The following is a 115,343-nucleotide window of genomic DNA, read 5'->3' on the forward strand; positions in this document are numbered from 1 at the left end:
GGGAAACTCTTGGCTAGAGATAGACTTTACAATAAATTGATCTTGAAGACCATTCAGTAATGCAATTTCTTTATTATCGCCTGCATCGAAGACTTGAAGTCGTATGATGATATAGAGAAAATCAGTGTTGCCTTCTATCTTGTATTGACCAGGTTGGTAAATCAAATCTTGGACGTAGTGATCATTATCAATTAAGAAAATAGAGGCGTATCGATCATCTGGCATTTCAGGAAATGTAATATCCAATCCTTCGCTTGCATCAAATACTCCTCCTGAGTAAAGTACATCTCTATTCATTCGTATGACTGTTTGCTTAACTAATGGTGTTGGTTGTCGGAAGTGGAAAAATTTGTTGGTTTGTCCAGCATTATTGATCATTTCCATAAAGGCACGATCTGTTTCAGCTCGAATAAATGTTGCCGGTGTAACCATAGCTGGCACATTTGCAGCTTTGGTTTTTTCCTGATTTGATTTCTTGTTTTGATTGCATGCTAGCACAGACATAGCTATAATTATAAATAATACTTTTTTCATATCGCCCTTTTTAATGATTTCTACTTGTTATGTTCTTCTAAATTAGTGTTTTATATTTTAAATATGGGCGTGTGATTACCTTTTTAGCTTACTGGGTCCTAGATGATTCTTTGGGAAAGGTGGGGTTGGTTGTACTGCTTTAATTGTGATTATTTATTGTTGTAAGCTGTTTTTATTTTTTCCATTTTATTTTCACAGCAGATATTTTGTCCAATTCCAATCTATTGGCTGCGAGTTTTTCAAATCCGTTTTTGAGATAAAAATTCAAGGGAGAGTTATAAACTTTTCCATTTTTCTTTTTATCTCTATTGTGGTCGATAACCCAGCCATTTAATTCATTTTCTTTTTGTTTTGCAAGTTCTAATATTTTTGTCCCAAGTCCGTTTCCTTGAATATTTGAGTCCAAGATTATTGCAAACCATTTTTCATTATCGCGTTTAAAGTCAAAATACCAACCTTTGATTTTTTGATTAGCGTCGATTATGAGTAAGTGAGATTGTTCTCTAAGGTTTTCAAGGTATTTGTCAAATTCTTCCTTTGATTGATAAGATAATTTCTCAGGATATTCGTTGTTCCATAACTCAAAAATTTCAAGTTTTTCAGATTCCGACAATATTGAACGTCTGAAGAATTTCATTTTATAAGATTGATTTTAAATTAGTTACGGTTTGTATAAAGTTAGTTGTTTTTTCCATTGGTGAATAAGAACATACTGTGAGTTATTAAAAGTTATTGATAATGAGTGGAGGACCCTTTGACAAGCTTAGGGTGACGGGAGTGAATAGTTACTTCTCGATACGATGTTTCCGGCGTCAACATCACTCGAAGTGACGGGGGAGTGAGTAGTTAGCCCTATGGTTATAGTTTAGGAAGGGGATATGTTAGTTTCGCTGAATCTTCGATGTCGCGAAGCAGTGGGGGTGGATTTTATTATTTTGTCGCATTTTTAGCTAGTTCAACAACGGTTTTAATCGTATTATTTAGTTCCTTTTTGCGCCAGTTAATGTGTAAATCTATATTTTCTTCCAATTCTATAAACTTTACATTTTCTATTTGTGCAGATTGAAACGATAATGGCAAGATTGAAATACCAAGTCCTTTTGAAACGAGGTTCATGATCATTCCTCCAAAATCTGATTCAATTATGGTATTGGGTTCGATGCCATTTTGCGAAAACCAAGATCTTAATAACGAAGCAAAAAAAGTGGTTTGGTGCAAACCCGAAATAATGAACTTTTCGTTCTCTAATCCAGTCATGTCTTTTTTATTTAGTCTATGATTTTTAGGAACGACCAAACATATAGGTTCGGAATAAAGTTTTTGAGAGTCGATATTTACATTTTTGATTTTGTCTCTACTAAATGCTATGTCGGTTTGAAAGTTCAATAAAAGCTTTTCATGATTTTCGTCTGTGGGTTCTGTTAATTCTATTTTTAAATCAGGCAGATTGTTGCTTAAAACCGTCAAGAATTTTGGTAAAAACTCATAAGCGATAGAGCCTGGATAAGTTATTGCAATAGTTCCTGTTTTTCCTTCGTCAATTTTTTTGGCGTGTCTTATTATTTGATCGAACTCGTTGATTTTCTCTGTCCAATGTTCTTGAAGAAATTTACCTGCATTGGTAAGTTTGACATTTCTTTTGTCCCTTTCAAAAAGTTGCATCTGTAATTCGTCTTCTAACGCTTGGATTTGCCTACTTAATGACGACTGCGATATGAAAACTTTCTCTGCTGTATTCCAGAAATGAAGCTCTTTGGCAAGGACTAAAAAATATTTTATTTGTTGGATTGTCATAAGTAATGCTGTTTTTACATTAGTTAGTCAAAAATATGTATTTTTTGAAGTATCTCAAAACAGTTTATTTGCTGACAATATTTTATTAAATCTAAAAGATTAAACACCATGGGCATTGAAAATTTAATACCATTTATGATAACGGCTTTGTTTTTCATTATGACGCCTGGAATTGACACGTTTTTTGTTTTAAATAAGTCAATTGGTCAAGGACAAAAGTCTGGTTTTTATGCTACATTAGGAATAAATACAGGTGTTTTGGCGCATACTTTTTTTGCTGCTTTAGGGTTATCTGTACTTGTTGCAAAATCTACTTTAGCATTTACTTTCATCAAGTTTATTGGAGCGGGTTATCTAATTTATATAGGTTTTTTAAAGTTGAATAACAAAGAGGGATTTTTCACGACTGAGAATAAAAAATTAAATGAAAATTCAAAAAACGATTTTTGGGCTGGATTTTTGACGAATACTTTAAATCCTAAAGTTGCATTATTCTTTTTGGCGTTTTTCCCCCAATTTATTGATGTAAATCAAATGAACAACCCAATTCCATTTTTGTTTTTAGGAATTATTTATGCTTTAATAGGGATTGTATGGTTTTTAATTTTGACATTATTCGCTAGTGTTTTCAGTCAAAAGTTAAAAAGTAATCCTAAATCAGGACGTTGGTTAAATAAATTTAGTGGATTGGTTTTTATAGTTATGGGAATAAAAATAGCATTTGCTAAAACTTAAATTTTTAGTCCCATTTAATTAATAATCAGGTGTTTTATAAATGTGGCTAACGTGTTCTTTTTTTACTATAATTGTCTTTTATTGCTTGATTTGTGGTAGTGGTATATAATTACCTTTTTAGCTTACTGGGTCCTCGATGATACTATGGCAAAGGATGGGCTTGGTTGAGCATCTTTTTTAAGGGGATGTTGTGGTAAGTCTCCGCAATGGAGCCCTGTTTTTTAACTCAGGTTTTTATTTATCCATTCGTACTTTGTCAAAAAATGAAATCATTTGTTGCAAATATTCAGGAATTAATACGCCAGGTCCATGTTCACCTCCCTCAACCACCATAAACTCACTATCAATATTAGATTCTTTTAATTTTTCAAATAAATATTCACTCTGACACAATGGAACTAAAGGGTCTTTGTCACCATGTATAATAAGAAAGGGTGGGGTGTTTTTACTAATATAGGTTATAGGGTCAGCTAAATGACATTTATCTTTATTGGACTGAATTGCTCCTCCAACCAATGATGACTCTGGTGATTTTTCATCATCATGGTTCATTGTGCTACCACAGTCATCCATTAAAAGAAAGTTTGTTGGGCCAAACCAATCAACAACGGCGTCTACATGACTGCTGAAAGAGGTGTGATGGCCTATATTCCCTTCAATATCTATAGTGTTTCCATTATATTTAAAAGTTGTGATATTGTTACTTGTGCCTGTAAAAGCAGAAAGATGTCCTCCCGATGACCAACCGGTTATTCCAATAAAACTTGTGTCTAATGAAAATGATAAAGCATTTGCCCGTACAAATCGAATAGCGGCTTTTACATCTTGAATTTGAGCAGGGAATTTCGCATCAGAACTAGCTCTGTGATTAATTGTAACAACTGCATATCCTGCTTTTAATAATTCTTGTCCAATACCTTCTGCGTAGGTGGCTCCTTTTAAATTATTACTGAACCATGCACTGCCATAAATACTTATAACCACGGGATATTTATCAAGTTTTGTGTCTGGAAGATGAATATCCAGTCTATGCCCAATTTGACCATCACCAACGTAATCTATATCAAGCCAATGTTTTGATGAATGAATTTCAAATGCTTCAAAATCTTTTTGCTGGTGTTGAGCACTAATAACTAAAGGTAATAGTAGTCCAATAAAAATAATAATCCTGCTAGTTTTTCCTTTTATCATGATTTTATAAAAAAGGTTGTCGATATATTCCTTTTAAGTTTCTCGAGTGCAATTCCAATTATGTGTTCAATTCCGATATTTTGAGAAATTAAAATTCTTAAATGCTCGTTAGTCAATTCTCCAATGATTATTTTCAGATAACGATGGCATTTTTCGACCAAACTTGTCGGAAACTCGGAAGGTTCTTTCCAAACATCATTTTCAAGCTGTTCAATTGATTGGGTCATTTTTTTAAAGTTCCATCTTCGTTAATAAATTCAAATTGATGAGATGTCTCAATGATTTTACCTCCTTGTTGAAGAAAAGAACCAAACAAACCATTCCAGCTTTCGAAATCTGATTCAGATGCAGTATCCCAACGAATCATTCCGTAATAATCATTTTCATCAAGTTCTGATTTAACCACAATTCCAAATTCTCCGTCGAGTGAGACTTTCATTCCTATTTCAAAGTTGGTTTTCATTTTTCAGCTTGCGTACAACTTGCTACATACCCACTAAAATAGTCTTTTACTCCTAAATTTATAGGGGTATGGTTACCTTTTTAGCTTACTAGGTCCTAGATGATTCTTTGGTAAAGGACGGAGCCTGGTTCAGCATGACAGCTTGCGGAGAAAGTGACCCCTAAAAACAAGTTATAGCGTTCTCCATTTTCATTGTCCAATATCAATAGTTCTCGATATACCTCCCTGCGGTCGGCACTCGAACTGACTACGTCTTGTTAATCCCAAGAGTGATGTCACTTCGAGTGATCGTTCAAAGAGCAACGAAGAACGATTGTATCGAGAAGTCAGCCTCCGTAGTCCCATTGTTAATTGTTCATTGTTAATTGAGTATCGTCTAGCCTCTTGGTTCTTGGTTCTTGCTTCTTTTCCATTAAAAAAATCATAAAACCCGCCCAAAACTTGACAACCAACCAAAGAATATCGTAATTTTAAAGTGCTATGACAAACCCAAACCCTCAAAGGAAAGGCTTCGTTTTTAAAACCTACGAGGCACCATACCAATCGCCTTTTGATAAACTCTTCGATATCTTTAAGGAGCTTATTACTTATACCTCTGGAGATTTTGACGAGGCCATCGACTGGTTGCGCGATTTGGATGACGAATATAAGTTAACGACTGCTGAGTATACCATTGACGATTTTATTGAAGACCTGAAGAAAAAAGGATACATCCGTGAGGAGATAGACCCCGACGGACAAGGAGGAATGGCTATTACTGCCAAAACCGAACGAGCCATCCGTCAGCAGGCACTCGACCAAATCTTTGGGAAAATAAAACGCAGTGGTGCTGGTAACCACCGCAGTAAAACCCCAGGGGTGGGCGATGAGCATATGGGGGACTTTAGAACCTATCAGTTTGGGGATGCGCTTGACAAAGTGAATATGACCGAGAGCCTAAAGAATGCCCAGATCAATCACGGTATTGGTGATTTTACCATGGCCGAGGATGACCTGGTGGTAGAGGAGACCCTCCACAAATCACAGATGAGTACCGTGCTGATGATTGACATTAGCCATAGCATGATTCTTTATGGCGAAGACCGCATTACCCCAGCCAAAAAGGTAGCCATGGCACTGGCCGAACTCATTACCACACGCTATCCCAAGGATACCTTGGATATTTTGGTATTTGGGAACGATGCCTGGGCTATTGAAATTAAGGACTTGCCCTACTTAAAAGTAGGACCTTATCATACCAATACGGTGGCGGGCTTGCAGTTGGCCATGGATCTACTGCGAAGAAAACGAAATACCAATAAACAGATTTTTATGATTACCGACGGGAAACCCAGTTGTGTGCGTTTGCCAGGCGGGGAGTACTATAAAGACAGTGTGGGGTTGAACCCCTTTATCACCAACAAGTGCTATGCCATGGCCCAACAGGCTAGAAGGCTGCACATACCCATCACCACCTTTATGATTGCCAAGGATGAGTACTTGATGCAGTTTGTAAGGGAGTTTACCTATGCCAACCAAGGGAAGGCCTTTTATACAGGGCTGAAAGGACTGGGGGAAATGATTTTTGAAGATTATGAAACCAATAGGAGAAAGCGCATTAGGGGATAGGGAAATTGTAACTTTAAAAGTAATAAAATTGATACATATTGTCACATCGAGCGTAGTCGAGATGTTTCAAAAAGCGAAATATAAATGAAAATAGAAAACATCAAAACCTTTGGACAATTAAAGGAAGCAGGCTATCATAGCAAGTCTATCAAAGACGAACTTAGGGATAACCTCATTCAAAAAATAAAGAACAACGAGCCTACCTTTGAAGGAATTCACGGGTATGAAACCACGGTGATTCCTGAATTGGAACGCGCCATCCTGTCTAGGCACAATATCAACCTATTGGGGTTGCGCGGACAGGCCAAAACCCGTCTAGCCCGATTGATGGTCACTTTGCTAGACGAGTACATTCCTGTGGTGGAAGGCTCTGAGATTCACGATGACCCGTTTCATCCCATCTCCAGATATGCCAAGGAGTTGTTGCAGGTGAAGGGTGACGAGACACCTATAGGCTGGTTGCACCGTGAGGAGCGTTTTGCCGAAAAACTGGCTACCCCAGATGTGACGGTGGCTGATATCATTGGGGATGTAGACCCCATTAAAGCAGCAAACCTAAAACTGAGTTATGCCGATGACCGTGTGATTCATTACGGAATGATACCGCGGGCCAATAGAAGCATTTTTGTAATCAATGAGTTGCCCGACTTGCAGGCTCGTATACAGGTGGCCTTGTTTAATATCTTGCAAGAAGGCGATATTCAAATACGTGGGTTTAAATTGCGACTGCCTTTGGATATGCAGTTTGTGTTTACTGCCAATCCTGAGGATTATACCAATAGGGGAAGCATTGTAACCCCACTTAAAGACCGAATCGGGTCCCAGATTTTGACGCATTACCCCATAGATATAGAAACCGCTAGATTGATTACTGAACAAGAAGCCAAGGTGGTCTCAGGACAAAAGGAGCATATCATGGTTCCAGATCTGGCAAAAGACCTGCTGGAGCAGATTGTTTTTGAAGCTCGGGATAGCGAGTATATTGATGCCAAAAGTGGGGTAAGTGCCCGACTGAGTATCACGGCTTTTGAGAACCTTTTGAGTACGGCTGAAAGGCGTGCTTTAAAAGCGGGTGACGAGCAAACCATGGTTAGGTTAAGTGACTTTGTGGGTATTATTCCATCAATAGTAGGAAAAGTGGAGTTGGTATATGAAGGTGAGCAGGAAGGTGCCGCCTTGGTGGCTTACAACCTGATAGGGGAAGCGATTAAAACTTTGTTCCCAACCTATTTTCCAAAGATTGAGAAACTTAAAAAGCAGGATGAGGAAACCCCTTATGATGATGTGGTGTCATGGTTTTTTAACCAAAAGGATGGGTTTGAAATCCTGGATGACTTTAGAGAGAAGGAATACCGACAGTTACTGGATTCCATATCGCCACTAGATGATTTGATAGGGAAGTACCAACCTGAATTGCCTAAAGAGGAAACTTACTTTGAGAAGGAGTTTATCTTGTGGGCCCTAGTGGAATTTAAGCAACTGAGTAAATTTAGGTTTACCGAGGGGACCCAATTTAAGGATCCATATGGTAGTTTTATAAGCGGTATTTAATAACTGTCCCCGAGGGACTTTTGGTTGGCCGCACAATACTTGATGATTTCGAGGATGCGTTTTTGTCTGGTGGTGTCGCGTTTGGCGTCATTTAACCAGTACAGATAGCTCTTTCTGTAAGATGGCGCAAACTGATTGTAGTTATCAAAAGCCTGAGGATTTTGGTCGAAAGCTCGCTGTAAATCCTCAGGTATGATGCCATTTTCTACATCGTCTAGGGCTGTCCAACTGCCATTTTCTTTGGCAATTGCAATAGACTGGTGCCCCGATGGGTGAATCAAATCGGCAGCTGCCAATTCATCAATGTATTTTTTGTTTAGGGCGCTCCAAGCACTTTTGGGGTTTCTCCGGGTAAAGTACTGCCGGCGTTTGCCATCGCCCAAACTCTTGACGGTAGAATCGATCCAGCCATAGCAAAGGGCAACCTTTACGGCTTCTTCCCAGCGCATGCTGTCTTTGGGATGGTCTACCTTATAAAATATTAAATAAACACCTGTAAACTCCTCGTGGTTGTCATGCAACCAGTCCCTCCATGCATCATGTGTTTTGAAATAGAGTTCGAGGAGTTTGGACACGGTTATATCTTTTTAGGGATGATATAGAAATTAGGGTCAATGGTTACATCATCCGAAGCAATAAAAGCGGTGCGCCATTCTTGCTTAGGGTAGATCCATTGTTTCTTACCATCATAGGTAATGATTACTGGCATATCAAAGTTTTCAACCACATTGGTCCATCTAAACTTGATTTGCTGACCTTCCACTTCATATTCCAAAACAGGAATTCGGGTGTCTCTTAAATACTGATTAAAAAACTCAGTAAGGTCATAACCGGTTTTCTCGCTTAAGTAGTCTTCTACCTGTTTGGTAGTTACCGTTTGGTGGTAGAAATCTTTGTTGAGACCTCTTAAAATTTGACGCCACTTTTCATCGTCTTCAATCAATTGGCGTAAGGTGTGCAACATGTTGGCACCTTTGTAGTACATGTCTCCAGAACCTTCTTTGTTCACATCGTAAAAACCAATGATGGGTTTGTCATTAGAAACAGCTCTACGCGTTCCGATGACATATTCTGAAGCGGCTTTTTTTCCGTAGAAATAATCTAGGAACAGGTTTTCAGAATAGGCTGTAAATCCTTCATGAATCCACATGTCTGCAATGTCCTTATTGGTGATGTTGTTTGCGAACCACTCATGACCAGACTCGTGGATGATGATGAAGTCAAACTTCAACCCCCAGCCCGTTCCAGATAGGTCACTACCCAAGTAGCCATTTTGATAATGGTTACCATAGGTTACCGAGCTTTGGTGTTCCATTCCTAAATATGGAACTTCTACTAGCTTAAAGCTGTCTTCATAGAATGGATAAGGACCGAACCAATGCTCAAATGCATCCATCATTTGAGGCGCTTGCTTGAACTGTTCTTTGGCCTTGTCTAAGTTGTAGCTAAGCACCCAGTAGTCCATATCTAATGGACCTTTTTCACCTTGGTATACTTCAGAAAAATGGGTGTAATCTCCTATGTTGACATTGACGCCGTAGTTGTTGATTGGGTTTTTAACCTCCCAATTAAAGGTGGTAGTTGTTGGGTTTTCTACTTTGCTTTTTAAGCGTCCATTGGATACATCTATCAACCCTTTTGGAACCGTAACCGAAATGTCCATGCTGTCTACCTCGTCATACATATGGTCTTTACATGGCCACCAGACGCTGGCGCCCAGACCTTGGCAAGAGGTAGCGATAAAGGGATTGCCGTTTTGGTCTTTTTTCCAAGAGAAACCACCGTCCCAAGGAGCTCTAACTGCTTCTCTTGGTTTTCCGGTGTAGTGAACCACAATTTCTTCGGTATTGCCAACCTTTTGATATCTTTTTAAGTAAACGAAATGGGCGTTGCCGTCATGCTTTACATACAACCTTTGTCCGTTTTGGGTGACTTTGGTTATTTGCATGGGCTCTTGCAAATCGATTTGCATCACGCCATTGCGCTCTAGAATCTTATACCTGATGGTATTGGTACCTTTGATGGTTTTGGTTTCTGGGAAAACCTCAATATCTAAATGGTAATAAGTTAAATCCCACCAAGCCCGTTCTGGGGTAATGGTACCCCTTAAGGTATCTTGGTGTGTGAAATTCTCCTTCTTTTCTAACAGGCCTTGGGAATAGCCACTTAGAACAGACAGTGTCATAAGCGTCGTTAAAAGTAAGTGTTTCATTATGTAGTAAGTGTGGGTAATTTAGTTATCCACAAATCTACTTAATAATTCTCTAACACTTTCAGGGTCTTTGACGTAATATTTGGCCTTGGTTTTTTTGAAACCTACTTTGACTGAGTATGAGGACTTTGGAAGATCTTCAAACATGTATTCGTCGGTCCAATCATCACCAATGGCAAACACAAAATCATAAGGTGCTTTGTTAAGCCAGCGTGAAGAAGCACGTCCTTTGTTAACACTACTGCTTTTTATTTCCATAACCTTATTACCGTTTAATACCGCCAAATCCCTATTGGAAATTAAGCTGGTTAACACGGTATTTAATTCCATAGTCCTGATCTGGGCCAATTCTGGATCGGCTTTCCGGTAGTGCCAAGCTAAGGAGTATTTTTTCTTTTCTATAAAGGTTCCTGGAGTTCTATCTACAAAGGATTCTAAGATGGGCATGATATTTTCCATCCAGTTTATTTTGATGCGTTCCAGCATTTCCCAATCTTTATTTTTGTCTTTGAGCCACACGCCATGGTCTGTAATGAGGTTGTATGGTTTGTTGCCAAACCAATTTTCAAAAGTTTCTTTGTCACGACCACTAATGATAATGATATCGGTATCGGGTAACTGATTTAATTTATCCAGTAATTTGATGAGTTGCTCGTCTGGTTTGGCATCTTGTGGGTCGTTCTGAAAACCAGCCAAGGTACCATCATAATCCAAAAAGAAAGCTCTTTTATTGGCCTTCTTAAAGTCGGCAATCATGGCATCTTGATTGGGTGTATCCATTTTTTTGGCTACAATGACCTCGCCCAGGCTTTTAGTGGCATTTAGAGATTTCATGAATTCGCTAGCCCATTTTTCTATACTATACCTTTGAAGTCGCTTTTGAAGAATTTTCATGCGTTTGTTTTGTTCTTCCAGCGGCATTTCAAGTGCAAACTTCAGGGTATCTGCTATTTGTTCAAAATTATTGGGGTTGATCAATAAGGCTTCATTTAATTCTTTGGAAGCCCCAGCCATTTCACTTAATACCAAAACTCCGTCTTGATTGACTCTGGTAGCAATGTATTCCTTGGCTACGAGGTTCATACCATCACGAATGGGTGTAATAAGAGCCACATTAGATGAGGTATATAAATCGATTAAATTATCAAAAGGCATGGATCTGTAGAAATACCAAATAGGCGTCCAACTTACCGTGGCAAACTTTCCGTTGATGCGCCCTACCAATTCGTCTGTTTCCCGTTTTAATTTCTGGTATTGTGGTACATCCGAACGTGAAGGTACGGCGAGCATGATGAGTCGAACTTTTTCTTTGAACTGTGGGTATTTGTTGAGGAAATATTCAAAGGCACGGATGCGGTTGGGAATTCCTTTGGTGTAATCCATACGGTCTATGGATAGGATCATTTTTGTGTCTTCTCCTGCCTGGATGTGATCATCTAACCGCTTTTGGAGCTCTGATTTTTCATCCTCACTTTGATTGAGTTGTTTGTTGGCCGCATCATAAAATTTGTTGTAATCTATTCCCATGGGGAAGGAGTCTACCTTCACAACCCGGTCATGATAAGATACCTCATTGAACTGGACATCCAAACGTAAAATTCGTTTGACCGAACTTAAAAAATGTCTTTCATAATCATAGGTATGGAATCCTAAGAGGTCTGAACCTAACATGCCGTGTAATAATTCTTCACGCCATGGGAAGGTTCTAAAGATTTCGTAAGAGGGATAGGGGATATGTAAGAAGAAGCCAATGGTTGAGTTTGGTTTCTTGTCTTTGATTAATTTGGGGAGCAATAGTAATTGGTAGTCGTGTACCCAAACATTGTCTCCGTCTTCAATGTGTTCGAGAACAACATCAGCAAACTTTTGATTCACTTTTTTGTAGGCTTCCCATTGCTCACTATCAAACTCTGTATATTCTAAAAAATAATGAAAAAGAGGCCAAAGGGTTTTGTTGCTGAAACCGAAATAAAATTTATCGATATCATCTTGGTTTAACGGAACTCTAGCACATTTAGCATTGGCCAGTTCCTTTTCAACTTCTTGCGTTAAGTCCTCTGTCAATTCCTCTTCTGTTAGGCCAGACCACCCAATCCAAATTCCGTCGCCCTCCTCATGAATTGATTTTAATCCTGTGGCCAAACCACCCACACTGGGCTTGACGTTCAATTGATTATCTTCTAGTTTGATTTGTAAAGGAAGTCGGTTGGAAATGATAATGGTTTTATTCATTGAATGTATATCTTGGTTTAAAGAATAGATTTTCGTTAATTTAAAGAAAAAATAGCTGTTAACCTCATAAAACATAAGATTTGACAAATAATTTAGATTATGGAATTATAGGAAATTGTAGAAGTGCCGCTTTAATTTCAAAAACAGGATCTATCGATTGGTGTTGTTTGCCTGAGTTTGATTCTTCTTCGGTTTTTGCCAAATTATTGGATGACCAGATTGGAGGAAGTTTTGAGCTGGAAGTAGATGATAGTTATAGTATTAGTCAGTACTATTTGGACGGAACCGCCATACTGGTAACTAAATTTAGCAATGGGATAGATGTTTTTGAAGTTCATGACTTCATGCCACGATATTATAAACACAATGGCACTTACAATGCCCCACCAGAAATAGTTAGATATTTTAATAGAGTATCGGGGAAACCCACTTTTAGGGTGAAATACCAACCTAAATTAGAGTATGCCAAGGGAGAAACCAAAACCTATGTCAAAGATGATTTTATAGTGAGTTTGACCTATGGTGAAAAATTTGACACCCTTTTCCTGTATACCAATTTCAACAAGGAGGAAGTTGTTAATGGTGATGAGATATCCTTGATGGAAGATGGTTATTTCTTAATGGGGTATAATGAAAAGATTTTTGAAACGTCTACCGAAAAGATGTTTTTGGAGCATCAAAGGACCAAAGTGTATTGGTTGAATTGGCTTGACGTTACTCCAAAATTTAACCTATACCAAAAAGAAATATTACGAAGTGCTATGACCTTAAAGCTTTTGACTTATGATAAGTCAGGGGCGGTTCTGGCAGCAGCCACTACTTCCTTACCCGAAACCATAGGGGAGGTAAGGAATTGGGATTATCGATTTTGTTGGATACGTGATGCCTCCATGGTAATTAAGGTGGTTTCGCAATTGGGTCATAAAAATATAGCTAAAAGGTATTTGAAGTTTATCATTGATCTAATACCAGATAAAGATGAGAAGCTTCAAATCATGTACGGAATCAATAAAGAAAAGATTCTAACCGAATACAGTCTGGATCATTTAGATGGTTACCAAGGTTCTAAACCAGTGAGAGTAGGAAACGCCGCTTACAAACAGAAGCAAAACGATATCTATGGTATTTTGATGGATGTCATTTACCAGCAATTTGTTAATTTCTCGATGGATATTGAGAACACCGAGGAGTTGTGGACCATTACTAAAGGCATTGTTTGGGTGGTTAATAAACACTGGCGGGAACCAGATAAAGGGATTTGGGAATTTAGAGCTGAAGACAGGCATTTTACCTTTTCAAAAATCTTGTGCTGGACCGCAGTGGACAAAGCCATCAAGGTTGCTGAGATTTTAGGCAAATCCAGAAAAATAACGAAGTGGAAGTTGATTGAGTCTGAAATTCGAGAAGATATTATGGCCAATGCTTGGAACAATGAGGTGAAAGCCTTTACGCAATCTTATGGCTCTAAGGATTTGGACGCTTCAGTTTTATTGATGGAATCTTATGGGTTTATAGATGCTAGAGACCCTAAATATGTGAGTACGGTAAATGCTATAGAACGTGAGTTGAGTAACGACGGACTTTTATACCGCTATAAAAACCAAGATGATTTTGGACTCCCATCATCTTCATTTACAATTTGTACCTTTTGGTTTATCAACAGTTTATTTAAAATAGGAGAGGTACAGAAGGCTAAAAAGCTGTTTGATAAATTGTTGTCTTACAGCAATCATTTGGGCTTGTTTAGTGAGGATATCGATTTTAAAACTAAGCGCTTGTTGGGTAATTTCCCGCAGGCCTATTCCCATTTGGCACTAATAGAAACGGCCATCAATCTTTCATCCACCACAGAGGAGGAGCGGATTAAGGAGACGATAGGGTAGCCAATACCGGTAAGTTACAATTTTGCTTATTTGCCTCAAATAATTAAAATGCAAAAAAAACATTATAAGGTAGTACTCATTTCAATGAGCGGCGTTAGAGTTCAAAATAAAAAATTACTTGAACTCGGTTTGACACTTCCCGGCTTTGTTGAAAGGAGTAAGGTCATTGCAAGTCTTCCGAGTTTGGGTTTATTAACCTTGGCATCGTATACACCTGAAAATTGGGATGTCATTTATAGGGAATTGGATCAAATTACGGATTATGATCTAGAAGATATAATCAACGAGGATCCAGATATCATTGCTTTCTCAGCTCTTTCAGCTAGGATTAATGAAACCTACAGATTATCGGAGAAATTTAGAAAACTTGGCATTACAACTGTAATTGGCGGACTGCATGTGTCAGCATTACCCGAGGAGGGGATGAAATTTGCTGATAGCATAATTCAGGGAGAAGGAGAAAATATTTGGAAAGTTCTTTTATCGGATTTTGAACAAAACAATTTGAAACCTCTTTACAGTTCCATATCAAATTCAGAATACACTTTCGATTTTAAGAATTGCAAAATACCGAAATATGAATTGTTGGATATATCGAAGTATAATCGATTAACGATCCAAACAACAAGAGGATGCCCTTTACATTGTCATTTTTGCGCTGCTTCTCGAACTATTAGCCGATACAAGAAAAAGCCCATAGCTCAAATAGAAAAGGAACTAAATAAAATTCTTGATGTTTGGCGTAATCCGTTTATTGAATTGGCAGACGACAATACTTTTGTAGATAAAGTATGGTCAAAACAATTATTGGAACTATTCAGAAAGTATCGAATAAAATGGTTTACTGAAACTGATATTTCGATTGCTTATCATGATGACATCCTGGAGCTGCTTGCAGAGTCAAATTGTGCTCAAGTTTTAATAGGATTTGAAACTTCGTATGCTAATGGCTTGAAAGGAATTGATAGAAACAATTGGAAGCTAAAACAGTTTGACAATTATTACAAAGCCATAGATAAGATTCAATCTTATGGAATTTCAGTCAATGGATGTTTTATTTTAGGTTTTGATACGGATACCAAACAAACATTTATTGATACGCAGGAGTTTATTAGGAAAAGTAATCTTTCAGAAGTACAAATTACATTGTTGACGCCGTTTCCTGGAACGGATCTCTATGAAGATTTAAAAAGAGAAAACAGATTATTGATAGACAATTTTTGGGATAAGTGTACTTTATTTGATGTGAACTTTATACCTAACAATTTTACCGTAAGAGAACTGGAATCTGAATTTCAGGTATTAATGTCTAAAGTTTATTCAGATGAAATGGTGAAAGAACGGAAATTAAAATTCAGAGACATATTAAGAAATAAAATTACCCGCCAATCTTATGAAGATAATTAATACCATATCAAGACTTCTCGCTTTTCAACTTACTAGAGAAGAAATGCTAAATTTTAATAAGTATCATCTTATTGCTGGAATGTTAGGGACTTGGCTAGTAGGAATGGGTAGGTATTGGGATGACCCTAAAGCAAGTCTTTTGCAACATTTAGGTTTGGGATCTCTTATTTATATCTTTGCTCTAGCAGGGATTATTTGGTTGATTCTATACCCTTTTAAGGTCCCAAATTGGAAATACTTTACTGTTCTTACATTTATTAGTTTAACTTCTTTTCCAGCCATCTTTTATGCGATTCCAGTAGAAAGATTTACGGCAATTGAAACTGCAAACACGATTAATGTTTGGTTTCTTGCCATTGTTGCTGCTTGGAGACTTGGTTTGCTCTATTTTTTCCTTAAAAGGTTCACAAGATTAAGTACCGGAAATATCTTAACGGTTACATTAATGCCTATTTGTGTAATTATATCAACATTAACGGTATTGAATTTACATAGAGTGGTTTTTAATATAATGGGAGGTGTAAGAAACTCAACACCACATGATGCTTCATATGGTGTCTTGATGTTTCTTACAGGGATTTCAATGATTTTGACCATCCCTTTATTAATATCTTATGGTGTAGGTATATATAAAAATAAAAAAAGGAGAGTTAAATAGTAGAGAGAAATCTGAATGAAAAACTTTAATCCCATGGCTACTAAGTTATTTTTTATATCAATTGTAATGTTATCCTTTTTAGGATGTTCATCAAAAATTGAAGAGGTTAAACCTATTGAGAGCATTTACAAATTATGGTATCAACAACCTGCAGAAATTTGGGAGGAAGCCCTTCCCATTGGTAATGGAAGACTTGGGGCCATGGTTTTTGGGGGAATTGGCACAGAAACCATACAATTTAATGAGGAAACCGTGTGGGCAGGAGAGCCTGGGAACAATGTGCTTCCAGAAATAAGAGAGTACTTGCCTGAAATACGTCAATTAATTTTTGAAGAGAGGTATGAAGAAGCGCAACAATTAGCAAATACTTATTTGCCAAGACGCGCTACTTCCGAAATGAATTATGGGATGTGTTATCAACCTGTGGGGAATCTAAAAATGGTTTTCCCAGATAGTGTTCAAATAGATGATTATTACAGAGATTTGGACATCTCAAAGGCTGTTAGCCATGTTAGATACAAAGCTGGAGATGTTACTTATACAAGGAAATACATAGCTTCTTTGAGCGATGATATTATGGCTGTGGAAATTTCAGCTGATAAGCCCTCTGCTATATCATGTACCTTGTCAATGAATAGTCCGCATGAGCACCAAGAAGTTAAAATTAAGAATCATGAAATTTGGTTGCAAGGAACGAGTAGTGATTATGAAAACAAAAGGGGAAAGGTCGCTTTTACCACCATTGTTAAACCCAAGGTTTATGGGGGTAATTTACAAGCAACCGATAGTTCCTTGGTGATTTCGGGAGCTGATCGACTCGTTGTTTTTTTATCGGTTGGAACGAACTTTAAATCCTATAATGAACTTTCCAATGATCCAGATAATATTGCGAGTACTAAATTAAATGCTGCCTATAAGAAACGGTTTGATGAGCTAGAACAATCCCATGTTAGTACCTATAAAAACTATTTTGATCGTGTAGCGATTGATTTAGGAGAAACCGATTCCATTAAAAATCCAACAGACGTCAGGTTAAAGGATTTTAGTAAGGGCGATGATCCCCAGATGGTAGCCTTATATTACCAATTCGGAAGATATCTTTTAATCTCTAGTTCCCAACCTGGTACACAAGCTGCCAATTTACAAGGAATTTGGAATCATTTGTTACGCCCTTCTTGGGATAGTAAATATACGGTGAACATTAACACAGAAATGAATTATTGGCTTGCTGAACCTACTCATTTGCCTGAGTTGCATGAACCACTGTTCGATTTAATCGAGGATGTTTCCAAAACGGGACAAGAATCTTCAAGGGATATCTATGGCGCTCGAGGTTGGAACATGCATCATAATACTGATTTATGGCGTATTACAGGTGTTGTAGATGGTGGGTATTACGGTTTATGGCCTATGGGTGGCGCTTGGTTGAGTCAGCATATTTGGTATCACTATTTATATAGCGGAGACGAAGCTTTTTTAAAGGAGAAGTATCCTATTTTAGAAGGAGCAGCTTTATTTCTTGAGGATATATTGGTAAAAGAACCAAAAAATGGTTGGCTAGTAGTGAGTCCTTCCATGTCTCCAGAAAATGCGCATCACAGTGGCGTTACCATAGCTGGAGGAACCACTTTGGATAACCAATTGGTTTACGATGTATTTAGTAATGTCATTCAGGCTTCTGATGTTTTAGGGGTTGACAAAACCTATGCCGATAGCTTAAGAGAGAAGTTAAAACAATTGGCTCCTATGCAGGTTGGTAAATGGGGGCAATTGCAAGAATGGATGGAGGATTGGGATCGCCCAGGTGATAACCACCGCCATGTTTCACATTTGTATGGCCTGTATCCTTCCAATCAAATATCTGCTTATCACTCACCAGCCTTATTCACGGCTGCCAAGACTTCCTTGGAAGCTAGGGGAGATGAATCTACAGGATGGTCTATGGGGTGGAAAGTGAATCTTTGGGCGCGATTGTTGGATGGCAACCATGCTTATAAACTCATAAAGGACCAATTGACGCCTTCTATTCAAGCAGATGGGACTCAAAAAGGAGGTACTTACCCTAATTTATTTGATGCGCATCCACCTTTCCAAATTGATGGAAACTTTGGATGTACTTCTGGAATTACCGAAATGTTGTTGCAAAGCCATGACGATGCTATTCATTTGTTGCCGGCACTGCCTGATACTTGGGAGGAGGGTCATATTTCTGGGTTACGGGCCCGAGGTGGTTTTGAAGTTGGCTTGAAATGGAAGCATGGGAAACTGAACCAAGCTACTATTAGGTCAACCATAGGAGGTATATGCAGAATTCGGTCATATGTGGCTTTAAAAGGCCAGGGTTTGAAACCAGCAGAAGGAAATCATCCTAACACCTTGTTACATAGTAGAGCCAATTCATTTCAAGAAGATGTTTTGGTGGAGAATTTGAAAAAGGTCTATGAGTATGATGTACAGACCGAAAAAGGGGATGTTTTAATTCTGGAGGTTGTTGAGTAAAGTATTTTTGATTTTTGTTGTTTTGATGGGAGATGTTAGTTTGATTAGTGAGTTGATATAGTTTAGTCGACAAATATTTGTAAAGCAATTTTAACTGGATAAGATGAATAATGTACTGACATTTAGTTCAAAAAAACAATTTTATATAAGATTTCCGTTAGGACTCGTATTAATATTGATATTTGGGGTTTGCCCGATTCTTATAAGTGCAATTGGTGCTGAGTTATCAGAAATGATAACTGGACAAATTTGCCATGAAGCAAATTGTTTTTGGGGCGGAATTTTTTGGTATTCTTTTTTTACAATTCCTTTGGCTTTAATTTTTTTAATGATATGGTTAATAAATGGATTTTTAACCATGCTTAAATTCAATAAGCTAATTTCTTAAAGCAAGTAAAAAACTTTTAATTTTAAATAGAAGCAAATAACCTGATTTTCCTGTGGAATTGCTCAAAGGATTATTTCATCCAGAATCCTAACCAAATTGAGACAATTACGAAATATGCTCATTTAAAAAATTAGCAGGATTTAAGGATTGAAGAGGAGAAAAATATTCCTTTAATAAAGTTGAAATTGTCAGTGGATAAAGAAATTTTAATCAAATAGATTGTCGAATAGAACAATAAAAAAGCCAACTCAAAGGAGTTGGCTTTTTACTTGGATTCATCATAAGACTCTTGTTAAAAACAATACTGGTTCTCGCTTTTAACTTTTTCAGCAATCCTATTTCTTAAATCAACCACATTAGGCATGTTGGTGTATTTGGTAAAACGTTTTAAGCCCATAAGCATCATGCGTTGTTCGTCACCTTCTGCAAAGGACACAATACCTTCCTTGGCATTTTTGATGGTAATTTCAACAGCATTATATAGGTATAATTGAGCCATGGCAATTTGTTCTTTTTGGGAGTCTGCTCCAAAACGTTTGGCATTCTTTTCAGCACGCAAAATACCAGATTCTGCCATATAGATTTCGATAAGAATGTTTGAAGCAGCCATCATCAATTGTTGGTGTTGCTCTAAATCGGGTCCGAATTTTTGAACCGCCGCTCCAGCAACCATTAAGAAGACTTTCTTTAAGTTGGCCAATACGGCTTTTTCTTCTGAAAATAATTCAGAGTAATCTGGTGTGTCAAATGACGGAATACCCATCAACTCTTCCTGAACTTTCATGGCTGGACCCAATAAATCTACATGACCTTTCATGGCCTTTTTAACCAACATACCTACAGAAAGCATTCGGTTAATTTCATTGGTTCCTTCATAAATCCTGGCAATTCTAGCATCTCTCCAAGCGGCTTCCATAGGGGTATCTTCAGAGAATCCCATACCTCCAAATATTTGGATGCCTTCATCGGCACAATTTTGAACATCTTCAGAAACGGCCACTTTTAAAATGGAACATTCAATGGCATATTCTTCAACGCCTTTTAATTCGGCTTCCTGATGGGAATTCCCTTGGTTTAGTCTAATCTCGATGCGGTCTTCAATATTTTTAGCAGCTCTGTAAGAGGCAGCTTCCCCAACATAGGCATTGGTTGCCATTTCGGCTATTTTGGATTTAATAGCACCAAAATCTGAGATTGGTGTTTTAAATTGTTTACGCTCGTTAGCATATTGTACCCCGGTGGTAGTAATACGTCTTTGCGAATCTAAACAGGCTGCGGCCAATTTAATGCGACCAATGTTCAAAGCATTCATGGCAATTTTAAAGCCTTCACCGCGACCAGCCAACATGTTTTCAACTGGTACTTTGGTATCATTGAAAAAGACTTGTCTGGTAGATGATGCACGTATACCTAGTTTGTGTTCCTCTTCCCCCATGGTGATACCATTTTCAGGATTGTTTTCCACAATAAACCCAGTGATGTACTTGTCGTCTTCAATTCTTGCAAAGACAATAAACATGTTACAAAACCCAGCATTGGAGATCCACATTTTTTGTCCGTTAATCAGGTAATGTTTCCCGTCCTCGGACAATGTAGCGGTCGTTTTACCAGAATTAGCATCACTTCCGGCACCTGGTTCTGTAAGGCAATAGGCACCAAACCATTCCCCAGTAGCTAGTTTGGGTACGTATTTTTGTTTTTGTTCTTCCGTACCATACAAGGTAATTGGCATGGTTCCAATTCCTGTATGGGCTCCAAAGGCGGTACTAAAGGAACCGGTTCCGCTGGAGATGTAGTCACAGACTAACATGGTAGATACAAAGCCCATACCCATTCCCCCGTATTCCTCAGGGACGGCAACACTTAAAAAGCCCATTTCTCCAGCTTTTTTCATGCATTGCTCAGTAAACGCATAGTCTTTGTTTTCAAAACGGTCTCTGTTTGCAATAATTTCACGGTCATTGAATTCCTTTACGGATTCTTTCATCATTTGTTGCTCCTCGGTAAAATCTTCAGGAGTGAACACATCTTCACAAAGGGTTTCTTTGACCAAAAATTGGCCGCCTCTTAAAATATCTTTTTCTGTAGTTTCCATAATGTTTTAATTTGAGAGAAGAGAGTATAGAATATAGAGAATAGACTACTAGTTAAGACCATTTTGGAAACCCATGGTCATTCTTTGAAATTCTTCTATTTTCTCTTCAAGTGTGGTTAATGTTTTTTTATTAATATAATTTCTATGATGAGCAATTAATAGTTGGGTGCTAAGTTCGAAGGACGAACCGAGTGCTATATCCAAATAATTACTAAATGAGTTATTACTTTTTGCCGAACCTTCTGCTATATTACTGGGCATAGAAACCGAACTTCGGCTTATTTGAGATGCTAGGTCATAACGCTCGTGCTTAGGAAAATCAACTAAAATATCAGAAATGGTATTTGCAATTTCTAATCCCATCTGCCAAATCTTAAGATTTTTATAGTTGTGTCTCATAAGGTTTAAGAGTCAAGTCTATTTTCTCTATTCTTTTTTCTATACTCCTCCTTAGGATAGAAATTCAAAAATCCCACATGCTCCTTGACCTGTACCTACGCACATGGTTACAGCGCCATATTGGCCTTTCATATTTCGTTTTCTCATTTCATCAAGTAATTGAACAGTCAATTTAGCACCAGTACATCCCAGTGGATGTCCCAAAGCAATGGCCCCACCATTTACGTTGACGATATCGCTGTTTAAGCCAAGTTCTCTTATGACTGCCAATGATTGGGACGCAAAGGCTTCATTTAATTCTATCAAACCTAAATCATCTTGTTTTAGACCTGCTTGTTTTAAGGCTTTTGGAATGGCCTTAACAGGACCAATTCCCATAATTCTAGGTTCCACACCAGCTGCGGCATAATTGACCAAACGGGCAATAGGTTCTAGATTGAGTTCTTTAACCAGCTCTTCGCTCATAATCATCACAAAAGCAGCGCCATCACTCATTTGTGATGAGTTTCCTGCTGTCACACTTCCATTGGCCGCAAATACTGGGCGTAATTTTCCTAATACGTCTAAACTGGTATCGGCTCTTGGACCTTCATCTTTTGTTACCGTATAGTTTTTTGTCGTTTTCTTACCATTGTCGTCTAGGAATACATGTTCTACATCTATAGGAACAATTTGATCCTGAAACCGGTTTTCAGCTTGTGCTTTTAAAGCTTTTTGGTGCGAATTATAAGCGAATTCATCCTGGTCTTCACGCGAAACCTTAAATTCATTGGCCACGGCTTCGGCTGTCAGTCCCATTCCCCAGTAGTAGTCTTCGTGGCCAGCTTTGGCTGCTTTATAATCGGGTACGGGTTTGTAACCTCCCATAGGGATGTAACTCATGCTTTCAACACCACCGGCAATAATACAATCGGCCATTCCTGCCTGAATCTTAGCAGTTGCGATTCCAATGGTTTCAATTCCAGATGCACAGTATCTATTTACGGTCACTCCTGGAACGTCTTCAATTTGTAAGCCCATGAGCGAAATCAAACGTCCCATATTAAGACCCTGTTCTGCTTCTGGCATCGCATTACCAACAATGACATCATCAATGCGGGTTTTATCAAAATTAGGAAGCTTGTCCATCATAAATTGAATGGTTTCTGCCGCCAATTCATCTGGCCTTTTGAATCGGAAAACCCCTCGAGGAGCTTTACCTACGGCCGTTCTATATCCTTTTACTATATATGCTGTTTTCATTTTTTCTAAAGATTTTTGGATTCAAGAGCCAAGAGTCAAGATGTCCTGGTTCTTGTGTCTTGATTCTAGTTTCTTAGTGGTTTTCCTGTTTTTAACATATGCTGAATACGTTCCAGTGTTTTTCTTTCTGTGCATAAACTCAAGAAGGCTTCACGTTCTATATCCAACAGGTACTGTTCGCTTACAAGTGTCGCTTCAGATAGGTCTCCACCTGCCATAACATAGGCCAATTTGTTGGCTATTTTTTTGTCATGTTCACTGATGTAGTGACCTGCTTCCATAGAATCTGTACCTACTAAAAACATTCCTAAGGCTTGTTTACCCAGTACTTTGACATCTGTTCTTTGAATGGGTTTGGTATAGCCTTGGTCGGCCATCAACCTAGCATAAGCCTTGGCTGTGGCAATCTGTCTGTCTTTATTCACAACCACCACATCTTTTCCTTTTTGAAGAACGCCTAAATCAAAGGCCTCATAAGCGGATGTTGATACTTTTGCCATACCAATGGTTAAGAAATATTCTTGGAGCACATTTAATTCCACATCATTCTTTCTAAAGGTATCAGAGGCTCTCAAGGTCATTTCTTTAGAACCACCGCCTCCAGGAATCACTCCGACTCCAAATTCTACCAAACCAATATAAGTTTCGGCTGCTGCTACCACCTTGTCTGCGTGCATAGAAAGCTCACAACCCCCACCTAGAGTCATACCATGTGGTGCTGAAATGGTAGGGATAGAGGAGTAACGCATACGCATCATGGTATCTTGGAAGTACTTGATGGCCATGTTCAACTCATCATATTCTTGTTCTACCGCCATCATGAATATCATACCAATATTGGCCCCTACAGAAAAATTAGCTCCTTGGTTTCCAACAACCAATCCATCAAACTCTTTTTCTGCTAGATCAATAGCCTTGTTGATTCCTGCTAGAACATCACCACCAATGGTGTTCATTTTAGATTGGAATTCACAATTAAGGATGCCATCTCCCAAATCTTCGATAACCACACCTGAGTTTTTAAAGACTTCTTTAGATTTTCTGATGTTATCTAAAATGATAAAGGCATCTTGTCCAGGGATTTTGGTTTGTTTTTTGGAAGGGATATCATAATAATAGGTAGCCCCGTTTTGAACACTGTAAAACGATTTGCTACCAGATTCAAGCATCTCATACACCCAAGCATTTGGTTCATAGCCCTCTGCTTTCATGATGTCGATACCTTTTTCTACACCAATGGCATCCCAGATTTGAAAGGGACCATGTTCCCAACCAAACCCAGCTTTCATGGCATCATCTAATTTATATAGGTCATCAGATATTTCTGGAATGCGGTTTGATACATAGGCAAACATAGCCGCAAAGTTCTTTCTGTAAAACTCTCCAGCTTTATCTTTTCCGCTAACCAATATTGGGAAGCGATTGATAACCTTGTCAACGGTTTTGGTAAGCTCTAAAGTGGCAAACTTGGCCGATTTTTTAGCTCGGTATTCTAACGTATCTAAGTCTAAAGACAAGATGTCGCTGCTTCCGTCGTTATTTTTTACTTTTTTATAAAAACCCTGTCCTGTTTTGCTTCCCAACCAATTGTTGTCCATCATGGTTTGAATAAACCCTGGGAGTTTAAAAAGGTCGTGTGCTTCATCGTTAGGACAATTTTCATACAACCCATTGGCTACATGAACCAAGGTGTCCAACCCGACTACGTCTACGGTTCTAAAGGTAGCAGACTTAGGACGACCAATGACAGGACCAGTTAATTTATCAACTTCTTCAATAGTGAGTCCCATATCCTTTACTTGATGGAAAAGACTCATTATTCCAAAAATTCCTATACGATTACCAATAAAGGCTGGTGTATCTTTGGCAATAACTGACGTTTTTCCTAAGTATTGCTCACCATAACTGTTTAGGAAATCCAATACATCTTGAGATGTTTTTGGTCCTGGAATGATTTCAAATAATTTCAAATATCTCGCTGGATTGAAAAAGTGTGTTCCACAAAAATGCTTTTGGAAATCTTCACTTCGTCCTTCGCTCATAAATTGAATCGGAATTCCAGAGGTGTTGGAGGTTATAAGTGTTCCCTCTTTTCTGTGTTTATCTAGATTTTCAAAGACCTTCTTTTTTATATCCAATCGTTCAACAACCACCTCAATGATCCAGTCTGCTTCAGAAACTTTGGCGATATCATCTTCTAAATTCCCAGTGGTAATTCTACTGGCAAATTTTTGATGGTAAATAGGAGATGGTTTGGATTTCAAGGCTGCTTTTAAGGAGTCATTTACCAAACGGTTTCTCACCATTTTGTGCTCTAAGGTTAAGCCTTTGGCTTTTTCGGCCTCTGTTAACTCTCGAGGCACAATATCTAAAAGTAATACCTCGACCCCAATATTTGCAAAATGACAGGCAATGCCACTTCCCATAATTCCAGAGCCGATTACAGCTACTTTATTAATAATTCGTTTGCTCATTATTTGATTGTTATTTGTCTTGGTTATATATTTTTTTGTTTGAAATCATCTCGTTGATTAATTCGGCCACTTCATAAAAGTGATTTAATTTTTCCTCTGATATGTTGGCCCTTATAGCGTCATTGAATGTGATTACTTTTTCTTTTGAATAAGCTCTTTTTTTTCGGCCAAACTCCGTAAGGTGAATTAATACGCCTCGACCATCTTCAGGATTTGGTTTTCTTTCTATTAATCCTCGGGTTTCCATGGTTTTTAAAATTCTGGAGAGGCTAGTGGCTTCCATTCCCATTTTGGGACCCAAGGCCGTTGAAGGTGTTCCTTTTTCGGGATCAATGCTCAGTAAAGTGAACCCCGTAGCCATTGTACTTTCAAATTTGGCGGCTTCTTCATTATACATTTTATTGACGGCTAACCAGGTGGTTCTTAGAACATAGTCAATTGTTTTATCTTTCATGGTTGATTTTTAGTCTTCCAAATATAAAAAAATATGCTATGCATGCATAATAAAATATAATAATTTAACATAAAATAGGCAGATTGATTAGAGGCTTCGCAATTTTATGGGGTGTTAATTGTTAAAACTGCCGTAAAAGATCTTAATGAATACGTAGGGTGAGGGCTCAGTTTTACTAAGAATAACTCAATTGAGGAGTCACCTGTTTTCATTGAATCTTAGTCTTTGTTTTGTTGGTAGGGATAGTCTTCGGTATAGCCTTCTTTTCGAAGTTTTACTCTCAACCTGTAGAAATTGGTCTCGATAGTCCTTAACGAAACACTCAATAAATCGGCTAATTCCTTATGTGCCAAATTGAAAGGTTGTAATGCCGCGTAAAGTTTTTCGGTTTTAGTTAAAAATTCTAAGGATTCCACATTAGTAATGAGCTCCTCATGTTCGTTAACTTGATTTTGTTTGAAATTATTCCAATTGAGAATTTTATCTCCATGATTGGAGAGTATGAAGGGTTTATTTTCAAGTATTAAGATGTTTTCATTCTTGTTATAATCTTTTTGCCATTTGCGCTTGAACCTTGTAATTAAAAATAACCAGTTGGTATAGATGGCTAATGTTATAATTAACAATGTCATGATAAAATTTGACACCAGTGTTATATAATACATTTGTTTAAACACCTGCAAATTGTTGAAATAAACCAAGATCGCTACAAAAAAGAAGTTGTCTAGAATGTAGTACACAATGAATAGAATACTAAATACCTTTTTGTAAACCCCATCAAAGAGCTCAGGCCCTTTGTTGACGTTTATCTTTCTCAAATAGTATAAAAAAAGCAAGAACAGTGTGATATTATAGGTCAACTGCACTGCAGCATTAATACGCATGTTCTTGTTTGTAGGATAAAAAATGAGATGTTCGGTTTCATCTTGAGCGATTAAAAGATGTAGAATGGCAAATCCGACACCAATCAAAATGAGAAGTCCGAAATACTGAAGTATTTTAATTTTGGGTACCGACTTTCCAAAAAGCGCCGCACAAAACACGGGAGCTAATAGTGCAAAATTTTCATTGATAATTCCATAAAAATCTAAAACTCTTAAAGATTGGTCTGAGAAGTAATAGTCTAAATACAACCACACCCCAAGAGAGGAAAAAAATAGAAAAGAAAAGAACGTTAGGAACAACTCAAACGGCTCTTGTTTATTACTTCTTACAATGAAAAGTATAAACCCAATCGCACTTAAAAAAAACGCCAAATGGCTTAAAAACATGATTATAGTAGTTTTGTAGTAGTCTTACAGATCTCCTAAAGTTCCTAAAAATTTACATTTACTTATTGATTTTTTTATCAGCAGGTTTTTAATCCATTTTTAAATAGCAACCAACTGTTAAAAGAAATCAAAACTAAAAAATACGACCGGTTTTCCAAATCCATTCCGATAGACTTTTTATAGTATGAATATCGTGTTTTTTTTCTGATGTCAGTAGAAAAAATAGAAATAAGCACAAAGGAGGAACGGTATCGTGTTGATTAAAAGCCTAATGATTGATAGTAAATTTAAAGCAGTGAAATACCTTTCTTTTTCAACTCCCTCAAATGCAAACTGTGGTAGATGTCTCGAATTCAAATTCCTTTTTATTTTAGGAATGTTATTTTTTGCCAATTTGGGATTTTCCCAAACAACATTGATAGATCCTCTGGGTGATGGAGGTTTTGAAACGGGTACATCCTTTGAACTTAATGGTTGGGTGAACAACAGTTCTCAAACCAATCAGTGGGTTTGTAATGCTGGTGCTAATTTGGGTTTTATTGGGGCTAGAGCTGCTTATGTATCCAATAATCCTTTAAATGCCACCCCGTCTCACACTTATACAAATAATACCTCAAGTGTTTCTCATATATACCGAGATATTTCAATACCTGCAGGGGAAACTTTCATTCAGTTGCAATTTGATTGGATCAGTAGGGGCGAGTCAGGTTTTGACTATATGCGAGTCTGGTTGGTTCCAGTATCCTTTACTCCTAATAGTGGCACGCAAATAACAGTCGGAAATAGTGGCGGAATAAGTATTGGTCAAACCAATTATGGAGGTCAATCTACATGGAATAGTGAAGCCGTAACCATTCCATCCTCATATGCTGGCACTACCTTTAGGATGGTTTTTGAATGGCGCAATGATAGTTCTATAGGAACCAATCCGCCTGCGGGACTTGATAATATCTCGTTAACTTCAACGGCACCCACACCCCCCGAAAATGATGATTGTGCTAGTGCTGTAGCCGTAAGTGTCAATCCAGATAATTCCTGTGACCTCACAACATCAGGAACGTTAACGTTTGCTACAGAATCTGGGGTAAGTGATTGTGCTACAGGAAATCCAAATGACGATGTATGGTTTAGCTTTGTTGCTACCTCTACTGCTCACAGTATAAGTCTTTTAAATGTTTCTGGAACTTACACGGATTTAGTTCATGCCGTTTATAGCAATTCCTGTGGTTCTTTAAATATGGTTTCGGGAAGTTGCTCCAATCCCAATGATAGCATGGTAACAGGGCTTTCCGTTGGTCAAACATATTTTGTGCAAGTGTATTCTTGGGCAGATTCCAGCACCTTAAGTCAACAACCTACAATTATTGATTTTGATATTTGTGTTGGGACTCTTCCTTTAAATGATGATCCTTGTAATGCCATAGCATTGGATATTTCTGGTGATTGCATAAGTGCTTATGGTAATACGCTTTTTGCAACAGATTCCAATATCAATAGTGCAAATTGTAATACATCCGGAGATGATGATGATATCTGGTTTAGTTTCGTAGCTCAAGAGACATCCCATTCTATTAATATTGAGAATGTCTCTGGAAATACAAACAGCTTGTTCCATGCCATATACGAAGGTAGTTGTGGTAACCTGACCAGTATGCCACTGTGCTCATTTCCTAACAATAGTACGGCCACCGGATTAACGCCAGGGAACACTTATTATGTTCAAGTGATGACCTCTAGCGCTGGAGATTACCATGCGAGTTTTGAGATATGTACCATTCCATTGGTATCACCTTGCTCAAACACCTCCAATATTCCAGAATTGTCATGTGGTACCATGGAAACAGTTTCTATAACTGGAGGGACTGGATTTTTTGATAATAATCCTTGTGGGTCATGGGATCTTGAGGGGCAGGAAGCACTCTACACTTTTACACCTACTGTCACTGCGGAATATAGTATCACCCAGATTTCAACTTCGGGATCGGGTAGTGATTCCCATATTAACTATTTATTCAAAGAAGCTAGTGATGGGTGTCATGCTAACAATTGGACTTGTTTGGCTCATTTGGATGGTAATGACCAAGGCAGTAATACATTCACACTTACCGAGGGCATAACCTATTACATACTATTGGACACTGAAACAACCACAAGTAATGATGTCACCTTTCAATTAAGTTGTCCTCCTCAATGTGGTGATAGTTTTTATGATTCTGGTGGGGTTTCAGGAAATTATTCCAACAATGAAAGCCGTAGTGTTACTATTTGCCCAGAAACTGAAGGCTCTAATGTAACGGTTACTTTTACGAGTTTTCAAGTAGAAGGGGCAGGAGCTAATTTTTGTTTCGATAATTTGAGAATTTATGATGGACCTGATGATTCGTTTCCTCAAATAACTCCTGCAAGTTTAGGATTGGGGACAGGAACAGATGGGTTTTGTTATCAATCCCCTACCGATGGGACTGCTAACCTTGTAGGGGAGTCCATTACTGCAACAAATGCTGATGGCTGTCTTACCTTTGTGTTTACTTCCGATATTTCTACAGCATTAAGTGGCTGGGAAGCAGAGGTGAGTTGCTGTGCTGTTTGGAATGGTTCTGTAAGTACCGATTGGAACCTAGCACAGAATTGGTCTCTCAATGAAGTTCCTACTTTGGAAGATTGCATTGTAATTCCTGACCATACAACAACTCCAAATAACCCCATTTTAGAATATCCTTCAAATTCTAATACGATTCAACCAGGTTATGGACTTAGTCTAACACTAAAGGATAATGCTTATCTAGAGCTTGATAATTCGGAGTTGATTATCAATAAATGGATTGATGTTCAAGGAAGCGCTGTTTTTAATATTAAAAACAACGCGAGCCTTATTCAAATTGATGACAACAATGAGAATACGGGCAATATATTTGTGCAACGGGCTCCAAATTCCAACTTTACAAGTGTTAATAGTTTGGAATATGTGTATTGGTCAAGTCCTGTTAATGATTTTAATGTGGGTGACGTTTCTCCTGGGACAAGTTCAGCCTTAATTTTTGAATGGAATCCTACCGTACCAGGGTATGGAGTGGGTAATCATGGCTATTGGGAAAATGCCTCAGGTATGATGACTACAGGAAAAGGGTATATCATAAGAGGGCTTTCTGGTACTCCTGAAATAGTTTCCAATAATCTAACTCCGGCTACCGAAATTCCTGTAACTCCCTATACTGTTTTGTTTTCTGGTGAAGCAAATAATGGCGTTATTACACTGCCTATTCAACAGGGAGGCTACCAGGAGTCTGGAGACCCAGGTTATCAAGGAAATAGTTCTTTGGGGACCTTAGCCTATAATGATGATGATAATTGGAATTTAATTGGGAATCCTTATCCTTCGGCTATTTCTTCTGATGCCTTTATGGCTTATAACACGGATATTAATGGTACCGTATACCTTTGGCAGCATGAGTCGTTACCTAGCGCGGAAACTGCAGATCCTTTTTATGAAGATTATGCCTATAATTACTCGGAGGACAATTATATAGAATATAATAGTTCAGGTTCCAACCCACCTGGATATGATGATTTGCATATTGCTTCTGGTCAAGGTTTTTTTGTTTTGATGAACCATAGTTCAACTGTTTTAAGTGCAACAGTCACTTTCAATAATAGTATGCGAACCTATTCGTCAGAATATACTAACAGTACCTTTTTTAAACAGAATCAAGCAAATAACAACTATCAAGACCCTTACAATACAGAGGAAACCACAACGATGGAACGCCATAGAATTTGGTTGAATCTTTCTAATTCAAATAATGTTGCAGTTTCTTTATTGTTAGGGTATATACAAGGAGCCACAAATGATTTTGACCGTTTGTATGATGGCCTAGAGGTAACCTCTACCGATTTAAGTTTCTACTCCATCAATAACGATGATAAATTGTCAATTCAGGGGCGTTTATATCCTTTTAATCAGGATGATACCATTCCTCTTGGTATGTATTTACCACAGAACGATATTTATAGCATTGCCATTAACTCTTTAGATGGTCTGTTTATTGAGGAAGATCAAAGCATTTATTTAGAGGACACTTACTTAAATACCATTCACGATTTAAAACAGGCTCCATATAGTTTTTCTGGTAACTCGGGCTTGCTCAATGATAGATTCATTTTAAGATTTACCGAGTACACTTTAACCAACCCAGAATTTAATTTGGAAAGCATAGCAATCATTGCTCCGCAGGGAGAATACATCAAAATAAGTTCGGACCATGAGGTAATTTCAAATGTGACTGTTTATGATGTTTTAGGTAAGGTAATAATGAATAGAAATAATGTTAATGCACATCAGCTAATCTTAAATAAAACTGCTGTGACTTCTGGAGTTTATTTTGTGAAAGTTGTTTTGTCAAGTGGTTTCGAAAGAAGAAAAAAAGTAAAACTCAAATAAGGTGCAAATTTTACCCTATGTCATGATAACTGGAAAATATGCAAGTCATCTGTTGAAATTTTTAAATGCAGTAAGAAATCCTCTAAATTCCCACTGTGGCGTGCAGTTTTAGTAGTTTTGCAGTAGTGCTTTTCTTGTCTTTTTCAGCCTCCCAAGGCTATTTTTACTTCAGTGATTGAGACATGCGATTGCCTTATTTGAGAAAATCCTTAATTCCCATATGACGGAGTTTCAAAATGGCATATCACTTTTTCAATTCACAACAAAGACCTTTTAACACAGATCAAAAGAGGTCTATTTTATTAACACTAACATTTTTTTTATGAAAAGATTTACTTTGTTATGTCTGGCTGTACTTTGCTTGACATTTTCTTATTCAATTTATGCCCAAAATCAATGTGAATTTAAACTGGTAATGATAGATTCCTATGGTGATGGATGGAATGGAAATACCATTGATGTTTTGGTTGATGGAGCTGTAGTTTTGGATCATGTTCAGCTTTACGGAAATCAAGGAGGGGGGTATTCCTACGCGGTGTACTTTCCGGTAACTGATGGCTCCCAAATTACAACCGTTTGGAATGGAGGCGGGTATTGGCCAGGAGAAGTATCCTATAAAATCTATGACAACAATAACACGTTGTTGGGGTCTGGTGATTCTGCACATCAAATTAATATTGAGAATTCCTTATGCTATGTGCCGTTAAGCGTTAGTATGGAAGAGTCTTGCTATACAGTTTATAAGGGGTATGCTCCTTCGGAATGCGTGGATCTTTCGGTAAATGTTGGAGGAGGTTCGAGTAACTATAATATACTATGGAGCACAGGAGAGACCACCCAAACCATTTCAGTATGTCCTTCAGAAGCAACAGCTTATTCCGTATCGGTAACTGATGGCAATGAAACCATAAGTGAAACAGCCACGGTATTATTAGTTGATGTGGTTTGTAGCAATAATGTTAACAATGGCAAAGTGCTTATTTGCCATGTAGATGAAGAAGGCAATTATTCTACTTTATGTGTGTCTGCTAATGCTGTAGAAAATCATTTGGCCCATGGCGATTTACTTGGAGGATGTGATAGCATTACTTGTGAGACACCCCCAGCATGTGATATTACTCTTGTATCACCTTTAAATGAAGCAGTAGATACTTCCATAAACCAAGAAATTTCATGGACAGAGGCTTCAGGAATAGTTGATGGTTATTATGTATCCATTGGTACAACTTCTGGAGGAACAGATGTTTTGGATGGCTTTGATGTTGGGAATATCCTAAATTATGATGGAGGTAGTTTTGAGTATAACACAACCTATTTTATTACGGTCACTCCTTATAATGTTAACGGTACTGCTACCGGTTGTACGACATATAGTTTTACCACTATGGAAAATCCATGCTACAGTGCACTGCCAATAGGGTGTGAGGAGACTGTATTGGGAAGTACAGTAGGAGCTCCTATAAATGAAGGTTTGTATTGTGATTATAATGATTTAGGACAATCAGGTGGGGTTTGGTATACTTATCAAACTAACGACCCAAATATCAAAGTAACGGTAGATACTGATGGTTCTGGGTATGACACTCGGCTAGGGCTTTTTAAAGGTAACTGTGATGCCTTGGAGTGTGTGGATGCAGATAATGATGCTGGAGAAGGATTGAACTCAAAAATAAGTTTTGATGCCGAAGTAGGTGTCCTATATTACATTTATGTCACTGGAGATAATTCGGAGGGCGATTACAATCTTAACGTTTCATGTTTAGATACTTCTCCAGTTATGGTATCGTGTGGGACTACTTTAAATAATGAATATTGTTATTCTGACAATGATACAACCATGTTTACTTATACAAGTTCAGAAGGGCTTCCTTTGGAAATAGTTGTGAACACTGGATATGTTGAAAACAATTGGGATGAGTTCATAGTCTTGGATTCAGATGGTGTTACTCAATTGTATAATGGCTATGGAAATTATGGGTCTTTGGCTGGATTAACTTTTGTAAGTACCGGTGATACCATATCTGTAATGATTCAATCAGACTCGAGTACAAGTTGTAGTACTCGCGGTTATGTGTCCCTCAATTATGATATCAATTGTTTTGTTCCTTGTGGGTACGAATCTGTAGAAACTTACTGTTATGGAAATAGTGAAAACAATCAGTTCTCTTATACAAGTACAGATGGTTCACCAGTGCATGTCGCGTTTATGTCCGGAAGTATTGAAACTTACTACGATGAACTCAGAATTTTAGATTCTGATGGCACTACCGTTCTGTTCAATAGCAATAGTCCATACACAACAAACCTTTCAGAGGTAAGTGTTGAAAGTACAGGGGATACCATATTCTTTGATGTTTCTTCAGATGTTAGTGTGTCTTGTGGAAGTGGATCCAGAACCCAATGGGAATACCTGGTGTCTTGGGGTTGTCCAAACGATCAAATTGCAAGCTCTAGATTTGCAACTCCATTGAAAACTGAATTATTAAATCAGGAGGATTGGTCCTTATACCCTAATCCAACCAACAATGGACAGGTTACCTTACGTTTAGATAAATATATTAATCAATCTTTAGAGATTAAAGTATTGGACGTTACAGGAAAGGTAGTGTATGTCAAAGACATAAATGCTTTGGGAGCTTCAAAATTTGAACTAGCGTTAAGTCATATACCCTCAGGAATGTATTTTGTAACTATTACTCATATAGGAGAGGTCTCAACAAAGAAATTGATAGTTAAATAGACATCTATATTGATGAATTGGTTAAATGAAAAGGGTTCCATATTTAATGGAACCCTTTGTTATTTTATGTAATGGTTTTGATCAAGAATTAATTATAAATCTTATCATAAAGGTCTTTATATAAATTTAAGATAATATCTCTTTTCATTTTCATGGTAGGTGTTAAATGCCCTCCTTTAATAGACCACTCATCTGGGGTAAGTTCAAAGCGTTTAATTTGCTCCCACTTTCCAAATTTGGAATTGCATTTATCTACTTCTTGTTGGATCCTGTCAATGACCTCTTTAGAGGTATAAATGGCATCATTGGTTGGGTCAATGGCTTTCCCTTTGAATTTGATCCATTCTTTGATAAATTCAAAATTGGGTTGAATCAAGGCAGCTGGCATTTTTTGGCCTTCACCTATCACCATGACTTGTTCGATGAATCGAGATTGTTTTAACTCATTTTCCAATAGGGTAGGGATAACATACTTTCCGCCCGAGGTTTTGAACATTTCTTTTTTACGTCCCGTGATTTTCAAGAAACCTTCAGAATCAATTTCTCCTTTGTCTCCCGTATGGAAATACGCACCTGTCATGACAGAAGCTGTTTTTTCAGGGTCTTTATAATAGCCTTTCATCACATTAGGGCCTTTTATAAGGATTTCACCATCTTCTGCTATTTTGACTTCTACATTACGGATAGGAATTCCCACTGTTCCAACTTTAAACATATGGTCAGCATATTTTCCAACGGCTACTACAGGTGACGTTTCTGTAAGCCCGTAACCTTCCATAACCTGCATACCTGCTGCACAAAATATGCGTATGAGCCTAGGTTGTAAAGGCGCACTACCAGAGACCATAGTGCTTAATTCACCGCCTAAAGCCTCTTGCCATTTGCTGAAAACGAGTTTTCGAGCTAAATTAAGTTTGAAGTGATACCAAGATCCGTTCTTTTGATAAGGTTCCCATTGTTCTCCAAGACCTACAGCCCAAAAAAATATTTTTTGTTTTAAAGGAGATAATTCTTCAGCCTTGTGAACAATTTTATCGTACACTTTTTCCAGTAGACGTGGCACCACACTCATTAAATGAGGTTTGATCTCTTTCGCATTATCTCCAATTTTATCCAAACCTTCAGCAAAATAAATGGTGGCACCCATATATTGATAAATGTAAATTAAGACACGCTCAAAAATGTGACAAATAGGTAAAAAGCTGAGAACTCTGGTGCCTGCACCCGATATAGGTAACCTAGGAACACTATCTAAAGCATTACTTACAATGTTTTTATGAGTTAACATAACTCCTTTGGGCCTTCCGGTTGTGCCTGAGGTATAAATGATGGTTGCCAAGTCATCTTCATGAACTTGATTTTTTCGTTCCTCTACTTCCGGTTGATTAATTGGGTCTTTCCCTAACTCTTGTAGTTCTGAAAAATGTTTGCATCCTTCAATGTGATTGAAAGAGTATACTTCTTTCAGCTTGGTGTTACCTTTTACTTGATTTAATTTGGCTAAAACATCTGCATCAGAAACAAAACAATAGATTGATTCACTATGGTTGAGTACATACTCATAATCTTCAGCTGAAATGGTTGGATAAATAGGTATGTTCTGTGCACCAACTTGCAAAATACCAATATCCATGATGTTCCACTCTGTTCGGTTTGTCGAAGAAATAACAGCTATTTTATCATCTTTTTGAATTCCCAGCTTGAGAAGTGCTCTACTTATTGCATTTGCCTGATCAATATAGGCTTGTGTTGAGGTAGGAGTCCAGACCTCATCATACTTGGTTACAAGAGCCTCTTTTAGGTTGTAAGTCTCTAACTGATAATAAGGAAAATCGAAAAGTCTGGTTATATCTGTCATTTGTTCTATAGAAAAATTGAAGTTCTGCAAATTATGAAATTAATGCATATTTACAAATGTGTTTTATTTTGGCGAATAAATTCTAAAATTAATAATAATGAGAGTGTAAAATTTTTAAGTTAACAAAAGGTTAGTATAAAGGCAGTTAAAACAATTTTTTAAATCAGGATTTTTTTTCGAAAAAAACTTGATAAAAACCATAAAAATGTGACATGAAACTTTATTTTTGTACCCCTATAATTCGGGATGTGGCGCAGTCCGGTTAGCGTACACGGCTGGGGGCCGTGTGGTCGCAGGTTCAAATCCTGTCATCCCGACACTTTAAAGCAAAGGTTAATGTAGAAAGTTTACTTTCTTAAATTAGCCTTTTTGCTTTATATGAAATTAAAGCAACGCTTTAATTTGCAACATAAGCGATGACAAATCGATTCTGTAAATCCTGTCATCCCGACGAAATGAAGTCCAACATGTGTAGTGTTGGACTTTTTTTATAAACATTAATTTCATTGAGAGCTATTGTTGTTTCTTGGCCTTTTAAATTTTCTGTTCTGCCCTAATTTATCTCGAGTTCATATGTTGATTTAATGAATTAGTAATTTTATTTAAAGAATGGATTAAATGAAAATAGGTTTGATTAAAAGAACAATCATAAATTTCTTGTCATAAATCAATTTCGTAAATTCATTTATATATTCATTAAAAAATGCCTAGACCAGTATTAACCCTTTTAGCTCTTTTAATTTTTTGTTGTACCAACAAATATGATTTGAATGATGATGATATAAAGAATTTAAATAAGATAATAGATAGTATGTATTTGCTTGATCAAGGAAATAGAACGCGTTTGTATGAAATAGATTCTTTGTATGATGTAGCACCTCAAACTTTTATGTTTGTTAAAAATGAACGAATCCTGACTGAAAGATTAGGGGAGAAATATGTTAGCTATAAAAATGATATAGAACAACTTATGCAGGAAATTCAATTGGTTGATCATTCTAATACTCAAAAATTAATAGATTTAACTAAAACATATGGATTTCCAAGTAATGAGCGCTTAGGTGTTTACAAGGCTAAAGCCTATATGATTTTTGTACATGCACCTCGTGAATTTTTCCCTGAGGTAAGCGAGTTAATATCAAAAGAATTTAATGAGGGTAGAATTAACGAATATAAAATGGAATACATTTTTTGGCACATAAAGGGGAGAGAAGGCTTCCCTCCAACGTCGGGTGAGAATGGCAAAGCCATTTGGAGAGATTTGAATTGAATGGGGATTCTTTGTTATTTTTTAAGGTTTAGTATCCAAATTGACACATTATTGTTGAAGTCAAAAAGAATAAATGATTAAAGGAGCTTACAATTAAAATTTAAACCATTGAAATTGATGAAGTCAATACTTTTTGATTGTCTTTAATCACAAATAAAAAAAGGAGCTTTTTAGGCTCCTCCTTTTTTCTAATTCTATTGATGTTTTTCAATCCACTCTCTAGCATTCACAAAAGCTTCAACCCAAGGCGAAACCTCGTCTTGTCTGTTGCTAGGGTAGTATGCCCAGTTCCATTGGAAGGTAGAACGCTCGATGTGAGGCATCGTTACTAAGTGGCGACCTGTTGTATCACATAGCATAGCGGTATTGTAATCTGAACCATTAGGATTGTGTGGATATTCCGCGTAGGCGTATTTTCCAACAATGTTGTATTGGTCTTCAGATTCTGGTAAGTTAAATTTACCTTCTCCATGAGAAATCCAAACCCCTAAAGTGCTTCCTGCTAGGCTTGAAAGCATTACCGAGTTGTTTTCCTGAATTTTCACTGAAGTAAATGAACTTTCGTGTTTATGAGAATCATTATGAACCATTTTACCATGAACTTCATGTTCAGGGTTAATTAATTCTAATTCCATCCATAACTGACAACCGTTACAAATACCAACCGATAAGGTATCTTCACGTTTGAAGAAGTTTTTAATCACTTCATTCGCTTTTTCGTTGTATTTGATAGCTCCGGCCCAACCTTTAGCAGAACCTAAAACGTCAGAGTTAGAGAAGCCTCCAACAGCACCTAAGAACTGAATGTCTTCAAGGGTTTCACGACCAGAAATTAAATCGGTCATGTGAACGTCTTTCACATCAAATCCAGCTAAGTACATCGCGTTGGCCATTTCACGCTCAGAGTTACTTCCTTTTTCACGTAAAATCGCTGCTTTTGGTCTTGGCTTACTCGCATCGATTACAGGAAGTTTCCCTGTAAAGTGACTTGGGAAGGTGTACTGTAATGGTTGATTTTTATAGTTGTTGTAACGGTCTTGTGCTAAACCGTTAGCCGTTTGCTTTTGATCTAATAAGAATGATGTTTTGTACCACATATCGCGTAAACGAGATACTGTCATGGTAAATACATCTGTTGCGTTGATGATGCTCAGTACATCAGATTCTGTTACTTTTCCAATGTTGAAGAATTCAATATTTGCAGCAGATAAAACAGATTCGATTGAAGCATCCTTAGACTGAATGACTAAACCAGCATTTTCAGCAAACAACACTTTAAATGAATCGTTTTCAGCTAAAGCTGTGATATCTAATTCTGCTCCTAAATTATTATCAGCAAAACATAATTCTAATAACGTTGTGATTAAACCACCAGAAGCCACATCGTGACCTGCAACAATTTGTCCGTCAAGAATTAATTGTTGAATGGTGTTGAATACGGTTTTAACGTAAGCAGCAGATTGAGCATTTGGTGTGTCGTTACCAATTTTGTTAACCACCTGAGCAAATGAACTTCCTCCTAATTTAAAGTTGTCTTGTGATAAGTTGATGTAATATACATCGCCAGCACCTTTTTGGAATACAGGCTCAACCACTTTATTGATGTCTGTACAGTTGGCTGCAGCTGAAATGATTACCGTACCAGGAGCAATAACCTCTTCGTTAGGATATTTTTGCTTCATTGATAAGGAATCCTTTCCGGTTGGCACGTTAATACCTAAATCGATAGCGAATTCAGAAACCGCTTCAACAGCTTCATATAAACGTGCATCTTCACCTTCATTTTTACAAGGCCACATCCAGTTTGCCGATAAAGACACATTTTGTAAACCGTCTTTTAATGGTGCCCAGATGATGTTGGTTAACGCTTCAGTAATTGAATTTCTACTTCCTGCTACCGGATTGATTAATCCAGAAATAGGTGAGTGACCGATAGAGGTTGCGATTCCTTCTTTACCTTTATAATCTAAGGCCATCACACCAACGTTGTTTAATGGAATTTGTAATGGTCCAACACATTGCTGTTTGGCTACTTTTCCACCAACACAACGGTCTACTTTATTGGTTAACCAGTCTTTAGAAGCCACGGCCTCTAATTGTAATAACTGATCTAAATAATCGTAGAAGTTTTCTTTATTATAAGCAACATCGGCATAATTGCGAGCTACTTTTTTGTCATGCATATATGTTTTTGGAGAACTTCCAAACATATCATCCATGGCTAAATCCATTGGTTTGTGTCCGTTGGTTTTAGATTCGAATGTGAAACGGTGATTACCAGTAACATCTCCAACAGTGTACATTGGTGAACGTTCACGATCGGCAATCTTTTGTAAGGTTTCAATATGTTTTTCGGCAATGACCAATCCCATACGTTCCTGAGATTCGTTACCGATAATTTCTTTATCAGATAAAGTAGGATCTCCTACAGGTAATTTATCTAAATCGATGTGTCCACCGGTTTCTTCAACTAATTCAGATAAACAGTTTAAGTGTCCACCTGCACCGTGATCGTGGATAGAAACAATGTAGTTTTCATCACTTTCTACCATACCACGAACCGCGTTAGCAGCACGTTTTTGCATTTCAGGATTCGAACGTTGTACGGCGTTTAATTCGATACCTGATTCAAATTCTCCAGTATCAGCCGATGATACCGCAGCACCACCCATTCCAATACGGTAGTTTTCACCACCAAGGATAACTACTTTGTCACCAGTTTTAGGTGTTGCTTTTAAGGCTTGGTCGGCTTTACCGTAACCAATACCTCCAGCTTGCATAATTACCTTGTCGAAGCCTAATTTTCTGGCATCTTCTTCGTGCTCGAATGTTAATACCGAACCACAGATTAACGGCTGACCGAATTTGTTACCAAAATCTGAAGCACCATTAGACGCTTTAATCAAGATATCCATTGGGGTTTGGTATAACCACTTACGCTCATCCATAGCTTGTTCCCAAGGACGGTTTTCTTCCAAACGTGAATAAGACGTCATATAAACCGCAGTACCAGCTAAAGGTAAGGATCCTTTTCCACCAGCTAAACGGTCACGAATTTCACCTCCTGAACCTGTAGCAGCTCCATTAAATGGCTCAACAGTGGTAGGGAAGTTGTGTGTTTCTGCTTTTAATGAAATAACAGATTCGAAATCTTTAGTTTCGTAAAAGTCTGGCTTATCAGCTGTTTTAGGAGCGAATTGCTCAACAACAGGGCCTTTTACAAAAGCGACGTTGTCTTTATATGCTGAAACGATATCGTTAGGATTGGTTTCAGAAGTTTTACGAATCATTTTAAATAATGATGTCGGTTTTTCTTCTCCATCAATAACAAAAGTTCCGTTGAAAATTTTGTGACGACAGTGCTCACTGTTTACTTGTGAGAAACCGAACACTTCAGAATCGGTTAGCGGGCGACCAATTTTTTCAGAAACACCTTCTAAGTAAGCGACTTCTTCGTCGCTTAAAGAAAGCCCTTCCTGAATGTTGTAAGCCGCAATATCTTCAATATCCAGAATAGGTTCTGGCTTGATATCTATAGTGAATGATTCTTGGTTTAATCCGTTGAATTTTTCTGAAATCATTGGATCATACCCTTTGAAGTCTTCAGAAACAGCTTCGAATTCCTCAATTCGAATGATGTCTGAAATCCCCATGTTTTGAGTGATTTCAACAGCATTGGTACTCCAAGGCGTAATCATGGCCGCACGCGGTCCAACAAAAAAAGCATCCAAAGATGCTTGTTCTATTTTAGGTTGGTTGCCAAATAACCAAACCAACTTGGAGATGGTTTCTGTCGATAATTCTTTTGTTGTTTGAACAGCAAAAATGGTGCTGTTTGCGTTTCCAAAGAAATGAATCATTATATGTCGATTATAGGTGTGTTTTAAAAGGGCAAAAATACGCTTTTATTTTAGATTGATAATGCTCCTTTTTTAAATTTTAATTGGATTATTAACAGCTTTTCAAAAGTATTTTTTGAGAATGGAAACTACCGATCCATGATAGGAGCGACCAAAAAGATTTAAATGAACCAGTAAATAATACAATTGATAAATCTCTATTTTTAATTCTGATTTTGAGGATGCTGCATCACTTTCATAGTAAGCTTCGTAAAAATGTTCTCCAAAACCTCCAAATAATTTGGTCATAGCAATATCTACTTCTTTGTCTCCATAATAAATGGCAGGATCAATAAGGTAGGGAGTGCCACTTTCTGAAATTAAAAAATTACCACTCCATAAGTCGCCATGAAGTAGGGATGGGGTTACATTTTTTAATAAGGGCTCCAGAATTATGCTCATTTGGTTTTCGGGAGGACAGTCACTATTTGTTAATAACCCTTTATTCTTAGCTAATCGTAATTGAGGTAACAACCTTTCTTGAAGATAAAAGTCTTTCCAGTTATGGTGTTCTTGATTAGATTGAGGTAAACTACCGATGAAATTATCAGAATCTAATCCAAATGACTTTGAAGTTGTTTCGTGTAATGCAGTCAATTGTTTTCCCAAGGAGGACATGTCTTTACTAGTTGGTGCTTTTGTTTCAATAAATTCCATGAGTAGAAATGAACGATGTTCAAATTGATCGCAAGCAATAATTTTAGGGGTAGCTATGGTGTTGGTTTTATCGATTGATTCCAAACCTAGTTTTTCAGCATGAAACATATGCAAAGCTTGAGGGGATTGGTGGCTTTTTAAAAAATAATTTTCAGAATCGGTTTCAATTTTAAATGCTTGAGAAATATCACCACCAGATATGGCTAGGTATTGTTTTATGTCTTTCTGGAGAATGTTTTCAATAAAGAATTTAAAATTTGAATTCATAGTGTAAACGAATAAACAAAAAAGGCTATCAAACAATGATAGCCTTTTATAATTTATATAAGAGTTTTATTTTTTTACTAATTTTTTGGTAACACTTTGTCCTTCTATGTTGAGTTTTAAAATATAAATACCATGAGGGAGATTTTGTACCATGATGGTTCCTGTTTTACTAATTCCTTTCAAAACCTGTTTTCCAAGTATGTTATAGATACTATAATCAAAGGTTTTGTTGGTATCGATATTAAGAGTATTGCCAGAAACCGGATTGGGGTAAATTTTGATTGTGTTTGAAGTAAACTCTGTAGTTCCCAAAGTTTGGGTATGACTTCCCAAATCATCACAAGTATCTTGTGCGTAAGAATCCCATTCATTCAGGTCAAAAGTTGTTGAAGGACCACTTACTGTAGATTTTCTAACCAAAGTGGTATTTTGTGCAAATGTTGAATCGTCTCCCAACGTACCGATGATATCTATCAACACATCATTTTTAAACAAACCAATAGCATCATTTCCATTAAACCCGGTGATTGTGTTATTCAAATCATCATATTCTGAAGAGCATATAGTTGCGCTTCCGTTGGCAATAACATAAACATCTCCTTGGTTTATTTGGGCATTGGCAGGGAAATTATAAGTTGCCGTCCAACCACTGTTACCATTACTGCTTAATTTCAAGGTATACATAGAAAGATCGTTAATACTGACGCCAGTGAAATTGGCTATTTCAAGGGCTTTATTATTGCCTCCTCCTTCAATGTATTCTGAGAAGAATAAATCTTCGCCTCCAGAAGATCCATTATTGGTTGTTGATTCACAAACTTCATTACTTCCTACCGATTCATTACCAGCAGCATCTTTGGCTTTTACCGTAAAGCAATAGGTGGTGTTTGGGCTCAAAGAAGTGGCAGTTGTGCTTGTTGTAGCATTTGAAAAGGCATAGACGCCATCTATGTAAATATCGTAAACCGTCACAGCAACATTGTCTGTTGACGCGTTCCAGTTTAAATCAACACTGTTGTCAGTTGGATTGCTTGCTACCAAATTGGATGGGGCAGAAGGAGCTTCTGTATCTGTAGTGTTGCTCCATATTTGAGCTACAAATTCTGGGTGATCGATAAAGGGATTTCGGTTGTTTTGATAGATAAAAAGCGCATTATTTCTATCAATCTCTTTTTGGGAAACAGGATCGTTGTTATGCCAATTCAATAAAATGGCTAAAAACGGTTCAGCAAAAACATTGTTGTTGCTTCCATCAAACATATCAAAAGCTCCCCAAGCATCTATTTGATCTTCATATCGTGTGGCAAAGTAGAAATAAATACGGGCTATATCCCCTTTAAATTCATCAATAGGTTCAAAAACAGTTCCAGTATATCCAGCAGAAATACCACTGTTTAGATTTCCTCCCAATTTTGACCCGTTCATGGTCGGATTCGAAATACCACTTTGGGACACCAATTGATTGTCGTCAACTACTCCAAAGGGGTAGTTGTTTCTGAAGCCGTTAACACGACCATCCGTAGGTAATAAATTGTGGCCATCGCTATACATGGGCATTGCGTCGTCAAAAACCGATTTGGGGATGACGTGCTCCTTGTTGTAACAATCACCTTCTGAAGAATAATTGCCACACTCATTGGTAACAGGAGTAAAATTGTATGGATCTGTTCCAGAAGGGTTTTCAGAATAGACATCTAAAATGGAATTATCATTTTCATAGCTATCATAAACATCCAGGTCATTGTCAGCAATAAAGGCATCCATGGCGCTGTAGTCTTGGGCATTATGAAGATATTCAGTATCAAGTCCATCATTCGTATTATTTATGATGGCCTTTAATTGTGATTTCAATTCAAATCCGGTTCCTGTTGCCGAATCATAATATCCAGCCGGTTCTTGGGAGAAACCAAAAAGAGAGATAAGTAAAAATGTAAAAAGGTAAATATGTTTCATTCAATTTATTTTTTTCTTTCTAATAAAGCCATGTAAAACCCATCATAACCAGAGGTGTGGGATAAAATTTTATGGTCTTCAACAAAGGTAAAGTCTTTTCCCAATTCCGATGTTAAGAATCTGTCAACTTGCTCTTGATTTTCAGATGGTAAAATGGAACAGGTAGCATAAACCATTTTGCCACCTTTTTTGACCATTTTGGAATAATTCTGAAGGATATCTTGTTGGGTATTTTTAATACGATCCAAAAACTCTGGTTCCAATTTCCACTTGGCGTCAGGGTTTCTTCTCAAAACACCTAAACCGGAACATGGTGCATCAATCAAAACGCGATCTGCCTTATCATATAATTTTTTAATGGTTTTAGTAGATTCAATGACTCGGGTTTCAATATTATGGGCGCCATTGCGTTTGGCTCGACGTTTAAGTTCAGCCAATTTGTTACCATAAATATCCATTGAAATGATTTGTCCCTTGTTCTCCATTAAACTGGCTAAATGTAAACTTTTACCTCCAGCTCCTGCACAAGTATCGACAACGCGCATGCCTGGATGGGCATCCAATAAATCAGCAACTAGTTGTGAGGAAGCATCTTGTACTTCAAACCAACCATTTTTAAAAGCCTCGGTAGCAAAAACATTGGCTCGTTCCTTTAGTTTTAATGCTAAAGGAAAGCCGGAAATAGTTTCAGTTTCTATGCCTTCGGTCTGAAGTTTAAGTTGTAGGTCTTTGATGTTGGTTTTAAGGGTGTTGACTCTTAAAATCACATCAGCCTGTTCGTTTAAAGCAGCCAATTCTTTGTTCCATGAAGCTTCTCCTAATTCTTTTTCACCTAGGGCATCCAACCAATCGGGAATGGATTCCCTGAATTTTCTAATCTTAGAAAGCTCATCAAATTTCCCTTTAATTTTTCGGCTCGGTGTGCCTTCAAAATACTTCCAATCTGGAAGCTTGATACCCCGCAAAGTAGCCCAAACCGCAAACATACGCCAAAGGTTATCACGATCAAAAGGTTCTTTAACTTCAGCTATTTCAGCATACAAGCGTTTCCATCTCACAATATCATAGGTCGTTTCTGCAATGAAAGAGCGATCCCGACTTCCCCAGCGTTTGTCACGCTTTAAAAGTTCTTGTATCACCTTATCGGCATATTCTCCTTCATTAAAAATTTTGGTAAGGCCATCTATAACGGCAAAGCAAAGATTTCGATGTAATCGCATGATAAAAAATTAGGGAGCAAAGGTAATGTTTTTATTGGTTGATATATAATGGAATGCTTAACGAGTTGTATCTAGAAATATTAAGAAAATGCTGAGGATTAAAACAAATAGATGCTCAATTCTTTTTGGGATTAAAAAATAAGGTTTCTCTTGAGTTACGGTATGGCTTCGGTATGGATAGAGTATGGATAATGTATGGAAGATGTTTTTTGGTGATTTGTATCATAACCAGCAAAATTGACGGAAAAAGGCAACATGTAACAAAATCCATTCTGATGAAGAGAACCGACCCAAGCGAGATTTTTAGTTGTTTTTAAGTCTGTTGGGATATCCTAGGTTCTCGGAAGTTTTCTATTTTTAGACAAAATTTTGAATATGAAAGTTATTGTGTTTATTGGTATACTGTTTGTTTTTGCTGTTGGTTGTCAAGAAAAAAAGAAACCAATCCAACCTAGGAGTTTTACAACCGTTGTTGCAGAACCCATTTTGGAAGATTCCACATTGAGTATTAGAGCCATAGATATTATGGACGTAAATAGTGTTGCGTTTGCAGCGAACAATAATACTTATGGTTTGTACAACATCAGTAAAGATGAAGTATTACGATCTCAGGTAAATCAGGATTCATTATCATTGGAATTCAGAAGTATGGCAAATAATGGTGTTGATGTTTTTATTATGAGTGTGGGGAGTCCGGGATTGCTATTTAAAACGGGAGATGCGGGTAAGATGGAGCTGGTTTATGAAGAAGACGATCCAAAAACCTTTTATGATTCCATGGAGTTCTGGAACACAAATGAAGGGATCGCTATTGGTGATGCCACCGATGATTGTCTAAGTATCATTATCACCAGAGACGGAGGTAACACTTGGACTAAAATACCGTGTGATCTTCTACCAAACGGAATGGCAAATGAAGGCGCCTTTGCGGCAAGTAACACAAACATTGCTATTGTGGGAGACCAAACTTGGGTGGCTACGACTATGGGACGTGTCTATTACTCACCAGATAAAGGACATACTTGGGAGGTTTATGATACTCCTATTGTCAAGGAAAAGGAAACGGAAGGCATTTATTCTATGGATTTTTATGACGCCTTAAACGGTTTGGCCATAGGTGGCGATTATACCCAGCCCGATCAAAATACAGCCAATAAAATACGAACTAAAGATGGTGGTAAAACTTGGGAATTGATTGGTGCAAATGAAGGCCCAGGTTATAGAAGCTGTGTGCAGTATGTACCTAATAGGGAGGGGAAGGAATTAGTGGCCATAGGTTTTAAGGGTATTGATTTCTCCAATGATGGTGGTAGTAGTTGGAATCACTTAAGCGATGATGGCTTTTATACGATACGTTTTTTAAATGACTCTATAGCCTATGCTGCCGGTAGAGGTAGGATAAGTAAACTGACTTTTAAGGAATAAAAAAAGCAGCTTAAAAGCTGCTTTTTTTAGTTTTGTCCTTGGTGTCTACGTTTCTTGAATTCGTTGAACATTTTATGTCTAAATTCATCTTCGGCCTTTTTAAGTAATAAAATTTTATTGGCCGATAAGACACTCTGCAGGTCGTTTACATAAGTTTCAAGAGCGTCATGTTTCTCTTTTTCTAGGGCAATTATTTCCCTTAGACGTTTTTTAGATTCACTTTCTGATAGAGTCTCTATTCCTTCAAAATTTCGGGAATCAGACATTTTTTTTCTGAGGGTATTGAACTTTTCTTCAAAGTCATTATAAATAGGCCAAAATTTTTCTGCTTCTGCCTTAGATAAATTCAACTTCTCGGTGAGGAATGCCACCTTAAGGGTTTTAATTTTTTCCCAATCCATTTTTTGCGCTTGAGTGTAAGCGACTGTCATTAGAAAGAAAATAAAAATTATTAGTCGTTTCATGTTATTGTTCTTCTTGAATAAGGTCTTCAATATCTGTTGCATTTAATAAATAATCCTCCAATTGGTCATCATTGACAACTTGCTCTAAAATAGAGGATGAAAGTTCATCATAATCAGATACCATTGTTTCCCATTGTAATTTATCTTCTTGATTTAAGAGATAGGTTTCCAAGGTTAGGGTATCAATATCCCCGAAAGTAACAGCATTTTTTTGAAAAATGGAAAGGTTCATTAAAATCAATACACTGGCAGCAATACTGATGGTACTAATAATAACCTTTCTATTGAGAAGCGAAATAACTTTAGGGGCTTGTTCGTTTTTATGGGTAGGGACTTGAACTTCAAAATGTTCCAAGTAATTTTCAGGGATTTGAAAACCAGAATCTGAAATCTTAGATTTCAGATTGGTCAAGTCCATGACTTGCTCTTCAAGTTCTTCAAAATAATTTTGAGGAACTTTAAAAGGACCATTTTGAGTTTTATGTAATTTATTTAATTCCATACCTTATTTTTGACTTCAAATCTTTTTAAAGGTTTAATCTTGAGTTAAATATTCTTCTATTTTTTTAACGGCTATATGGTAAGAGGCTTTTAATGCGCCTTCACTAGTATCTAAAATTTCGGCCATATCCTTGTACTTAATATCCTGAAAATATTTCATGTTAAAAACCAATTGTTGTTTTTCTGGTAATTTGGCTATGGCTTCCTGCAATTGCAGTTGAATGGAATCTCCTTCAAAATACACATCCGACTTCATATTTTGGATGGCAAGAGCCGTTACTTCTTCATTGCTCATTTGAAGTTTATTTGCTTTTTGATTGATAAATGTAATCGATTCATTTGTCGCAATACGGTACATCCATGAATAAAGCTTACTATCTCCTTTAAAGTTTTTAATATTTTGAAATACTTTGATAAAGGTGTTTTGAAGGACATCATCAGCATCGTCATGTGATTTTACGATATGTCTAATATGCCAGTAGAGACGCTCCTTGTAAAGGGTGACTAATTCCTTAAAGGCAGCATCATTTTGGGATTGCAATGACTTAACTAATTTGATCTCTTCGGTCTTCAAAAAATTCTTTTTAATAAGACCATGGAATGTATCAAAAGTTTAATGAACTAATGCTAAATATTTATTAAAAGTCAATAGGTTGTTAAACAGGTGTTTGTATAAATAAATACCGATTAAACGCAAAAAAAATCGATTAAACGTAAATTTTTCTTGGTTGTAACGAAATATTGCCTTATGTTTGTTTCACCAACCTACTTAAATGACCGTTAGGCGGCCCCAAGTCTAACTGTTACCATATAAAAAAAGGATCAGAATTAACTGGTCCTTTTTTTATATCATTATAAATTTTCTCTTAATCAAAGCTTTGCATGTCCACTAATTTCTTGTAAACACCATTTTTAAGCATCAATTCGGAGTGATTCCCTTGTTCTACGATTTGACCTTTTTGCATGACTACAATAGTATCAGCATTTTGAATAGTTGAAAGCCTATGGGCTATGACAATAGAAGTTCTATTAAGCATCATTTTCTCTAGAGCATCTTGCACCAATCTTTCACTTTCTGTGTCTAACGCAGAAGTAGCTTCGTCCAAAATCATTATCGGAGGATTTTTAAGTACGGCGCGAGCAATACTTAATCGCTGTCTTTGACCACCAGATAATTTAGCTCCAGAATCCCCAATATTGGTATCGAGTCCCAGAGGAAGATCTTTAACAAATTCCCAGGCGTTGGCAATCTTTAAAGCTTCAATGACTTCTTCATCGGTAGCATCTTCCTTGCCTAAAAGTATATTGTTTTTTACAGAGTCATTGAATAAAATCGAATCCTGTGTGACAAGCCCCATTAAACCTCTCAAAGAATGTTTAGTGATATCTTTAATGTTTTGGTTATCAATTGAAATATTACCTTCCTGAACATCATAAAATCTGGTTACTAAATTGGCAATGGTGCTTTTCCCACTTCCAGATTGACCAACCAAAGCAACACTTTTCCCTTTTTGTACGGTTAAATTAAAATTTTTGAGAACCGCTTCCTTCTCATATTTAAAAGTGATGTTGTTTAAGGATATATTGTCTGTGAATTCTTTTTTAATGGTAGCATTAGGACTATCCTCCATTGGGTTTTTTGTTTCCAAAATTTCCAAAACCCTTTCGGCCGCGGCATTCCCTCTTTTCACTCCATAACTTGCCTTACTAATGGCTTTAGCGGGTGTAAGTATGTTGTAGGCAAGACCCATAAAGGCAATAAATGTTGAGCCATCCAAAGTTTTGTTGAATACCATATTTCCCCCATACCAAAGTAGCGTTGCAATTGTAACGATACCTAAAAACTCACTAGTAGGTGAAGCTAAATTTTGTCTATGTGCTAACCTGTTGTTATATTTAAAATAGCGGTATGTGGAATCTGTGAATTTTTTAAAGAAATTACTTTCTCCATTGAATCCTTTAATCACTTTGAGGCCTCCCAAAGTTTCATCGATTATAGATAAAAATACACCTTGTTCTTTTTGAACCAAATTGGAGTGTTTTTTCAATTGCTTTCCAATGGCCGAAATAATAATTCCAGAAATAGGAATGAAAATGAATACAAATAGAGAAAGCTTGAGACTTAGCATCATCATGAATCCTATCGTAAAAACAATGGTCATAGGTTCTTTTATGATGAGCTCAAGAACAGCTAAAAGAGAATTTTGTACCTCTCCCACATCATTTGTGATTCTCGCCATTATATCTCCTTTTCTTCGATCTGAAAAGAAGGAAATGGGGAGAGCCATGGTTTTTTCATACATTTCATTTCGTATGTCTTTCAAAACACCGTTTCTAAGATATGTTACAAAATAAAGTCCGAGATAATTAAATAAATTTTTTAGAAGGAATAAGGAAATAACAAGGATTATAACTATTAAAAGTGCTTTGGAATTGTCTGAGCCAACCAAATCACTTATTTTATAGTTCATGTAATCCGTGAAATAATCTTTAATATGCCCTATGCCTGTATATACAGGTTTGACATGTTCCTGTTTAGTTACCTCGGGATTGAAAAGAATATCCAGCATGGGGATTAAGGCCACAAAGGACAATCCGCTGAATAAAGCGTAAAAAATATTACATATGATGTTTAAAAATGCGTATTTTTTGTAAGGTATCGCAAACCGGAGTATTTTCTTAAGGTAATCCATTCACTTAATTCAGGTTCATATCTTTTAGAATAGCGTCGATTTTCGCTTCCAATTTTTGTTCCGCTTTATCAAAATTTGACACATTGTCCAGTTTTCCGTTGACACTGATGTAAAATTTGATCTTTGGTTCTGTCCCACTTGGTCTTAATGCGATTTTACTTCCATCTTCAGTATAATAAATCAATACATTGGATTTTGGAATATCAATAGATGTTTCTTTTCCCGTAGCCATGTCTTTGGAAACCGATAGCTGGTAGTCCTCCACTTTAGTAACAGGGCTGTCATTAACTTCTTTAAGTGGGTTTTCTCGAGCATCTATCATCATTTGTTTGATTTCTTGGGCGCCTTCAATTCCCTTTTTGGTCATGGAAATCAAGCGTTCTTTATAAAATCCGTGATCGACATAAAGGGAAAGTAATTTTTCATAGAATGAACCACCCTCAGCCTTAGCTTGAGTAGCTATTTCACAGGCAAGTAGCGTTGAAGTCACAGCGTCTTTATCTCTAACAAAATCGCCAACCATAAATCCGAAACTTTCTTCACCGCCTCCTACAAAACTTTGGTTTGGGAAATCTTTTATCATTTTGGCAATCCATTTAAAGCCAGTCAATCCTACTTTTAGCTCAACACCATATGCATCTGCGAGCTCTTGCATCATAGGAGTTGAAACAATAGTAGAGCCTATAAATTCTTTGCCAGACAACTTGTCTTGTTCTTTCCATTGGTTTAATAAAAAGTCTGTCATGACAACCATGGTCTGGTTACCATTTAGCAAAACCAATTCATTATTTAAATTTCTCACGGCAACTCCTAAGCGGTCACTGTCTGGATCTGTACCAATAACTATGTCAGCATTGACTTTTTGGGCCAATTCCAAAGCCATTTTTAAGGCAGCAGGCTCCTCGGGGTTTGGCGATGCTACCGTTGGAAAGTCGCCATCAGGGACTTTCTGTTCCTCCACAATATGAACATTTTTATATCCGGCTTGTTTTAAGGTTTCAGGAATGGTTGTGATGGATGTCCCATGCAAGGAAGTGAAAACAATGGTTAAATTGTCTTTAGCCTTTTCTGTTGTGAAATTGGCATTTTCAACAGATGCTTTGATAAAGGCATCGTCCACATCTTTTCCTATATATTGTATTAAATCAGAATTAGATCCAAACCTAATTTCCGAATAATCCAAAGCATTGATTTCTTCTATAATTTCACCATCTTGGGGAGGGACTAATTGTCCGCCATCTTGCCAGTAAACCTTGTAACCATTATATTCTGGTGGGTTGTGGGAAGCTGTGAGCACGATACCACATTGACAGTCTAAATACTTAACTGCAAATGATAGCTCGGGAGTTGGTCTTAAATCCTCAAATAAAAAAACCTTGATTCCATTAGCCGAAAACACATCAGCTACTACCTTGGCTAAAGTTTTGCTATTATGTCTGCAATCATAAGCAATAGCTACTTTGATTCCTCCTTGAGGGAATGATTTATGTAGATAATTACTTAACCCTTGTGTGTTCTTACCCAAGGTATATTTGTTGATTCTGTTAGTTCCTAATCCCATGACACCTCGCATGCCACCTGTACCAAATTCCAAATCTTTATAGAAACTTTCTTCCAGCTCCTTAGGATTTGAAGCCATTAAATCTTTGATTTCTTTTTGGGTTTCCTTGTCAAATGATGGGGTTAACCATGTGTTTATTCTGTCAAGTAATTCAGGTTCAAAGTGTGTCATGATTGATTCAATTTATTTTTGTAAAAATAAGAAATTACCTTGGCTTATGGAGTTATAGGATATAAAACCTAAAGTACATTTAATTTTTCCTTAATGAGGTAGCGTTTTTTATCTGGTCGGTTTCTTAAAATGAGTTCTCCTAAAAACCCGGCAACAAAAAACTGAGTTCCAATGACCATTGTGGCTAGTGCCAAATAAAATTGAGGTCTTTGGGTGATGAGTCTTCCCTGCGGATGAAGAAATAATTTATCAATTCCCAAATACAATGAAAACCCAAATCCTATAGCAAACATCAACACCCCTAAAGCGCCAAAAAGATGCATGGGACGTCTACCAAATCGAGATAAAAACCAAATAGTGATTAAATCTAAAAAACCATTTATAAATCGATCCATACCAAATTTGGTCTGACCATATTTTCTAGCTTGATGCTGTACTATCTTTTCGCCGATGTTTGAAAAGCCGGCCGTCTTTGCTAAAACGGGAATGTAGCGGTGCATTTCACCACTGACATCAATGTTTTTTACAACCGTTTTCTTGTAAGCTTTCAGTCCGCAGTTAAAATCGTGCAATTTGACGCCTGATGTTTTTCTGGCAGCCCAATTGAAAAGCTTGGAAGGGAGGTTTTTTGAAATGACGGAATCATATCTTTTTTTCTTCCATCCCGAAACCATATCATAATGTTGGTTCTGAACCATATCATACAACTCAGGGATTTCTTCAGGATTGTCTTGTAAATCAGCATCCATGGTAATGATGACATCGCCTTGTGCTAATTCAAAACCGGCATGTAAAGCTTGGGATTTTCCGAAATTTTTAAGGAATTGAATACCTTTAACCTGTAAATTATTGTTAGAAAGCTGATTGATTATGTCCCACGATCTATCAGTACTGCCGTCATCAATAAAAAGGATTTCGTATGAAAAGCGATTGGATTGCATAACGCCTGCAATCCAATCATATAATTCAATTAAAGATTCTTCTTCATTTAAAAGAGGTATGACTACCGATATGTTCATTAAATTTCCTTGATTTTGGAATCCGATTCAAAAATAGAAAATTATTCTTCGTTAGGATTGTTTTTTTTGACGATTAAGGCCACTATAACCCCTATAACACCATAAAATAAAATTCTCCATACATAAGCTTGTAATTGTGCAACCAAGGAGAAATTGTCCTTTTTCTCAGCTTCTACCAAGGCTTCTTGAATGACATCTTGTGGAGCTCCAAATCGTTCCATGGTTTGTTTGGTGAGTAGTAATATTTGCTCATTTAAATATTTGGCCGCATCTGGATCAACAAAGGTGAAAATGACAATGCCCACAATTGATGAAATGGCTGTTCCAATGGCTATGGTTATAAAATAGGAGCTAAATGCTTCTTTAAAAGTTAAATAGCCTCCAGACTTTCTTTTGACTTGAATAGCAGAGAAAGTACTATAGCCTACCGCTAATAAAAAGAGAAGAATACCTAGCCACCATTCTGTAAAAAGATCTAAATTTACAGCGTAAATTAATACGGTTATTACAGACAAAATAAGCCCTAAAACAAGGCCATTATTTATTGAAATAGATTTAAGTGATTTTTCCATTTTATTAGGGATTTAGTTGATTAACGCTAGTTAGTAAACAAAGATAGCAAAACGTTACAGAAAAATTTAAAAATAAAATTTGTAAAAATTATTGCAGATAATATAAAAATACTTAAATTTGCACCTCGAATTTTTGAATAGAAACAAAAGCAGTTAGCGATGAAAAAAGATATACATCCAGAAAATTATAGAGTAGTAGCTTTTAAAGACATGTCTAATGAGGACGTTTTCCTTACGAAATCTACGGCTAGAACAAATGAGACTATTGAAGTTGATGGTGTTGAATATCCTTTAGTTAAAATGGAGATTTCTAGAACATCTCATCCTTACTACACTGGTAAATCTAAATTGGTAGATACTGCAGGACGTATCGATAAATTTAAAAACAAATACGCTAAATTCAAGAAGTAATTTAGTCATACAATATTATCTTAAAAGCCTTTCCATTTGTGAAAGGCTTTTTTTATTTTTACAGAAAGTACTAAGCCATGAACTACATCCTTTTTGACGGGCCGTCACGCAATAAATTATTACCTTTTACTTATACTAGGCCCGTGGCGGATATCCGCGTAGGGATAATGACCATTAGGGAAAAATGGGAGTCTTATTTAGAATGTACTACTACCACGGTTACCGAGGACTACCTTTCAGAAAAATTCCCAATGGTAGAAATGGAAAATAACGTTATGATTAATGCGTCATTTCTTCCAACTCAGGAATTGGTTGAAATGATCAAGAATCTTGAAGAAAACCAAGCGATTTTTAATGATGAAGATGTGATTGCTTTTTTCGCCAAAGAATCACAAGAAGAAATTGATTTTGACACCTACGAAGCTTTTGAATATCAGGAGAATGTTGTAAAGATTGAAAATACTTGGGATATCTTTTCAAAAAATGGTTTAGCCATAGTTAATGATTTTGAAATTTTGACTAAGAATAGAAGGTCGCAACCTATTCCTTCTACGGTAAATACTATTGCAGCAGAGAATATTTTTATAGAAGAGGGAGCCAAATTGGAATTTGTGACTTTAAATGCCTCATCAGGACCTATTTATATAGGAAGAGATTCAGAAATCATGGAAGGCAGTATAATAAGAGGTCCTTTTGCATTATGTACTGGATCTACTGTTAAATTGGGCGCTAAGATTTATGGTCCAACCACGGTTGGGCCTTTCAGTAAAGTAGGCGGAGAGGTGAATAATTCTGTTTTATTTGGATATTCAAATAAGGGGCATGATGGATTTTTGGGTAATTCAGTACTAGGAGAATGGTGTAATTTGGGTGCTGACACTAATAATTCCAATCTTAAAAACAATTATGCAGAAGTTAGGTTATGGGATTATGAAACTGAAAGATTTGCCAAAACAGGACTTCAATTTTGTGGTTTAATGATGGGGGATCATAGCAAATGTGGTATTAATACCATGTTTAATACCGGAACCGTTGTGGGTGTGAGCTCCAATATATTCGGTAGTGGTTTTCCAAGGAATTTTGTTCCTAGTTTTTCATGGGGAGGAAGTAATGGATTTACTTCCTATATGACATCAAAAGCCTTTGAAGTGGCCAAAGTGGTTATGGCAAGGAGGGATGTTGAGTTTACTGATCAAGATGCCGATATTCTTACTCATGTTTTTGAAGAATCTAAAAAGTATCGCAGGGATTAAGTGTTAACATAAATGTTAAAATTCTTATTTTGAACGATGAAAGTTTCTATTTTGTAGATGAATTACAATAATAGAAATCCCTAAAAGCTATTTTTAAAAAATTCCAGAAGTTTAATCGATCCATTTACTTAACATGGTATGCTTTTTGAAAACACTTAACCTATGAAAAATTACATTTCCTTTTTAACACTGTTTCTATTTGTATTTTCTTATGCACAAAAGGAAACTTATCATATTAAAAATATTAAACTCAATGATGAAAAAAGCCATTATGGAGTAAGTTATTTTAAAGATGGCAAAGTCTTTTTTACTTCTTTTCTTTTAGATGACAAAAACAAAATACGGCTAACCAAGGAGAAGATACCGGTGTTTTCACTTTTTTCTGGAGATATGGATGCAGAAGGAGAGATATCCAATGTAGAACCTTTTAAGTCATCTGAGATTTATGAGTTTAATTGCTCAAGCGCTTCTTTTAGTCCTGATAAGAAATATATTTATATCACTACCAATTATGTCAATAAAGGGGATGATTATAAAAAAAATAATAAAATTAGAAATTTGCGATTAGAGCGTGGAGAGTATGTGCCTGGTCGCGGTTGGGTTAATTTTAAAACATTGCCTTTTTGTGATGACGGGTATTCCTATGGTCATCCGGCCGTAAGTCCCGATGGGGCTTATTTGTACTTCACTGCAAACATTCCTGAGGCACGTGGTCCGACAGATGTGTTCCGTGTGGGAATCCTCGGAGGAAATGAATATTCTGAAATAGAAAATATTGGCAGGGAAATCAATTCCAATAGAAAGGATATGTTTCCCTTTGTTAGCAAAGACAACATTCTATACTTTTCCTCAGATAGAGCTGGAGGATACAAAGGTTTAGATGTATATTATTGCCAAATTTTAGAGGATGGCACTTTTTCAAAGCCCAAATTAATGCCTAAGCCCATTAACAGTGCGGAAGATGATTTTGGGTTTATGCTTTTGGATGATGAAAAATCTGGATATTTCTCATCTACTAGGTATGGCGGACAGGGAGAAGATGACATCTACTATTTTACTAAGGATTAACATCCTTTTTAACGGACTTTAAGGTTAATAGATTAATGGGGTTTATTCCTAAGCCATGAATTCCCTTTCTTGAAAAGCGAACTACTTCGTCATAGAAGAGGACAACAACAGGAATATGTTCCATAACGATTTGATCCATTTCAGAATATAATTGTTGTCTTTTCAAAGGGTCGGACTCTAAATATGCTGCTTCAAATAGGTTATCAAATTCAGTATTTGTATAATGTGCATAGTTGGGGCCATTCGGGGCAAAGTTAGGGCTGTAAAATAGAGATAGATAATTTTCAGCATCAGGATAATCGGCGACCCAACTTGCTCTAAAAAAGTCCAATTTACCATTGGCTTTTGAATCCTTGAGGGTAGAAGGAGGAACTACATCAATAACTATATTCAATCCTGCCTTTTGCACCTCTCTTTGGATATACTCACAGAAACTTAAGTAATTACTTGTCGTGGTTAAGGTAATAGACGGATTTGAAATTCCAGACTGTAATTTAAATTGATCAACCAAGTCTTTAGCCCTTTTGGGATTGTATTCAAAACCAATTTGGTTATTGTAACCGGGTAGACCTCTGGGGATAAAACCTCCATCTGCTGGAATTCCTATGCCATTTCTAAGATAAGTGATCATTTTTTCTCTGTCAAACCCATAATTAATGGCTTTACGTAACAATTCTGATTGAATTTCAGGAATGTCTGAATCCATGTAGAAAGCGAGATATTCTGTATTTAAATAGGGGCCTTTAATCATGTTTACCCTGTCTTGATATGACCTTCTTAGCTTTCCTTCAGTCGTTAAAATCTCATCCTTGTAGGATGCGTCTAAACCAGAAATATAGTCTAGGTTACCTTGAGCAAATTGCAAAAATTCACTTTGTTTATCGGGTAAGAAGGTGATTGCAACGGCTTCTAAATATGGAAGAGACCTGCCTCTTGAATCTTTTTCAAAGTAATGAGGGTTTTTCCTAAAGACTAATTTTATATTCTCTTCCCATCTCTTAAATTTAAATGGACCTGTTCCAATTGGATGAGATCTAAATTCAGAACCATAATGTTCTACTATTTCTCTGGGGACGACACTACAATATTTCATGGTTAACAAGCCAAGAAATGCAGGAAACGGTTGGTTCAGTTTAATGTGTAAGGTGGAATCATTTAAAGCTTCAAAATAATCTACCTTATTCAAGACCCAACTGCCTGGGGAGGCTAGTTGCTTGTCTAAAAGTCTATTGAAACTATAAACAAAATCTTGAGCCTGAACTTGCCTTGTAGAATCTTTACCAAACAAATCGCTTTTATGGAAATAAACGTCTTTTCTTAAATGAAACTGGTAACTTTTTCCACTATCGGTAACGGTCCAATTTTTGGCTATACAGGGTAGCACTTGTAAACTGTCATTCATTTGTACCAGACCATTAAAGAGTTGGTTCGTGGCCCATATATCAGCCAAATCTTTAGAGAATGCAGGATCTAATGAGCTAATATTTTTATGTTCATTATATCTAAAAACATCAGAATCCTGGTATGTGTTTATTTTGCTTTCACAGGAAAGAATGAATAACCAAACGCAACCGACTGATAGATAGAAAACTAAGTTTGTTAAGTTTATTGAAAGGGGTTTTATCATTCTTTATTTTAGTTGTAAATTTGCAGCCATCAAAAATGTAAAGATAAATTTTATTGACCCCATAACAAAAGGGAAATGGAGCAAAAGAAAGTCGCATTTTATACATTGGGTTGTAAGCTGAATTTTTCAGAAACCTCTACTATTGCCAGAAACTTTACTAATGAAGGGTTTGAACGTGTAGATTTTTCTGAGAAAGCAGATATATATGTTATTAATACCTGCTCTGTTACCGAGAATGCAGATAAACGATTCAAAACGATCGTGAAACAAGCGCAAAAGGCAAATCCCGATTCTTTTGTTGCTGCAGTAGGTTGTTATGCTCAATTAAAACCGCAGGAATTAGCAGATGTGGATGGGGTTGATTTGGTTTTGGGGGCTACCGAGAAATTTAAAATTACGGACTATTTGAATGACCTTTCCAAAAATGATATGGGTGAAGTTCATTCTTGTGAAATTGAGGAAGCCGATTTTTATGTAGGCAGTTATTCCATAGGAGATAGAACAAGAGCTTTTTTAAAGGTTCAAGACGGATGTGACTATAAATGCACCTATTGCACCATTCCATTGGCTAGAGGGATTTCTAGAAGTGACACCATGGACAATGTATTAAAAAACGCTAAGGAGATTTCTGAAAAAGGGATTAAAGAAATTGTCTTGACTGGTGTGAACATTGGAGATTATGGAAAAGGCGAATTTGGTAATAAACGTCATGAGCATACATTTCTAGATTTAGTAACCCAACTGGATCAGGTTGAGGGAATAGAAAGATTGCGTATATCTTCCATTGAACCAAATCTTTTAAAAAATGAAACTATTGACCTTGTTTCTCGATCAAGAGCCTTTGTGCCTCATTTTCACATTCCTTTGCAAAGTGGTAGCAACGATATATTGAAAAAAATGAAGCGTAGGTATTTGCGTGAGCTTTATGTAGATAGAGTAGCTAAAGTAAGAGAAGTAATGCCACACGCATGTATTGGGGTGGATGTTATAGTTGGGTTCCCTGGGGAAACGGATGAACACTTTTTAGAAACCTACCATTTCCTAAACGAATTGGATATCTCTTACTTACATGTTTTTACCTATTCGGAGCGGGATAATACAGAGGCCGCAGAAATGGTGGGTGTGGTGCCCAAAAAGGTTAGAAATAAACGAAGTAAAATGCTTCGGGGTCTTTCCGTTAAAAAGAGAAGAGCTTTTTATGAAAGTCAATTGGGAACGCAGCGAACAGTTTTGTTTGAAGGCGAGAACAAAGAAGGATATATTCATGGCTTTACTGAAAATTACGTTAAAGTAAAGGCGCCATGGAACCCAGAATTAGTCAATACATTACATCCGGTGTCACTTACCGAAATTGATGAAGACGGATTGGTAAGGTTTGATTTTGTGAAAGTTGCGGTGTCTTAAGAACGTAATTTCACAGATAATCTAAGAAATTATCCGTTTATCTAATTTTAAAATTGAAAGAGTTTAATTACACTACTTTGGCGGAAATTTCGCCCCAATGAAACATTTTATTGTACTTTTTTTAAGCACATTCCTGGTTTTTAATTGCTCAGAGGATCAATCTTCGGAAGAAGAGAAGGTTAGCTATGTTTGGAAATTAACAGAATGGAGGTTAAAGGAGTCTATAGATTTAAACAATGATGGAGAGGCGACAAGCAGCTTTGTTCCAGGTTGTTTAAATGGTTCAAGGATATATTTTTCAGATTCTGAAAACGCTTCGGTTTTTATTTCATCGGATGTTACTTTTTATCAAGATCACGAAAGTCTTGATTATGCCATGTCATGCTCTACCTCTTCAGATAGACCTGCTGTGGAAATTACATATAGTAAAAATGGAGATGAAATAATATTGAATACACCTGATGGTATTTTTAATGGTTATTTTGAAGGCAATGATTTATTGGTAGAGATTCCAGAAGGCTTTGAAGTTTTGGATAATGTTACTTTTGAAACTGTTTTGACGATGGATTTAACATTGAAATTTTCCAAAGAGTAATAAATATAAATTTTGAATATAAAAAAAGGCCAAGATTAATTCTTGGCCTTTTCATTTTCTATTGACAGCGTTATATTCGCACACCAACGGGTAGCATGCTTTTATACTGTCTATTTCTTCTTATAAATTTGGCTATCTCTGGGCTTGTTGGAACCACACTTAAGTTTCTTTCTTCTATATCCTGTAGTACTACTTTAATAAAGTCATTCTGAAATTCATCAGATTCTATATCACTTGGAATTATCAATTTCGTTAAAAAGATTTTCCTTTCCTGTAGAGAATATTCAATTTTCGCTAAGCTATTATCGACTTTTAGCTCATATTGGCGCAAAAAGTCATTATCAATTAGTTCTGCTGCATCAATCATAATCATTAAGTTTTATTCAATGGAATTTGTAAGAAGTGAACACTATTTTCAATAGTTTTGTAACGCAAAGGTACGAAAAAATATTGTTAATAAGAAAAGTGTAAGTGGTTAAAGCCTTATGGATCAAGAGCTAATTCATGTTTATTTTATGCCCGGAATGGCTGCGAAATCTACTATTTTCGAAAAAATAGAACTCCCTAAAGACCAATTTGAAATGCACTTTTTAGAATGGATCATTCCTTTAAAAAATGAATCCATTCAAAGTTATGCCAAAAGATTGTGTGAAAATATTGAACATGAAAATATTGTTTTGGTGGGTGTTTCTTTTGGTGGGATTATGGTTCAGGAAATGTCAAAAATCATAAAGACTAGAAAGATAATCGTTGTATCAAGTGTCAAGACTAAATATGAGTTACCAAGACGTATGAGGGCCATGAGAGCACTTAAGGCATATTGTTTAATTCCCAAAGAATTTCAAGCAAATGTGGATAAGTTGGCCAAATTTGCCTTTGGTAAAACTGCTACCGAACGTATTGATTTATATAGGAAATTTTTACACATAAATGATCCGTCCTATTTAAAATGGGCTATTAAACAAGTGGTATGTTGGGATCAAAATAAGCCACTTCCCAATACCATTCACATTCATGGTGATAAGGATTTGGTATTTCCTAAACGCTATATTAAGGATTGCGAATGTGTAAAGGGAGGTACGCACATCATGGTTGTCAACAGGTTTAAATGGTTTAATGAACATTTACCAAATCTTATTTTAAGTTAAAGTCCCTCAAAACATTATACTTTTTTTATACTTTTATAAAAAACTGAATTAGCATGAAATGGATTAAGAATTTGTTAGCTTTTGTTGGCTTATTCGCAGTAGTGAGCTTATTTGTTTACGCAATGCAAGATGCCCCTACCGATGAGAATTTTGAGAAGAAATTGGTGAATGATTATAATGTGTATGCGCTTCAAATTCCTGATGATTTGGATTTCGCCAAAGAAGCGATGCCCTTAGAGAATCCAGATATTTATGAAAGAATGGATCGTGAGCTTTTAGTCAACACCTATTGGCAATCGAATGGCTTGCTGATGTTCAAAAGGGCTAGAAAATATTTCCCGGTTATCGAACCTATTTTGAAAAAACACGGAATTCCAGAGGATTTTAAATATCTAGCTGTCATTGAAAGTGGATTAACCAATGCTGTTTCTCCTGCGGGTGCGCGCGGATTTTGGCAAATCATGAGAGGTACTGGTAGAGAATTAGGGCTTGAGATAAATGATAATGTGGATGAGCGTTATAATCTTGAGTTAGCAACAGAAGCAGCTTGTCAATACCTCAAAAATTCTAAGGAAAGATTAGGAAGTTGGACTTTGGCAGCTGCAGCATATAATGCTGGGGAATCTGGTATAAGGAAGGAGTTGGAAAGGCAAAATGTAAAGGATTACTATGATTTATTATTAGGAGAGGAGACAGGAAGGTATGTTTTTAGAATCGTTGCTTTAAAAGAAATCCTAAACCATCCAGATAAGTATGGCTTTAATTTTAGGGAGAAAGACTTGTATAAACCTATACCTACTTACAAGGTGGAGGTAGATACTGCCGTAACCGATTTTACCAAATTTGCAGACGATTATGGTATCAATTATAAAATACTTAAAATCCACAATCCTTGGTTGAGGGAAAAGCACCTTAATAATAAGTCGAATAAACAGTATTTCATTGAGATTCCGAAAACAGGATCTTATGTGAACTAATTCCCATATATGATAGAATATTTTAAGGAGAATCCCTGGCGCATTTTAATACTAATAAACTATATATTAGCTATTTCTGCAGCGTTTTTTATTATTCTTAAAAATATTAATCCAACCAAAACATTATCTTATGTTTTGGTTTTGGTTTTTTTTCCCTTTTTTGGATTATTGGTGTATTATTTCTTTGGTCAAGAATACCGGAAAAGTAAAATTTTTAACCGAAAGAATGTCCTCAATCAGAGTATAGTTAGAAGAATTCAGGATGAATTAAAATTAAATAATCGTGAAAAGCGCGAGTTGAAGGCAATCTTGGAGGATAAGGTTCGGTTGGTGAAGTTGATGTACAAAAATGAACATTCTCCTCTAACCTTGGAGAATAAGGTTCAATTATTAATTAACGGTGAGGCAAAGTTTGAATCTGTTTTAAACGATTTAAAAGAAGCAAAAGATCACATCCATTTAGAGTATTATATCTTTCATGATGATGAAGCTGGAAATCCTGTCATTGATATATTATGTGAAAAGGCAAAACAGGGTATTGAGGTTAGGGTAAGTGTTGATGATGTTGGAAGTAAGTTTAGCAGAAACACAAAAAGGAGATTCAAGGAGTCTGGGGTTCAAGTCAATTATTTTATGCCTGTTTTTTTTCCATCCTTTACTGGGAAAATGAACTATAGAAACCATAGGAAGATTATAATTATTGATGGGAAAATAGGGTATTTGGGAGGAATCAATATCTCAAAGGAATATTTAAATCCCGAGAATAAACCAACCCCATTTTGGAGAGATAGTCACTTGAGGATTGAAGGAGAGGCTGTTAAGCCATTACAAATTCAGTTTTTTATGACTTGGAATTTTGTTTCTTCAGAAAAGGTGAAGTTGGCCGATCGGTATTTTCCTGAAATTTTGGAAGATTATGATGATGTCCCCGTACAAATTGCTGGAAGTGGCCCCGATACAGATTGGGCCAATATTATGGAAGTCATATTCATGGCAATTGTTTCTGCAAGTAAATATGTTTACATCACGACGCCTTATTTCATTCCCAATGATGAAATAATTAAAGCTATTCAAATTGCCTCTAAAAGTGGAGTGAAGGTAAAGCTGTTGATTCCCAAAAATTCCGATTCTTGGACTGCCAAATATGCCTCCAATTCTTATCTGGAGCCGCTTTTGGAATCAGGCGTTGAGATTTACAGGTACTGTAAAGGAATCATTCATGCTAAAACCATTGTGGTTGACGATATTTTTTGCAGTGTAGGGACAGCCAATATGGACTATAGGAGCTTCAATATCAATTTTGAAATCAATGCTTTGATTTATCATGAAGATCAGACCATTATCTTAAAAAATCAATTTATGGAAGATTTAAAAGATAGTGAAGCGGTTGATTATGAAAGATGGTTACAACGACCTAAAATAAACAAACTGAAAGAATCTTTCTGTCGCCTTTTGGCACCTTTACTTTAATTTACCGACGTTTCCCTGGGCGTTGTTGTCTATGTCCTCCAAAATGTTGATTAGGCATTTGGGCACGTTTCATGTTTTCCTTCATCATTTTGATTTGTTCATTCAACATGTTGTGCTTGTCTAGCTTTTGAGCTTCATTCAAAAGAGCTTGAGCTTCTGTTTTTCTTCTTTTAGCAAAAGCAATACCCGCCAAATTTAATTTAGCCATAGCCAAATCATGATCCATTGCGAGACCTAGTGAGATGGCTTTCTTAAAGTATTTTTCAGCATCATTCATATTGCTTTGAGAAACCATAATTCCATGAAGATAATTGTAGTATCCTTGTTGCTTTTTAACTAAAGCGCCCTCAGGGTTATTTATTTTGTCTAACCATTTTTTGGCACCTTCAAAGTCTTGTTTTCGCAATCTTAAAAATGCTAAAAGAATCATTTCATTCTTAAAGTAGAGGAAAATAAAAATCCCAGCTAATAAGATGAACATGATGCCATTACCAATATTTCCTTCAATGAATTGATAAACGGCATAAGCTAATACTAGGACAGCAATAACGAGTTTGAATATTTTATTGAACATAAACTGCTATGAATGATCTTAAATAATTAATTTTGCTGCAAATTTAAGATGTTTAAATTTGAAATCACACCTCAAAAATGGGTTTTTCAAATTTTGTTTGCAAACAAGCAAATATTAAAATTAAAATATTTTTTAAATAAGGTTTGCTAAATAAAAAAGCCTTTGTATATTTGCACGCACTTTTGGATACCCCAAAGGTTTTGATAGTTAATTAGGAATTATTCAGATAATAAAGATACAAGGAAATGAAAAGAACGTTTCAACCATCAAAGAGAAAGAGGAGAAATAAACATGGCTTTAGAGAGCGTATGGCTTCAGCCAATGGTAGAAAAGTACTTGCTCGTAGAAGAGCCAAGGGTAGAAAGAAATTAACTGTATCTTCTGAATCAAGACATAAGAGATAAATGATTAACAATGGTTAATATAAAAAAGGTGTTACTAAGAGTAGCGCCTTTTTTTATGTCTCGTATTCATTCACTATTTTTGCAAAAACAAATAAACTTCATTATAAAAGATGCCTAAAGATTCAAGTATCAAGTCAATTTTAATTATTGGTTCAGGTCCCATCATTATTGGTCAAGCTTGTGAATTTGATTATTCTGGAAGTCAAGCCTTGAGATCTTTGAGAGAGGACGGAATTGAAACCATTCTTATTAATTCAAACCCAGCAACCATCATGACAGACCCATCAATGGCTGATCATGTTTATTTGTTGCCATTGACTACCAAATCCATAGTTCAAATATTAAAGGATCACCCTCAGATTGATGCTGTTTTACCTACAATGGGTGGGCAGACCGCTTTGAATTTATGTATTGAAGCAGACGAAAAGGGTATTTGGAAGGATTTTGGAGTAAAAATCATTGGTGTTGATATCGATGCTATCAACATTACAGAAGACCGTGAGAAATTCCGTGAATTGATGTTGGAAATAGGTGTTGGTATGGCACCTCAAGCAACTGCCACTTCATTTTTAAAAGGTAAAGAAATAGCACAGGAATTTGGATTCCCGTTGTGTATTAGAGCATCTTTTACCCTAGGTGGAGCAGGGGCTTCTATTGTCTATAATGAAGAAGAGTTTGATGAATCATTAACTAGAGGACTGGAAATTTCCCCCATCCACGAAGTTATGATAGATAAGGCCATGATGGGCTGGAAAGAGTATGAGTTAGAGCTACTTCGTGATAAAAATGACAATGTTGTTATTATTTGTACCATAGAAAATATGGATCCTATGGGAATCCATACAGGTGACTCAATTACAGTTGCACCTGCTATGACATTGTCTGACAAGACCTTCCAAAAAATGCGTGATATGGCCATCCTTATGATGCGTAGTATCGGTGATTTTGCAGGAGGATGTAATGTTCAGTTTGCAGTAAGCCCAGATGAGAATGAAGAAATTATTGCTATTGAAATTAATCCTCGGGTTTCTCGTTCATCTGCTTTAGCCAGTAAAGCTACAGGTTATCCAATTGCTAAGATAGCATCTAAGTTGGCTTTGGGTTATACTCTTGATGAGTTAAACAATCAAATTACACAATCGACTTCTGCTTTATTTGAACCTACATTAGATTATGTTATCGTTAAAATTCCTAGATGGAACTTCGATAAGTTTGAAGGTAGCGACAGAACTCTAGGTCTTCAAATGAAATCTGTGGGAGAAGTTATGGGAATTGGAAGATCCTTTCAAGAAGCACTTCATAAGGCTACACAATCATTAGAAATTAAAAGAAATGGTTTGGGAGCCGATGGTAAGGGGTATAAAAATTATGACCAAATCATTAGCAAATTAGCCCATGCTAGTTGGGATCGCGTCTTTGTGATTTATGATGCTATTCAAATGGGTATACCGTTGAGTAGAATTCATGAGATCACTAAAATAGACATGTGGTTCTTGAAACAATATGAAGAATTATATTTCCTAGAAAAGGAAATTTCACAATATACTATTGAAACTTTAGACAAGGATTTGCTTTTAGAGGCAAAACAAAAAGGCTATGGTGACCGTCAGATTGCACATATGCTGAATTGTTTAGAAAGTGAAGTCTACAAGAAGCGTGAGGAACTAAGCATTAATAGGGTTTACAAGTTAGTTGATACTTGTGCTGCAGAGTTTCAAGCGCAGACACCATATTACTACTCTACCTTTGAAAATGAGGTAAAAACTAAAGATGGCAATGTTTTTACAGAAAATGAAAGTGTTGTTACTGATAAGAAGAAAATCATTGTATTAGGTTCTGGGCCGAACAGAATTGGTCAAGGTATCGAGTTTGATTACTGTTGTGTTCATGGGGTGTTAGCCGCAGCCGAGTGTGGTTATGAAACCATTATGATCAACTGTAATCCAGAGACGGTTTCTACAGATTTTGATACCGCCGATAAATTATACTTTGAGCCCGTATTCTGGGAGCATATTTACGATATTATTAAGCACGAAAAACCAGAAGGTGTTATTGTTCAATTAGGAGGTCAAACAGCTCTTAAATTGGCTGAAAAACTGGATCGTTATGGTGTGAAAATTATTGGAACCAGTTATCAATCGTTAGATTTGGCTGAAGATAGAGGAAGCTTCTCAACGTTACTGAAAGAAAATAACATTCCTTATCCAGAATTTGACACGGCCGAAACGGCTGAAGAAGCCTTAAAAGTAGCTGATAAATTGGATTTCCCAATTTTGGTTCGTCCATCTTATGTATTAGGAGGGCAAGGAATGAAAATTGTCATCAATAAAAAGGAACTGGAAGAGCATGTCGTTGATTTATTGAGAAGCATTCCTAATAATAAACTGCTTTTAGATCACTACTTGGATGGTGCCATTGAGGCTGAGGCTGATGCCATTTGTGATGGTGAAAATGTATATATAATAGGTATCATGGAGCATATTGAGCCATGTGGAATACATTCAGGGGATAGTAATGCAACGCTTCCTCCATTCAACTTAGGAGATCTCGTTTTACAACAAATTAAAGATCATACAGAGAAAATTGCCTTGGCATTGAATACAGTAGGGTTGATTAATATTCAGTTTGCTATCAAGGATGATATGGTTTATATAATAGAAGCTAATCCTAGAGCATCTAGAACAGTGCCATTTATTGCAAAGGCATATGGAGAGCCTTATGTAAACTTTGCAACCAAAGTAATGCTTGGAGAGAAAAAAGTAACTGATTTTGATTTCAAGCCACACTTAGAAGGTTATGCGATCAAACAGCCCGTATTCTCTTTCAATAAGTTCCCTAAGGTTAATAAGAAATTAGGACCAGAAATGAAGAGTACAGGTGAAAGTATCTTATTTATTGATAGTTTAAAGGATGATGAATTCTACAACCTTTACGCTAGAAGAAAAATGTACTTGAGCAAATAAGAAGTAAGTATTCTAAAATAAATCAATTATAATCTACGAGTTTGGGCTTACCAAACTCGTAGTCTATATATTGGAATTCCTGATTGTCAATTGAGTTCATCTTGAAGCGATTGTTCCCTGTCCCTGGAATTTGATTGTACCAAGCTAATGACAAATGGAAATTACTAAATATCAAATAATCATTTGTAAATAGGATACCTAATCCAACTTTAGCAAACCCTTTTCCGTTAAATAATTTTCTATCATCCCCATTTATAAGTCCAAAGGAGGCATTCAAAAATGGAGATAATCTAAAGCCTAAAAAAGAATAGGGAGAATAGGACTGTATTTGAATATTGGTAAGCCATTTTTTGGTTCCTCTCACTTCTAAACTATAAAACCCCTCAATACCTACTGGGGTATTGCCATCTAGACCTATTTTATCACCGTAGGCATCTAATCGATTGTTTCCAAGTATTAGGTCAGACCAAATAAAATGTCTGAATTTCCAATCAGACCAGCTCATCAGTTTGGTGTAGTAATGAGCTTTAATAGCCAAGGCTGTTTGTTCACTTTTACCATTACTTAGAAATCCACCATATTGTAGGTCTGTTCCCAAATAGCCAAATGAAAAGTAATTACCTGCAGCGATCCGGCCACCCAAATACATACGGTTTCTGTTGTTTTTATTTTGAACGCCAGTTGTAATCCCATAAGATGCCCCGATAGGAACATCTTCAATTATATCATAGTTTTTAATAAATCTATCCTGCACAAAGGACCGCTGTGAAAATCCAACTCCCATGAGCCAAAATTTTTCATCGCTATAGTAATTTAATGGATCTAATTCAGGACCCGGGCTATCTAAGTATTGATTATAATAATATCTTGATGAAACAATAAACTTATTTAATCGGGGATCAAATGGAGTTAGGTTCTTAAATAAATCAAACGCTACTGCTCCCCAATAGTCTTGAAGGTTGTACTTGAATCTTTGGGATGGAATTTCTAGGTCATTTGGAATAGAGTCTTGGTAAGTTTTTTGTCCAATATAAACACCTCCAGCCCAACGAGCTAACGGGGAAAAGAAATTTCTTTCCAACGAAATGCTTTTGTCGTAATGATCATATTCATTGATGTAATACTCAAGATTGAAGCTTACAAAGCTTCTTTGGATGTTATAAATGCGATATCTAGTTTGAAACGTATTCCTGTTATTGTCAAAATTTTGTTCATATCGATTGTCAAATTCATGTCCCCATCCCATAAAATTTCGTTCCCTTAACCGAACCTCTACTTTAGAATTTGAATAAGAACCACTTGGAATTAAACTCCAAGAATCTAAAGAATATATATACACATCAACACTGTCTAGTGAGGTTTCGATTGGTTGCAGGTCAATTCTAACTCGTCTTATGAATCTTTGACTTCTCATAAGACGCTCAGATTCCACTATTTTTAGTGAATCTATGGCATCTCCTTCTTTTTGAAGCATGTAATTTTTAAGGACAAATTCCTTGGTTTTTACATGGAGAGCATTTCCTGCTTTTTCCAAAAACTTCTGTGGTTGTACAGTCGTATCTCTTATAGAATGCCCAAATGGATCTTGGCTTATGATATGAATTTTTCTGATGTATTTGCCCTCCATGCTTTTGATTGAAGATTGGTGATCTAACATCATTTTCACTGTTTCTTTGTCTTTTTGAGTCTCTGGATTTCTAACTAAATACTTGTATAGAAGTTTATTGAATTTATTGTCGTCCTTCTTTTCCTCTACAAATTCAATAAGGTTGTCCTTTTTTACTTTGATGGTATCCGTAGTGATTATGGAATCTTTTTTTTGGTTGGGGTTCTGGGAATACAGAAGTGAAACTGAAAGCAGAGTAAAGCAAAGCAGTCCCTTTTTTATGTAGGTAAAAAGATTCATTTCAAAACATATGTTAGTTATGAAAGTACAAAAGGCAACATAAATTTGAAAAAGAGGCCAATTAAGATGGCTATCCCAAAACTAATAAGAGTGCCTATTAAAATATACTCCGTAAGTTTCCTTTCCTTACTTTCTTTGAGATCACCAAACCTAAATACCGATTTAGCGGTAATCAAAAAACCTACAGCTTCCCAATGGTCAGTAATAATAAATACAAAAACCAAAAGCCGTTCTAAAATACCAATGTATTTTCCAGCATCTTGTAAAGATTCATTGTCTTTGGTCAATTTGGGAATGTCCCATTTGCTGAAAATAACCTGCATGATTATGGAAACAGGTTGTGTAAGGAATATTAAACAAGTTAAAATTAAAAGTGAAGAACTACCAATAACTTCTGTGAGTAGGGAGCTTTTTAAAATTTCAGGTTGAACCATGATAAATCCAACAACTATAACTGTTATATGAAGAATCTGATCCATGAAGAACCATTTCCTTTTGTTCTTTTTCTTTTGAAAAGAGAGTTTTAAGGCATCAATAATGCCATGTGAAAATGCGATGGCGAGTAACAAAGGCCAAAGGGTTAAATTCCAGGTGATAAGGAATAAAAGAACAAGATGAATGGCAATATGAAGATATAAATATCTGGATTTGAGTTTATGTTTCTCTTTGTCTTTTACCCATTTTTTAGGCTGTAAAATAAAATCACCTATGATATGAGCTAACAGTAGTTTTATTAACAGAATCATGAGTTTAATTTACTTATTTTTTTCCGATACATTTGATCGATTTCTAAAACTTCTTCCAAATTGGCGCGTTTCATGCGTTTGCTTACGGCATCTTGGCTAATGCCTATGATTTCTGCTAGTTCCTTTTGAATTTTATTCTTGTTTTCCAAATAGAGTTTGACAATTTCCGCAGAATTGGGTGTCCAATGATCCATCGTCAATGAAATCAATTTAAAGTATAAGTTGAGTTCTTGATCCAATTCTAAATCTGAGGTTTTAATTTTTAGGTTTAATTTATCACGTTTAAGAGTTTCTAATGTTTCGCCTGAAAATTGAAATGCTTCACCATTAGATTCCGTTACGGTTTGACCTTCAAATGACTTTTCTCCTATGCCAATAGACAATCTTACATCTAAATCCTTAATAGACTTGATGCATGCCTTTATATAAACAGCATGCTCAAAGCATTGGAAATAATCCTTGATTTCGAATTGAAAACTATCTCCTCTATAAATTTCCCAGGTAGCCTCATTTAAAGTTATTTGCTGTAAAGCAGCGCGCAGGGGGGATAACCAAATACTAGGGTCTTGCAGTTTGGTTGAATTGACGATATCTCCTGTTATTACTCCAATCATTCTACATTCCTTTTTTGTGGAATAATCAAATATATTCCTTTTTTATGGAATAATCAAATATATTCCTTTATTTAGGAATGTGGTTCGGGAGTTTAGCCCTTCAAATCGATCTTAATATTATAGCCTTTAAGATGATCTAAGTAATTGTTTAAAGAGAAAGATTCGCTGTTAAATTCTTCAGTACGATGTTTTTTCGTTTCTTTTCTTTTTATGGCTTTTAAGAATCTTTTGATTTCATTTTCATCATTCAATATGAGTCCTGGAACCTTTATGGTGTTGCCGTGATCATCTTTAGCTACCATGGTAAAGTAGGAGGAGTTGCAATGTTTCACCTCCCCAGTTCTAATATTTTCAGACTCTACCCTAATTCCTACAACCATAGACGTCTTTCCAACAAAATTTAAGGAAGCTTTCATGGTCACCAATTCACCTATTTCAATCGGATTTAAGAAATCTACAGTATCTACGGAAGCAGTTACACAATAAGTTTCAGAATGTTTGGAGGCACATGCAAAGGCAATTTGGTCCATTAAATTTAAAATATATCCACCATGAATTTTTCCTCCAAAATTGGAATGCGATGGTTGCATCAGCTCAGAAATGGAAATTTTTGAGGAATCTACTGTCTTAAAATCGTGTTTACTCATCGTCTTCTTCGGCTCGTTTTAGTAAGTTTTCGTTTAAATTTTTACTGGCCTTGGCTCCTAATTTTTTCAATTTTTCTACACGCCTAATCAAATTTCCTCTTCCAGTTAATTTTTTCATGGCGCCTTCATACGAAGTTTGCACTGTACCTATTTGCTTACCAACCTTAATCAATTCATCGGTTAAATTAGTGAAGCTATCATATAGGTTTCCTGCTTCGGTTGCTATTTCCAGAGCGTTCTGTCTTTGTCTATCATTTTGCCATAGGTTGTCAACCAAGCGCAATGCAGCCAATAGGGTGGCGGGTGTCACTATGATGACTTGACGATCAAATGCTTGTTCATACAAATTGGGTTCATGGGCAGAAGCAATGGCAAAAGCAGGTTCAATAGGAATGAACATAAATACCGTATCTGGGCTTTCCTCAATTAAATATTGATAGTTTTTGGCGCTTAACTGTTCTACGTGCCTTTTTATGGAAGCTATATGTTGTTTTAAATGCACTTGTTTTTGCTCTTCATCTTCTTCAGAAACAAAGCGTTCAAAATGAACTAGTGATACTTTACTATCAATAATCATTTTCTTGCCATCGGGTAGGTGAATCAAGACATCGGTTTGTAGACGTTTGCCATCTTCTGTATTGTGGCTATCTTGAACCGTATATTCCCGGTCTTTCTCAAGACCTGATTTTTCAAGAATTCGTGTTAGAATTAATTCGCCCCAATTCCCTTGCATTTTGCTGTCGCCTTTAAGAGCCTTAGTCAAATTATCAGCGTCCTTGCTCATTTGTTGATTTAATTCGGCCAAGGTTTTTATTTGCTCCTTTAATTCGCTATGGCGCCCAATACTTTCCTTGTTTGTATCCTCAACTCGTTTTTCAAATCCCTTTATTTTTTCTTGTAATGGATTAAGAAGTACTTCTAGATGTTCTTTATTTTGTTTGGTGAATTTTGAAGATTTTTCATCCAATATTTTATTAGCTAAATTCTCAAACTCTTTTGTGAATTTCTCTTGTAACTTTTCAACCTCTTGTTTTTGCTCTTGGTTTTTTTGTTGCAGATTTTCAAACTCTGTTTGTTTTCTAGTCAATTCAGAATTGAGATGATCCTTTTCAGCTCTTATCGATTCACGGTCTACTTCTATACGTTGAATGGTTTCTTTGAGGTCTAAGATATTCTGCTGAAGTAAATTTTGACGTTCTTCAAGCGTACTAATATCTCCTTTGGATTTTAGTTTGCTGATTGTAATTCCGAGGTAAGTTCCAATTCCGCCGCCTATTAGAATGGAAATAATAGCAATAATGACTTCGTTCATTTATTTTTTGGAGTTTATTCAAAGATAAATGATAAGTAGTAAATGAGGAAATCTATCAATCTACTGATTTAACTTTTTAATAGATGGAACTTTGAACATCGATATCCGCATATTTCCAAGCTAAATCATACTCGGTTTTTACTTTTTGAGCTTCGTTGGTCTTTCCTTGAGCAACCAAACTTTGATGCAAACCCATCAAGGACCATCCGTTTTGACGAAGATTTTCTAAATCTTTTTTGTAAACGGCTTCCGCTTCAGCATATTTTTGAGCCTTAAGTAGAACAGCTCCTAAATTTTGTCTTGGAGGAATGTGCCAGGCAGATGGTTCGTTATAAATAAGGTGATCTTCAATGTCTACAGCCTTTTCCAAATGGGAAATAGCTTTTGCAATATCATTTCCTTTTGCAGCCATCTCTCCTGCAACAATTTCATAGGCTAATTTAGCCAAGGTATTACCATTGTCAAATCCTGTAGCCATATTGGTTTCCATATCAGGATCTGTGGTGTAAAATTTAATGGCATCCAATTCTTCTTGAGCTTCTTTTAAATTGCTTTTTCTGGTAAAGGCAATACCGCGTGCATAATGCCAGATAAGTTTTAAATGTTTCAAATCATCATTGGGCTTGGGATAGGTAAGGATGTCATTCCATTTGCCAAATCGGGTATAGGCCAAAAGTGGTGTAGAAGCAAAGTTTTGTAAAAAATGAAGGTCTTTCATTTCTCCCATAGGTACCTTTTCGGCTGTTTTTTTGGCTGCTTCTATAGCGGTTTTACTGTCGCCCAATAAACTGGAAGCAGACCATAAAAAATGAATGTTATGGGGGTAATAACCTAAAGGGTACATGCCTTGAGAATAACATTGGGATATATAATCCTCATCAGCTAGGATGGCTTTTTGATTAGCCTCAACAGCATCTTTGTACCTTCCAACCCTAATGAAAATGTGTGAAGGCATATGCACAATATGACCAGCGGCGGGCATGAGGGTAGCCAATTTTTCAGCACTTGGAACTGCCAAATCTGGATTGGGAAGTTCAACCATATGAATATAATAATGGTGGGCACCAGGATTATTTACATCCATTTCTATTGCTTTTTCAAGTGCTTTTTTAGCTTCTGGGATATTGGGAGATGGGTTTCCATCTTTATCCCAATAATTCCAAGGAACTGTGTTCATAACGGAAGCGGCATATAAGGTTAACACATCGGGGTCCTTGTCATATTTTTTAGCCACTTTTGTCATAGCCTCCATATAACTTAAGTTCAATTCGGGGGTTTCCCTTGATAAATCCTCAGAATATCTGTGTGCTAAAGCTTGAATTAAATCGGTTTCTTTTTTTGAAGTCCCTTCCAAATGAGACAGTGCTTTTTGGATGGCTTCGTTGTAAGATTTTTTTCTTTCATCATCCGGTGCGGGGTCATTAATGTTAGGCCCTAAAACATAGGCTTGCCCCCAATAAGCCATGGCTAAATTGGGATCTAATCTAGACGCTTCCATAAATGACCTATGAGCTTCTGCATGGTTGAATCCATAGGTTAGTCTTAGTCCTTGGTCAAAGAACTTTTGAGCCAATGGAATCTTGGTGCTTACTTTAAAGCTGTGGGTCCCAATATTATCAAAAAGAGGGGCAATTTGTTTGGTGGTATCCACATCGGCTAATAGAAATTTTGTTGATGTACAACTAATGGGATTCATTCCAGCTTTTTTGGAGTAATCAAATTCAGATACCTTTTTTTCCAATGGAAAAATGAACAATGTGATTGTAAAAAGGGAAAAGATTAAAAAGTCTAACTTGGTTTTCATGATTCTAGGTTTTGTTAGTTATAACCAATCAAAAAGCACTAGTTCATGGTGTTGAAGGTAAGGAGCTGTTTATTAGACTCTTAAATATAATGAATTTTTATTCCTGTAGCAATTTTATTTATTAACCCTAAAGCTGCCTGTTTGGTTGTCAAATTTAATTAGGTCCTCAGGGAAAAGACTTTCAAAAATTCCTTTCGTAATTAAATTGCAAGGGGAATCAGAGTAAACACTGTCATTGATCATTACGATTAATTTATCACATAATTGAATGGCCAAATCAATTTCATGGGAGGAAAATAGAATGGTTTTTCCTGTTTCCTTGGTCAGGTTTTGAAGTAATTTTAAAATGTACGCCTTGTGGTACATGTCCAGATGAGTAGTTGGTTCATCCAAAACGATGAGGTCGGTATCTTGAGCCAAGGCTCTTGAGATCATGGCCTTTTGAAGTTGGCCATCGCTCAATTCATAACACTTCTTGTCTTTTAAGGAAACAATGTTGGTGGAAGCCATGGCTTGATGGATGATGTCTAGATCTTGAGTAGATAGGCTTCCAATCCAGTTGGTATAGGGGTGTCTTCCTAGCGCGATTAATTCAAAAACCGATAAGTTTTTGGACGCCATTTTTTCGGTCAATACTAGACTCAAGGTTTGTGCTAATTGAAGGTTGGTAAAAGTTTCAATATGCTTTCCATTCAAAAGAATATGTCCTTCTATAGGATTTTGTACCTGAGTTAGTGTTCGTAACAGGGTTGATTTTCCAATGCCATTAGCTCCAACCAATCCAACCAATTGTCCCTTTTCTAACGAGATGTTAATATTGGAAGCAATAACATTGGTTCCCTTTTTAGATTCATATCCAATAGAAAGATTTTCTGTCTTTAAAATGATATTTGAATTTTTCTCATCCATTAAAAAACCATTTTACGTTTTCTTACTAGTAACCAAATAACCACCGGGGCCCCAATAATTGAGGTAATGGCATTGATAGGTAAGGTGTAATCACTATTGGGTAGTTGGGCAATGCTATCGCAAATAAGCATCAATATTCCTCCAAAAAGAAAAACGGCAGGAAGTAAGACTTTATGATTTGCTGTTGTAAAAATCTGTCTTGTTAAATGTGGAATAGCCAATCCGATAAAAGCAATCGGTCCCGCAAATGCTGTTATAGTTCCAGCCAAAAAGCTGGTCGCGAGAATGATTATCAGTCGACTTCTTTTCATATTGAGTCCAAGGCTCTTGGCATAGTTTTCTCCTAAAAGAAGCGTGTTTAAAGCTTTTATGGAAAGAATACTTAGTAAGATTCCAAAAATGTAAATGATAAAGAAAATGGCTAATTCTCTCCAAGATAGATTCCCAAGACTTCCAAATCCCCAAAAAATATACTGCTGCAGTTTCTGGGCCGAACTAAAATAGGAAAGGACACTTACAACCGCAGAGGTGATACTTCCAAACATCAACCCGATAATAAGTATGGCCATAGTATCCCTCACTTTGGAGGAAACGGCCAATACGGCCAGTAAAACCAAAAAACTCCCTAAACTGGCAGCAACAACCAAGCTCCACTTTGAGATGAGCATCCCTGTTAAGAAACCTCCAAAGACTCCTGCTCCCAAGATAATGATAGCAACTCCCAAACTTGCTCCAGAACTGATTCCCAGCACAAAAGGACCAGCTAACGGATTTCTAAATAGTGTTTGCATGAGAAGACCAGAAATTCCCAGTCCAGATCCAACTAATATGGCAGTTAAGGCTTTTGGAAGTCTATAATTTAAGATGATATAAGACCAAGATTCATTAGTAATATTTCCAAACAGGCCTTTAAAAACATCTGGTATAGGAATGTAAACAGATCCTAGACTGATGTTTCCCAAAAAACAGACTATCAGCAGAAAGGATAGCAGTACAAAAGGAAGTTTATATGACTTTGAATCTGACAAATTATTTCAATTTTTTAAAAAAATGAGGTTGGTAATCTATCAACATATCTGGATGGCAAATTTTTATAATATCCTTTAATACCAAATCAGGTCTGGCAAATCCTTCTTCGTAATAGGTGACGCCCCCTGTTGGTCCCAATGTATTGGCAAAGGAGTAAATGGTATTATTCTGAAAAGCCTTGAACTGGGTGTAGTGCTCATTGGCATTTTTTAGAGCTTCCATAGAATTGTAATATGATGGACTTAACCAGATGTCTGCATTCTGAGCTTTTGAGAAAACAGCCTCAAAGCTTAAGGCCAAACTTCCCGCACTGGAAACTTCACTCCAAAGATAATCCACATTGGCATCCTTCATAAGTTGAGCTTCGGGGCTAGTGCCACTTGGCAGGTACCACACATCTTTTTCCAAAGCGCCACTTAAAATAGTGGGTCTGTTTTTAATATTGGATGCTAAGGTTTTAGCCTTATAATACTCCGATTTTATTTTGTTAAAAATCGAGTCTGCCATGGCTTCCTTTTGATATAAAGCTCCAAAAAACTTGATCCATTCTGCTTTTGCCAAAGGGGAGGTTTCTATCCAATCACCATTGTAAATAACCGGAATCCCTGATTTTTTTATCGTCTCAAAGGTTCGATTATTACCATCAATTCCAAATCCTACCACCACTTCAGGCCTTAGTTCTAATAGGACTTCGGTATTGATGCCTTCATTTTTGCCCAATTCCCTAATCTTTCCTTCATCAATTCGTTTTCTGGTATTCACTGAAGAAATATAGGTAGACCCGGGAAAACCAACTAAAGATTCCACTTTATCCAACAATTCTAGAGCAGGAATATGGGTGGTGGACGTGACCACAATTTTTTTTATGGGAGTGGTCAGGATGGCATCATATTCATCTTTGTTTAAGGTAATGGTAGCAAGGTTTTCCTCAGGGATAAGAGCATATTTATATGCCTCCTCAGCCTTGGGCCACGGATTGTATATTTCCAACACTTTATATTGCTCATAATTTTTGATTTGAAACCCTGTAGCAAAACTTAAGCTGTCTAACGTTTCATTTTTAAGAGGTCTTGTTTTTTCTGCTTTCTTGTCTTCCTTGCAACTCCAAAAAATGGAAATAATGAGTAAAAGGATAGGTAACCTAAGTGACAGATAAATTCTTGATCTTATCATAAGTTTGTTTAAACTTTAAGTTATGAGAGACGGTTCAAATGTAACAATATATCTAGTAGCGGGAATTATTATACTGCATTTTTTGGTTGGATTAATTTATTTGCTCATCAAAATGAATAAGAAAAATTAGTTTTCTGTATTGCTATAGAAAGTTAATAAGTATCTTTGCATCGAATTTTGGTTCCCATTAGGGGATTAATAGGGAATCTGGTGTAAATCCAGGACTGTTCCCGCAACTGTAAGCTATCAAGCTTTGTGCAACACTTCAAAATGTCACTGTCTGTAAAGACGGGAAGGCGATGCACAAAGACGCAAGTCAGGAGACCTGCCAATTTCAAAACTAAATAATTTAAGCTTTCGGGTAAAAGGCTTAGGGGAAATGAAGCAGGTTTATATTGTCTTTTGTTGTTTGTTTTTTTCAGGTTTGGTCTCATCACAAACCCTAACTGATTCTATCCAAAATTTGGATGAGGTTATTGTTTTGGCCGACAAAAATCTAAAGGAATTTTCCAATTCCCAAACTCTAGCAACCCTTGCAGATAGTACCATAACAAGAAGTGGTGCATCCTTGACAGAATTATTAAGTCTTAATTCCGCCATTCATTTTAAGGAAAATGGATTGGGAATGGTATCATCTCCTTCTTTTAGGGGTTCTACAGCTCAACAAACGGCTGTGGTTTGGAATGGAATCAATATCAATTCTCAGTTCAATGGGCAAACTGATTTCAATACGGTCAATATTAGAAATTTTGATGAAGTTGGAATTAGGAGTGGTGGTGGAAGTGTGCTCTACGGCAGTGGAGCGATAGGAGGTAGCATCCATTTGAATAATTCCGTTCAGTTTGATGCCGGATTTGAAAATAGCTTTTTCACTCGCCTTGGAAGTTATGATACCCAAGATGTAAACTATACAGGGAGGTTTTCAAACGACAAGTTAAGTGTAAACATATCAACATCATATTCCCATTCTGAAAATGATTATGAGGTGCCTACTAGACTAGGGAGGAACCAAAATGGTAGCTTTTATAATCTGGGAATGTCGGCCAATATTGGATATAAAATAAATGCCAATAACCTCATTAAGTATTATGGGTATTCCTATGATGGAGAGCGTTACTTCTCTTTAATTTCTCCTACTGAGACGCCTACCAAATATCAAGATATTAATACCAGACAATTGCTTGAATGGGAGGGAACCTATGGCAAGGTTTCTTCTAATTTAAAATTGGCTTACTTAACCGAGAGGTATAAATATTTTTCTAATACAGGACTTGATAATTATACTTTTGGAGAAGCCAACACAGTTGTTGGTAAATACCAATTGGGATATCGCATCTTTGCTGGAGCCTACCTTCAGGGAATGGCAGATATCACTCATACCGCGGGGGAAGGGTCTAGCATCAATGAAACCAAGCGTACCATTTCAGGATTCAGCCTATTGTTTAAACAGCAACTTAAAAAGTTAATTTATGAAGCTAGCCTTAGACAGGAAATAACCGAGAATTATGAAAGTCCGTTGTTATATAATTTGGGGTTAAGGTATAAATTCAACTCTTGGTACACCTTAAAATTAAATGGCTCTAAAAATTTTAGAATTCCTACTTATAATGATTTGTATTGGGCAGGAAGCGGTAATGTGACTTTGAAACCTGAAATGGCCTACCAATTTGAATTGGGAAATGAATTTCAGTTTGGAGATGTTAAAGTCTCCTTGTTAGGATTCTATAATGATATTACTGACATGATTCGGTGGCTGCCTTCTGGTTCATTATGGAATCCGGTTAACACAGATCATGTCCTAACCTATGGTTTGGAAACGCAACTTCAATTTTCAAAACAAATTGGTGATCATCATATTGGACTGAATGCTTCTTATTCTTATACCAAGTCAGAAAATCAAGAAACTGAAAAACAACTTACCTATGTCCCTTATCATAAAGGAGCAGGAATCGTAAGTTATCAATTCCGTCAATGGTCTATGTATTGGCAAAGTATGTATACGGGAGAGGTTTTTATTTTCTCGGATAACAATCCAAGATACATATTGGAGGATTATTTTATAAATAATTTAGGGGTAGAATATCAATTTCACAAGCCATTTCCAATTCAATTGGGAGTACAGGTAAAGAATATCTTAAACGAGACATACCAGAGTGTGGCAAACCGCTACATGCCTGGAATAAATTATAACTTTTATTTAAATTTTAATTTTTAAACTATGAAAAACTATTTCAAATCTATCATGTTACTCCTTTCATTAGGATTATTTGTTTTCTCCTGTAGCGATGACGACAACATTACGCCTATAGAGAATCCATCCGGGACTTATGAAAATGGAATGCTAGTCTTGGCAGAAGGCGGTTCCATTTCTGGATCGGTGTCTTATATTTCATCTGATTTTACAGAAGTTGAAAACAACATTTTCTTCAATATTAATAGTGATGAATTAGGAACTTATGTGCAATCAATGGCCTTTCAAGATGGAAAAGGATATATTGTAACTGATAATAATACGATTAATGTGGTTGATAGGTATTCTTTTGAAAGAGAAACTACGATTACTAATGGTTTGAGTTTGCCAAGATATATGGCTGTTTCCAATGGAAAAGGGTATGTAACCAATTGGGGAGATGGATTTGTTACTGATGATGATTTTGTCGCAGTTATTGATTTATCAAGTTATACAGTTCAAGAAAGTATTCCTGTAGGTGAAGGTCCTGAACAAATTTTGGCCATTGGGGATAAATTGTTTGTGTCCCACAAGGGAGGTTATAGCACCAACAATATTATTTCGGTAATCAATACCACGGACAATTCTATAGAGACTATTGAAGTAGCAGACAATCCAGATGAAATGTTTGTTAATGGATCTGGGCAATTGGTTGTTTTGTCTGAGGGCGCTACTATTTATGATGCTAATTGGACTCCTATTGGGGATACTCCTGGAGCTATCACTACAATTGACCCATCAAACAATAGTGTTGTATCAGAAATAGCATTTGCTGAAGGCTTTCACCCAAATTTAATGGCTTACAGCCAAGGTTATATTTATTACCAATTAAACAATCAAGTTTTTGAAATGTCTGAAGCATCAACGTCATTACCAACTTCAGCTATCATTAACTTATCTGGGACAACACCTTATGGATTGAATGTCAATGGAACCCATTTATTTGTTACAGATGCTAAGGATTTTGCTTCTTTAAGTGATTTATTGGTTTTTGATTTGACTGATAATTCATTAGCCAACACTATTGAGGTAGGACTGATTGCATCAAAGGTTTACTTTAATTAATACCATTGAACTTAGTTAAAATAAAAAAGCCGCTCAAAGCGGCTTTTTTATTAATCAGCAATCATTATTTGGGAATTCGGTTCTAAATCATGATTATCACCAATAATCTCATGACCTTTACTTGTTAATGCGGCTTGTCGCCCGCCATTTTCTATAACTTGGAGAGCAGCTGCCAATAACGGTTCCATCTGGTTTCCGATACTTCCCAAATCATTTACTTTTTCTCCTATTTCTACATCTGGGACAAGACCACTGTTAGGTACTGCCAATCCCTCAGCATTTCTTGTAATGGCGATTAAAGGCAATAATGCATAGGTGTGGGTTGGATTAACATTTTGACGCCCATAATCTGGTGAGTCATAAATTATGCTGGAAGCCTGTGATTTTCCTACGGTATTTTTTCCAATATGCACAACTTCAATATAGGAGCTTAAACTATTAATAACCATTTCACTAGCAGAAGCGCTACTTCCTGTAGCAATAACATAGACTTTATTCAGATTCAAACTATTGATAGATGTTCCATTAAAACTATTGGTGAAATTGTAGGTAGAATTAAAATTTTGTTTTTGATCATTATAATTTAAGCTTGAAAAAGCATCTCCATTGAACTGGCCGGTAATCATGCTTCCCAAAAGTCTGGCAGAATTTACAGAACCACCTGGGTTATACCTTAAATCCAAAACTAGTTTTTGAACACCGTTTGACGAGAAATAACCAAATACGTCATTCAATTGGTTGTTGAAGTCTCCCGTAAATCCGTTATACATGAGATAACCTACCTGTTCACCTCCAATATTAAAAACGTCATAGTCATAAACAGGGTTTTCGGTATAGGGGACTTTGGTTAGCTGAATTTGCTGATTTATATCTGATATAAAATCATCAGTTACGTCATTTGGTGTGCCATTGTCATCATAAGAGCCAAGAGCAATAGTATAAGAATTAGTGCCCAATAAGGTTCTATAATTGTTAATGGTGAGTTGTGTACCATTAACTGAATGAAATATATCGCCTCTAACCAATCCTTTATTTTCAGCATCGGTGCTAGGTAAAATATAACGTACGTAACCATACACATCAGTATCTGTAGATGAAAACCTAAAAAGGCCATACTCCATACCATTGTGATAGGAGGTACCATTAAGCTGTTGTTCTAAGGCAAAATAATCATCTGTTATCGCACTAAACCTATCAATAGTTTGCCTTTCATAAATCAAACTTTCAAAAAGGTTTTCAGGGGAACTAAAACTATTTAAATAAGAGTCATAGTCACTAGACTCAGCTCGGTTGGTTTGTAATTGTGGCATTTCATCTTTATAAATATACCAATCGAACATGGCTCGGTACACAAAATCTTTGATATCTTGATCGGTTGCTGGGTTGTCATCCAAATCCTCAAAGCAGGAGTTTAGAGTGCATAAAACCAGCAGGTTGAGTATAATAAATCGTAGGGGTTTCATAGCTTTTATAACTTTTTTATTCCTTAAAAATAGCTACTTTGTATTGGGATTAAAAATTTTTGTAACAAAAAGAATCCTAGTTCGTCGTAAAGATGAATAGCAATAAAAAAGCTATTTAAACCAACCACAAAAATGAACCAAAAAGAATTTTTAAATACGGTGATGCCTTTCAAGGATAAGGTGTTTCGACTTGCAAAGAGATTGTTGGTCTCTACGGAAGAGGCAGAAGATGCCACACAGGAGGTTCTTTTGAAATTATGGAATAACAAATCGAAAATTGCTGAATACAATAATGTGGAAGCCTTTTCGATGACTATGACCAAGAATTTTTGTCTGGATAAATTGAAATCAAAACAAGCTCAAAATTTAAAGCTTGTTCATAGTAATTATAAAGACGAACATGCTTCATTACAAAAGCAAATAGAACTTAATGATAGTTTAGGTTGGGTGGGGAAAATAATTCAAGAGTTGCCAGAGCAGCAACGAATGATCATCCAACTAAGAGATATAGAGCAGTATGATTATGGCGAAATAGCAGAAATGCTTGACATGAATCAGACAGCAATAAGAGTAGCGCTCTCAAGAGCTAGAAAAACAATACGAGAAAAATTAACTAATACTCATAATTATGGTATTAAATAAGATAGAAAAGTTACTTGAAAAGTACGAGAACGGAGAGACAACACTTCAAGAAGAACAGCAGCTTAAACACTATTTTTCACAGGAGAATGTTGCACCACATCTAGAAGTTTACAAACCTTTGTTTACGTATTTTATAGTAAGTGAAAAAGAACAGTTTACCAAAGACGTTCCATTAAACACCAAGACGAAACGATCCTATTATTTTCAATGGATTTCTGTCGCAGCTGTAGCGGTTCTTTTAATTGGGTTTTATTTTAAGACAGACGTCAATCAACAGGAAGACTATGGAACTTATGATGACCCAGAGATGGCTTACAATGAGGTAGTGAAATCATTGGAAATGATATCATCAAGCTTCAATAAAGGCGCCCAAAAAATCAACTACTTAAACGGTTATGAAACAGGTATTGAAAAAGTGGGGTACCTAAATGAAATTGAAAATACCAGAAGCCTAATTTTTAAATAATTGAATGAAAAAACCTTTTTGAAAAATTTAAAATTGAAAACAATGAAAACCAAAATGATCCTTTTTTTAATGGCAATTATGTTATTGCCATTAACATCCAACGCCCAAGATATTTTTGACAAATACAGCAATAGTACTGATGTGACCTATGTGTCCATAAAACCAAAAATGTTCCAAATGTTGGCTAAAATGAATATTAATACAGACGATCCAGAAGCGCAATCCTATTTGGATATGGTCAATAGCATCACAAGCTTTAAGACTATTGTTACCGCCAATCAAACCATTTCATCAGACATTACTAAATGGGTGAAAGGAAAGTTAGGTTCCCTAGAAGAGCTAATGGTAGTAAAAGATGATGGTGTAGAAATGAAGTTTTTTGTCAAGGAAGGCAAAGACGAAGACCATGTTAGTGAATTGCTCATGTTTGTTGATGGTTTGAATGGAATTACTAAAGATGCTGATATCAATATCAATGGGAAAAAGCGTGAGATAGAAACCGTAGTCATTTCTTTAACTGGAAATATTGACTTGAACCAAATCTCTAAATTGACCCAACAAATGAACATCCCTGGAGGAGAACATTTGGAAGATAACAACAAGAAAAAATAATTGCTATGAGCCAATCAATAAAACTATTAGCAATGATATTCACCCTGGTGCTGCTGGTTGGCTGCAACCAGGGTGAAACCTTGCAAACTTACTTTGTGGATAACCAGGAAACACCCAATTTTACCTCAGTAGATATTCCAACAAGTATTGTAGATTTCAAAAAAACTGAATTGACTCCAGAGCAAAAGGAAGCCTTCGAGTCCATTAATAGGTTGAATTTTTTAGGCTATAAAATTAAGGATAGCATTGATTTAACTGATTATAACACACAGCTTTCTAAGGTGAGTTCGATCCTTAATGACCCAAAATATAATGATTTAGTGGAGTTTAATGATAAAGGAGGAAAAGTTGTTTTTAAATATTTGGGAGACGATGATGAAGCCGATGAATTTATCCTTTTTGGAAGTTCGCCAGATTTAGGATTTGGAGTCTTACGTGTTTTAGGAGATGATATGAGTCCGCAAAAAATGGTGGCTTTGGTAGATGCTCTGAGACAAGCAGATGTGGACCAAGGGCAAATGCAAGGAGTTATGGATTTTTTCAAATAGGAAATATTTGAAGTTTATATGTTAATAAAAAAGCCCATCCAATTGGATGGGCTTTTTTATTTTATAGAGAAGTATCTTCTTCCTCCTCATCTGGTTTTTTCAGTGTGAGATAGAAATTGATTAGAAATATTATAATCAGGATAATGAGCGTAATGATTATCGCGTAATTATCCAAGATTCCAAATATTCCAGTAACCGAAAAACCTAAAGCAATAATAGCTGTAAGTATTAAGGTTTGTTTGTCAGTTAGCATCAATTATATCCCAGTATAGTTAGAAGGTGAAATGGATTTTAGTTCCGTTTTAATTTCACTTGAGACTTCTAAGGTATCAATAAATTCTGAAATGGACTTTTTGGTGATTTTTTCGTTTGTTCTGGTAAGGCCTTTCAAGGCTTCATATGGGTTAGGATAGCCTTCTCTTCTCAAAATGGTTTGAATAGCTTCGGCAACTACCGCCCAGTTGTTTTCTAAATCATCAGCAAATTTTTCAGCATTGAGCAATAATTTACTTAGTCCTTTCAAGGTACTCTTAAACCCAATGATGGTATGCGAAAAAGGCACTCCCACATTTCTTAATACTGTACTGTCGGTTAAATCTCTTTGTAAACGTGATATTGGTAATTTAGCCGCCAAATGCTCAAAAACAGCATTGGCAATTCCTAAGTTTCCTTCTGAGTTTTCAAAATCAATCGGGTTTACTTTGTGTGGCATTGCACTACTTCCTACTTCACCTTTTTTAATCTGTTGTTTGAAGTAATCCATAGAAATGTAGGTCCAAATATCACGATTTAAATCAATGATAATAGTGTTGATACGTTTCAAACAATCAAACAAGGCCGCCATGTGATCATAATGCTCAATTTGTGTGGTTGGAAACGAATGCTGTAACCCTAAGCGTTGTACAAAGTCTGCACCAAAGCTTTTCCAGTCGATACTTGGATAGGCTACTTGGTGTGCATTAAAGTTACCTGTGGCACCACCAAATTTGGCTGCGCTAGGTATGTCATTTAATAAATTAATTTGTTCTTGCAGTCTCACCACAAATACCTCAATTTCTTTTCCTAAGCGAGTAGGGGAAGCTGGTTGTCCGTGGGTTCTGGCAAGCATGGGGATATTAGCCCACTCAGTAGCCAAATCTTTTAATTTATTAATCAGAATATGTAACTCAGGTACATATACGTCATTCATTGCCTCGAGGATACTGGCTGGAATGGCTGTATTGTTAATATCCTGAGATGTCAATCCGAAGTGGATAAATTCCTTGAATTTTGAAATGTTTAAAGCATCAAATTGCTCCTTGATAAAATATTCAACGGCCTTAACATCGTGATTGGTGACGCTTTCAATGTCCTTGATTTTCTTGGCATCATCCTCAGAAAAATCCCTATAGATATCACGTAATTTATCAAATAAGGAGTTATCGAAATCTTTTAATTGTGGCAAAGGCAACTCACAAAGAGCAATAAAATACTCTATCTCAACATAGACGCGGTATTTAATAAGGGCTTCTTCAGAGAAATAAGAGGCTAATGCTTCAATTTTGTTTCTGTATCTACCATCAATTGGAGAGATGGCATTCAAGGATGATAATGACATGTTTTTAAGCTGTTTTTTTGAAGCCACAAAGATAATCTTTTTGATTTGAAGGTGGAAGCCTCAAGGGGAAGTTTTTGGTTTGCGTGAAATAACTTATATTCAAAAAAAATATGAGATTATGAAGCCTGTTTTTCTTTTTTATTTCTTCCTATTTTCAATGATGACTTTTGCTCAATCATTTAAGAAGTCTGAGCCTTATATTCATACCTATTCTATTGTTGCTAGGGATTCTGTAACGGGTGATATTGGTGTTGCGGTTCAGAGCCATTGGTTCAGTGTTGGTAGTTTAGCCATTTATGGTGAAGCTGGAGTTGGAGTGGTTGCTACCCAATCGCTTGTCAATCCTAGTTATGGGCCAAAAGGTTTGACCTTAATGAGTCAAGGTTTGAGTCCCAAACAGGCTTTGGATGCTTTGTTGGCAAACGATTCTGGTGAAATGTATAGGCAAGTAGCCTTTTTGGACACTGAAGGGCGCGTTGCCACACACACAGGATCTTTATGTATTGCTGAAGCGGGACATGCCAATGGAAAGAATTTTTCAGTTCAGGCAAATATGATGTTGAAGCCTACCGTTTGGGGAGCTATGAAAGAGGCTTTTACCACAACCAAAGGGGATTTGAGTACAAGAATATTGGCTGCCTTGAAAGCAGCAGAGGGAGAAAAGGGCGATATCAGGGGAAGTCAATCGGCGGCTATTATGATTTTTAAAGGAAAAGCCTCTGGAAATTCTTGGGAAGATAAAATTATGGATTTAAGGGTAGAGGATCACCCAGACCCCATTTCGGAGTTGGACAGATTAATGAAACTGCAAAAAGCATATCATTTTATGGAGTTAGGAGATTTAGCCATGGAAAAAGGGAATTCCCAAGCTGCAGAAGAACATTATAAGGCGGCTCAAAACATGTATCCAGAAAATTTAGAAATGAAATATTGGTATGCTATCAATTTGATCAATAATAACAGGGAAGATGAGGCCTATCCCATTTTGAAGTCTATTTTTCAAGAAAATTCCCAATGGAAAGAGTTAACCCAAAGATTGGTAAAAAGTCAACTATTAGTTACAAGTGATGAGGTGCTTACTCAAATTAAGAAGCTTTGATTTTTTTTAATATTTTTTTACCGCGTGCTTTATATCCGGCACTTTGACCGTAAATATCCTTCTGAATGATGGAGGCCAATTCAGGATGTATCCAGTCGTATTCCAATCCAAAAAGGTAAAGCGTGTTCATGGAATAGGCTTTGGAGGCAATCTTTTCGTCATTGATCATATAATCAAAACACACCTCGATAATACGTTCTTTATGACTGGCCGTTAGAACTTTTTGAATTTTATTTGGTTCTTTTGAGAAATAGGCAGATGCCAAAAATTCACATATTTTTGCTATCGGCCTTACAGCAGAATCTTGATGAACCAAATGCATGCTTTCAGTAAAGGTGTCTAGAAAGGGAATCAGGGCTTCCAAATTTTCAGAGCACATAAATTCGAGAACCCAAGCAGCGCGACAAGAAACCTTGTCGTTTACATCAAACAGAATTTCTAATAAAGTAGGAACTAATTCAGGTTGGGCAATGCCCATTTGGGCATAATAGATACGCTTTTCCCGAGAATGATTGACATAATTTAATTCCTTGTAAAGTTCTTCCTTAGTCACAAGTTTTTTCTATTTTTAGATATTAAAACTACAGAAATGAAAATTGTAAAGAAAATCCTTTTAGTGTTATTGGTCATTTTTATTGTGGCTCAATTTTTTGGTCCAGAAAAGAACGATGGAGACTTGGCTTCCATTGAGCCTTTTTTGAAAGAGACCATGCCTCCTGAAGATGTTAAAGTCATTCTAAAAGAAACTTGTTATGATTGTCACAGTAGTTTTACCCAATACCCTTGGTATAATAATATAACACCAGTTAATTATTGGATGGCAGAACATGTAGAGGACGGAAAAAAGCATCTAGACTTTTCTAAGTGGGCAGATTATTCTGTAAAGAAAAAAGATCATAAGCTAGAAGAGTTGATTGAAATGGTTGAGGAAAAAGAAATGCCATTGGAATCCTACACGTGGATACATTCCGAAGCTAGATTAACGGATGAACAAATAGAATCTGTGAATAATTGGGCTAAGCAAGTAAGAATGGGTTATAGCTTGGAGCCTAGGCCGGAATAAGATCTTCATGAGAACATTATTGATTATTGGATTTGTATGGCCCGAGCCTAAGAGTTCTGCCGCCGGTAGTCGAATGATGCAATTAATTCAATTTTTCTTAGACCAGAATTACAAAATCATTTTTGCTACAACCACTTCAAAAACATCCAATGCCTTTGATTTAAATAGTTTGGGGATTGAAGAAAAACGTATTGAACTTAACGATTCTTCTTTTGATAGGTATGTAGGCCAACTTATGCCAAATGTGGTTTTGTTTGATAGGTTTTTGACCGAAGAACAATTTGGATGGCGGGTTGCTGAAGCTTGTCCAACGGCTATCCGGATTCTGGATACAGAAGATCTCCATTTTTTACGAAAGGGTAGGCAACAGGCTTATAAAGAAAGGCGGACTTTTAAAGAAAGTGATTTATATAATGATACAGCAAAAAGGGAAATAGCTAGTATTTATAGGTGTGACTTGAGCTTGATTATTTCTGAATATGAGATGGAACTTTTGCAAGAAAACTTCAATATAACATCTTCCATTTTACATTATTTGCCTTTTTTATTGGAAGAAGATTCAATTAAGGAGATTCTTCCTGCCTACGAAGAAAGAAAACATTTTGTTACTGTTGGGACGTTTTTACATGAACCTAATTACCAAGCGGTATTATTATTGAAAAATCAAATTTGGCCTTTCATCAGAAAAAAATTACCCCAAACAGAACTTCATATTTACGGGGCGTATTCGTCTCAAAAAGTAGAGCAATTGAATAATGAGAAGGAGGGTTTTATTATTAAAGGGTATGTTGATGATTTACCATCTGTCATGCAAACTTATAGGGTGTGTTTGGCGTATTTACCATTTGGAGCTGGCCTCAAAGGCAAATTGATTGATGCCATGATTAACGGAGTGCCATGTGCTATGAATGATATAGCAGCCGAAGGGATGTTTGGTGATTTAGAACCTAATGGGAATATAGAAAATGATCCTTTCATTTTTTCAGAGCAAGCCATCAGTTTATATGAAATAGAAGAAATTTGGGAGTCGAACCAACAAAAAGGATTTGATATTTTGAGAAAGAGATTTCAAAAAGATGCTCATGAAAAGGAATTATTGAATCACTTGAATAAATTGGAACAAGCCTTAGACTCGCATCGTCAGAAGAATTTCCTTGGAGCTTTATTGCAACACCATACTTTACAAAGTTCAAAATATATGGGTAAGTGGATTGAAGAGAAAAACAAAATAACTAAAGAAAATAGCTGATTTTATGGTTGGTCGATTTTTAACAATACTATTGATTCTATTTTTTGGGACCGTAAATGCACAAATGACCTTTGAGCTTGATTATCTTTTGGAGTATGAAAGTTTTGAAATAGTAAAAGAAGAAACTAAGCTAAAAGAAAGCTTTTTTATTGCAACAAATTCTAAGAATAATAACTATTACTTGGAAGTAAAGAATCTTGACACCTTGAAATTTAAACTGAATTTTATGGCTCATGATAGTATGAGATTTAATTTTGTTCTCAGAAAAAATGACTTCTTTAATTCAGATTCAATTGAAATTGTCTTACCAGACAAAGCAAAGTTTTCAAATACAGTTAAGTTCAGAATTCAAAATCATGATTTTATTAATTTGAGGGATACTATCATTCAAGAATCACCATGTAAACAGTATATTTTTAAAAACATAGATCCTAAAAAAGCAAAGAAAGCAAAGAGCTATACGTATAAGTTTATTATAGAACAGGGTACTGAATTTCATCTTCCTGTTTTGGTCCACCCTACAGCCTATGAAGACTGGAAAGTAAATCGTAATATTCCAAATGGTATTTTTAGAGAAAAATTATTTTATGATTATTACGGAATACTGGATACAAAATATAAACTGAAAAAAATACACAAAATTAAGAAGCTCATTTATGTTCTGGACCAAACGATTTTAGATGATTAGAAGTAGGCCAGTAAAAGTTTTAAAGTAGTTGAGATTTAATTAGTAATATATCCTCATATTACTCAACTTATCAGTAAATTTGTGTTTACAAATTCTCCAAAAGAACGTCTTGAATATTATTAAACATATTTTTTTTGCGGTAATTTTTGTCAATTTTTCTTTTTGGGCTCAAAATGTACCTCCGGTATTAGAAGCTAGTGGAAATATAGTTTACTGCCCTTCAGAGTCCGTAAACATAGTTGACAGTTTTAGTATAATAGATCCTGATGACAGCGAAATTGAAGCGTTGTATATTCAGATTTCAACGAATTATGCTTCTGGTCAAGATGTCCTATCCTTAGAAGGAAGTCATCCAAACATTGTAAGCTCATGGGATGTTGTTCAGGGTAAATTAACGCTCACAGGAGTGGGTGGTCAGGAAGTTGCTATTTCTGAAATGATTGCCGCTGTTTTTGATGTTCATTTTGAAACAACAAATATTACAGTTGCTACGACACGAACTTTTTCATTTACTCTAGGGAATGCCAATTATTTACCATCTACAGGGCACTATTATCAATTTATTTCAGCGCCTGGAATTTCTTGGTCACAGGCTAAAATTGAGGCAGAAAATAGTACTTATTATGGTCTTCAGGGGTATTTGGTAACTATTATGGCTGAGGATGAGGCTCAGTTGTCGGGTGAGCAGTCGGCAGGGAATGGATGGATAGGAGGAACCGATGAGGAATCTGAAGGTGTGTGGAAATGGGTGACTGGTCCCGAGGCAGGAACTATTTTTTGGAATGGTGGGCCTAATGGTTCTACACCTAATTATGCCAATTGGAATACTGGAGAGCCCAATGATTTAGAAGGAGAAGACTATGCTCACGTTACGGCCCCAGGTATTGGTATACCAGGTTCATGGAATGATTTGGCTGTAGGTGGTGGTGGCGGTGATTATGTTTCTCAAGGATATATTGTTGAATATGGCGGTATGCCTGGAGACCCCGATTTAGATCTTTCAGCTAGTACCGAGCTTTCAACACCCTATATCATTAGCACTGAAAGTAGCGATGGTTGTGGCCAATCAAGTGTTGTTTTATCGGCTGAAGCTTCGGAAGGTGATGTTTTGTGGTTTGATGAAAATGATAATTTAATTGGATCGGGTGAAACTTTTAATACTCCTGTTTTAAATCAAACTACCACATTTTATGCCATGGCTTCATATGACGGTTGTATGGATGGTGAAAAAGAACCCGTGACAGCAACTATTTACCCTTTCCCTGTTATCACTTCGCCGATAACGTTTAAAAACTGTGATGAAGACTCTAGTCCTGATGGGTTTACAGATTTTAATTTGGAAGAAACTGTAGGTCAAGTTACTGATGGTCAATCGGGTATTTCTGCAAGCTTTTTCTTGACGTATAGTAATGCAGAGAATTCTGAAAATGAAATAGCTCCCTATCCTTTTAATAATACAACAGCAAGTCAGGTCTTTATTCGCGTGGAAAATGCCAATGGTTGTTTTGATATAGCTACAGTCAATTTGGAAGTTTCAACGACTGCCTTTCCTTCAGGTTTTTCTGTGGAAATAGAACAATGTGATGCTGAAGGTGGAGATGGCTTTGAAGCGTTTGATTTGACATCGGTTTCGCAGCAGTTTTTAGATCAATTTCCAACCGGACAAAATTTAAGTGTCCATTATTATGAGACTGCTCAAGATGCCCATTTAGAATTGAATGAGATACTTGATAGTTCTAATTATACCAATATTGAGCCTTTTTATCAAGAGCTTTACGTGAGGGTAGAAAGCGAGGATAATGGAGACTGTTTTGGTGTTAGTCCTAATTTAATTTTAAGAGTTAGACCGCAACCCCAATTTGAAGTTGATACTGAAGTGATACTTTGCGATTATGAAGAATCAGTTACATTAAATATTCAAAACCCACAGGGGAACTATATGTATGTTTGGATGGACCAGTCTGGAAATATACTTTCAGATCAACCCAACTTAACCGTCAATAACTCGGGAGCCTTCACGGTAATGGCAACTTCCTTTTCAGGATGTGAATCACTACCCCAAGTTGTTAATGTAATAGAATCTTCAGCGGCTACTATTACTAGTTCCGATTTATTAATTACTGACCAAACGACGAATAACAGTTTGACTATTAACACTAATAATTTAGGTTCTGGTAGTTATCAATATTCTATTTCTGGAGAAAATGGACCTTTCCAAAACGAACCATTTTTTGGTGACTTAAGTTATGGTGATTATACACTTTGGGTTAGGGACATCAATGGTTGTGGTGTCACATCTATTGATTTTTCGGTTATTGGTTTTCCTAAGTTCATGACACCGAATGGAGATGGTGATAATGATTTTTGGAATGTTCAGGGATTGTCGTCACAATATGCCTCAAATTCTGAGGTGCAGATTTTTGATAGATATGGCAAGCTTATCAAGTCGTTCCTTGTTTTTTCTCAAGGTTGGGATGGAACTTTAGACAGTGAGTTACTTCCTCAAACTGATTATTGGTACCGAGTTAAATTGGTTAAAAAATCTGGGGAAGAACGAACCTATTTGGGGCATTTTAGTTTAGTTAGATAAAGTAAAATAGACTCTATTTATTTGCGATTATGTCTAAGTAGAGAGAGATTCCATTTGCAAATTAATCTTCATACAATTGGCCGCGATGAGGTTTCAAGCTTTGTCGGAGATGAGGTACTAAGTCTTCGGTGACAATCATAAAAGCCATGGTGTGATTGTCATGAATATTTTGCACGTCTATGGCAATCACTTCTAAATTATTGTTCTGTGCAAACTCGTTTAAATGAATCACGTGGTGTTGCGCTGTTTTTTCTGAATGTGGACCTCTAAAATCCCAAATCATTTTAATTTTTCTCATTTGAAACTGAGATGTTTTTTTCTGCAAAATTTTTAAAATCTAACATATATTTTTTGGTTTGTTTCTTAAATGCTCCTGGCATAATTAGGGTCATTAATCTAAGAGCAAATCCTGTAGGAATAAATTCATTTTTTGATACCCATTTAGTTTGATTGGCACCTGTAGATTCAAAATAGTTTTTTTGAATATTACTCATCCCGTTGGTATCATAAGATGAATACATGGAATGTGGCAGGTTATTTTCAATGATTGTTTCTGTGAGTTCCATTTTCCTTCGCCCAAAATCATAAATCAAAATCATTTTTGATCCAACCTCACCAGGAATTCCTGAAATGTGGTCATAGCTAACCAAGCCTCTTTGCCAATGTTTCAAATTGTGGGGGTCATTGAATTTTTTGATAAATTCATTCAGAGGCAACTCCACATAAATTTCGGTAGTGTATTTCATAACTACTTTTTAATCTTTTCCGAAGATATAAAATTTCATTTATAGTTTTGTTTTGCCAAAGGGGTTCAGGGTCCTGTAGTTAAATATTTTTGTGTTCAAAATGATTTGAGTTCCATACCAAACGCTTATTTCAAACGTTTGTTAAGCAACTTGCATTCTAGCTTAATATTGCTACTTTTGCATCTACATTTTTAAAACTTCCTTTTATCAGATGATGAAGTATTTTTTATCTTTTTTGATGATGATGGTTTCTTTAGTAAATCATGCTCAAAGTACCAACGATCATATTTTGTTTACTGTTGATGGACAACCCGTTTATACTTCTGAATTTGAAAGGGTTTTCAAAAAGAATTTAGATCTAGTAAAGGATGAATCACAAAAGGATATAGATGAGTATTTAAAGCTCTTCATCAATTACAAATTAAAATTAAGAGAAGCCAAGGCGTTAGGGCTTGATGAAAAGGAGTCCTATAAAAAGGAGTTGGAAAGTTATAAAAACCAATTGGCATCGGGATACTTGACTGATAATAAGGTGACCAATGAATTGGTGGAAGAAGCTTATGATAGAACCCAGTATGAAATAGAAGCTAGGCATGTTTTGATTCGTTTAGATGGAAATGCATCACCTACTGATACTTTAAAGGTATATGAAAAGCTTTTAAACATAAAAGACCGCATAAAGAATGAAGGATTTGAGAAAATTCAAAAGGAACTTCATGATGGTAGAACGATTTTTGCTGAAGATTTAGGTTATTTCTCGGCGTTTAAAATGGTATACAATTTTGAAACGGCGGCTTATAATACTACGGTAGGAGAAATTTCCCAACCTTTCAAAACAAGATTTGGTTATCATATTGTAGAGGTTCTTAATAAAAGAAAGGCGAGAGGATCTAGACAAGTTGGGCATATTATGATTTTATCCAATCAAAAGGAAGAAGCTCAAGGTACTCCAGAGGAGCGTATTAATGATATTTATCAAAAAATCCAGCAGGGTGAAGAGTTTGAAACTTTAGCTAAACAATTCTCAGACGATAAAAGTTCGGCTAATAATGGAGGTAAATTAGCGCCTTTTCAAAGTGGTGAATTGAGTTCTCCAGAGTTTGAGGAACAAGCTTTTTCTCTTACTGAAATAGGGCAAATTTCAAAACCATTTAAAAGCCAATTTGGATGGCACATTGTCAAGTTATATGAGATTCATCCAGTAGAAACTTTTGACGTCATGAGGCCCGAATTGGAAGCAAAAGTAAAAAAAGATTCGCGGTCACAGTTAATCAATGAAAAGGTAATTGAAAATCTTAAAAAGCAATATGGAGTTATTGATCCTAGCTTGGATGAATTTAGCGGTATGATTAATGATGAGTTTTATAAAGGAAGATGGACATTGCCAGGTGATTTTGATGCTTCAAAGCCTTTTGTGAAAATTGGTAAAGAACAATTGACCTATGGTGATTTTGGATCTTACTTGATAGGAGTTCAAAAAAGAAGAGTACCAAAAATGGAAGCTTCCAAATTGGTCGAAATGAGTTATGATCAATTTATCTCACAAGAATTGATGACCTATAAAAAGGAACATTTGGATGAAGAAAATCAAGAATACGCCAATATTGTTTCAGAATATCGAGATGGTTTATTGCTTTTTGACTTAATGGAATCCTACATTTGGAATGTTTCAAAGTCCGACACAACAGAATTGAAAAATTATTTTGATTTAAACAAATCAAAATATATGTGGGAAGAAAGAGTGGATGCTGTGGTTGCCTCCTCAGCGGATAAAAGCACTATCAAAGAAGTGTCCAAGCTTTTAAAAAATGGTAAATCTCCTTCAGAAATTAAGGAAACTTTAAATAAAGATGGGCAAGTGAATGTTATCTTTACAAGTGGAATTATGGAAAAGAACCATCAATCCTTACCCGTCGATTTTAAATTTGAAACCGGGGTGTCTAAAATATACAGTTTTAATGATAGCTATATAGTGGCTTTAATTAAAGAAGTTATGCCAAAGGCTTCTAAAAGCTATAAAGAAGCTAAAGGGGCGGTGATTAGTGATTTCCAATCATATAAAGAGGAAATGTGGATCAAGGAACTGGAACAGAAATATAAAGTAGTTATAAATCAGGAGGCCTTAGATCAAGTAAAAAAAGAATTAAAGGGATAATTGAAATACAAGGTTTTCATATTAATAACGGGATTCGTTTTTCTTACTTCATGTAATTTTTTTAAGGAAGTAGATGACAGAACTCCTATTGCAAGAGTTGAAGAGTCCTTTCTTTATTTAGAGGATTTAAAACCTTTGGTTAAAGAGGGCATGTCTGCAGAAGACAGCACTGTTATTGTCAACAACTTCATTAATAATTGGGCAACAGAACAGTTATTAGTAAATGGAGCCAAAAGGAACTTGAAACAAGTTGACCAAGAGAACTTTGATAAATTAGCTCAGGATTACAAAAATGATTTGTATTCTAAAGCTTATTTAGAAGCTTTGGTAAGAAAAAATATAGACACCTCAGTCACTTCCCGAGAATTGGAATCCTACTATGAGGAAAACAAGGAGATTTTCAAATTAAAAGAAGATCTCGTTAAGCTTCGATATGTTCATTTAAATGAAAATAGAACTGATTTAAAAGATATTGAAAGGAAGTTTAAGGAATTTAATGAAGATGATAAGCGATATTTAGATTCTATTTCCATCCAATTTAAATCCTATTCCTTAAAAGATTCGGTTTGGGTAAAGGTAGAACAGGTGATTGAGAAAATTCCAGTAATCACATCTGAAAACCGCAATGAATTGTTAAAAAAATCTAATTTTTTACACCTTAAAGATTCAATAGATTTATATTTGATTTTCATTAATGATGTTCAACTTAGAAACAGTATAGCTCCTATTGAATATGTTAAACCAACTATCGATAAGATTGTTATAAACAAAAGAAAATTAGAACTTATTAAAGAGCTTAAAAAGGATATTTCACAGGATGCTATTAAAAACAATAAATTTGAAGTCTATAACTAAAATTAGCAAATACTTACTTATAGCAATGTTATTTATTTCCCACATTGCAAAATCACAAGAGATTATTGAAGATGAAGTAAAAGAAGAGCCTAAAATTGATTCTGTAAAAACCAGTTTTCAGGCTAAAAAAGTGGATGGTGTTGCTGCCGTAGTGGGAGATTACATTATTTTGGATTCGGATATTGACAGAACCATTGAGCAACTTAAAGTTCAAGGAGCTTCTTTGGAAGGTGTTTCAAGATGCCAACTTTTTGGAAAATTATTGGAAGATAAACTTTATGCTCACCATGCTATTCAGGATAGTATAGTGGTATCTGATGCAGAAATCCGGGCTAACGTAGATTATCAATTGGATCAATTTTTGGCTCAGTCAGGTAAGACAATGGATGAAATTGTTAAGCTTTACAACAAAGAAGACGAAAGAAGCTTGCGTGACGAAATGTTTGAAATAAACAAAAGCAATAAGTTGGCAAGCGAGATGCAGCAAAAGGTAATTGCAGAGGTGGATATTACTCCTGAGGAAGTAAGGGAATTTTTTAATAAAATCCCAAAGGAAGAAAGACCTTCATTTGGAACAGAATTGAAAGTGTCTCAAATTGTTATTGAACCAAAGGTTTCTGAGGAAAACAAACAAAAGGTGATAGATCGTTTGAATGAATTTAGAGCAGATGTTTTAGAACATGGCGCTAGTTTCAGATCAAAAGTGGTTTTATATACCGATGATAAAGCTTCAGTTCCTACTGGAGGGAAATATACACTAAATCGTAACAAACCAAGATTTGTAAAGGAGTTTAGAGATGTTGCCTTTTCATTAGAGGAAGGTGAAATTTCCGATCCTTTTGAAACGGAGTTTGGTTTTCATATCATTTTGTTGGAGAAAATTAGAGGGCAAGAATATGATGTGAGACATATTCTTTTAATTCCTGAAGCCTCTCAGGATGCTATCACCGAAGCAAAAGAGAAAATAGAAAAAATTAGAAAGGATGTTGTAAATCATGACATCTCTTTTGAAGAAGCTGCTAGATTATATAGTGATGAAACTGAAACCAGGAGTGAGGGAGGATATCTAATTAATCCAGCCACCCAAGATTATAACTTTGAACTAACCAAAATGGATCCTGAATTATATGGGCAAATTCAAAGTTTAAAAGAAGGTGAGGTGAGTTTGGTGTTGACGGAGCAAGGTAGAACAGGAAATATCAAGTACAAAATTATGCGTGTGTCAGACCGTGTTGAAGACCACGAAGCAGATTTCGCCAAAGATTACTTAAAAATAAAAGAGTTAGCTTTAAGCGAGAAAAAATTAAAGGCCATTGAAAAATGGCAAGATGAAAAAATCATAGATACGTACATCAAAGTCAACGGTGATTACAGAGATTGTGATTTTTCAAGTAATTGGTTAAAAAAATAATACATGTCAGACGTAGCCAAGGTAGAGCAACTTGTAAATAAATATAAAACTTTAAGATCTGAAATCGCTAAAGTGATTGTGGGTCAAGAAGAAGTAGTCAATCAAATATTAATTTCTATTTTTTCAGGAGGACACGCTCTTTTGATAGGAGTTCCTGGATTGGCAAAGACCTTAATGGTCAATACGATTGCTCAAGCACTTGGTTTGGATTTTAAACGAATTCAATTTACTCCAGACTTGATGCCTAGTGATATTCTAGGAAGTGAAATTTTGGATGAAGACCGTCATTTTAAATTTATTAAAGGTCCCATCTTTGCCAATATTATTCTAGCAGACGAGATTAACAGAACACCACCTAAGACTCAAGCTGCTTTGCTTGAGGCAATGCAAGAAAGGGCAGTCACGGTTGCGGGACATCATTATAAGTTAAGTTTACCTTATTTCGTTCTGGCAACACAAAACCCCATTGAGCAGGAGGGAACTTATCCACTACCAGAAGCTCAATTGGACAGGTTCATGTTTGCTATTAATTTAGATTATCCGAGCTTTCAAGAAGAAGTTGAAGTGGTTAAGGCTACAACTTCAGATAAAAAGGCTAGTGTAAATCCCTTGTTTACTGCTGAAGAAATTATTGATATTCAACATTTAATAAGACGTATTCCTGTAGCTGACAATGTTATAGAATATGCGGTTAAAATGGTGGGTAAAACGAGGCCTAATGCACCAACAGCAGCTGAAATGATTAAAGATTATGCAGATTGGGGGGCTGGTCCTAGAGCATCTCAAAACTTAATTTTAGCAGCCAAAACACATGCTGCCATTCATGGTAAGTTTTCTCCAGATATAGAAAATGTGCAGGCTGTTGCATATAGTATTTTGAGGCATCGTATTATCAAAAACTATAAAGCAGAGGCCGAAGGTATTTCTGAAGAACAAATTATCAAGAGTTTGTTTTAGTATCATTAAACTTCAGTGATTGATGAGTATAGGTACTAAGCATAGAGTTTTTGGCTTAGATGCCATACGTGCCTTAGCTATAGTATTAGTATTATTTTCGCATTCATCTTTATTATTATTTCCTAATCAAGATAACCTTTTCTTAAACCTCATTCGATTTTTCGGAGCGATAGGAGTGGATTTATTTTTTGTTTTAAGTGGCTTTTTAATTGGGGGAATCCTCTTAAAGCAATTGAACGCCAAGAAAGTGATGTTTAAAGATTTTGGTTATTTTTGGATAAGACGCTGGTTCAGGACATTACCCAACTATTACTTCATTTTAATAATAAATATATTTTTGGGATACCATTTTGGTGAAGATATTTTTGATAGGTTAGGATATTATTTTTTGTTTTTACAAAACTTTTCAAGCAAGCAAAATGAATTTTTTACAGAATCATGGAGCTTGTCAATTGAGGAATTTGCTTATATAATAGGGCCATTACTTTTATATGTAGGTGTTTAAATATTTAAAAGAGTGCCAAAACATTTGTTATTTCTTTTCATTACTGTTTTTGTTATTTTGGGAGTAGGGATTTGCAGATATTATTTTCATCATAATAATGTTGTATCGTCAGATAAGGAATGGAGTAGAGTTTTACGCAAGGTGGTTGTATATAGAATTGACGCTATCTATTACGGTTTTTTAGCGATTTATATTGCTTCATATTTTAAAAGAAAGTGGCAAGAATTTAGAATTTACAGTCTTGGTTTTGGAATGTTGTTGTTTTTCGGAATGCACATCATTATATTTTATAAAATGTTAAGTCCAGAAAACACTCCATTCTTCTTTAATGTGTTTTACTTGCCTTTGGTATCTATAAGTTTATTGTTATTCTTTCCTTTTATGTTGGAAATTAAAGGTAAGGGTTATTTGAAAAAAATGATTACTAACCTAAGCGTTTTATCATATTCTATTTATTTGATGAATTACTCCATAGTTATGTTGACTATTCAGCGCTTTATTGATTTAAGGAATTCATCTGGTTTACAGAAGATGGAGGTTTTGTTTCTTTATTGGTTTTTATCCATTTATCTTAGCTATTTGTTATATAAATTTTTTGAAAAGCCCTTTATGGATCTAAGGGATAAAATTTATTTCAAGAAGTTTTTTAATCAATTTTCAAATTGACATAATCCTCTCGTTTTTTTAAATTTACTTAAACGTTTTCGTTGATTTTTTAAATTATCAATTTTATTGATAGAACTATGTGTTTTATATCATCTTCGAAGTTAAAAAAATGTTTTTTAATTCCTATTTTTGCCTGACTCAAAAACTAAATTAAAGGCTTTTTCCTAAGATTTATTAGAATCTGTAATCGTTTAACGCATTCAACATCTTTTATGTCTTAAAAAGCCAATAAATTATAATTTCTTTAAATATGAATACATACAGCGATTACATCAAGGAAATTGAACAGCGTAAGGTCCAAGGACTTCACCCAAAACCAATTGATGGAGCCGATTTGTTAAGTGAGATTATTGATCAAATAAAAGATGTCAATAATCCAAACAGAGAAGATTCTCTAAACTTTTTTATTTATAATACGTTACCAGGTACGACAAGTGCAGCCGGTGTTAAGGCTAAATTTTTAAAGGAAATTATCCTAGGTGAATCGATTGTAGCAGAAATTACTCCTGCTTTTGCCTTCGAACAATTATCACACATGAAAGGTGGGCCTTCAATCGAGGTTCTTTTGGATTTGGCATTAGGAGAAGATGAAACGATTGCAGAAGAAGCGGCTAAGGTGCTTAAAACACAAGTTTTCCTTTACGAAGCTGATACAGCTCGTCTAGAAGAAGCTTTTAAAGCAGGTAACACAATTGCCAAAGATATATTAGAGAGCTATTCTCAAGCTGAGTTTTTCACAAAGCTTCCTGAAGTCGCTGAAGAAATCAAAGTTGTGACTTTTATCGCGGGTGTAGGAGATATTTCAACAGACCTGTTATCTCCAGGAGCTGATGCCCATTCTAGATCAGATCGTGAGTTACACGGTCAATCCATTTTTGAGCACAACAAAGACATGCAAAAAGCGCTTTTAGATCTTAAAGCGCAACATCCAGATAAACGTGTCATGCTGATTGCAGAAAAAGGAACCATGGGTGTGGGATCTTCAAGGATGTCTGGAGTAAATAATGTGGCATTATGGACCGGTATTGAATCTAGTCCTTATGTGCCTTTTATCAATATTGCTCCGGTAATTGCTGGTACAAATGGGATTTCACCTATATTCTTGACTACTGTTGGTGTAACAGGAGGTATAGGAATCGACCTTAAAAACTGGGTGAAACAAAAAGATGCTGAAGGAAATACGGTTGTTGACGACAATGGTGATCCAGTTTTAGAGCAAACCTATTCGGTCGAAACAGGAACAGTTCTTACTATTAATACCAAAGAGAAAAAATTATACAACGGAGATCAGGAATTAATTGATATTTCTGCTTCTTTGACTCCACAAAAAGTTGAGTTTATCAAAGCTGGTGGATCCTATGCTGTGGTCTTTGGAAAGAAATTACAAACATTTGCAGCTAAGGTTTTAGGTGTTGAAGTACCTCAAGTGTATGCACCTTCAAAAGAAATTTCTGTTGAAGGACAAGGTTTAACAGCTGTAGAGAAAATCTTTAATAAAAATGCGGTTGGAACTACACCAGGTAAAACATTACACGCTGGTTCTGATGTTCGTGTGGAAGTGAACATTGTAGGTTCTCAGGATACCACAGGATTGATGACTTCTCAGGAATTAGAAGCAATGGCCGCAACCACCATTTCTCCAATTGTTGATGGAGCTTACCAGTCAGGGTGTCACACAGCCTCTGTTTGGGATGATAAATCCAAAGCAAACATTCCTAAGTTGATGAAGTTCATGAATGACTTCGGATTAATTACTGGGCGTGATCCTAAAGGACACTACCATGCCATGACCGATGTGATTCATAAAGTACTAAACGATATTACAGTAAGTGATTGGGATATTATCATTGGTGGAGATTCTCATACTCGTATGTCTAAGGGAGTTGCATTTGGTGCCGATTCCGGTACGGTTGCATTAGCTTTAGCTACAGGAGAGGCTACCATGCCAATTCCGCAATCTGTAAAGGTGACCTTTAAAGGAAACATGAGAAGCTTTATGGATTTTCGCGATGTGGTACATGCTACGCAACAACAAATGTTGAAACAATTTGATGGTGAAAATGTATTCCAAGGTCGTGTTATTGAAGTACACATTGGAACGTTGACATCAGATCAAGCCTTCACATTTACCGACTGGACTGCAGAAATGAAGGCGAAAGCCTCTATCTGTATTTCAGAGGATGAAACCTTGATTGAATCTTTAGAAATTGCTAGAGATCGTATCCAAATCATGATTGAAAAAGGTATGGATAATGAAGGTCAAGTGCTTCAAGGTTTAGTTGACAAAGCAAATACAAGAATTCAAGAAGTTAAAACAGGAATCAAACCAGCTTTAAGACCCGATGCCAATGCGAATTATTATGCAGAGGTTGTTATTGACTTAGATGAAATTGCTGAACCAATGATTGCTGACCCAGATGTTAATAATGAGGATGTTTCTAAGCGTTATACACATGATACCATTCGTCCGTTGTCTTATTACGGCGGAACTAAAAAAGTCGATTTAGGATTCGTAGGATCTTGTATGGTTCACAAAGGAGATATGAAGATTTTAGCACAAATGCTAAAAAACATCGAAGCGCAACAAGGTAAAGTAGAATTCCAAGCGCCTTTAGTAGTAGCACCTCCAACCTATAATATTGTTGATGAGTTAAAAGCTGAAGGAGATTGGGAAGTATTACAAAAATACTCTGGATTTGAGTTTGATGATAATGCTCCAAAAGGTTTGGCTCGTACCAAGTATGAAAACATGCTTTACTTAGAGCGTCCTGGATGTAACTTGTGTATGGGTAACCAAGAGAAGGCGGAGCCGGGAGATACGGTTATGGCGACATCAACACGTTTGTTCCAAGGAAGAGTTGTTAAAGATTCTGGTGAGAAAAAGGGTGAATCATTGTTGTCTTCAACGCCTGTGGTTGTATTGTCTACTATTTTGGGTAGAACGCCAACCATGGAAGAGTATGAAAAAGCTGTGGATGGCATAGTTTTAACCAAGTTTAAGCCATCTCAAAAGAAATTGGTTTTAGCATAACTTATTTCAATTACCATATTTAAAGCCTGAGTTTGTACTCAGGCTTTTTTTGTGACTCATTTTAGGCTTTTTTTAAGAAAACCCAGTTCATTAATGTTTTACAATGCCTCACTTATTTTGTATCTTGTGGAAACTTAAAAATGAACTAAATTTTCAACCTTTAAACAAGATTTATGGCTTTTGATATTGATATGATCAAAAAGGTTTATGAAAACTTTCCAAAGCGTGTGGATAAAGCACGTGAGGTAGTGGGTAAACCGTTAACACTTTCCGAAAAGATTTTATATGCCCACCTTTGGGATGGGGAACCAAATACTGCTTTTAAAAGAGGTAAGGACTACGTTGATTTTGCGCCTGACAGGATTGCTTGTCAAGATGCAACAGCACAAATGGCCTTATTGCAATTTATGCAAGCAGGAAAAGACAAAGTTGCAGTTCCAACTACGGTTCACTGTGACCACTTGATCCAAGCGAAGCAAGGGGCAGCGGTAGATTTGAAGCGTGCTAATGAAACAAGTAGCGAAGTGTTTGATTTTCTGGCTTCGGTATCGAATAAGTACGGAATTGGGTTTTGGAAGCCAGGAGCAGGAATTATCCATCAGGTTGTATTAGAAAATTACGCTTTTCCAGGAGGAATGATGATTGGAACAGATTCACATACTGTAAATGCTGGAGGATTAGGAATGGTCGCAATTGGTGTTGGTGGGGCAGATGCTGTAGATGTGATGGCTGGAATGGCTTGGGAGCTTAAGTTCCCAAAGCTTATTGGAGTGAAGTTGACTGGAAATATTTCAGGATGGACAGCACCAAAGGATGTCATTTTAAAAGTGGCAGAAATCCTTACAGTTAAAGGTGGTACTGGAGCTATAGTGGAATATTTTGGTCCAGGAGCAAAAAATCTTTCTTGTACAGGTAAAGGAACCATTTGTAATATGGGTGCTGAAATAGGTGCAACTACTTCTACTTTTGGGTATGATGAATCCATGGAGCGTTATTTACGCGCCACAGACCGTTCTGATGTTGCTGATGAAGCCAATAAAATAAAGGAATATTTAACTGCTGATGATGAAGTTTATGAAAATCCAGAGCAGTACTTCGATCAATTGATTGAAATAGACTTGTCAACATTAATGCCTCATCTTAATGGTCCTTTTACTCCAGATTTAGCTACGGAAGTTGGTACGATGACCGAAAAGGCAAAATCTAATGATTGGCCACTGGCAGTAGAGTGGGGATTAATAGGATCCTGTACAAATTCTTCTTACGAAGACTTATCCAGAGCATCTTCGATTGCGCAACAGGCCTTGGATAAAAAATTGAAAACAAAAGCTGAATTCGGAATTAATCCAGGTTCAGAACAAGTAAGATATACTACCGAGCGAGATGGCATTCTTGATATATTTGAGAAATTAGATGCTACGATATTTACCAATGCTTGTGGACCTTGTATTGGTCAATGGGCTCGTTACGAAGACCCTAAAAATGCTCCTAAAAATAGTATAGTCCATTCTTTTAATAGAAACTTTGCAAAAAGAGCAGATGGGAATCCAAACACCCATGCTTTTGTTGCCTCACCAGAAATGACGGCGGCTATCGCTATTGCAGGTCGTTTGGATTTTAATCCAATGACTGATAAATTAATTAATGAAGATGGGGAAGAGGTTATGTTGGATGAACCCACTGGATGGGAATTGCCTCCAAAAGGTTTTGAGGTTAAGGAAAATGGCTATGTAGACCCCGTTGCCGATGGAAGTGATGTGGAAGTCATCGTTGCTCCAGATTCTGAAAGATTGGAATTGTTAACGCCGTTTGAACCTATTGGAGACGAAATTAAAGGGGCTAAACTTTTGATTAAGGCATTTGGAAAATGTACTACTGACCATATATCAATGGCTGGCCCATGGTTGCGTTTTAGAGGTCATTTGGATAACATTTCAAACAACTGTTTAATTGGAGCTGTTAATGCTTACAACAAGCAAACTAACATGGTCAAAAATCAATTGACAGGAGAATTTGGAGGTGTTCCAGATACACAAAGAGATTACAAAGCCAAGGGAATAAAAACGATAGTAGTTGGAGACCATAATTACGGTGAAGGATCTTCTCGTGAACATGCAGCTATGGAACCGAGACATCTAGGTGTAGCCGCAGTATTAGTGAAATCTTTTGCTCGTATTCATGAGACTAATTTGAAAAAACAAGGTATGTTGGCTTTAACCTTTGATAATGAAGCTGATTATGATTTAATTCTAGAGGATGATACCTTCAATTTTTTGGATTTGAATGAATTTGCACCTGACAAACCATTAAATATAGAAGTGGTTCACGCTGATGGTAGTAAAGATGTTATTAAAACAAATCATTCTTATAATGATGCGCAAATTGCATGGTATAAAGCAGGATCAGCATTGAATTTGATAGCGAAACAAAACGCTTAACCTTTTTTAAAAAAAGATAAAAACTCCTGATAGCCTCAGGAGTTTTTTATTTTATGAGTAAGCTTTTATTATAGAATTCGACAGAATTTTAAACTAACATTTTAACTCATGAATTCGATTTGGTGCTTCGAAGATGTCAATCTTTTCAAATTGTTATGCCCTCATAAATACAAAAACTTCAAAAAGGACCATCAAATGAATCATTATAACAAAAGGGATTTTATTTATTTCGAGGAAGATCATTCCAACAAAGTATATCTCATCGAAAAAGGAAAAGTGAAAATTGGTTACTATACTGAGGATGGCCAAGAAATAACCAAAGCTATTTTAAGCACGGGGGAGTTATTTGGAGAGAAAGCCATTTTGGGTGAAGATAAAAGGAATGAATTTGCCCAGTCCATTGAAAATGACACAACGCTTTGCCCAGTGGGTGTAGATACCATGTATGGATTGATGAGGGATAATAAAACCTTTAGTTTTAGGGTGTATAAATTAATTGGCCTTCGGTTTAAAAAGGTAGAACGCAGACTGCAATTGTTATTGTTTAAAGATGCTAGAACCAGATTACTGGAGTTTTTGGAAGAGTTGTGTGATGAATTTGGTTATGATTGTAAGGGAACTGGAAATCGAATTATTAAGCATCCTTACACCCAAAAAGATATGGCTTCATTAATTGGAATTTCAAGGCCAACTCTCAATATTCTAATGAATGAATTAAAAGAGGAACATCTTATCGATTTTAATAGGAAGGAAATAAGAATGTATAAAAAAATCACGAGTGTTAGATAGCTAACATTTTTTTTCTTTTTCATTGAATAGCTTTGATTAATTATTAAAAAAATCTAGTTATCATGAGAAAGAGAATATTTTTTTAGCACTATTGTTTGTTTCATTTTTAGCGTGTAACAACGATGATGACAACATGAGCGTGGTGCCTTCAGTTGAAACACCTTTAGATCCTGCTACAGCTCCTAGAGTAAGTATTGATAGGTTTAGTATGGATGCAGGAACTTTAATGGTTAGGACTGCCAGTAATGGTCTTCCAGAGGCTAATGAGCCCATTAATTTTGACATGGGCGAACCTTTTTTAACCCAAGGATTGGCACCAAATGGAAACTTGGTAAGGTATTATAATTTTGATGTACAAAGTACTGTTTCAGCACCCATTTATTTGTTTTTTGATTCCGAAGGAAATCCAGTAGAAGGTCAGATTAATATAATTGATGTAGTACCAGGTGATCCAGGATATAATGACTTTTGGCAAGTAAATAGGGTGACCGTTTCAGATTCTTATGTGGCCAATACCATTACCAATGAGGCAGACCTATTGGCTTCAGATTTTAATATTGAAATGACTTCAATCATTGTTAATTGTCCCGTGGTTCCAGAGGGATCGACTGCTACTATGCGGGTTAATAGCGAGGATGACTCCCTTCATATGGGATGGTATAAAGACCAAGTTGTTTTTTACTTTTCATTTTTTGAAAAATTATTGGATGGAGGAACGTCTAATATGGTTCCTTTGTCGCCTATTTTTGTCAGCTTTAATATTAATCCAGATCCTAATAATTCAGAAAGCGGTCCTGCCTCAGGATTCTTGACAGAAATGGGGACAAGCCAAACTCACAATGTGATTGCCTCTGTACCGCAAGACGATTTTTATTCACCACTATGGAGTGTCAATGTTTATGATAACGCCGATTTTGAAAATGTAGGTGATCTAGCTTCAGCAGGAATGGCTACTATTTTGGCTACCGGTGTGGCTACCGTGAATTGTCCTGTTGTTTTCATGGAATAAAACTCCAAAAAATGGGTTTTTGTTAGTTGAAAAGCATATTTTCATAGAATGGAAATATGCTTTTTTTGATTGCCATGAACAAAAAGAAATCAGGAAATATTTTATTCTGGGTATTTTTAGTGTTACTGATAATCCCTCAGTCCCGAAAAACAATTCAAATAGGTTTAAATAAGGCGTTGGGTATTTTTTCTCCAAGCCAGATTAATGAAAAGGACCAAGTTATAATCAATGATTTTAATTGGAAGTTAATCGATGAAAACGGAGTAACGGTTAATTTGGAAGCTTTAAAGGGAAAAGTGATAATCATGAACTTTTGGGCTACTTGGTGTCCGCCTTGTATAGCCGAAATGCCAGATTTGCAAGAGTTGTTTGATACTTTTGATACCGAAAAAGAAATCAGCTTTTTATTTGTGACTTCTGATCCGTTTACGAAAACTACAGCATTCAAGGAAAAAGAGGGGTTTACTTTCCCAGTTTTTAGGCCATTGGAAACTTATCCAAAGGAATTAGAGCATACAACCATTCCTCAAACTTTTATAATTGATAAATCGGGTAAAATTGTTGTAGATAAAAACGGAGTTGCTAATTGGAGTAGCGAAAAAACAATCCAATTAATCAATGACCTGCTTTCCAAATAAACGCTTGTAAATTTCCATAAAAAACAGATTGCTCAAAATAAGGCTGAAAGCATAGATGCTATCTTCGATAGGGATCGTCCATAGTCTGATACCTAGATTTTCGAGATTGTTGTACCAAACCACCTCGTCTTCTATTAAACTACCAGTCAAAATACCATTGATGATAAAGAATGGGATCAACATCACCATAAACGTCCAAAAATAGGTGTTAAGGATCTTAGGAAACCATTTAATTGTAACCAAAAGAAGAAGAATGGCATAAACATTATTGACAAGGGTGTACCATTTGTCATAATACATGAAACAAAGAATAATTAAAATGGTCAAAAGAAATCCTGTTATCACTTTTACTTGTTTAATTTCCAATTTTAGTTTTGGAAATAAGATCATCAAAGAGTGATGCATGAAAACACAGGCATAGGGAATACAAATAAAAAATAACCATTCTTCTATAGGAATGGAGAGTAATGGTATATTTAAGAAGTAGGAAGAATTGAAACCCCAGATTTCATTTTGGGTAAATAGGATATCCCAAGGAATATAAAGTACCATGGAGCAAAAAATACCAAAAAATAGGGGTTTCCATTGTTTTGTAAATGCTAGCTTTGGATGAAAACTAAACAAAAAAGGGATAGAGAGGGATCCTAAATCCAGAAGAAGATATAGGTAATTCATCTATTTGACTTTGAAGTATTTTAAAGGGACGAAGAGCATGCCAAAGCATTCACCGTCATTTTTACCTAAATGTTTGTGGTGCATTTTATGGGCTCGCCTGATGCCTTTAGCATACCTGTTGTTGGCATTTCTGAAAATCTTAAATCGCTGATGAATAAAAATATCATGCACTAAAAAATAGGTACATCCATAACAAAAAATTCCTAATGCTATGGGCAAGCAAAACCAAATGTCTTCATATTTCCATAGGCAGAAGCATACTATACTGACTAAGGCGTAAAAAATAAAAAAGGCATCATTTCTTTCAAACCAACTGTCGTGATCTTTTCTGTGGTGGTCTTTATGAAGATGCCACAAGAACCCATGCATAATGTACTTATGTGTAAACCATGCCATAAATTCCATGAAGCAAAAACTTCCTACAAAGACTAAAATCCAATATACTATTTCCATGTTACATTAAATTTAGTTGATATTTAACATAACTACGAGTAAGTAACTCGATTTTTTTGTGGTTTGGAACACGAATTCTAGCAGATTTAATTTGAAGTGCAGGTGTTTTCTTTAGTTTTTTAAGTAATTGGCTGTAATATCTATAGGCCATAAAAACACCAAATCGAGCCTCCATAGGTAGTTGTTTAATACCAATAAGCGCTTTTCTAAAGTCTTCTTCAATGTCCTCAATGATTTCCTTTTTATCAGTTTCAGAAAGGTTGTTGAAATCGGCATTTGGAAAATAGGATCTTTCAAGATCTTCAAAATCGGCTTTTAGATCCCTCAGGAAGTTGACTTTTTGAAATGCAGATCCTAGACTCATGGCACTATCTTTTAAAGAATCATACTTTTCTTGATCCCCTTTAACAAACACTTTTAGGCACATGAGACCTACTACATCTGCAGAACCGTAAATGTAATTTTTAAACTCTTCAGGAGTTTCATAATTCGATTTGTGCAAATCTAGTTTCATGCTATGCATAAACGCATCAACCAAATGTCGGTCCAAACCATATTTATGATAGGTCTCTTGAAATGCATTTAAGATAGGATTTAAGCTAATCCTATTTTGAAGGGCTAAATCCAAATCTTTTTCAAACCAATGAAATAGAAAATGTTTGTTGTAATCATGAAATGAATCTACAATTTCATCAGCGAATCTTACAAATCCATAGATGTTGTAAATGTCTTGTCTAATAGATTTGGACAATAGCTTAGTAGCCATTGAAAAAGACGTGCTGTAAGTAAGTGTTGTAATTTTACTGCATTGATGTGAAACTTGATCAAATAGTGCTTTCATAATTAATAGGATGGTATTTATTGATAAGGTTTGCTACCAGTTTCCCAGAGATTAAAGAGGGTGGAACCCCTGGTCCAGGAACTGTAAGTTGTCCAGTAAAATAGAGATTACTTATTTTTTTACTTTTCAATTTAGGTCTTAAGAAAGCTGTTTGGAGAAGGGTATTGGCCAGCCCGTAAGCATTTCCTTTATATGAATTGTAGTCTTCTATAAAATCTTTTACACAGTAAGATTTTTTGAATAAAATATGCTTTTTGATATTTTGATCGGTCAAGCTTTCAAATCGCTCTACTATTTTCTCGAAATATTCATTTCTGAGTTCCGGAGTGTCTTCTAAACCTGGAGCTAGTGGTATTAAAAATATGCCAGCTTCTTGACCTTCTGGAGCTAATAAACTATCGGTTTGTGATGGGAAACTAGCATAAAATAGAGGCTTTTCAGGCCATTGAGGTTCATCATAAATGGCTTTGGCGTGAATATCAAAATCAGTGTCAAAGAAAAGCGTATGGTGATTAACGTTTTTTAATTTTTTATCAAACCCGACATAGAATAAAAGGGAGGAGGGAGCAAACGTTTTTTGGTCCCAGTATGATTCCGAATATTGTCTGTGGGATTTACTCAGAAGGTTTTCTGTATGGTGATAATCTGCGCCACTGACCACGATATCACTTTTATAGAAGGTTTGCCCACTTTTAACTCCCGTGGTCTTTCCATTTTGAACCGTAATTTCAGCCACTGGAGAATTGGTGATGATCTGTACACCTAATTCTTCAGCTAACCTTTTGATGGCATTAACAACTTCAAACATGCCTCCTTTAGGGTGAAAGGTCCCAAGGCCAAAATCAGCATAATTCATGAAACTGTAAAAGGAAGGTGTTTTACTGGGTTTGGCTCCAAGAAATAATACCGGAAACTCTAGTACCTGAATCAATTTTTTATTTTTGAATGTCTTACGCACATCCATAGAAATGGTGCTAAAAAATTGATTGAGTTTTTTGAATGTATCCCAAGTAATTAATTCGGAAGGAGATTCCCCAGGCCTGTAAACTAAATCTTTGATTGCTATATTGTAATTGTCCTTGGCTTGATGGATAAACTGTTTTAGTTTAATCGAACTTCCTGATTCTATTTCTTCAAATGCGATGCAGATATCATCCAGGTTATCTCCAATGGTTATTAGGTCATTATTACCAAAATAGACCGAATAGGCGGGATTCAATTTTTCCAATTGGTAGTAATCTGATGGAGATTTACCAAAATCCTTAAAAAATCTTTCAAAAACATCAGGCATCCAGTACCAAGTGGGGCCCATATCAAAAGTAAACCCTTGATGTTTATATTGTCTGGCCCTTCCTCCAATAGAGGAATTTTTTTCAAGGATGGTCACTTTATCACCCCGCTTTGCCAAGTAGCACGCAGCAGCTAAAGAAGAAAATCCGGACCCTATGATAGTTATAGTATTCATTCTGTTTAACAAATATAGTAAAAAGCTAAACAATAATACTAATACTACATAGCTTTAACTAAATTTTGGATGGATTCATAGGTTTTAATGGTCTTGGGAAGCGTTTTTAGATCGATACAATCGGTTTGCCTACCCAATATGTGTAAATGATGATTTGAATTGTTTAGCAACTCTGTATGAAATTCGGCCAAATAGTTATCTATATTCTCACAGGTAGGATTAACCGTGAAATATGTTATGAATTCGATATAATCATAGTTTTTGACCAAATCTTTTAAACTGTTAAGTGGCACACTGCCTCCTAAATAAATGGTTTGAAATCCTTCCTTTGTTAATTGGTAGTTTACATACTGAAGACCTAGTTCATGAATTTCATAATCTGGTAGGAATAGTGCGTATACTTTTTCATTTTTTGAAACATCAGCAGATTGATATTTCTCAGTATTGACCAAAATTTTCTGTTTAATCAATTCTGAGATAAAATGCTCTTGGGCGGGTGTAATGGTTTTTGTTTGCCATAAAAACCCAATTTCTTCTAAAAGAGGCATAAAAACCTCATGAAATATTTCTGAAAAGGACTTTTCTGTTTCTAATTTTTTATATGTATTTATAAAAAGAGCTTTATCAAAATTGATGGTTGCTATTTTAAAAATGTTCAGAATATGGTCTTCATTTGAAGATATAGTGAGCAATTTAGCTTTATCTAGGATTTCTTGATTGCTTAGTTGAGATATTTTAGAAATCTTATAGCCATTATTATATAAAGCCGTCACATTTAATAGTTTCTGAAGGCTGTCAATACTATATGTTCTAATATTAGTCTCAGTGCGGTTTGGTTCAAAAAGGTTATAGCGTTTTTCCCAAATTCTTATGGTGTGCGCTTTGATCCCAGAAAGGTGCTCTAGGTCCTTAATACTGAACTCACTTTTAATATTGTTCATTTTTTCAAATAAAATATTAAACAAAAATAAACAAAAAGATGGATAAAATGAAGTAGCTTGGGAAAAAGTGCGCACGAGAAGACTCGAACTTCCACGATCTAAGCGATCATTAGGCCCTCAACCTAACGCGTCTACCAATTCCGCCACGTGCGCATGAAGTATTCAAAAATAAAAAAAGTTAAGCATATGCTTAACTTTTTTTTGTGACCTGGCTGGGGCTCGAACCCAGGACCCTAACATTAAAAGTGTTATGCTCTACCAGCTGAGCTACCAGGTCAAACGTTTCCTTGTTTGCGGGTGCAAATATAAAAGCTTTAATTGATTTTACAAACCCTTTTCAAGATATTTTTTTCTTTTTTTCTTTTGTTTCTTTGTGAAGGAATTTGAAATACAGAGAAGGAACTTCATGAAGATTATTTTAATGGGCTATATGGCCTCTGGAAAATCATTAATTGGCAGACAGTTAGCAAAAGATTTGTCTGTGGCTTTTATAGATCTTGATCATTACATCGAGCAAAAAGAAGCGAAAAGTATAGGTGAAATTTTTTTTGAAAAAGGTGAAATATATTTTAGAAAAAGGGAACATTTCTATTTAAAAGAGCTTTTAGAGGGGTCAGAAAAGTTTGTTCTTTCCTTAGGGGGAGGTACTCCCTGTTTCTCAAATAATGCAGAATTATTATTTGATAAAAACCATTTAAATTCCTTTTTTCTCAATGTTCCGCTATCGGAATTACTTCCAAGGTTGATGAAAGAAAAATCCCAACGACCTTTAATTTCTCATATTCATAGCGAAGAGGAGATGGCTGAATTTATAGGAAAGCATTTATTTGAGCGTTTGCCTTTTTATAATAGGGCAGACCACAAAATAAATGCAAATCAAAATGTAGATAAGGTGATAGAAGATATCGTTGTCAAGTTATTCTAAATAAGCTTCTGCTTTTCCCTTAGTCAAATTAACATGGATGTGTTCATGTAAGGAAGTAGAAAGGGAAATTCCTTTGAAATCTGCCTTAACAGGATATTTTTTATGATTTCTATTGACCAATACAGCGGTCTTGAACTGTTTTAAAGGTACATCAAGAAAATGTTTCACCCCATAAATTAAGGTAGTTCCTGAATTAAGAACATCATCTATCAAGACAATTGATTTGTTTTTGTAGTCTTCTGACTTGATGGATGTCTCTATGGGATTTAAGGGATTCTTTTTATCTATAATTACTCTACAGAGAACTGGCTTAATATCTGAAATATTTTCAAGAATGGTTTTAAGCTCATTTGCTAATTGATACCCATTTTGGTCTATACCGGCAAGGATAACTTCCGTTTCATTCACATTGCTCTCATAGATTTGATAAGCAATGCGTCTTATTTTATTTGTGATTTCTTGATGGTTAAGTATGATATTTTTCTCTGTGGTCATCCTTTCAAAAAGTTTTATCAAATATAAGCATTGGTTGTTCAAGTTTTATTCACTTTCATCATAAAAATCATCGATATCTCTTCGGTCTTTTTTAGTCGGTCTCCCAGTACCTTTTTTTCTGTAATAATCCTGCGAATATTTGAGGAGTTCTTGAGCTTCAAATTCAGATTTTGGAGTCGTGTCTGTACGGTAAATGTCAACCAATTTAGCTCCTACTCGGTTTGGAGGAATATCATTTATGGTTAAACTGTAATTAATCTGCTCTTTTCTAAGTAGAATTTTATCGGTAGGAAATACATCTCTACTGGGTTTGGCAACATCCCCGTTAATCTTTACATGGCCTTTTTTACAGGCAGTCGTGGCCAAACTTCTTGTTTTGTAATATCTCACACACCATAGATACTTGTCAATCCGCATAAAACTTATAAATCTACGTTAATATTTTAAGACAAAATTATTAATAAATTGTATCTTGCGCTTAAAAATTTATGAATATGAAGTTAAGAAAAATCAGTCTTACCTCTATCTGTTTATTATTGGTTCTTGCTGCCTGTAAAAAAGATGATGAATCCTATACGACTATTCCAGATCGTGATAGGCAAGAGGTTTATGATGAAGATTTAATTAAAATAGAAGAGTTTCTTGCCACACATTTTTATAATTATGATGAGTTTGATTTTGACAATCCCTACAGTGAGGCAAATGATAATTTTCAAATTGTTTTTGATACCATAGAAGGTGATAATGCTGATAAAATTCCATTAATTGATCAAGTAGATTTTAAAATAGCCTATTCCTATGCAGATGATATTGAGTATAAATTATATTATCTAAAGGTGAGAGAAGGGAATGGTAAAGTTCTTCACGGAACAGATGAAGCCTATTTAAACTACCAAGGTTTAAATATGGCCAATTTAGAACAATTTGATGGGACTGTAAATCCTACTTTATTAAATTTAACTACGGTTAGTACAGCTATAACGGGAGTAATTGATGGATTTAGACAAGGATTAACGGAGTTTAAAACGGCTTCCAATATGACAGCAAATACAGGACCAAATGGTGAGCCAGATAATACCTATACATACCACGGCCACGGTATAGGAGCTATTTTTATTCCTTCCGGATTAGGATACTTTTCTTCGCCTTTAACAACAGTGCCAGCTTATTCCTCTCTAATATTTAATGTTAGATTATATAACTT

General features: G+C 36.0%; 98 protein-coding genes, 3 tRNA genes and 1 riboswitch (2 of these 102 running past the window's edge). Of the genes, 46 read left to right on the plus strand and 55 right to left on the minus strand.

The annotated features are described in order from the left end of the window. The 3 genes from GZ212_RS11895 to GZ212_RS11905 form a co-directional block, all read right to left on the minus strand. Positions 1-534 carry the 5' portion of a DUF1214 domain-containing protein gene (locus GZ212_RS11895; RefSeq protein ID WP_206080437.1) on the minus strand. 504 nt of this gene lie to the left of the window's left edge, so 534 of the gene's 1,038 nt are visible here — the first part of the coding sequence; it begins with the start codon at positions 532-534; its stop codon lies off the left edge, out of view. Positions 535-706: 172 nt separating this feature from the next. Then, a complete protein-coding gene (locus tag GZ212_RS11900) occupies positions 707-1,171 on the minus strand; it encodes a GNAT family N-acetyltransferase (RefSeq protein WP_166960491.1) in 465 nt (154 codons plus the stop codon). 293 nt (positions 1,172-1,464) lie between these two features. Beyond that, positions 1,465-2,328, minus strand: coding sequence for a LysR substrate-binding domain-containing protein (locus GZ212_RS11905; RefSeq protein WP_166960494.1), 864 nt, complete (start codon positions 2,326-2,328; stop codon positions 1,465-1,467). A gap of 108 nt (positions 2,329-2,436) precedes the next feature. Between GZ212_RS11905 and GZ212_RS11910 the strand changes: the two genes are divergently transcribed. After that, positions 2,437-3,063: a LysE family translocator gene (locus tag GZ212_RS11910; protein WP_166960497.1), complete on the plus strand. Its 627-nt coding sequence runs from the start codon at positions 2,437-2,439 to the stop codon at positions 3,061-3,063. 234 nt (positions 3,064-3,297) lie between these two features. Here GZ212_RS11910 and GZ212_RS11915 read toward each other — a convergent pair whose 3' ends face one another. From GZ212_RS11915 to GZ212_RS11925, 3 genes are read right to left on the minus strand one after another with little or no spacing between them, the layout of a single operon-like run. Beyond that, entirely contained in the window at positions 3,298-4,254 is a 957-nt protein-coding gene (locus tag GZ212_RS11915; RefSeq protein WP_166960500.1) for an alpha/beta hydrolase, read from the minus strand. Then, a complete protein-coding gene (locus GZ212_RS11920) occupies positions 4,251-4,481 on the minus strand; it encodes a contact-dependent growth inhibition system immunity protein (protein WP_166960503.1) in 231 nt (76 codons plus the stop codon). The genes GZ212_RS11915 and GZ212_RS11920 overlap by 4 nt, the downstream gene beginning before the upstream one ends. Next, positions 4,478-4,717, minus strand: coding sequence for a hypothetical protein (locus tag GZ212_RS11925; protein WP_166960506.1), 240 nt, complete (start codon positions 4,715-4,717; stop codon positions 4,478-4,480). The genes GZ212_RS11920 and GZ212_RS11925 overlap by 4 nt, the downstream gene beginning before the upstream one ends. Positions 4,718-5,197: 480 nt before the next feature. Here GZ212_RS11925 and GZ212_RS11930 point away from each other — a divergent pair, with 480 nt between their 5' ends. Next, positions 5,198-6,325: a VWA domain-containing protein gene (locus GZ212_RS11930; protein ID WP_166960509.1), complete on the plus strand. Its 1,128-nt coding sequence runs from the start codon at positions 5,198-5,200 to the stop codon at positions 6,323-6,325. An 84-nt stretch (positions 6,326-6,409) separates the two neighbouring features. Beyond that, positions 6,410-7,876, plus strand: a complete 1,467-nt coding sequence (locus tag GZ212_RS11935) for a sigma 54-interacting transcriptional regulator (protein WP_166960512.1) — start codon at positions 6,410-6,412, stop codon at positions 7,874-7,876. Here GZ212_RS11935 and GZ212_RS11940 read toward each other — a convergent pair. From GZ212_RS11940 to GZ212_RS11950, 3 genes are read right to left on the minus strand one after another with little or no spacing between them, the layout of a single operon-like run. Next, positions 7,873-8,451 carry a YdeI/OmpD-associated family protein gene (locus GZ212_RS11940; RefSeq protein ID WP_166960515.1) on the minus strand — a complete coding sequence of 193 codons (579 nt, stop codon included), beginning with the start codon at positions 8,449-8,451 and terminating at the stop codon, positions 7,873-7,875. The two genes, GZ212_RS11935 and GZ212_RS11940, sit on opposite strands and share 4 nt — an antisense overlap. A gap of 2 nt (positions 8,452-8,453) precedes the next feature. Further along, positions 8,454-10,088, minus strand: a complete 1,635-nt coding sequence (locus tag GZ212_RS11945) for a M1 family metallopeptidase (protein ID WP_166960518.1) — start codon at positions 10,086-10,088, stop codon at positions 8,454-8,456. Between the two features lie 21 nt (positions 10,089-10,109). Beyond that, positions 10,110-12,320, minus strand: coding sequence for a bifunctional alpha,alpha-trehalose-phosphate synthase (UDP-forming)/trehalose-phosphatase (locus tag GZ212_RS11950; RefSeq protein WP_166960521.1), 2,211 nt, complete (start codon positions 12,318-12,320; stop codon positions 10,110-10,112). A gap of 80 nt (positions 12,321-12,400) precedes the next feature. Here GZ212_RS11950 and GZ212_RS11955 point away from each other — a divergent pair, with 80 nt between their 5' ends. From GZ212_RS11955 to GZ212_RS11970, 4 genes are read left to right on the plus strand one after another with little or no spacing between them, the layout of a single operon-like run. After that, positions 12,401-14,203 (plus strand): glycoside hydrolase family 15 protein, encoded by a 1,803-nt coding sequence (locus tag GZ212_RS11955; RefSeq protein WP_053971762.1) that lies wholly within the window; start codon positions 12,401-12,403, stop codon positions 14,201-14,203. A 48-nt stretch (positions 14,204-14,251) separates the two neighbouring features. Continuing rightward, a complete protein-coding gene (locus GZ212_RS11960; RefSeq protein ID WP_166960524.1) occupies positions 14,252-15,610 on the plus strand; it encodes a B12-binding domain-containing radical SAM protein in 1,359 nt (452 codons plus the stop codon). Next, positions 15,597-16,268: a hypothetical protein gene (locus GZ212_RS11965; protein WP_166960527.1), complete on the plus strand. Its 672-nt coding sequence runs from the start codon at positions 15,597-15,599 to the stop codon at positions 16,266-16,268. The genes GZ212_RS11960 and GZ212_RS11965 overlap by 14 nt, the downstream gene beginning before the upstream one ends. Positions 16,269-16,301: 33 nt before the next feature. Then, a complete protein-coding gene (locus GZ212_RS11970; RefSeq protein WP_166960530.1) occupies positions 16,302-18,767 on the plus strand; it encodes a glycoside hydrolase N-terminal domain-containing protein in 2,466 nt (821 codons plus the stop codon). 141 nt (positions 18,768-18,908) lie between these two features. Here GZ212_RS11970 and GZ212_RS11975 read toward each other — a convergent pair whose 3' ends face one another. The 7 genes from GZ212_RS11975 to GZ212_RS12005 form a co-directional block, all read right to left on the minus strand. Further along, positions 18,909-19,139 (minus strand): hypothetical protein, encoded by a 231-nt coding sequence (locus GZ212_RS11975; RefSeq protein ID WP_166960533.1) that lies wholly within the window; start codon positions 19,137-19,139, stop codon positions 18,909-18,911. Positions 19,140-19,447: 308 nt separating this feature from the next. Next, positions 19,448-21,250 carry an acyl-CoA dehydrogenase family protein gene (locus tag GZ212_RS11980; RefSeq protein WP_166960536.1) on the minus strand — a complete coding sequence of 601 codons (1,803 nt, stop codon included), beginning with the start codon at positions 21,248-21,250 and terminating at the stop codon, positions 19,448-19,450. Positions 21,251-21,298: 48 nt separating this feature from the next. Further along, a complete protein-coding gene (locus GZ212_RS11985; protein WP_166960539.1) occupies positions 21,299-21,649 on the minus strand; it encodes a four helix bundle protein in 351 nt (116 codons plus the stop codon). 51 nt (positions 21,650-21,700) lie between these two features. Then, complete coding sequence (locus GZ212_RS11990; RefSeq protein ID WP_053971766.1) at positions 21,701-22,891, minus strand: acetyl-CoA C-acyltransferase; 1,191 nt, start codon at positions 22,889-22,891, stop codon at positions 21,701-21,703. 65 nt (positions 22,892-22,956) lie between these two features. Next, positions 22,957-25,365: a 3-hydroxyacyl-CoA dehydrogenase/enoyl-CoA hydratase family protein gene (locus GZ212_RS11995; protein WP_166960542.1), complete on the minus strand. Its 2,409-nt coding sequence runs from the start codon at positions 25,363-25,365 to the stop codon at positions 22,957-22,959. 10 nt (positions 25,366-25,375) lie between these two features. After that, positions 25,376-25,819, minus strand: coding sequence for a MarR family winged helix-turn-helix transcriptional regulator (locus tag GZ212_RS12000; RefSeq protein WP_053971768.1), 444 nt, complete (start codon positions 25,817-25,819; stop codon positions 25,376-25,378). A gap of 218 nt (positions 25,820-26,037) precedes the next feature. Further along, on the minus strand, positions 26,038-27,090 hold the full coding sequence (locus GZ212_RS12005) for a hypothetical protein (protein WP_166960544.1): 1,053 nt from the start codon (positions 27,088-27,090) through the stop codon (positions 26,038-26,040). A 271-nt stretch (positions 27,091-27,361) separates the two neighbouring features. On the opposite strand from GZ212_RS12005, the gene GZ212_RS12010 reads away from it, so the two are divergent. Next, a complete protein-coding gene (locus GZ212_RS12010) occupies positions 27,362-31,528 on the plus strand; it encodes a T9SS sorting signal type C domain-containing protein (protein ID WP_166960546.1) in 4,167 nt (1,388 codons plus the stop codon). Positions 31,529-31,850: 322 nt separating this feature from the next. Next, positions 31,851-34,268, plus strand: coding sequence for a T9SS type A sorting domain-containing protein (locus GZ212_RS12015; RefSeq protein ID WP_166960549.1), 2,418 nt, complete (start codon positions 31,851-31,853; stop codon positions 34,266-34,268). 88 nt (positions 34,269-34,356) lie between these two features. Here the strand turns inward: GZ212_RS12015 and GZ212_RS12020 are convergent, their stop codons facing one another. After that, on the minus strand, positions 34,357-36,126 hold the full coding sequence (locus GZ212_RS12020) for a long-chain fatty acid--CoA ligase (protein WP_166960552.1): 1,770 nt from the start codon (positions 36,124-36,126) through the stop codon (positions 34,357-34,359). Between the two features lie 242 nt (positions 36,127-36,368). Between GZ212_RS12020 and GZ212_RS12025 the strand changes: the two genes are divergently transcribed. Both GZ212_RS12025 and GZ212_RS12030 read left to right on the plus strand, forming a co-directional pair. After that, positions 36,369-36,443, plus strand: a tRNA-Pro gene (locus GZ212_RS12025). Positions 36,444-36,829: 386 nt separating this feature from the next. Continuing rightward, positions 36,830-37,396 carry a hypothetical protein gene (locus GZ212_RS12030; protein WP_166960555.1) on the plus strand — a complete coding sequence of 189 codons (567 nt, stop codon included), beginning with the start codon at positions 36,830-36,832 and terminating at the stop codon, positions 37,394-37,396. A 194-nt stretch (positions 37,397-37,590) separates the two neighbouring features. Here GZ212_RS12030 and purL read toward each other — a convergent pair whose 3' ends face one another. The 4 genes from purL to GZ212_RS12050 all read right to left on the minus strand — a co-directional run bounded on the left by purL (position 37,591) and on the right by GZ212_RS12050 (position 45,392). Further along, positions 37,591-41,256, minus strand: coding sequence for a phosphoribosylformylglycinamidine synthase (purL, locus tag GZ212_RS12035; protein ID WP_166960558.1), 3,666 nt, complete (start codon positions 41,254-41,256; stop codon positions 37,591-37,593). Between the two features lie 102 nt (positions 41,257-41,358). Beyond that, entirely contained in the window at positions 41,359-42,219 is an 861-nt protein-coding gene (locus GZ212_RS12040) for a fructosamine kinase family protein (protein WP_166960561.1), read from the minus strand. 66 nt (positions 42,220-42,285) lie between these two features. Further along, complete coding sequence (locus GZ212_RS12045) at positions 42,286-44,172, minus strand: endonuclease (RefSeq protein ID WP_166960564.1); 1,887 nt, start codon at positions 44,170-44,172, stop codon at positions 42,286-42,288. 5 nt (positions 44,173-44,177) lie between these two features. After that, positions 44,178-45,392 carry an RsmB/NOP family class I SAM-dependent RNA methyltransferase gene (locus GZ212_RS12050; protein WP_166960567.1) on the minus strand — a complete coding sequence of 405 codons (1,215 nt, stop codon included), beginning with the start codon at positions 45,390-45,392 and terminating at the stop codon, positions 44,178-44,180. Between the two features lie 375 nt (positions 45,393-45,767). Here GZ212_RS12050 and GZ212_RS12055 point away from each other — a divergent pair, with 375 nt between their 5' ends. Continuing rightward, entirely contained in the window at positions 45,768-46,817 is a 1,050-nt protein-coding gene (locus tag GZ212_RS12055; protein ID WP_166960570.1) for an oxidoreductase, read from the plus strand. 26 nt (positions 46,818-46,843) lie between these two features. Here the strand turns inward: GZ212_RS12055 and GZ212_RS12060 are convergent, their stop codons facing one another. From GZ212_RS12060 to GZ212_RS12090, 7 genes are all read right to left on the minus strand, one after another. Further along, positions 46,844-47,281: a hypothetical protein gene (locus GZ212_RS12060; protein WP_157492123.1), complete on the minus strand. Its 438-nt coding sequence runs from the start codon at positions 47,279-47,281 to the stop codon at positions 46,844-46,846. 1 nt (position 47,282) lies between these two features. Continuing rightward, on the minus strand, positions 47,283-47,783 hold the full coding sequence (locus tag GZ212_RS12065; protein WP_166960573.1) for a hypothetical protein: 501 nt from the start codon (positions 47,781-47,783) through the stop codon (positions 47,283-47,285). 33 nt (positions 47,784-47,816) lie between these two features. Beyond that, a complete protein-coding gene (locus GZ212_RS12070; protein ID WP_166960575.1) occupies positions 47,817-48,356 on the minus strand; it encodes an RNA polymerase sigma factor in 540 nt (179 codons plus the stop codon). A 292-nt stretch (positions 48,357-48,648) separates the two neighbouring features. Next, the gene (locus tag GZ212_RS12075) at positions 48,649-50,475 is read right to left on the minus strand and encodes an ABC transporter ATP-binding protein (protein ID WP_166960578.1); all 1,827 of its coding nucleotides are present in this window, start codon (positions 50,473-50,475) and stop codon (positions 48,649-48,651) included. Between the two features lie 4 nt (positions 50,476-50,479). Then, a complete protein-coding gene (locus GZ212_RS12080) occupies positions 50,480-52,207 on the minus strand; it encodes a phospho-sugar mutase (protein WP_053971783.1) in 1,728 nt (575 codons plus the stop codon). Between the two features lie 68 nt (positions 52,208-52,275). Further along, a complete protein-coding gene (locus GZ212_RS12085) occupies positions 52,276-53,226 on the minus strand; it encodes a glycosyltransferase family 2 protein (protein ID WP_166960581.1) in 951 nt (316 codons plus the stop codon). A 41-nt stretch (positions 53,227-53,267) separates the two neighbouring features. Next, positions 53,268-53,798: a DUF4199 domain-containing protein gene (locus GZ212_RS12090; RefSeq protein ID WP_053971785.1), complete on the minus strand. Its 531-nt coding sequence runs from the start codon at positions 53,796-53,798 to the stop codon at positions 53,268-53,270. 159 nt (positions 53,799-53,957) lie between these two features. Here GZ212_RS12090 and GZ212_RS12095 point away from each other — a divergent pair, with 159 nt between their 5' ends. The 3 genes from GZ212_RS12095 (at position 53,958) to GZ212_RS12105 (ending at position 56,530) form a co-directional block, all read left to right on the plus strand. Then, on the plus strand, positions 53,958-54,209 hold the full coding sequence (locus tag GZ212_RS12095; RefSeq protein ID WP_053971786.1) for a type B 50S ribosomal protein L31: 252 nt from the start codon (positions 53,958-53,960) through the stop codon (positions 54,207-54,209). A gap of 77 nt (positions 54,210-54,286) precedes the next feature. Next, the gene (locus GZ212_RS12100) at positions 54,287-55,462 is read left to right on the plus strand and encodes a GlmU family protein (RefSeq protein ID WP_053971787.1); all 1,176 of its coding nucleotides are present in this window, start codon (positions 54,287-54,289) and stop codon (positions 55,460-55,462) included. 162 nt (positions 55,463-55,624) lie between these two features. Then, entirely contained in the window at positions 55,625-56,530 is a 906-nt protein-coding gene (locus GZ212_RS12105; protein WP_166960583.1) for a PD40 domain-containing protein, read from the plus strand. Here the strand turns inward: GZ212_RS12105 and GZ212_RS12110 are convergent. After that, positions 56,520-58,157 (minus strand): ABC transporter substrate-binding protein, encoded by a 1,638-nt coding sequence (locus GZ212_RS12110; protein ID WP_166960586.1) that lies wholly within the window; start codon positions 58,155-58,157, stop codon positions 56,520-56,522. The genes GZ212_RS12105 and GZ212_RS12110 overlap by 11 nt on opposite strands. A 75-nt stretch (positions 58,158-58,232) precedes the next feature. On the opposite strand from GZ212_RS12110, the gene mtaB reads away from it, so the two are divergent. Beyond that, positions 58,233-59,561, plus strand: coding sequence for a tRNA (N(6)-L-threonylcarbamoyladenosine(37)-C(2))-methylthiotransferase MtaB (gene mtaB, locus GZ212_RS12115; RefSeq protein ID WP_166960589.1), 1,329 nt, complete (start codon positions 58,233-58,235; stop codon positions 59,559-59,561). Positions 59,562-59,658: 97 nt separating this feature from the next. Beyond that, the gene (locus GZ212_RS12120) at positions 59,659-60,156 is read left to right on the plus strand and encodes a hypothetical protein (RefSeq protein WP_166960592.1); all 498 of its coding nucleotides are present in this window, start codon (positions 59,659-59,661) and stop codon (positions 60,154-60,156) included. A 70-nt stretch (positions 60,157-60,226) separates the two neighbouring features. Here GZ212_RS12120 and GZ212_RS12125 read toward each other — a convergent pair whose 3' ends face one another. Then, positions 60,227-60,523, minus strand: a complete 297-nt coding sequence (locus tag GZ212_RS12125) for an N-acetyltransferase (RefSeq protein WP_197276725.1) — start codon at positions 60,521-60,523, stop codon at positions 60,227-60,229. Positions 60,524-60,641: 118 nt separating this feature from the next. On the opposite strand from GZ212_RS12125, the gene GZ212_RS12130 reads away from it, so the two are divergent. Genes GZ212_RS12130 through cls form a run of 3 tightly spaced genes read left to right on the plus strand, consistent with a single transcriptional unit; the run spans position 60,642 to position 63,751 of the window. Then, positions 60,642-61,304 (plus strand): alpha/beta hydrolase, encoded by a 663-nt coding sequence (locus tag GZ212_RS12130; RefSeq protein ID WP_166960595.1) that lies wholly within the window; start codon positions 60,642-60,644, stop codon positions 61,302-61,304. Positions 61,305-61,357: 53 nt separating this feature from the next. Beyond that, complete coding sequence (locus tag GZ212_RS12135) at positions 61,358-62,281, plus strand: lytic transglycosylase domain-containing protein (RefSeq protein WP_166960598.1); 924 nt, start codon at positions 61,358-61,360, stop codon at positions 62,279-62,281. 9 nt (positions 62,282-62,290) lie between these two features. Next, positions 62,291-63,751 carry a cardiolipin synthase gene (gene cls / locus GZ212_RS12140; protein WP_166960601.1) on the plus strand — a complete coding sequence of 487 codons (1,461 nt, stop codon included), beginning with the start codon at positions 62,291-62,293 and terminating at the stop codon, positions 63,749-63,751. Position 63,752: 1 nt separating this feature from the next. Here the strand turns inward: cls and GZ212_RS12145 are convergent, their stop codons facing one another. Further along, entirely contained in the window at positions 63,753-64,325 is a 573-nt protein-coding gene (locus GZ212_RS12145; protein ID WP_166960604.1) for a DUF2892 domain-containing protein, read from the minus strand. 245 nt (positions 64,326-64,570) lie between these two features. On the opposite strand from GZ212_RS12145, the gene rpmH reads away from it, so the two are divergent. After that, positions 64,571-64,729, plus strand: coding sequence for a 50S ribosomal protein L34 (gene rpmH, locus GZ212_RS12150; RefSeq protein ID WP_082316571.1), 159 nt, complete (start codon positions 64,571-64,573; stop codon positions 64,727-64,729). A gap of 110 nt (positions 64,730-64,839) precedes the next feature. Beyond that, on the plus strand, positions 64,840-67,692 hold the full coding sequence (gene carB, locus GZ212_RS12155) for a carbamoyl-phosphate synthase large subunit (protein WP_166960607.1): 2,853 nt from the start codon (positions 64,840-64,842) through the stop codon (positions 67,690-67,692). A 22-nt stretch (positions 67,693-67,714) separates the two neighbouring features. Here the strand turns inward: carB and GZ212_RS12160 are convergent, their stop codons facing one another. The 9 genes from GZ212_RS12160 to GZ212_RS12200 form a co-directional block, all read right to left on the minus strand. Further along, positions 67,715-69,598: a hypothetical protein gene (locus GZ212_RS12160; protein WP_166960610.1), complete on the minus strand. Its 1,884-nt coding sequence runs from the start codon at positions 69,596-69,598 to the stop codon at positions 67,715-67,717. 17 nt (positions 69,599-69,615) lie between these two features. Beyond that, complete coding sequence (locus GZ212_RS12165; protein WP_166960613.1) at positions 69,616-70,344, minus strand: DUF3307 domain-containing protein; 729 nt, start codon at positions 70,342-70,344, stop codon at positions 69,616-69,618. After that, entirely contained in the window at positions 70,341-70,958 is a 618-nt protein-coding gene (locus tag GZ212_RS12170; protein WP_166960616.1) for a SatD family protein, read from the minus strand. The genes GZ212_RS12165 and GZ212_RS12170 overlap by 4 nt, the downstream gene beginning before the upstream one ends. 92 nt (positions 70,959-71,050) lie before the next feature. Further along, positions 71,051-71,605: an acyl-CoA thioesterase gene (locus GZ212_RS12175; protein WP_166960619.1), complete on the minus strand. Its 555-nt coding sequence runs from the start codon at positions 71,603-71,605 to the stop codon at positions 71,051-71,053. Further along, complete coding sequence (locus GZ212_RS12180; RefSeq protein WP_166960622.1) at positions 71,598-72,917, minus strand: DNA recombination protein RmuC; 1,320 nt, start codon at positions 72,915-72,917, stop codon at positions 71,598-71,600. Before GZ212_RS12180 ends, GZ212_RS12175 begins: the two co-directional genes overlap by 8 nt. A gap of 76 nt (positions 72,918-72,993) precedes the next feature. Next, entirely contained in the window at positions 72,994-74,721 is a 1,728-nt protein-coding gene (locus GZ212_RS12185) for a hypothetical protein (RefSeq protein WP_166960625.1), read from the minus strand. A 114-nt stretch (positions 74,722-74,835) separates the two neighbouring features. Then, positions 74,836-75,630: an ABC transporter ATP-binding protein gene (locus tag GZ212_RS12190; RefSeq protein WP_166960628.1), complete on the minus strand. Its 795-nt coding sequence runs from the start codon at positions 75,628-75,630 to the stop codon at positions 74,836-74,838. Further along, a complete protein-coding gene (locus tag GZ212_RS12195) occupies positions 75,630-76,658 on the minus strand; it encodes an iron ABC transporter permease (RefSeq protein ID WP_166960631.1) in 1,029 nt (342 codons plus the stop codon). Before GZ212_RS12195 ends, GZ212_RS12190 begins: the two co-directional genes overlap by 1 nt. Before the next feature lies 1 nt (position 76,659). Next, positions 76,660-77,832, minus strand: coding sequence for an ABC transporter substrate-binding protein (locus tag GZ212_RS12200; protein WP_166960634.1), 1,173 nt, complete (start codon positions 77,830-77,832; stop codon positions 76,660-76,662). Positions 77,833-77,993: 161 nt separating this feature from the next. Continuing rightward, a riboswitch (cobalamin riboswitch) is annotated at positions 77,994-78,180 on the plus strand. A 31-nt stretch (positions 78,181-78,211) separates the two neighbouring features. On the opposite strand from GZ212_RS12200, the gene GZ212_RS12205 reads away from it, so the two are divergent. Together GZ212_RS12205 and GZ212_RS12210 are read left to right on the plus strand one after the other, a co-directional pair. Beyond that, a complete protein-coding gene (locus GZ212_RS12205) occupies positions 78,212-80,047 on the plus strand; it encodes a TonB-dependent siderophore receptor (protein ID WP_166960637.1) in 1,836 nt (611 codons plus the stop codon). 3 nt (positions 80,048-80,050) lie between these two features. Next, a complete protein-coding gene (locus GZ212_RS12210) occupies positions 80,051-81,127 on the plus strand; it encodes a DUF5074 domain-containing protein (protein ID WP_166960640.1) in 1,077 nt (358 codons plus the stop codon). Between the two features lie 50 nt (positions 81,128-81,177). On the opposite strand, the gene GZ212_RS12215 is transcribed toward GZ212_RS12210, so the two are convergent. Next, positions 81,178-82,590, minus strand: a complete 1,413-nt coding sequence (locus GZ212_RS12215) for a S41 family peptidase (protein ID WP_166960643.1) — start codon at positions 82,588-82,590, stop codon at positions 81,178-81,180. 132 nt (positions 82,591-82,722) lie between these two features. On the opposite strand from GZ212_RS12215, the gene GZ212_RS12220 reads away from it, so the two are divergent. The 4 genes from GZ212_RS12220 to GZ212_RS12235 are packed head-to-tail and all read left to right on the plus strand — an operon-like array spanning position 82,723 to position 84,858. After that, positions 82,723-83,232: an RNA polymerase sigma factor gene (locus GZ212_RS12220; RefSeq protein ID WP_166960646.1), complete on the plus strand. Its 510-nt coding sequence runs from the start codon at positions 82,723-82,725 to the stop codon at positions 83,230-83,232. Continuing rightward, complete coding sequence (locus GZ212_RS12225; protein ID WP_053971810.1) at positions 83,219-83,698, plus strand: hypothetical protein; 480 nt, start codon at positions 83,219-83,221, stop codon at positions 83,696-83,698. The genes GZ212_RS12220 and GZ212_RS12225 overlap by 14 nt, the downstream gene beginning before the upstream one ends. A 42-nt stretch (positions 83,699-83,740) precedes the next feature. Further along, a complete protein-coding gene (locus GZ212_RS12230; protein WP_166960649.1) occupies positions 83,741-84,310 on the plus strand; it encodes a DUF4252 domain-containing protein in 570 nt (189 codons plus the stop codon). A gap of 5 nt (positions 84,311-84,315) precedes the next feature. Next, complete coding sequence (locus GZ212_RS12235; RefSeq protein WP_232394819.1) at positions 84,316-84,858, plus strand: DUF4252 domain-containing protein; 543 nt, start codon at positions 84,316-84,318, stop codon at positions 84,856-84,858. Between the two features lie 61 nt (positions 84,859-84,919). On the opposite strand, the gene GZ212_RS12240 is transcribed toward GZ212_RS12235, so the two are convergent. Next, a complete protein-coding gene (locus GZ212_RS12240; protein WP_053971812.1) occupies positions 84,920-85,111 on the minus strand; it encodes a hypothetical protein in 192 nt (63 codons plus the stop codon). A 3-nt stretch (positions 85,112-85,114) separates the two neighbouring features. Then, complete coding sequence (purB, locus tag GZ212_RS12245; RefSeq protein ID WP_166960652.1) at positions 85,115-86,455, minus strand: adenylosuccinate lyase; 1,341 nt, start codon at positions 86,453-86,455, stop codon at positions 85,115-85,117. Positions 86,456-86,573: 118 nt separating this feature from the next. On the opposite strand from purB, the gene GZ212_RS12250 reads away from it, so the two are divergent. Next, positions 86,574-87,554 carry a DUF1028 domain-containing protein gene (locus tag GZ212_RS12250; RefSeq protein WP_166960655.1) on the plus strand — a complete coding sequence of 327 codons (981 nt, stop codon included), beginning with the start codon at positions 86,574-86,576 and terminating at the stop codon, positions 87,552-87,554. Here the strand turns inward: GZ212_RS12250 and GZ212_RS12255 are convergent. Next, positions 87,541-88,107, minus strand: coding sequence for an adenylosuccinate lyase (locus tag GZ212_RS12255; protein WP_166960658.1), 567 nt, complete (start codon positions 88,105-88,107; stop codon positions 87,541-87,543). The two genes, GZ212_RS12250 and GZ212_RS12255, sit on opposite strands and share 14 nt — an antisense overlap. Before the next feature lie 36 nt (positions 88,108-88,143). Between GZ212_RS12255 and GZ212_RS12260 the strand changes: the two genes are divergently transcribed. The 4 genes from GZ212_RS12260 (at position 88,144) to GZ212_RS12275 (ending at position 93,144) form a co-directional block, all read left to right on the plus strand. Next, positions 88,144-88,617 (plus strand): heme-binding domain-containing protein, encoded by a 474-nt coding sequence (locus GZ212_RS12260; RefSeq protein ID WP_166960661.1) that lies wholly within the window; start codon positions 88,144-88,146, stop codon positions 88,615-88,617. A 7-nt stretch (positions 88,618-88,624) separates the two neighbouring features. After that, positions 88,625-89,866: a glycosyltransferase family 4 protein gene (locus GZ212_RS12265; RefSeq protein WP_166960664.1), complete on the plus strand. Its 1,242-nt coding sequence runs from the start codon at positions 88,625-88,627 to the stop codon at positions 89,864-89,866. A 31-nt stretch (positions 89,867-89,897) separates the two neighbouring features. Next, positions 89,898-90,554, plus strand: a complete 657-nt coding sequence (locus tag GZ212_RS12270; protein WP_166960667.1) for a hypothetical protein — start codon at positions 89,898-89,900, stop codon at positions 90,552-90,554. 109 nt (positions 90,555-90,663) lie between these two features. After that, on the plus strand, positions 90,664-93,144 hold the full coding sequence (locus tag GZ212_RS12275; RefSeq protein WP_166960670.1) for a T9SS type B sorting domain-containing protein: 2,481 nt from the start codon (positions 90,664-90,666) through the stop codon (positions 93,142-93,144). 61 nt (positions 93,145-93,205) lie between these two features. Here GZ212_RS12275 and GZ212_RS12280 read toward each other — a convergent pair whose 3' ends face one another. Then, entirely contained in the window at positions 93,206-93,442 is a 237-nt protein-coding gene (locus GZ212_RS12280) for a hypothetical protein (RefSeq protein WP_166960673.1), read from the minus strand. Then, positions 93,429-93,890: an SRPBCC family protein gene (locus GZ212_RS12285; RefSeq protein WP_053971821.1), complete on the minus strand. Its 462-nt coding sequence runs from the start codon at positions 93,888-93,890 to the stop codon at positions 93,429-93,431. The genes GZ212_RS12280 and GZ212_RS12285 overlap by 14 nt, the downstream gene beginning before the upstream one ends. Before the next feature lie 211 nt (positions 93,891-94,101). Here GZ212_RS12285 and GZ212_RS12290 point away from each other — a divergent pair, with 211 nt between their 5' ends. The 11 genes from GZ212_RS12290 (at position 94,102) to GZ212_RS12340 (ending at position 108,344) form a co-directional block, all read left to right on the plus strand. After that, positions 94,102-96,045 (plus strand): peptidylprolyl isomerase, encoded by a 1,944-nt coding sequence (locus tag GZ212_RS12290; protein WP_240923811.1) that lies wholly within the window; start codon positions 94,102-94,104, stop codon positions 96,043-96,045. Then, positions 96,046-96,900, plus strand: coding sequence for a peptidyl-prolyl cis-trans isomerase (locus tag GZ212_RS12295; protein ID WP_166960676.1), 855 nt, complete (start codon positions 96,046-96,048; stop codon positions 96,898-96,900). Then, positions 96,863-98,311 carry a peptidylprolyl isomerase gene (locus GZ212_RS12300; protein WP_166960679.1) on the plus strand — a complete coding sequence of 483 codons (1,449 nt, stop codon included), beginning with the start codon at positions 96,863-96,865 and terminating at the stop codon, positions 98,309-98,311. Before GZ212_RS12295 ends, GZ212_RS12300 begins: the two co-directional genes overlap by 38 nt. A 3-nt stretch (positions 98,312-98,314) precedes the next feature. Beyond that, positions 98,315-99,268: a MoxR family ATPase gene (locus GZ212_RS12305; protein ID WP_166960682.1), complete on the plus strand. Its 954-nt coding sequence runs from the start codon at positions 98,315-98,317 to the stop codon at positions 99,266-99,268. 22 nt (positions 99,269-99,290) lie between these two features. After that, the gene (locus GZ212_RS12310; protein WP_166960684.1) at positions 99,291-99,773 is read left to right on the plus strand and encodes an acyltransferase; all 483 of its coding nucleotides are present in this window, start codon (positions 99,291-99,293) and stop codon (positions 99,771-99,773) included. Between the two features lie 12 nt (positions 99,774-99,785). Next, positions 99,786-100,439, plus strand: coding sequence for a hypothetical protein (locus GZ212_RS12315; RefSeq protein WP_166960687.1), 654 nt, complete (start codon positions 99,786-99,788; stop codon positions 100,437-100,439). Positions 100,440-100,689: 250 nt separating this feature from the next. After that, positions 100,690-103,470, plus strand: a complete 2,781-nt coding sequence (locus GZ212_RS12320) for a bifunctional aconitate hydratase 2/2-methylisocitrate dehydratase (RefSeq protein WP_166960690.1) — start codon at positions 100,690-100,692, stop codon at positions 103,468-103,470. A gap of 173 nt (positions 103,471-103,643) precedes the next feature. After that, entirely contained in the window at positions 103,644-105,908 is a 2,265-nt protein-coding gene (locus tag GZ212_RS12325; protein ID WP_166960693.1) for an aconitate hydratase, read from the plus strand. Positions 105,909-106,103: 195 nt separating this feature from the next. After that, a complete protein-coding gene (locus tag GZ212_RS12330) occupies positions 106,104-106,697 on the plus strand; it encodes a Crp/Fnr family transcriptional regulator (RefSeq protein WP_370520485.1) in 594 nt (197 codons plus the stop codon). A 91-nt stretch (positions 106,698-106,788) separates the two neighbouring features. Beyond that, positions 106,789-107,706, plus strand: a complete 918-nt coding sequence (locus tag GZ212_RS12335) for a hypothetical protein (RefSeq protein WP_206080438.1) — start codon at positions 106,789-106,791, stop codon at positions 107,704-107,706. 56 nt (positions 107,707-107,762) lie between these two features. Further along, entirely contained in the window at positions 107,763-108,344 is a 582-nt protein-coding gene (locus GZ212_RS12340; RefSeq protein ID WP_240923812.1) for a TlpA disulfide reductase family protein, read from the plus strand. Here GZ212_RS12340 and GZ212_RS12345 read toward each other — a convergent pair. From GZ212_RS12345 to GZ212_RS12375, 7 genes are all read right to left on the minus strand, one after another. Further along, positions 108,318-109,019: a lycopene cyclase domain-containing protein gene (locus GZ212_RS12345; protein ID WP_166960699.1), complete on the minus strand. Its 702-nt coding sequence runs from the start codon at positions 109,017-109,019 to the stop codon at positions 108,318-108,320. The two genes, GZ212_RS12340 and GZ212_RS12345, sit on opposite strands and share 27 nt — an antisense overlap. Further along, a complete protein-coding gene (locus GZ212_RS12350; RefSeq protein ID WP_053971834.1) occupies positions 109,020-109,472 on the minus strand; it encodes a sterol desaturase family protein in 453 nt (150 codons plus the stop codon). It abuts the gene before it with no gap. Between the two features lies 1 nt (position 109,473). Further along, a complete protein-coding gene (locus GZ212_RS12355) occupies positions 109,474-110,313 on the minus strand; it encodes a phytoene/squalene synthase family protein (protein ID WP_166960702.1) in 840 nt (279 codons plus the stop codon). Further along, complete coding sequence (locus tag GZ212_RS12360) at positions 110,297-111,778, minus strand: NAD(P)/FAD-dependent oxidoreductase (RefSeq protein ID WP_166960705.1); 1,482 nt, start codon at positions 111,776-111,778, stop codon at positions 110,297-110,299. The genes GZ212_RS12355 and GZ212_RS12360 overlap by 17 nt, the downstream gene beginning before the upstream one ends. Before the next feature lie 44 nt (positions 111,779-111,822). Beyond that, entirely contained in the window at positions 111,823-112,719 is an 897-nt protein-coding gene (locus GZ212_RS12365) for a MerR family transcriptional regulator (protein WP_166960708.1), read from the minus strand. Positions 112,720-112,787: 68 nt separating this feature from the next. Further along, a tRNA-Leu gene (locus GZ212_RS12370) sits at positions 112,788-112,872 on the minus strand. Between the two features lie 51 nt (positions 112,873-112,923). After that, positions 112,924-112,996 (minus strand) — tRNA-Lys (locus tag GZ212_RS12375). Between the two features lie 129 nt (positions 112,997-113,125). Here GZ212_RS12375 and GZ212_RS12380 point away from each other — a divergent pair. Next, entirely contained in the window at positions 113,126-113,644 is a 519-nt protein-coding gene (locus GZ212_RS12380; protein WP_166960711.1) for a shikimate kinase, read from the plus strand. Here the strand turns inward: GZ212_RS12380 and GZ212_RS12385 are convergent. Beyond that, on the minus strand, positions 113,636-114,139 hold the full coding sequence (locus GZ212_RS12385; protein ID WP_166960714.1) for a phosphoribosyltransferase domain-containing protein: 504 nt from the start codon (positions 114,137-114,139) through the stop codon (positions 113,636-113,638). The genes GZ212_RS12380 and GZ212_RS12385 overlap by 9 nt on opposite strands. 45 nt (positions 114,140-114,184) lie before the next feature. Then, a complete protein-coding gene (locus GZ212_RS12390; protein WP_053971839.1) occupies positions 114,185-114,556 on the minus strand; it encodes an RNA-binding S4 domain-containing protein in 372 nt (123 codons plus the stop codon). 77 nt (positions 114,557-114,633) lie between these two features. Here GZ212_RS12390 and GZ212_RS12395 point away from each other — a divergent pair, with 77 nt between their 5' ends. Then, positions 114,634-115,343, plus strand: the 5' portion of a protein-coding gene (locus GZ212_RS12395) for an FKBP-type peptidyl-prolyl cis-trans isomerase (protein WP_166960717.1). The gene runs 328 nt beyond the window's last position; 710 of the gene's 1,038 nt are visible here — the first part of the coding sequence; the start codon lies at positions 114,634-114,636; its stop codon lies beyond the right edge, outside the window.

The organism is Mangrovimonas sp. CR14 (assembly GCF_011764015.1).
Taxonomy (GTDB): domain Bacteria; phylum Bacteroidota; class Bacteroidia; order Flavobacteriales; family Flavobacteriaceae; genus Mangrovimonas; species Mangrovimonas futianensis.

Excerpts from the sequence above, each read along its gene's own strand:
- GZ212_RS12160 (WP_166960610.1), bottom strand. The coding sequence starts at position 69,598 with ATGAATCTTTTTACCTACATAAAAAAGGGACTGCTTTGCTTTACTCTG.
- GZ212_RS12290 (WP_240923811.1), top strand. The coding sequence starts at position 94,102 with ATGATGAAGTATTTTTTATCTTTTTTGATGATGATGGTTTCTTTAGTA.
- GZ212_RS12385 (WP_166960714.1), bottom strand. The coding sequence starts at position 114,139 with ATGACCACAGAGAAAAATATCATACTTAACCATCAAGAAATCACAAAT.
- GZ212_RS12310 (WP_166960684.1), top strand. The coding sequence starts at position 99,291 with ATGAGTATAGGTACTAAGCATAGAGTTTTTGGCTTAGATGCCATACGT.
- GZ212_RS11905 (WP_166960494.1), bottom strand. The coding sequence starts at position 2,328 with ATGACAATCCAACAAATAAAATATTTTTTAGTCCTTGCCAAAGAGCTT.
- GZ212_RS12355 (WP_166960702.1), bottom strand. The coding sequence starts at position 110,313 with ATGAAAGCACTATTTGATCAAGTTTCACATCAATGCAGTAAAATTACA.
- carB (WP_166960607.1), top strand. The coding sequence starts at position 64,840 with ATGCCTAAAGATTCAAGTATCAAGTCAATTTTAATTATTGGTTCAGGT.
- GZ212_RS12220 (WP_166960646.1), top strand. The coding sequence starts at position 82,723 with ATGAACCAAAAAGAATTTTTAAATACGGTGATGCCTTTCAAGGATAAG.
- GZ212_RS12105 (WP_166960583.1), top strand. The coding sequence starts at position 55,625 with ATGAAAAATTACATTTCCTTTTTAACACTGTTTCTATTTGTATTTTCT.
- GZ212_RS12075 (WP_166960578.1), bottom strand. The coding sequence starts at position 50,475 with ATGGATTACCTTAAGAAAATACTCCGGTTTGCGATACCTTACAAAAAA.
- GZ212_RS11920 (WP_166960503.1), bottom strand. The coding sequence starts at position 4,481 with ATGACCCAATCAATTGAACAGCTTGAAAATGATGTTTGGAAAGAACCT.
- GZ212_RS11935 (WP_166960512.1), top strand. The coding sequence starts at position 6,410 with ATGAAAATAGAAAACATCAAAACCTTTGGACAATTAAAGGAAGCAGGC.
- GZ212_RS12040 (WP_166960561.1), bottom strand. The coding sequence starts at position 42,219 with ATGAATTCAAATTTTAAATTCTTTATTGAAAACATTCTCCAGAAAGAC.
- GZ212_RS12280 (WP_166960673.1), bottom strand. The coding sequence starts at position 93,442 with ATGAGAAAAATTAAAATGATTTGGGATTTTAGAGGTCCACATTCAGAA.
- GZ212_RS12235 (WP_232394819.1), top strand. The coding sequence starts at position 84,316 with ATGAGCCAATCAATAAAACTATTAGCAATGATATTCACCCTGGTGCTG.
- GZ212_RS12015 (WP_166960549.1), top strand. The coding sequence starts at position 31,851 with ATGAAAAGATTTACTTTGTTATGTCTGGCTGTACTTTGCTTGACATTT.
- GZ212_RS12215 (WP_166960643.1), bottom strand. The coding sequence starts at position 82,590 with ATGAAACCCCTACGATTTATTATACTCAACCTGCTGGTTTTATGCACT.
- purL (WP_166960558.1), bottom strand. The coding sequence starts at position 41,256 with ATGATTCATTTCTTTGGAAACGCAAACAGCACCATTTTTGCTGTTCAA.
- rpmH (WP_082316571.1), top strand. The coding sequence starts at position 64,571 with ATGAAAAGAACGTTTCAACCATCAAAGAGAAAGAGGAGAAATAAACAT.
- GZ212_RS11965 (WP_166960527.1), top strand. The coding sequence starts at position 15,597 with ATGAAGATAATTAATACCATATCAAGACTTCTCGCTTTTCAACTTACT.
- GZ212_RS12110 (WP_166960586.1), bottom strand. The coding sequence starts at position 58,157 with ATGATAAAACCCCTTTCAATAAACTTAACAAACTTAGTTTTCTATCTA.
- GZ212_RS12145 (WP_166960604.1), bottom strand. The coding sequence starts at position 64,325 with ATGTTCAATAAAATATTCAAACTCGTTATTGCTGTCCTAGTATTAGCT.
- GZ212_RS12330 (WP_370520485.1), top strand. The coding sequence starts at position 106,104 with ATGAATCATTATAACAAAAGGGATTTTATTTATTTCGAGGAAGATCAT.
- GZ212_RS12000 (WP_053971768.1), bottom strand. The coding sequence starts at position 25,819 with ATGAAAGATAAAACAATTGACTATGTTCTAAGAACCACCTGGTTAGCC.
- GZ212_RS12360 (WP_166960705.1), bottom strand. The coding sequence starts at position 111,778 with ATGAATACTATAACTATCATAGGGTCCGGATTTTCTTCTTTAGCTGCT.
- GZ212_RS12350 (WP_053971834.1), bottom strand. The coding sequence starts at position 109,472 with ATGGAAATAGTATATTGGATTTTAGTCTTTGTAGGAAGTTTTTGCTTC.
- GZ212_RS11960 (WP_166960524.1), top strand. The coding sequence starts at position 14,252 with ATGCAAAAAAAACATTATAAGGTAGTACTCATTTCAATGAGCGGCGTT.
- GZ212_RS11915 (WP_166960500.1), bottom strand. The coding sequence starts at position 4,254 with ATGATAAAAGGAAAAACTAGCAGGATTATTATTTTTATTGGACTACTA.
- GZ212_RS11980 (WP_166960536.1), bottom strand. The coding sequence starts at position 21,250 with ATGGAAACTACAGAAAAAGATATTTTAAGAGGCGGCCAATTTTTGGTC.
- GZ212_RS12065 (WP_166960573.1), bottom strand. The coding sequence starts at position 47,783 with ATGGAATTAAATAAATTACATAAAACTCAAAATGGTCCTTTTAAAGTT.
- GZ212_RS11910 (WP_166960497.1), top strand. The coding sequence starts at position 2,437 with ATGGGCATTGAAAATTTAATACCATTTATGATAACGGCTTTGTTTTTC.
- GZ212_RS12365 (WP_166960708.1), bottom strand. The coding sequence starts at position 112,719 with ATGAACAATATTAAAAGTGAGTTCAGTATTAAGGACCTAGAGCACCTT.
- GZ212_RS12390 (WP_053971839.1), bottom strand. The coding sequence starts at position 114,556 with ATGCGGATTGACAAGTATCTATGGTGTGTGAGATATTACAAAACAAGA.
- GZ212_RS11990 (WP_053971766.1), bottom strand. The coding sequence starts at position 22,891 with ATGAAAACAGCATATATAGTAAAAGGATATAGAACGGCCGTAGGTAAA.
- GZ212_RS12125 (WP_197276725.1), bottom strand. The coding sequence starts at position 60,523 with ATGATTGATGCAGCAGAACTAATTGATAATGACTTTTTGCGCCAATAT.
- GZ212_RS12265 (WP_166960664.1), top strand. The coding sequence starts at position 88,625 with ATGAGAACATTATTGATTATTGGATTTGTATGGCCCGAGCCTAAGAGT.
- GZ212_RS12055 (WP_166960570.1), top strand. The coding sequence starts at position 45,768 with ATGAAAGTTATTGTGTTTATTGGTATACTGTTTGTTTTTGCTGTTGGT.
- GZ212_RS12060 (WP_157492123.1), bottom strand. The coding sequence starts at position 47,281 with ATGAAACGACTAATAATTTTTATTTTCTTTCTAATGACAGTCGCTTAC.
- GZ212_RS12320 (WP_166960690.1), top strand. The coding sequence starts at position 100,690 with ATGAATACATACAGCGATTACATCAAGGAAATTGAACAGCGTAAGGTC.
- GZ212_RS12300 (WP_166960679.1), top strand. The coding sequence starts at position 96,863 with ATGCTATTAAAAACAATAAATTTGAAGTCTATAACTAAAATTAGCAAA.
- GZ212_RS12045 (WP_166960564.1), bottom strand. The coding sequence starts at position 44,172 with ATGAAACATATTTACCTTTTTACATTTTTACTTATCTCTCTTTTTGGT.
- GZ212_RS11950 (WP_166960521.1), bottom strand. The coding sequence starts at position 12,320 with ATGAATAAAACCATTATCATTTCCAACCGACTTCCTTTACAAATCAAA.
- GZ212_RS12340 (WP_240923812.1), top strand. The coding sequence starts at position 107,763 with ATGCTTTTTTTGATTGCCATGAACAAAAAGAAATCAGGAAATATTTTA.
- GZ212_RS12250 (WP_166960655.1), top strand. The coding sequence starts at position 86,574 with ATGAAGCCTGTTTTTCTTTTTTATTTCTTCCTATTTTCAATGATGACT.
- GZ212_RS11995 (WP_166960542.1), bottom strand. The coding sequence starts at position 25,365 with ATGAGCAAACGAATTATTAATAAAGTAGCTGTAATCGGCTCTGGAATT.
- GZ212_RS11945 (WP_166960518.1), bottom strand. The coding sequence starts at position 10,088 with ATGAAACACTTACTTTTAACGACGCTTATGACACTGTCTGTTCTAAGT.
- GZ212_RS12185 (WP_166960625.1), bottom strand. The coding sequence starts at position 74,721 with ATGAAAACCAAGTTAGACTTTTTAATCTTTTCCCTTTTTACAATCACA.
- GZ212_RS12260 (WP_166960661.1), top strand. The coding sequence starts at position 88,144 with ATGAAAATTGTAAAGAAAATCCTTTTAGTGTTATTGGTCATTTTTATT.
- GZ212_RS12210 (WP_166960640.1), top strand. The coding sequence starts at position 80,051 with ATGAAAAACTATTTCAAATCTATCATGTTACTCCTTTCATTAGGATTA.
- GZ212_RS12120 (WP_166960592.1), top strand. The coding sequence starts at position 59,659 with ATGAAACATTTTATTGTACTTTTTTTAAGCACATTCCTGGTTTTTAAT.
- GZ212_RS12175 (WP_166960619.1), bottom strand. The coding sequence starts at position 71,605 with ATGAGTAAACACGATTTTAAGACAGTAGATTCCTCAAAAATTTCCATT.
- GZ212_RS12345 (WP_166960699.1), bottom strand. The coding sequence starts at position 109,019 with ATGAATTACCTATATCTTCTTCTGGATTTAGGATCCCTCTCTATCCCT.
- GZ212_RS12085 (WP_166960581.1), bottom strand. The coding sequence starts at position 53,226 with ATGAACATATCGGTAGTCATACCTCTTTTAAATGAAGAAGAATCTTTA.
- GZ212_RS12230 (WP_166960649.1), top strand. The coding sequence starts at position 83,741 with ATGAAAACCAAAATGATCCTTTTTTTAATGGCAATTATGTTATTGCCA.
- GZ212_RS11900 (WP_166960491.1), bottom strand. The coding sequence starts at position 1,171 with ATGAAATTCTTCAGACGTTCAATATTGTCGGAATCTGAAAAACTTGAA.
- GZ212_RS11930 (WP_166960509.1), top strand. The coding sequence starts at position 5,198 with ATGACAAACCCAAACCCTCAAAGGAAAGGCTTCGTTTTTAAAACCTAC.
- GZ212_RS12240 (WP_053971812.1), bottom strand. The coding sequence starts at position 85,111 with ATGCTAACTGACAAACAAACCTTAATACTTACAGCTATTATTGCTTTA.
- GZ212_RS12030 (WP_166960555.1), top strand. The coding sequence starts at position 36,830 with ATGCCTAGACCAGTATTAACCCTTTTAGCTCTTTTAATTTTTTGTTGT.
- GZ212_RS12305 (WP_166960682.1), top strand. The coding sequence starts at position 98,315 with ATGTCAGACGTAGCCAAGGTAGAGCAACTTGTAAATAAATATAAAACT.
- GZ212_RS12020 (WP_166960552.1), bottom strand. The coding sequence starts at position 36,126 with ATGACAGATATAACCAGACTTTTCGATTTTCCTTATTATCAGTTAGAG.
- GZ212_RS12325 (WP_166960693.1), top strand. The coding sequence starts at position 103,644 with ATGGCTTTTGATATTGATATGATCAAAAAGGTTTATGAAAACTTTCCA.
- GZ212_RS12095 (WP_053971786.1), top strand. The coding sequence starts at position 53,958 with ATGAAAAAAGATATACATCCAGAAAATTATAGAGTAGTAGCTTTTAAA.
- GZ212_RS11970 (WP_166960530.1), top strand. The coding sequence starts at position 16,302 with ATGGCTACTAAGTTATTTTTTATATCAATTGTAATGTTATCCTTTTTA.
- GZ212_RS12180 (WP_166960622.1), bottom strand. The coding sequence starts at position 72,917 with ATGAACGAAGTCATTATTGCTATTATTTCCATTCTAATAGGCGGCGGA.
- GZ212_RS12005 (WP_166960544.1), bottom strand. The coding sequence starts at position 27,090 with ATGTTTTTAAGCCATTTGGCGTTTTTTTTAAGTGCGATTGGGTTTATA.
- GZ212_RS12205 (WP_166960637.1), top strand. The coding sequence starts at position 78,212 with ATGAAGCAGGTTTATATTGTCTTTTGTTGTTTGTTTTTTTCAGGTTTG.
- GZ212_RS12130 (WP_166960595.1), top strand. The coding sequence starts at position 60,642 with ATGGATCAAGAGCTAATTCATGTTTATTTTATGCCCGGAATGGCTGCG.
- GZ212_RS12010 (WP_166960546.1), top strand. The coding sequence starts at position 27,362 with ATGATTGATAGTAAATTTAAAGCAGTGAAATACCTTTCTTTTTCAACT.
- cls (WP_166960601.1), top strand. The coding sequence starts at position 62,291 with ATGATAGAATATTTTAAGGAGAATCCCTGGCGCATTTTAATACTAATA.
- GZ212_RS12200 (WP_166960634.1), bottom strand. The coding sequence starts at position 77,832 with ATGATAAGATCAAGAATTTATCTGTCACTTAGGTTACCTATCCTTTTA.
- GZ212_RS12080 (WP_053971783.1), bottom strand. The coding sequence starts at position 52,207 with ATGACACACTTTGAACCTGAATTACTTGACAGAATAAACACATGGTTA.
- GZ212_RS12190 (WP_166960628.1), bottom strand. The coding sequence starts at position 75,630 with ATGGATGAGAAAAATTCAAATATCATTTTAAAGACAGAAAATCTTTCT.
- GZ212_RS11985 (WP_166960539.1), bottom strand. The coding sequence starts at position 21,649 with ATGAGACACAACTATAAAAATCTTAAGATTTGGCAGATGGGATTAGAA.
- GZ212_RS12165 (WP_166960613.1), bottom strand. The coding sequence starts at position 70,344 with ATGATTCTGTTAATAAAACTACTGTTAGCTCATATCATAGGTGATTTT.
- mtaB (WP_166960589.1), top strand. The coding sequence starts at position 58,233 with ATGGAGCAAAAGAAAGTCGCATTTTATACATTGGGTTGTAAGCTGAAT.
- GZ212_RS12100 (WP_053971787.1), top strand. The coding sequence starts at position 54,287 with ATGAACTACATCCTTTTTGACGGGCCGTCACGCAATAAATTATTACCT.
- GZ212_RS12225 (WP_053971810.1), top strand. The coding sequence starts at position 83,219 with ATGGTATTAAATAAGATAGAAAAGTTACTTGAAAAGTACGAGAACGGA.
- purB (WP_166960652.1), bottom strand. The coding sequence starts at position 86,455 with ATGTCATTATCATCCTTGAATGCCATCTCTCCAATTGATGGTAGATAC.
- GZ212_RS11925 (WP_166960506.1), bottom strand. The coding sequence starts at position 4,717 with ATGAAAACCAACTTTGAAATAGGAATGAAAGTCTCACTCGACGGAGAA.
- GZ212_RS12170 (WP_166960616.1), bottom strand. The coding sequence starts at position 70,958 with ATGATTGGAGTAATAACAGGAGATATCGTCAATTCAACCAAACTGCAA.
- GZ212_RS12090 (WP_053971785.1), bottom strand. The coding sequence starts at position 53,798 with ATGGAAAAATCACTTAAATCTATTTCAATAAATAATGGCCTTGTTTTA.
- GZ212_RS12285 (WP_053971821.1), bottom strand. The coding sequence starts at position 93,890 with ATGAAATACACTACCGAAATTTATGTGGAGTTGCCTCTGAATGAATTT.
- GZ212_RS12050 (WP_166960567.1), bottom strand. The coding sequence starts at position 45,392 with ATGCGATTACATCGAAATCTTTGCTTTGCCGTTATAGATGGCCTTACC.
- GZ212_RS12135 (WP_166960598.1), top strand. The coding sequence starts at position 61,358 with ATGAAATGGATTAAGAATTTGTTAGCTTTTGTTGGCTTATTCGCAGTA.
- GZ212_RS12380 (WP_166960711.1), top strand. The coding sequence starts at position 113,126 with ATGAAGATTATTTTAATGGGCTATATGGCCTCTGGAAAATCATTAATT.